97 protein-coding genes and 2 tRNA genes (1 of these 99 running past the window's edge) are annotated in these 115,343 nt (G+C 55.7%); 56 read left to right on the forward strand and 43 right to left on the reverse strand.

Features of this window, described 5'->3' with window-relative positions:
- Positions 1-16: 16 nt before the first annotated feature.
- Positions 17-973, forward strand: a complete 957-nt coding sequence (gshB, locus tag J9777_RS04700) for a glutathione synthase (protein ID WP_209347601.1) — start codon at positions 17-19, stop codon at positions 971-973.
- Here the strand turns inward: gshB and J9777_RS04705 are convergent.
- The 4 genes from J9777_RS04705 to rph are packed head-to-tail and all read right to left on the reverse strand — an operon-like array spanning position 970 to position 4,393.
- Entirely contained in the window at positions 970-1,866 is an 897-nt protein-coding gene (locus tag J9777_RS04705) for a tyrosine recombinase XerC (RefSeq protein ID WP_209347602.1), read from the reverse strand. The two genes, gshB and J9777_RS04705, sit on opposite strands and share 4 nt — an antisense overlap.
- Entirely contained in the window at positions 1,863-3,014 is a 1,152-nt protein-coding gene (gene hemW / locus J9777_RS04710) for a radical SAM family heme chaperone HemW (RefSeq protein WP_209347603.1), read from the reverse strand. The genes J9777_RS04705 and hemW overlap by 4 nt, the downstream gene beginning before the upstream one ends.
- 28 nt (positions 3,015-3,042) lie before the next feature.
- Positions 3,043-3,669: an RdgB/HAM1 family non-canonical purine NTP pyrophosphatase gene (gene rdgB, locus J9777_RS04715; RefSeq protein WP_209347604.1), complete on the reverse strand. Its 627-nt coding sequence runs from the start codon at positions 3,667-3,669 to the stop codon at positions 3,043-3,045.
- A gap of 10 nt (positions 3,670-3,679) precedes the next feature.
- The gene (gene rph, locus J9777_RS04720) at positions 3,680-4,393 is read right to left on the reverse strand and encodes a ribonuclease PH (protein WP_209347605.1); all 714 of its coding nucleotides are present in this window, start codon (positions 4,391-4,393) and stop codon (positions 3,680-3,682) included.
- A 70-nt stretch (positions 4,394-4,463) separates the two neighbouring features.
- Between rph and J9777_RS04725 the strand changes: the two genes are divergently transcribed.
- The 3 genes from J9777_RS04725 to grpE are packed head-to-tail and all read left to right on the forward strand — an operon-like array spanning position 4,464 to position 6,676.
- Complete coding sequence (locus tag J9777_RS04725) at positions 4,464-5,024, forward strand: DUF6882 domain-containing protein (protein WP_209347606.1); 561 nt, start codon at positions 4,464-4,466, stop codon at positions 5,022-5,024.
- Complete coding sequence (gene hrcA / locus J9777_RS04730) at positions 5,021-6,061, forward strand: heat-inducible transcriptional repressor HrcA (protein ID WP_209347607.1); 1,041 nt, start codon at positions 5,021-5,023, stop codon at positions 6,059-6,061. Before J9777_RS04725 ends, hrcA begins: the two co-directional genes overlap by 4 nt.
- Before the next feature lie 9 nt (positions 6,062-6,070).
- Positions 6,071-6,676 carry a nucleotide exchange factor GrpE gene (gene grpE / locus J9777_RS04735; RefSeq protein WP_209347608.1) on the forward strand — a complete coding sequence of 202 codons (606 nt, stop codon included), beginning with the start codon at positions 6,071-6,073 and terminating at the stop codon, positions 6,674-6,676.
- On the opposite strand, the gene J9777_RS04740 is transcribed toward grpE, so the two are convergent.
- Positions 6,673-7,122, reverse strand: a complete 450-nt coding sequence (locus J9777_RS04740) for a vgr related protein (RefSeq protein ID WP_209347609.1) — start codon at positions 7,120-7,122, stop codon at positions 6,673-6,675. The genes grpE and J9777_RS04740 overlap by 4 nt on opposite strands.
- A gap of 59 nt (positions 7,123-7,181) precedes the next feature.
- Positions 7,182-7,664 (reverse strand): copper chaperone PCu(A)C, encoded by a 483-nt coding sequence (locus tag J9777_RS04745; protein WP_209347610.1) that lies wholly within the window; start codon positions 7,662-7,664, stop codon positions 7,182-7,184.
- A gap of 178 nt (positions 7,665-7,842) precedes the next feature.
- On the opposite strand from J9777_RS04745, the gene dnaK reads away from it, so the two are divergent.
- Positions 7,843-9,804, forward strand: a complete 1,962-nt coding sequence (gene dnaK, locus J9777_RS04750; RefSeq protein WP_209347611.1) for a molecular chaperone DnaK — start codon at positions 7,843-7,845, stop codon at positions 9,802-9,804.
- A gap of 72 nt (positions 9,805-9,876) precedes the next feature.
- Positions 9,877-11,001 carry a molecular chaperone DnaJ gene (gene dnaJ / locus J9777_RS04755; protein WP_209347612.1) on the forward strand — a complete coding sequence of 375 codons (1,125 nt, stop codon included), beginning with the start codon at positions 9,877-9,879 and terminating at the stop codon, positions 10,999-11,001.
- Here dnaJ and J9777_RS04760 read toward each other — a convergent pair.
- Together J9777_RS04760 and J9777_RS04765 are read right to left on the reverse strand one after the other, a co-directional pair.
- Positions 10,998-13,313 (reverse strand): patatin-like protein, encoded by a 2,316-nt coding sequence (locus J9777_RS04760; protein WP_209347613.1) that lies wholly within the window; start codon positions 13,311-13,313, stop codon positions 10,998-11,000. The genes dnaJ and J9777_RS04760 overlap by 4 nt on opposite strands.
- A gap of 63 nt (positions 13,314-13,376) precedes the next feature.
- Positions 13,377-14,018, reverse strand: a complete 642-nt coding sequence (locus tag J9777_RS04765; RefSeq protein ID WP_209347614.1) for a DUF1287 domain-containing protein — start codon at positions 14,016-14,018, stop codon at positions 13,377-13,379.
- Between the two features lie 80 nt (positions 14,019-14,098).
- Between J9777_RS04765 and radA the strand changes: the two genes are divergently transcribed.
- The 9 genes from radA to rnr all read left to right on the forward strand — a co-directional run bounded on the left by radA (position 14,099) and on the right by rnr (position 24,334).
- Entirely contained in the window at positions 14,099-15,463 is a 1,365-nt protein-coding gene (gene radA / locus J9777_RS04770) for a DNA repair protein RadA (protein WP_209347615.1), read from the forward strand.
- A gap of 14 nt (positions 15,464-15,477) precedes the next feature.
- Positions 15,478-16,002 carry a CvpA family protein gene (locus tag J9777_RS04775; RefSeq protein WP_209347616.1) on the forward strand — a complete coding sequence of 175 codons (525 nt, stop codon included), beginning with the start codon at positions 15,478-15,480 and terminating at the stop codon, positions 16,000-16,002.
- Positions 15,999-16,442: an iron-sulfur cluster assembly scaffold protein gene (locus tag J9777_RS04780; protein ID WP_209347617.1), complete on the forward strand. Its 444-nt coding sequence runs from the start codon at positions 15,999-16,001 to the stop codon at positions 16,440-16,442. Before J9777_RS04775 ends, J9777_RS04780 begins: the two co-directional genes overlap by 4 nt.
- A 39-nt stretch (positions 16,443-16,481) precedes the next feature.
- The gene (locus tag J9777_RS04785; RefSeq protein ID WP_209347618.1) at positions 16,482-18,107 is read left to right on the forward strand and encodes an MFS transporter; all 1,626 of its coding nucleotides are present in this window, start codon (positions 16,482-16,484) and stop codon (positions 18,105-18,107) included.
- Positions 18,100-19,146, forward strand: coding sequence for an alanine racemase (alr, locus tag J9777_RS04790; protein ID WP_209347619.1), 1,047 nt, complete (start codon positions 18,100-18,102; stop codon positions 19,144-19,146). The genes J9777_RS04785 and alr overlap by 8 nt, the downstream gene beginning before the upstream one ends.
- A gap of 74 nt (positions 19,147-19,220) precedes the next feature.
- Complete coding sequence (gene phaR / locus J9777_RS04795) at positions 19,221-19,775, forward strand: polyhydroxyalkanoate synthesis repressor PhaR (protein ID WP_209347620.1); 555 nt, start codon at positions 19,221-19,223, stop codon at positions 19,773-19,775.
- A gap of 46 nt (positions 19,776-19,821) precedes the next feature.
- Entirely contained in the window at positions 19,822-21,369 is a 1,548-nt protein-coding gene (gene proS / locus J9777_RS04800; protein ID WP_209347621.1) for a proline--tRNA ligase, read from the forward strand.
- Positions 21,370-21,387: 18 nt separating this feature from the next.
- On the forward strand, positions 21,388-21,978 hold the full coding sequence (locus J9777_RS04805; RefSeq protein WP_209347622.1) for a DUF805 domain-containing protein: 591 nt from the start codon (positions 21,388-21,390) through the stop codon (positions 21,976-21,978).
- A gap of 64 nt (positions 21,979-22,042) precedes the next feature.
- Complete coding sequence (gene rnr / locus J9777_RS04810; RefSeq protein WP_209347623.1) at positions 22,043-24,334, forward strand: ribonuclease R; 2,292 nt, start codon at positions 22,043-22,045, stop codon at positions 24,332-24,334.
- Here rnr and J9777_RS04815 read toward each other — a convergent pair.
- On the reverse strand, positions 24,331-24,786 hold the full coding sequence (locus J9777_RS04815; protein ID WP_209348605.1) for a universal stress protein: 456 nt from the start codon (positions 24,784-24,786) through the stop codon (positions 24,331-24,333). The two genes, rnr and J9777_RS04815, sit on opposite strands and share 4 nt — an antisense overlap.
- 145 nt (positions 24,787-24,931) lie before the next feature.
- Here J9777_RS04815 and J9777_RS04820 point away from each other — a divergent pair, with 145 nt between their 5' ends.
- The 6 genes from J9777_RS04820 to J9777_RS04845 are packed head-to-tail and all read left to right on the forward strand — an operon-like array spanning position 24,932 to position 31,594.
- Positions 24,932-26,215, forward strand: a complete 1,284-nt coding sequence (locus tag J9777_RS04820; RefSeq protein WP_209347624.1) for a pyruvate dehydrogenase complex dihydrolipoamide acetyltransferase — start codon at positions 24,932-24,934, stop codon at positions 26,213-26,215.
- Between the two features lie 4 nt (positions 26,216-26,219).
- Positions 26,220-26,630, forward strand: a complete 411-nt coding sequence (locus J9777_RS04825) for a hypothetical protein (protein ID WP_209347625.1) — start codon at positions 26,220-26,222, stop codon at positions 26,628-26,630.
- A gap of 35 nt (positions 26,631-26,665) precedes the next feature.
- A complete protein-coding gene (gene lpdA, locus J9777_RS04830) occupies positions 26,666-28,075 on the forward strand; it encodes a dihydrolipoyl dehydrogenase (RefSeq protein ID WP_209347626.1) in 1,410 nt (469 codons plus the stop codon).
- Between the two features lie 23 nt (positions 28,076-28,098).
- A complete protein-coding gene (locus J9777_RS04835; RefSeq protein WP_209347627.1) occupies positions 28,099-29,952 on the forward strand; it encodes a cation:proton antiporter in 1,854 nt (617 codons plus the stop codon).
- Positions 29,953-29,957: 5 nt separating this feature from the next.
- Positions 29,958-30,875 carry an aminotransferase class IV gene (locus tag J9777_RS04840; protein WP_209347628.1) on the forward strand — a complete coding sequence of 306 codons (918 nt, stop codon included), beginning with the start codon at positions 29,958-29,960 and terminating at the stop codon, positions 30,873-30,875.
- Positions 30,872-31,594, forward strand: coding sequence for an HAD family hydrolase (locus J9777_RS04845; protein WP_209347629.1), 723 nt, complete (start codon positions 30,872-30,874; stop codon positions 31,592-31,594). The genes J9777_RS04840 and J9777_RS04845 overlap by 4 nt, the downstream gene beginning before the upstream one ends.
- A gap of 4 nt (positions 31,595-31,598) precedes the next feature.
- Here the strand turns inward: J9777_RS04845 and J9777_RS04850 are convergent.
- A tRNA-Ser gene (locus J9777_RS04850) sits at positions 31,599-31,688 on the reverse strand.
- A gap of 151 nt (positions 31,689-31,839) precedes the next feature.
- On the opposite strand from J9777_RS04850, the gene J9777_RS04855 reads away from it, so the two are divergent.
- The 10 genes from J9777_RS04855 (at position 31,840) to J9777_RS04900 (ending at position 46,750) form a co-directional block, all read left to right on the forward strand.
- Positions 31,840-32,859, forward strand: a complete 1,020-nt coding sequence (locus tag J9777_RS04855; protein WP_209347630.1) for a lytic murein transglycosylase — start codon at positions 31,840-31,842, stop codon at positions 32,857-32,859.
- On the forward strand, positions 32,843-34,042 hold the full coding sequence (locus J9777_RS04860; RefSeq protein WP_245228507.1) for an SPOR domain-containing protein: 1,200 nt from the start codon (positions 32,843-32,845) through the stop codon (positions 34,040-34,042). The genes J9777_RS04855 and J9777_RS04860 overlap by 17 nt, the downstream gene beginning before the upstream one ends.
- Positions 34,043-34,071: 29 nt before the next feature.
- Positions 34,072-35,226 (forward strand): D-alanyl-D-alanine carboxypeptidase family protein, encoded by a 1,155-nt coding sequence (locus J9777_RS04865; RefSeq protein WP_209347631.1) that lies wholly within the window; start codon positions 34,072-34,074, stop codon positions 35,224-35,226.
- Positions 35,223-35,861, forward strand: a complete 639-nt coding sequence (tmk, locus tag J9777_RS04870; RefSeq protein WP_209348607.1) for a dTMP kinase — start codon at positions 35,223-35,225, stop codon at positions 35,859-35,861. The genes J9777_RS04865 and tmk overlap by 4 nt, the downstream gene beginning before the upstream one ends.
- Complete coding sequence (locus tag J9777_RS04875; protein WP_209347632.1) at positions 35,858-36,820, forward strand: DNA polymerase III subunit delta'; 963 nt, start codon at positions 35,858-35,860, stop codon at positions 36,818-36,820. Before tmk ends, J9777_RS04875 begins: the two co-directional genes overlap by 4 nt.
- Positions 36,813-38,375: a methionine--tRNA ligase gene (gene metG, locus J9777_RS04880; protein WP_209347633.1), complete on the forward strand. Its 1,563-nt coding sequence runs from the start codon at positions 36,813-36,815 to the stop codon at positions 38,373-38,375. Before J9777_RS04875 ends, metG begins: the two co-directional genes overlap by 8 nt.
- On the forward strand, positions 38,375-39,151 hold the full coding sequence (locus J9777_RS04885; RefSeq protein ID WP_209347634.1) for a TatD family hydrolase: 777 nt from the start codon (positions 38,375-38,377) through the stop codon (positions 39,149-39,151). The genes metG and J9777_RS04885 overlap by 1 nt, the downstream gene beginning before the upstream one ends.
- Entirely contained in the window at positions 39,148-39,915 is a 768-nt protein-coding gene (locus J9777_RS04890; protein ID WP_209347635.1) for an MBL fold metallo-hydrolase, read from the forward strand. The genes J9777_RS04885 and J9777_RS04890 overlap by 4 nt, the downstream gene beginning before the upstream one ends.
- A gap of 325 nt (positions 39,916-40,240) precedes the next feature.
- Positions 40,241-41,740: a polysaccharide lyase family 7 protein gene (locus J9777_RS04895; protein ID WP_209347636.1), complete on the forward strand. Its 1,500-nt coding sequence runs from the start codon at positions 40,241-40,243 to the stop codon at positions 41,738-41,740.
- A gap of 156 nt (positions 41,741-41,896) precedes the next feature.
- Complete coding sequence (locus J9777_RS04900) at positions 41,897-46,750, forward strand: autotransporter domain-containing protein (RefSeq protein ID WP_209347637.1); 4,854 nt, start codon at positions 41,897-41,899, stop codon at positions 46,748-46,750.
- A gap of 128 nt (positions 46,751-46,878) precedes the next feature.
- Here the strand turns inward: J9777_RS04900 and J9777_RS04905 are convergent, their stop codons facing one another.
- From J9777_RS04905 to J9777_RS04920, 4 genes are all read right to left on the reverse strand, one after another.
- Complete coding sequence (locus J9777_RS04905) at positions 46,879-48,798, reverse strand: hypothetical protein (protein ID WP_209347638.1); 1,920 nt, start codon at positions 48,796-48,798, stop codon at positions 46,879-46,881.
- Positions 48,795-51,284 (reverse strand): caspase family protein, encoded by a 2,490-nt coding sequence (locus tag J9777_RS04910; RefSeq protein WP_209347639.1) that lies wholly within the window; start codon positions 51,282-51,284, stop codon positions 48,795-48,797. The genes J9777_RS04905 and J9777_RS04910 overlap by 4 nt, the downstream gene beginning before the upstream one ends.
- Positions 51,285-51,327: 43 nt before the next feature.
- Positions 51,328-56,001, reverse strand: coding sequence for a hypothetical protein (locus J9777_RS04915; RefSeq protein ID WP_209347640.1), 4,674 nt, complete (start codon positions 55,999-56,001; stop codon positions 51,328-51,330).
- A 140-nt stretch (positions 56,002-56,141) separates the two neighbouring features.
- Entirely contained in the window at positions 56,142-59,501 is a 3,360-nt protein-coding gene (locus J9777_RS04920; protein ID WP_209347641.1) for a peroxidase family protein, read from the reverse strand.
- 334 nt (positions 59,502-59,835) lie between these two features.
- On the opposite strand from J9777_RS04920, the gene J9777_RS04925 reads away from it, so the two are divergent.
- Positions 59,836-61,011 carry a hypothetical protein gene (locus J9777_RS04925; protein ID WP_209347642.1) on the forward strand — a complete coding sequence of 392 codons (1,176 nt, stop codon included), beginning with the start codon at positions 59,836-59,838 and terminating at the stop codon, positions 61,009-61,011.
- Positions 61,012-61,039: 28 nt separating this feature from the next.
- On the opposite strand, the gene J9777_RS04930 is transcribed toward J9777_RS04925, so the two are convergent.
- From J9777_RS04930 to J9777_RS04940, 3 genes are read right to left on the reverse strand one after another with little or no spacing between them, the layout of a single operon-like run.
- Positions 61,040-62,452 carry a hypothetical protein gene (locus J9777_RS04930; protein ID WP_209347643.1) on the reverse strand — a complete coding sequence of 471 codons (1,413 nt, stop codon included), beginning with the start codon at positions 62,450-62,452 and terminating at the stop codon, positions 61,040-61,042.
- Positions 62,449-63,702 carry a hypothetical protein gene (locus J9777_RS04935; RefSeq protein ID WP_209347644.1) on the reverse strand — a complete coding sequence of 418 codons (1,254 nt, stop codon included), beginning with the start codon at positions 63,700-63,702 and terminating at the stop codon, positions 62,449-62,451. Before J9777_RS04935 ends, J9777_RS04930 begins: the two co-directional genes overlap by 4 nt.
- A gap of 43 nt (positions 63,703-63,745) precedes the next feature.
- A complete protein-coding gene (locus J9777_RS04940; protein ID WP_209347645.1) occupies positions 63,746-64,183 on the reverse strand; it encodes a hypothetical protein in 438 nt (145 codons plus the stop codon).
- A 253-nt stretch (positions 64,184-64,436) separates the two neighbouring features.
- On the opposite strand from J9777_RS04940, the gene mazG reads away from it, so the two are divergent.
- A complete protein-coding gene (gene mazG, locus J9777_RS04945; protein WP_209347646.1) occupies positions 64,437-65,186 on the forward strand; it encodes a nucleoside triphosphate pyrophosphohydrolase in 750 nt (249 codons plus the stop codon).
- Positions 65,187-65,196: 10 nt separating this feature from the next.
- On the opposite strand, the gene hflX is transcribed toward mazG, so the two are convergent.
- The 7 genes from hflX to dusB form a co-directional block, all read right to left on the reverse strand.
- Positions 65,197-66,498 (reverse strand): GTPase HflX, encoded by a 1,302-nt coding sequence (gene hflX / locus J9777_RS04950; protein ID WP_209347647.1) that lies wholly within the window; start codon positions 66,496-66,498, stop codon positions 65,197-65,199.
- Positions 66,499-66,515: 17 nt separating this feature from the next.
- Entirely contained in the window at positions 66,516-67,070 is a 555-nt protein-coding gene (hfq, locus tag J9777_RS04955) for an RNA chaperone Hfq (protein ID WP_209347648.1), read from the reverse strand.
- 151 nt (positions 67,071-67,221) lie between these two features.
- Complete coding sequence (locus J9777_RS04960; protein WP_209347649.1) at positions 67,222-68,604, reverse strand: sigma-54 dependent transcriptional regulator; 1,383 nt, start codon at positions 68,602-68,604, stop codon at positions 67,222-67,224.
- Between the two features lie 40 nt (positions 68,605-68,644).
- Positions 68,645-70,873, reverse strand: a complete 2,229-nt coding sequence (locus tag J9777_RS04965) for an ATP-binding protein (protein ID WP_209347650.1) — start codon at positions 70,871-70,873, stop codon at positions 68,645-68,647.
- A 92-nt stretch (positions 70,874-70,965) separates the two neighbouring features.
- Positions 70,966-72,372, reverse strand: a complete 1,407-nt coding sequence (locus J9777_RS04970; protein ID WP_209347651.1) for a sigma-54 dependent transcriptional regulator — start codon at positions 72,370-72,372, stop codon at positions 70,966-70,968.
- A 20-nt stretch (positions 72,373-72,392) separates the two neighbouring features.
- Positions 72,393-73,460, reverse strand: a complete 1,068-nt coding sequence (locus tag J9777_RS04975) for an ATP-binding protein (RefSeq protein ID WP_209348608.1) — start codon at positions 73,458-73,460, stop codon at positions 72,393-72,395.
- A gap of 2 nt (positions 73,461-73,462) precedes the next feature.
- Positions 73,463-74,479, reverse strand: a complete 1,017-nt coding sequence (gene dusB / locus J9777_RS04980) for a tRNA dihydrouridine synthase DusB (RefSeq protein ID WP_209347652.1) — start codon at positions 74,477-74,479, stop codon at positions 73,463-73,465.
- A 77-nt stretch (positions 74,480-74,556) separates the two neighbouring features.
- Between dusB and J9777_RS04985 the strand changes: the two genes are divergently transcribed.
- Genes J9777_RS04985 through J9777_RS04995 form a run of 3 tightly spaced genes read left to right on the forward strand, consistent with a single transcriptional unit; the run spans position 74,557 to position 76,737 of the window.
- Positions 74,557-75,708: a bifunctional 2-C-methyl-D-erythritol 4-phosphate cytidylyltransferase/2-C-methyl-D-erythritol 2,4-cyclodiphosphate synthase gene (locus J9777_RS04985; protein WP_209347653.1), complete on the forward strand. Its 1,152-nt coding sequence runs from the start codon at positions 74,557-74,559 to the stop codon at positions 75,706-75,708.
- A gap of 1 nt (position 75,709) precedes the next feature.
- A complete protein-coding gene (locus J9777_RS04990; protein WP_209347654.1) occupies positions 75,710-76,240 on the forward strand; it encodes a hypothetical protein in 531 nt (176 codons plus the stop codon).
- Positions 76,237-76,737: a CinA family protein gene (locus tag J9777_RS04995; protein ID WP_209347655.1), complete on the forward strand. Its 501-nt coding sequence runs from the start codon at positions 76,237-76,239 to the stop codon at positions 76,735-76,737. The genes J9777_RS04990 and J9777_RS04995 overlap by 4 nt, the downstream gene beginning before the upstream one ends.
- Here J9777_RS04995 and J9777_RS05000 read toward each other — a convergent pair.
- Together J9777_RS05000 and lipA are read right to left on the reverse strand one after the other, a co-directional pair.
- Positions 76,698-77,159, reverse strand: coding sequence for a type II toxin-antitoxin system RatA family toxin (locus J9777_RS05000; protein WP_209347656.1), 462 nt, complete (start codon positions 77,157-77,159; stop codon positions 76,698-76,700). The two genes, J9777_RS04995 and J9777_RS05000, sit on opposite strands and share 40 nt — an antisense overlap.
- Positions 77,159-78,112, reverse strand: coding sequence for a lipoyl synthase (gene lipA / locus J9777_RS05005; RefSeq protein ID WP_209347657.1), 954 nt, complete (start codon positions 78,110-78,112; stop codon positions 77,159-77,161). The genes J9777_RS05000 and lipA overlap by 1 nt, the downstream gene beginning before the upstream one ends.
- 143 nt (positions 78,113-78,255) lie before the next feature.
- On the opposite strand from lipA, the gene J9777_RS05010 reads away from it, so the two are divergent.
- Genes J9777_RS05010 through J9777_RS05025 form a run of 4 tightly spaced genes read left to right on the forward strand, consistent with a single transcriptional unit; the run spans position 78,256 to position 80,956 of the window.
- Positions 78,256-79,239 carry a sodium-dependent bicarbonate transport family permease gene (locus J9777_RS05010; protein WP_209347658.1) on the forward strand — a complete coding sequence of 328 codons (984 nt, stop codon included), beginning with the start codon at positions 78,256-78,258 and terminating at the stop codon, positions 79,237-79,239.
- Positions 79,236-79,544, forward strand: coding sequence for a DUF190 domain-containing protein (locus tag J9777_RS05015; protein ID WP_209347659.1), 309 nt, complete (start codon positions 79,236-79,238; stop codon positions 79,542-79,544). Before J9777_RS05010 ends, J9777_RS05015 begins: the two co-directional genes overlap by 4 nt.
- A complete protein-coding gene (locus J9777_RS05020; RefSeq protein WP_209347660.1) occupies positions 79,544-80,185 on the forward strand; it encodes a carbonic anhydrase in 642 nt (213 codons plus the stop codon). Before J9777_RS05015 ends, J9777_RS05020 begins: the two co-directional genes overlap by 1 nt.
- A gap of 45 nt (positions 80,186-80,230) precedes the next feature.
- The gene (locus tag J9777_RS05025; RefSeq protein ID WP_209347661.1) at positions 80,231-80,956 is read left to right on the forward strand and encodes an NYN domain-containing protein; all 726 of its coding nucleotides are present in this window, start codon (positions 80,231-80,233) and stop codon (positions 80,954-80,956) included.
- Between the two features lie 57 nt (positions 80,957-81,013).
- On the opposite strand, the gene J9777_RS05030 is transcribed toward J9777_RS05025, so the two are convergent.
- Positions 81,014-82,312: a hypothetical protein gene (locus J9777_RS05030; RefSeq protein ID WP_209347662.1), complete on the reverse strand. Its 1,299-nt coding sequence runs from the start codon at positions 82,310-82,312 to the stop codon at positions 81,014-81,016.
- Positions 82,313-82,612: 300 nt separating this feature from the next.
- Here J9777_RS05030 and gyrA point away from each other — a divergent pair, with 300 nt between their 5' ends.
- Positions 82,613-85,447, forward strand: coding sequence for a DNA gyrase subunit A (gyrA, locus tag J9777_RS05035; RefSeq protein WP_209347663.1), 2,835 nt, complete (start codon positions 82,613-82,615; stop codon positions 85,445-85,447).
- Between the two features lie 2 nt (positions 85,448-85,449).
- The gene (locus tag J9777_RS05040) at positions 85,450-86,280 is read left to right on the forward strand and encodes a TauD/TfdA family dioxygenase (RefSeq protein ID WP_209347664.1); all 831 of its coding nucleotides are present in this window, start codon (positions 85,450-85,452) and stop codon (positions 86,278-86,280) included.
- Positions 86,281-86,288: 8 nt separating this feature from the next.
- Here J9777_RS05040 and J9777_RS05045 read toward each other — a convergent pair whose 3' ends face one another.
- On the reverse strand, positions 86,289-86,942 hold the full coding sequence (locus J9777_RS05045; protein WP_209347665.1) for a lysoplasmalogenase: 654 nt from the start codon (positions 86,940-86,942) through the stop codon (positions 86,289-86,291).
- A gap of 109 nt (positions 86,943-87,051) precedes the next feature.
- Here J9777_RS05045 and trmFO point away from each other — a divergent pair, with 109 nt between their 5' ends.
- Positions 87,052-88,419, forward strand: a complete 1,368-nt coding sequence (trmFO, locus tag J9777_RS05050) for a methylenetetrahydrofolate--tRNA-(uracil(54)-C(5))-methyltransferase (FADH(2)-oxidizing) TrmFO (RefSeq protein WP_209347666.1) — start codon at positions 87,052-87,054, stop codon at positions 88,417-88,419.
- Position 88,420: 1 nt separating this feature from the next.
- Here trmFO and J9777_RS05055 read toward each other — a convergent pair whose 3' ends face one another.
- The 5 genes from J9777_RS05055 to J9777_RS05075 all read right to left on the reverse strand — a co-directional run bounded on the left by J9777_RS05055 (position 88,421) and on the right by J9777_RS05075 (position 92,929).
- Positions 88,421-88,885, reverse strand: a complete 465-nt coding sequence (locus J9777_RS05055) for an EF-hand domain-containing protein (RefSeq protein ID WP_209347667.1) — start codon at positions 88,883-88,885, stop codon at positions 88,421-88,423.
- 29 nt (positions 88,886-88,914) lie between these two features.
- Positions 88,915-89,568: a hypothetical protein gene (locus J9777_RS05060; protein WP_209347668.1), complete on the reverse strand. Its 654-nt coding sequence runs from the start codon at positions 89,566-89,568 to the stop codon at positions 88,915-88,917.
- 93 nt (positions 89,569-89,661) lie between these two features.
- A complete protein-coding gene (locus J9777_RS05065) occupies positions 89,662-90,357 on the reverse strand; it encodes a TadE family protein (protein WP_245228509.1) in 696 nt (231 codons plus the stop codon).
- Positions 90,357-90,965, reverse strand: a complete 609-nt coding sequence (locus J9777_RS05070; RefSeq protein ID WP_209347669.1) for a TadE family protein — start codon at positions 90,963-90,965, stop codon at positions 90,357-90,359. Before J9777_RS05070 ends, J9777_RS05065 begins: the two co-directional genes overlap by 1 nt.
- On the reverse strand, positions 90,962-92,929 hold the full coding sequence (locus tag J9777_RS05075) for a TadE/TadG family type IV pilus assembly protein (RefSeq protein ID WP_209347670.1): 1,968 nt from the start codon (positions 92,927-92,929) through the stop codon (positions 90,962-90,964). Before J9777_RS05075 ends, J9777_RS05070 begins: the two co-directional genes overlap by 4 nt.
- 156 nt (positions 92,930-93,085) lie before the next feature.
- Between J9777_RS05075 and J9777_RS05080 the strand changes: the two genes are divergently transcribed.
- Genes J9777_RS05080 through J9777_RS05090 form a run of 3 tightly spaced genes read left to right on the forward strand, consistent with a single transcriptional unit; the run spans position 93,086 to position 96,623 of the window.
- On the forward strand, positions 93,086-94,999 hold the full coding sequence (locus J9777_RS05080) for a TadE/TadG family type IV pilus assembly protein (RefSeq protein WP_209347671.1): 1,914 nt from the start codon (positions 93,086-93,088) through the stop codon (positions 94,997-94,999).
- Positions 94,996-95,583 (forward strand): TadE family protein, encoded by a 588-nt coding sequence (locus tag J9777_RS05085; RefSeq protein ID WP_209347672.1) that lies wholly within the window; start codon positions 94,996-94,998, stop codon positions 95,581-95,583. Before J9777_RS05080 ends, J9777_RS05085 begins: the two co-directional genes overlap by 4 nt.
- The gene (locus J9777_RS05090; RefSeq protein WP_209347673.1) at positions 95,580-96,623 is read left to right on the forward strand and encodes a hypothetical protein; all 1,044 of its coding nucleotides are present in this window, start codon (positions 95,580-95,582) and stop codon (positions 96,621-96,623) included. The genes J9777_RS05085 and J9777_RS05090 overlap by 4 nt, the downstream gene beginning before the upstream one ends.
- A 9-nt stretch (positions 96,624-96,632) precedes the next feature.
- On the opposite strand, the gene J9777_RS05095 is transcribed toward J9777_RS05090, so the two are convergent.
- From J9777_RS05095 to J9777_RS05105, 3 genes are all read right to left on the reverse strand, one after another.
- Positions 96,633-97,985, reverse strand: coding sequence for a pyruvate dehydrogenase complex E1 component subunit beta (locus J9777_RS05095; protein WP_209347674.1), 1,353 nt, complete (start codon positions 97,983-97,985; stop codon positions 96,633-96,635).
- Positions 97,986-97,988: 3 nt separating this feature from the next.
- The gene (gene pdhA, locus J9777_RS05100; RefSeq protein WP_209347675.1) at positions 97,989-99,125 is read right to left on the reverse strand and encodes a pyruvate dehydrogenase (acetyl-transferring) E1 component subunit alpha; all 1,137 of its coding nucleotides are present in this window, start codon (positions 99,123-99,125) and stop codon (positions 97,989-97,991) included.
- Between the two features lie 150 nt (positions 99,126-99,275).
- The gene (locus tag J9777_RS05105; protein ID WP_245228510.1) at positions 99,276-99,599 is read right to left on the reverse strand and encodes a septum formation initiator family protein; all 324 of its coding nucleotides are present in this window, start codon (positions 99,597-99,599) and stop codon (positions 99,276-99,278) included.
- 173 nt (positions 99,600-99,772) lie between these two features.
- Between J9777_RS05105 and hppD the strand changes: the two genes are divergently transcribed.
- The 5 genes from hppD to J9777_RS05130 all read left to right on the forward strand — a co-directional run bounded on the left by hppD (position 99,773) and on the right by J9777_RS05130 (position 104,981).
- Positions 99,773-100,894 (forward strand): 4-hydroxyphenylpyruvate dioxygenase, encoded by a 1,122-nt coding sequence (gene hppD / locus J9777_RS05110; protein WP_209347676.1) that lies wholly within the window; start codon positions 99,773-99,775, stop codon positions 100,892-100,894.
- Positions 100,891-101,469, forward strand: coding sequence for a VOC family protein (locus J9777_RS05115; RefSeq protein ID WP_209347677.1), 579 nt, complete (start codon positions 100,891-100,893; stop codon positions 101,467-101,469). The genes hppD and J9777_RS05115 overlap by 4 nt, the downstream gene beginning before the upstream one ends.
- 147 nt (positions 101,470-101,616) lie before the next feature.
- The gene (locus tag J9777_RS05120; protein ID WP_209347678.1) at positions 101,617-102,735 is read left to right on the forward strand and encodes a hypothetical protein; all 1,119 of its coding nucleotides are present in this window, start codon (positions 101,617-101,619) and stop codon (positions 102,733-102,735) included.
- A gap of 83 nt (positions 102,736-102,818) precedes the next feature.
- Positions 102,819-103,730 (forward strand): mechanosensitive ion channel family protein, encoded by a 912-nt coding sequence (locus tag J9777_RS05125; protein WP_209347679.1) that lies wholly within the window; start codon positions 102,819-102,821, stop codon positions 103,728-103,730.
- A 36-nt stretch (positions 103,731-103,766) separates the two neighbouring features.
- A complete protein-coding gene (locus J9777_RS05130) occupies positions 103,767-104,981 on the forward strand; it encodes an MFS transporter (protein ID WP_209347680.1) in 1,215 nt (404 codons plus the stop codon).
- Between the two features lie 120 nt (positions 104,982-105,101).
- Here the strand turns inward: J9777_RS05130 and J9777_RS05135 are convergent.
- The 4 genes from J9777_RS05135 to grxC form a co-directional block, all read right to left on the reverse strand.
- Positions 105,102-105,178: transfer RNA gene (locus tag J9777_RS05135), tRNA-Arg, on the reverse strand.
- Positions 105,179-105,218: 40 nt separating this feature from the next.
- Positions 105,219-105,704, reverse strand: a complete 486-nt coding sequence (locus tag J9777_RS05140) for a DUF1178 family protein (RefSeq protein WP_209347681.1) — start codon at positions 105,702-105,704, stop codon at positions 105,219-105,221.
- On the reverse strand, positions 105,701-106,525 hold the full coding sequence (locus tag J9777_RS05145; RefSeq protein WP_209347682.1) for a carbon-nitrogen hydrolase family protein: 825 nt from the start codon (positions 106,523-106,525) through the stop codon (positions 105,701-105,703). Before J9777_RS05145 ends, J9777_RS05140 begins: the two co-directional genes overlap by 4 nt.
- 9 nt (positions 106,526-106,534) lie before the next feature.
- On the reverse strand, positions 106,535-106,798 hold the full coding sequence (grxC, locus tag J9777_RS05150; protein ID WP_209347683.1) for a glutaredoxin 3: 264 nt from the start codon (positions 106,796-106,798) through the stop codon (positions 106,535-106,537).
- 171 nt (positions 106,799-106,969) lie between these two features.
- Here grxC and J9777_RS05155 point away from each other — a divergent pair, with 171 nt between their 5' ends.
- Entirely contained in the window at positions 106,970-107,440 is a 471-nt protein-coding gene (locus J9777_RS05155; protein ID WP_209347684.1) for an Hsp20 family protein, read from the forward strand.
- 421 nt (positions 107,441-107,861) lie between these two features.
- Here the strand turns inward: J9777_RS05155 and J9777_RS05160 are convergent, their stop codons facing one another.
- The 3 genes from J9777_RS05160 to tpiA form a co-directional block, all read right to left on the reverse strand.
- Entirely contained in the window at positions 107,862-109,496 is a 1,635-nt protein-coding gene (locus tag J9777_RS05160) for a CTP synthase (RefSeq protein WP_209347685.1), read from the reverse strand.
- A gap of 101 nt (positions 109,497-109,597) precedes the next feature.
- Positions 109,598-109,975, reverse strand: coding sequence for a preprotein translocase subunit SecG (secG, locus tag J9777_RS05165; RefSeq protein ID WP_209347686.1), 378 nt, complete (start codon positions 109,973-109,975; stop codon positions 109,598-109,600).
- Between the two features lie 71 nt (positions 109,976-110,046).
- Positions 110,047-110,811 carry a triose-phosphate isomerase gene (gene tpiA, locus J9777_RS05170; protein WP_209347687.1) on the reverse strand — a complete coding sequence of 255 codons (765 nt, stop codon included), beginning with the start codon at positions 110,809-110,811 and terminating at the stop codon, positions 110,047-110,049.
- Positions 110,812-111,023: 212 nt separating this feature from the next.
- Here tpiA and J9777_RS05175 point away from each other — a divergent pair, with 212 nt between their 5' ends.
- The 4 genes in view from J9777_RS05175 to pip are tightly spaced (at most 19 nt apart) and all read left to right on the forward strand, a layout consistent with a single transcriptional unit that may run on beyond the window.
- Entirely contained in the window at positions 111,024-112,961 is a 1,938-nt protein-coding gene (locus J9777_RS05175) for a peptidylprolyl isomerase (RefSeq protein WP_209347688.1), read from the forward strand.
- Between the two features lie 19 nt (positions 112,962-112,980).
- On the forward strand, positions 112,981-114,504 hold the full coding sequence (trpE, locus tag J9777_RS05180) for an anthranilate synthase component I (protein ID WP_209347689.1): 1,524 nt from the start codon (positions 112,981-112,983) through the stop codon (positions 114,502-114,504).
- A complete protein-coding gene (locus J9777_RS05185) occupies positions 114,501-115,313 on the forward strand; it encodes a phosphodiester glycosidase family protein (RefSeq protein WP_209347690.1) in 813 nt (270 codons plus the stop codon). Before trpE ends, J9777_RS05185 begins: the two co-directional genes overlap by 4 nt.
- 1 nt (position 115,314) lies before the next feature.
- Positions 115,315-115,343, forward strand: partial view of a prolyl aminopeptidase gene (gene pip, locus J9777_RS05190; RefSeq protein ID WP_209347691.1) — the 5' portion only. It continues 934 nt past the right edge of the window; 29 of the gene's 963 nt are visible here — the first part of the coding sequence; the start codon lies at positions 115,315-115,317; its stop codon lies beyond the right edge, outside the window.

The raw sequence follows: 115,343 nt of genomic DNA on the forward strand, positions 1-115,343 counted from the left end.
ATTGGAGTAAGTGAAAATGGCCCTTCGCGTTGCGGTTCAGATGGACCCGATGGACTCGATCAATATCGCTGGCGATTCTAGCTTTGCCATCATGCTAGCGGCTCAAGCACGCGGTGCAGAGTTGTGGCACTATGATGTGCGGACATTGTCGTATGACACTGGCTCAAACGCGCTGACAGCCCATGCCGCACCAGTGACGGTGCAACGCGTGGAGGGTGATCACTATACGACGGGTGAGCGCCGCCGGATCAATCTGGCGGGTGACATTGATGTTATCTTTATGCGGCAGGATCCGCCGTTTGATCTCGGCTATATCAGTGCAGCTTTGATGCTTGACCGGCTGAAAGGGACTACGCTGGTCACCAATGATCCACGTGAAGTCATCAATGCACCAGAGAAGATGTTTGTGCTGGATTACGCACAATTCATGCCTCCAACTCTGATCGCGCGCGAGTTGGATGATGTGCGGGCCTTTCAGGAACAGCATGGCTCGGTCGTGGTGAAGCCACTGCACGGTAATGGTGGTAAAGCGATCTTCAAAGTGGATGAAGACGGAACCAATCTCTCGGCACTATTCGAAATGTTTAACCAAACTTGGCCGGAACCACATATGATTCAGCCTTTCCTGCGCGAAGTGTCGGAAGGTGATAAGCGGATCGTGCTCGTCGATGGCGAGTTTTCGGGTGCGATCAATCGCAAGCCAGGTGAGGGTGAGTTCCGTTCAAACCTGGCGCAAGGCGGTTATGCCGAAGCAGCGGGTTTGACTCAGCGCGAAGAGGAAATCTGCGCTGCGATGGGGCCGGAGCTAAAGAAGCGCGGGCTGGTCTTTGTCGGGATCGATGTGATTGGCGGCAAATGGCTTACCGAAATCAATGTGACATCGCCAACCGGCATTGTCGCTATTGATGCGTTCAACGGCACCGATACCGCTGGCAAAATTTTGGATGCAGTTGAGCGAAGGCTCGCAAACTAATCTTTCTCACGCGGATGCGCATCGCGGTATGTGTCTAGTAGCGTAGCCGCATCAACTTTCGTATAAATCTGCGTGCTGCCAAGACTGGCGTGGCCGAGCAATTCCTGCAGGCTGCGCAAATCCGCGCCCGCGCCCAGCAAATGTGTTGCAAAGCTATGCCGCAATGCATGCGGGGTGGCCGTAGAAGGCAGTCCGAGCGCCACGCGCGCCTTGGCCATGGCCTTCTGCACCATTCCCTGACTGAGTGGACCGCCTCTTGCGCCTCGGAATAGCGCTTCATCCTGTTTGATTGGCCACGGACAAAGTCCTGCATACTCAGTGACCGCTTCCTGAATGATCGGGAGTATCGGGACGATCCGCTGCTTGTTGCCCTTGCCGGTTACTGAGAGCGTTGTTTCCAGAGGAATATCGCCACCTTTTAGAGACAGCGCTTCAGCAATCCGGAGACCTGCGCCGTAAAGCAGCAGCAAGACTGCACGGTCCCGGGCACCAATCCAATCATCGCTCGCAGTCGCTTCAACCAGATCGGCGATATTCGTGGCATCATCAGGCGTTACGGGGCGCGGCAGGCCTTTCTTGATGCGCGGACCGCGAATCCGCGGCGCGTTGGCGTCGCTTGCTCCGGTCTGCGCGAGCGCGAATTTAATAAGTGCCTTGATAGCCGATAATTCACGCGCGGTGGAACTGTTGCCAAGCCCATCTTGGCGGCGGTCGGCGAGATGTAAGCGGATCGTACCACTGTCGAGTTCCGCCAACTTCTGCCAACTATCTAAATCGCGGCGCTCGATAAGCAAATTGGCGGCTGAAAGGTAGGCCCGCACTGTATGTGGCGACCGTCGACGGTCTTGCTCCAGATGCGCTTTCCATTCCTCAAGTAGATTGGCTTTGTTCATGCCGTCACGAGTTCCGAATTGACCAATTCACCCAGCAGCGCGTCGAGCACAGGCATCCCGCGCGACGTGACACCAATCCGCTCATTCGATTGCCAAACAAAGCCAAGATCGCGGAGCATCGTCAGCCGATCCTGATCGATCAGCCTGTCAAACGGGATCGCGAAGCGTTCTGACAGCATCGGAAACGCAATGCCCTCGGCCAAACGCAGTCCCATCAGCAATGCTTCTGAGGCTTGCTCAGGGCGAGACAGGGCACGTTCCTTGCGCAAGCCATGCCCATGTTCATCCACGCCCGAAAGCCAGTTCTCCGGCTTCTTATGGCGCAACGTCGCCTGATCGCCGCGCCGACCGTGCGCACCGGGGCCAATTCCGCAATAGTCCTGATAGCGCCAATAGGTCAGATTATGGCGGCTTTCCTGCCCATGCCGCGCGTGATTGCTGACTTCGTAGGCCGGTATTCCAGCACCCTCTGTCAGTTGGTGGGTCACCTCGAAAAGGTCTGCCGCAGGATCGTCGTCGAGCGGATTGAATACGCCCCGTCGAACATCGGTAGCGAAGCGCGTATTGGGTTCGATCGTCAGCTGGTAGAGCGAAAGATGGTCTGTCCCGAAACCGAGCGCACGGGTGAGTTCTGCCTGCCAATTCGATTCGGTTTGATTGGGACGGGCATAGATCAAATCGAAGCTGACTCGGCTGAAATGATTCTGCGCAACATCCAACGCGGCCAATCCCTCGTCGACGCTGTGCAGCCGCCCCAAGAATTTTAGGGCTTCATCATCCAGTGACTGCAGGCCCAACGAGACCCGATTGATCCCCGCGACGGCAAGATCGGCGAACTTGGCGGTCTCCACTGAGGAAGGATTCGCTTCCAACGTAATCTCTATGTCGGGCGCGAAGCCCCACAATTGCTGCGCGCGGTTGAGAAGCGCCCCGACCAGCGCTGGTGGCATCAATGATGGGGTGCCGCCGCCAAAGAAGATCGATTCCAGCGCTTCGTCGCCAGCGATAAGCGCCTCATGCTCCATATCCCGCAGCATCGCGGCTTCCCATGCGGCGTGATCAACTGTGTCGCGGACATGGCTATTGAAATCGCAATAAGGGCATTTCTTCAGGCAAAAGGGCCAGTGGATGTAGAGAGCGCGCGCCACAAGATGCTCCTACCAGTCAGAGCGTGGCTTAGCCAAACTGTTCGGCGACAAGCTTGGCAAAAGCGTCCGCGCGGTGGCTCATCGCGTGCTTTTCTGCCGGGTCAAGCTCGGCAAAAGTTTGATCGCGGCCAGTGGGAACGAAAACCGGATCATAGCCAAAACCGAGCGTTCCACGCGGTGGCCATGCAAGCGTTCCGTCGATCCGGCCTTCATAAACGGCGCTTTCGCCATCAGGCCAAGCAATCGCAAGCACGCAGGAGAACCATACATCGCGTGGAGCATCCGGCCCTTTTTCGGCCAACATACCCTCAACCTTGCCCATTGCCATATACCAGTCACGGCCCGCCTCTCCTTCAAACCATTGCCGTTCTGCCCAGTCGGCAGTGTACACACCCGGACGTCCATCGAGTGCTGCAACACCCATTCCGCTGTCATCGGCGAGCGAAACAATGCCCGATGCCTCCGCCGAAGCACGCGCCTTAATTAGCGCGTTCTCGACGAAGGTTGTCCCGGTTTCGGGCGGTTCAGGTAGACCTAGCGATCCCGCCGACAGGCATTTCAGGCCATGCGGCTCCAGCAAAGCCGAAATCTCTTTCAACTTACCCGCATTATGTGTCGCTATAACCAGCGATCCGGAGCCGAGACGTCTTGTCATCCAAAAATGCTCACTGTGTGGCTTTGATTTGTGCTTCAAAGATGCCGTCACAGCCGATCTTGGCGAGACGGAGAAGGCGCAAAAGGCCTTCCTCATCATAGGTCGCGCCTTCGGCAGTCGCTTGCACTTCAGCAATCTGCCCGCCTTCGATCAGCACAAAATTGGCATCAGCATCGGCGTCGCTGTCCTCGGGGTAATCGAGATCGAGCACAGGCGTGCCTTTGTAGATCCCGCAACTGATCGCAGCGACTTGCTTCTCGATCGGATCATGCGTGATCAAACCGTCTTTCATCAGTGAATTGACGGCGAGACGCAGCGCAACCCATGCGCCAGAAATTGAGGCGGTACGTGTACCGCCGTCTGCTTGAATAACGTCGCAATCGAGCGTGATCTGACGCTCGCCGAGCTTCTTCATGTCGACAACAGCGCGTAAGGAACGTCCGATAAGGCGCTGAATTTCCTGTGTTCGTCCGCTTTGTTTGCCGCGTGCTGCTTCGCGGCTGCCGCGTGTGTGGGTGGCGCGTGGCAACATGGAGTACTCGCCGGTAACCCAACCTTCGCCTTTGCCGCGCAGCCATGGTGGAATCCGTTCTTCAACGCTGGCAGTACACAGTACCCGCGTATCACCGCAGCTGATCAGGCAAGAGCCCTCTGCATGCTTGGTAAAACCGGTTTCGATAGTGATGGGGCGCATTTCGTCGGGCGCACGTCCGGATGGTCGCATGAAATTCTCCTTTGGTGTTGCGGCGGTGCATAGCTAAGTAGCGGTTCTAAACAAGCGGCAAGGCCAACAAATGAAACGTCTCTCCACTCTTGCAAGTGCTTTCATACTGGCACTTGGCTTGGTGTTTGTATCACCTGCTTTTGCAGGCCAAGAAGGCACTTATGAAGGTGAAGTGATGGAGGAACCCGAATGTAGCTTCGTCCGAGCAATGAACTCACTCAAACTTCAGACCGAGGCGCACGATGCTTTGTGGGGTCTAGGGGAAGCGGCCTGGGCAGTTGATCTTGAAACAGGCATCATTGAGTTCACGAATGATAAGGGCTGGACGATTACTGCGCCTGTGCAAGTGGTTGGCACCTACAACACGCTGGACAAGACATGGCTGTGGGGATGGGATCATCCGTCAGTATCAGAACCAGTCGCCCAACATGCCAAGCTTGTGAACGGTTTTGGCAAGAAGCATGCGCTCGAACTGCTAACAACGCGGAAAGTAGAGATCAGCGAAGATCAGGCGTGGGAATTCACGGCGTTGGCCTCGTACCTTGCAGAGGCACAAGGGGCTTATCGCGGTCCTTTAGGGACGACGCTGGTCTACATGACTTTCGGTGAAGTAAAGATCGTCAAAGAATGAACCCGCCAATTTCCGATCTGACCGACCGCGCGAGGGAGATTTTTCGCCTTGTCGTTGAGGGCTATCTAAATGACGGGCAGCCAGTCGGGTCAAAGGCGTTGGCAGGCGAGGGCAGCGTCAACCTATCTCCAGCATCGATCCGGTCAGTGCTAGCAGATTTGGAATCGGTGGGATTGCTTGCCGCGCCGCATACGAGCGCAGGCCGAATGCCTACTGAAACGGGTTTGCGGCTATTCGTAGACGGAATGATGCAGGTCGCAGAGCCAACCAAAGAAGAGCGCGCAACGATCAAGCAGCGTCTTAATGATCCGGGGCCCATTGAACATGCGCTGGAGGCAACCAGCACTTTATTGTCTGACATTACTGGCGCGGCGGGCATGGTCATGGTGCCTCAGCGCGATGTCCGCTTGCGCCAACTCAGCCTTGTTTCTCTGGCACCCAACCGTGCATTAGCAGTGCTTGTCGGCGAGGACGGGCATGTCGAGAACCGCGTGGTTGATATGACAAATGGTGCTGATCCCTCGGCGCTTGAGCAGGCCTCCAATTATTTGACCGCGCGAATAGCCGGCAAAACTTTGCCCGAAGCCATTTCCGAGATTGACCAGGAAATTGCTTCGGGCAAATCGGCGCTTGATCATGCGAGTAGCGATCTTGTCCAGCGCGGCCTTGCAGTATGGAGCGAGGATACGGAGCAACGTCCGGTGCTGATTGTACGCGGGCAGGCAAACCTGTTGGATGACAGCGCGTTGGAAGATTTGGAGCGGGTACGGTCACTGCTCGACGATCTTGAGAACAAACAATCGGTCGCGAGCCTATTGGAGGACGCCAAAACGGCGGATTCAACACGCATATTTATTGGCGCGGAGAATCGTCTGTTCGCTTTATCCGGCTCATCGGTTGTCGCATCGCCCTACCGCGACCGCGAAGGAAAAGTTGTCGGAGTTTTGGGAGTGATTGGCCCCACTCGGTTGAATTACGCGCGGGTCGTCCCCATGGTTGATTTCACAGCCCGCTCGCTCGGAAAATTGATCGGATAAAGAACTACCATGACTGATGAAAAGAAGCCGGATCCAAAGGGTGCCGAAGACCAAGATAACGCAGTTGAAGAGGAACTGAAGGGCGTGCCTGAGGAGTTTCTCGATGACGGTGAAGCAGACGACGCAGAGGATGTAGGCGGTGTAGAGGAAGCTCTCGAAGCGCTTCGCGGTGATCTGGATGCTGCCAAGCAAGAAGTACTCTATGCCCGCGCAGAAACGCAGAATGTCCGCCGCCGGATGGAAAAGGACGTTGCCGATGCGCGCGCCTATGCTGCAACCGGCTTCGCTCGTGATATTCTCTCAGTGTCCGACAACCTGTCCCGCGCCATTGATTCTGTGCCGCAAGAGCTCCGTGAGGACGAGAAGTTCAAAGGCCTCGTTGCCGGTATCGAAGCGACGCAGCGGGAACTCGACAAAGTCTTTGGCCAGCACGGCATCACTCGTATTCCGGCAATGGGTCTTCCGCTCGATCCCAACCAGCATCAGGCGATGATGGAAGTGCCGAGCGATAAGGACGAACCCGGCACAATCGTGCAAGAAATGCAGTCCGGCTTTATGATCAAGGACCGCTTGCTGCGCCCTGCAATGGTGGGTGTGGCGAAGAAACCTGACTAGGCCGCGCCGGGAAAGTTCACGAGCGAATCATACGCCGCTGCGTCGCCAATGCCGCGAACACGCAGGCCGTTGCGCAGCCAGAAGGCGTGTTTGACGATCTCGGCCTGTTGTTCGATCCCATAGTCTTCCAAGGCCCATCCAGGCCGTAGGCTATAGTCGTAGGCGGCCCATGGCATGCGGTGGAATACTAACCACCAGCTGCCCTTAACTTGGGACTGCCAGACATGGACCATCTCGTGAATGAACAGACCTTGTCGGGTTAGACTTTCAGTGGAAAAATCATCGCAATAGCCATTTCCCGATGGATGGAAGTGAATATGGCCCCTTGGTGCCATCACGACTTTGCGCGGTTGGAAGGGCATCCATTTCTTGCGGCGGATTTTGACCGTTGAGTAGTCAATTGCCGTGCCAAACACAGACCGCGCCAACTCCACTTCGCCCGGCATTAGCGGGCGTTCACCGCCGACCGGACAGAAGTGATCGTCGGCTGAAGTCGGTGGAAGGCTCAGCGGGCATCTCCCGGTGCGCGGATGTCGGCGTTCACTGTTTGCTTGTCACCCGTGGCGAAGATCAAAGTGACTTCGGTTTTGCCGCCCGCAGACAGTTCTGGAGATACATTCATCGCCATAACGTGCTTTCCCCCGGCAGCAAAAGAAACTGACGCACCTTTGGCAAGTTCGACTGGCTCAAGCGGTACCATCTTCATCGCATCGCCTTCCTTGATGTTGTCATGCATCATAGCGCTCTCGGCACCTGCCACATCGACAGCGCTCAGTGTTTGCGGTGTCTCGCCAGCATAGGACAGGTCGAAATAGACTACGCCCGGATTGGCCGGAACGGCGGGTAGGATCATGCGGGCATTTTCGATGGTCAGACCGGTAATGCCCTCGGGTGCCTCGGCCACCTCCTCAGCGCTCTGATTGTTGCAGGCAGCCAGACCGAATGTGCTAAGCACCAATGCAGCGCTCGCCAAAATTCTTGAATTCACTTGTGTTTCTCCATCGGGGGCTTGGGGGAGGGGATATGTCACAATTCTAGCGCCCACAATCCCTTGTGCCAATTAAAACCGCACCTATATCCGCTTCACAATTGAGCTGCCGAGTTGTTCCGCCAAGCAAGGGGAACACACAGAGCAGCGTCCAACATGAAGAGTAAATGGGGAAACCATGGCTAAAGTAATCGGTATCGACCTCGGCACCACCAATTCGTGTGTCGCTGTAATGGACGGCGGCAAACCGAAAGTTATCGAAAATTCGGAAGGCGCGCGCACGACGCCGTCTATCGTTGCGTTCACCAAAGATGATGAGCGTCTGATCGGTCAGCCGGCCAAGCGCCAGGCAGTGACCAATCCTGACAACACTCTGTTCGCGATTAAGCGCCTTATCGGCCGCCGCTTCGACGATCCGATGACAAAGAAAGATATGGACCTGGTTCCATACACTATCGTCAAAGGAAAGAACGGCGATGCTTGGGTGAAAGCTGGCGAAGAAGATTACAGCCCGTCGCAAGTGTCCGCCTTCATCCTGCAAAAGATGAAAGAAACCGCTGAGAGCTATCTCGGTGAAACTGTTACGCAGGCGGTAATTACCGTTCCTGCATACTTCAACGATGCGCAGCGTCAGGCAACTAAGGACGCCGGTCAGATCGCTGGCCTCGAAGTTCTCCGCATCATCAACGAGCCGACTGCGGCAGCGCTCGCTTACGGTATGGATAAGGACGATGGTAAGACCATCGCCGTCTATGACCTCGGCGGCGGTACGTTCGACGTTTCGGTCCTTGAGATCGGTGACGGCGTATTCGAAGTTAAGTCGACCAATGGTGACACGTTCCTCGGCGGTGAAGATTTCGACAATGCTATTGTCGAACACCTCGCCGAAGCCTTCAAGAAGAAGGAGAACATGGACCTTAAGACAGACAAGCTTGCTCTGCAGCGCTTGAAAGAAGCCGCTGAGAAAGCCAAAATTGAACTGTCGAGCTCGGCCACTACCGAAGTGAACTTGCCGTTCATCACCGCTCGCATGGAAGGTGGCGCGTCCACTCCATTGCACTTGGTCGAAACCATCAGCCGGTCCGATCTGGAAAAGCTGGTTGGTGATCTGATTAAACGTACGCTGGAGCCCTGTAAGAAAGCTCTGACCGATGCTGGTGTCGACAAGGGCGGCATCGATGAGGTGATCCTCGTCGGCGGTATGACCCGTATGCCGAAAGTGCGCGAAGTCGTTGAAGAGTTCTTCGGCAAGAAGCCGCACACTGGCGTGAACCCCGATGAAGTGGTTGCAATGGGTGCTGCTATTCAAGCCGGCGTTCTGCAGGGCGATGTCAAAGACGTTCTGCTACTCGACGTGACACCTCTCTCGCTCGGCATTGAAACGCTTGGCGGCGTGTTCACTCGCATGATCGACCGCAACACCACAATCCCGACCAAGAAATCGCAGACTTACTCGACCGCTGAAGACAATCAGCAGGCCGTGACAATCCGCGTTGGTCAGGGCGAGCGCGAGATGGCGTCTGATAACAAACTGCTGGGTCAGTTCGACCTTGTTGGCATTCCGGCCGCACCGCGAGGAGTTCCGCAGATCGAAGTGACCTTCGATATCGACGCCAACGGCATCGTGAATGTCTCTGCTAAAGACAAAGGCACAGGCAAAGAACAGCAGATCCGCATTCAGGCATCTGGTGGTCTTTCCGACTCCGACATCGACCAGATGGTTCAGGATGCCGAGAAGTTCGCTGACGAAGATAAGAAGCGCCGCGAACAAGCTGAATCGCGTAACCAGGCAGACAGCTTGGTCCACGCAACTGAAAAGCAGCTTGAAGAGCATGGCGACAAGATCAGCGCTGATCTGAAGTCTGACGTTGAAGCCGCATTGGCTGAAACCAAGACTGCGCTTGAAGGCGATGACCTCGACGCGATCAATGCCAAGTCACAAGAACTGACCGAAGTCGCAATGAAGATGGGTCAGGAAATCTACCAACAGGAACAGGCAAATGCCGGCCCTGAAGGTGATTCTGGCGCCGGTGGTGCTGACAGCTCGGCCGAAGATGAAGACGTGGTCGATGCGGAATTCTCCGAAGTTGGCGACGATGCCGATGACGCTGCCGAAGGCGAAGACGAAAAGAAGGGCTAACGCTCTGATGGAATGCATGACCGCCACCGATGCCAATAGCGTCGGTGGCGGCACATGTTTGGGATGGACCTGATGTCTTCGACCGATTTTTACGAACTTCTTGGCGTTAGCCGCGACGCGGATGATAAGACGATTAAATCGGCTTACCGTAAGCTGGCGATGCAATATCATCCTGATCGCAATCCGGGTGATGCAGAAGCCGAGGCCAAGTTTAAAGCCGTCGGCGGCGCTTACGAAGCGCTGAAAGACCCGCAAAAACGCGCGGCCTATGATCGCTTTGGTCACGAAGCCTTCGAGCAGGGCATGGGTGGAAGCGGCGGAGGTCGTGGACCGCAAGGTGACTTTGGCGATATCGGGGATATTTTCGAAACCATCTTCGGTGGTGGATTTGGTGGCGGCGGTGGCCGTCAGCAGGCACGACGAGGTGCCGATCTGCGCTACGACATGGAAGTCGGCCTAGAAGACGCCTTCCACGGCAAAGACACACAGATTGAAATCGAAGTTTCGCAAGGCTGCGAACCATGCGGCGGTTCAGGCGCCGAGCCCGGCACCGGCACCCGCGGGTGCAATCTATGCAACGGTCATGGTAAAGTCCGCGCGAAGCAAGGTTTCTTCGTGGTCGAGCGGTCGTGCCCAACATGCCATGGACGCGGTGAAGTCATCGAAGAGCCGTGCCGCGAATGCCGCGGCGAGGGCCGGGTAGACAAAGCTCAAGCGCTCGATGTGGAAATCCCACCTGGCGTTGATACCGGCACTCGCATCCGGCTATCCGGCAAAGGCGAGGCAGGACCACGTGGAGCCCCTCCGGGTGATCTCTATATCTTCATCCACATCAAAGAGCATCCGGTGTTCGAGCGTGAGGGCACAACGCTTCTCACACGCGTTCCGATCAGCTTTACGACCGCTGCTTTGGGTGGCTGCGTAAACATTCCTGACCTCGACGGTAGCACCAACAATGTCGACATCCCTGCCGGCATCCAATCGGGCAAGCAGCTTCGCGTTCGCGGCGGTGGTATGCCGGTACTGCAGGGTCGTGGGCGCGGGGATCTGATCGTCGAGATTGCAGTCGAAACGCCGACCAAGCTGACCAAAGACCAGAAAGAAATCCTGGAGCAGTTCCGCGAGACCGAAACGGGTGACGAATGCCCTGAAAGTCGCGGTTTCTTCGACAAGCTAAAAGACGCTTTCGGCGCTTAGCTCAGGCGATCAAGTACCTCTTTACGAATGGTAACCAGCAGGTCGGGATCAGCAGTTAAGCGGTCCTCTTCCTCATCCAGAATAGCTAGGAATGCCTGACGTTTGAAACGCGCACAGGCGGCATCGGGCAAGGGATGCTCTAGCGTAGAGCAGACAAGATCGATCATCCGCTCGGCGCCATGTAGGCGGCCCCACAGATAGTCATTCTCACGGTAAGTCCGGCTGAAGAACGCTCCGAAATTGTAGAATTCGGTCCCGCGCAAGGTGGCCTTTGTACCGCCTTCACGAATGGATTTGGCATCATCGGGAGAAATGCGGTCGACCTTGATTGGATCGAATTCCGTCAGACCTTCGGTTCGCATGAGTGGTAGCGTCGCGACATCGTAGAACGGGAAACCGAGATAGGTCAGCAGCATCCGCCGCCGCAGGTCCTTTGGCATATCCTGCATTGCTGCGGCCAATATGATCTCGGCTTGCTCGTCGACCTCGGGCAGCAAACGTTTAGCCGCTAAATATTCGAGAACTGCGCCGGGCTGCTGCAAGACATTTGCCGCCAATTCGCCGAACTCAGCATCGGCATCGCCGCGCTTCTCTTGATCAAAATAGAGCGCGAGGATTTCGTAGATCGATTTGCGAGCGGCTTCTAAAGCATCATCCGGAATATCAGGATCAGCTTCCCAATCGCGTGCAAGCCTCCTTGCCAACAGCCTCAACCGGCGAATCCTGAAGCCGAGATCATGCGCGCGGAAAAAGGCGATGGCCTCTTTACTCGCACCGCCATCGGGATCGGAGAGCGAACTCAGTCCCCGTTTCTCTAATTCAGCAAAGAAGCTCGCAGCAATGGGGGTAGCGTCGGGAAGGCCAGATGCTGGTGCCGCTTCGAATGTCAGCTGCGCGAGTTTATCGACAATGCCTGTAAATTTGGCTTGCGCGTAGGAGCTGAAGGCAAAGCCGGAATATTCTGCTGCCGCCTGCTGCGCTTTATTGCGCCATGCAACGAGCCGTTTCGGCGTTGGCTTGTTTAGAAAGAGCGTGCGGCCGAAGAGTTTCTCTACGGCGCGTTCGACTTCAGGCCGAAGGCCCGTCACCATACGCCTCAGCGCTTCAGCCTCGCGCGATTGCTGGTCCAATTGCTCCAGATTGTCTCGGATTGGCTGTTCACGCGGGATCGTGGAAAGCGAACCGAATATCGCGGCGAAGAACCCGACCGGCTTTTGCTCCTGCTCCGTTTCGGCCCCAAACCGGTCTGGGCGCGGATCGATATAAACAAAGCGCCGGTCAACTTCGCGCTGAGCAGGGCGACCTTTCAAAGCGTCCATCGCGCCGCCAAACGGGGCGTTGACCAGCACAGAACCATCGATCAACGCAACGTTGGCGACGTCATCCGTACGACTATGAACCGGCATAATGCGCTGCAGGAATTGCTCTCTGCCATGCCATTCAATCGAAGTACACTCACAAAGCTGGTCGACTTCGGCAACTTGCAGCGGCGGGAAAGCACCGGGGAAACTGGCCGTTGCGCGCGCTGCAAATGTGAGCTCGGCAAGATTTGCAAGATTCGCTCCGGCATTTGCAGGTGTCGCGGAAGAAAAACTGATTGGCATCCGATGCTCGCTTTCCTCGACAATCTTGGGACTGTTCAGTCTGAGCAACTCCAAATGTCCGTGAAAATCTGTTGCGGTCACAAACAGATCAACCGGATGGCTGGGTGGCAGAAGCGGTTGTTCCAGCGGTGCACTCTCCATCGTTGCCAACGCATCGTGCAACAGCTTGGAGAAGCCTGAACCCGAAAAAGGCGGTTCAAACCAGCGGCCGCGCACGAGGTGCGAGACTTTGCGACGGACCTCGTCGCGCGTTTCCGGCGCTACGCTTTCAGTCACAACATTGCCCGGACGCCGCAATATCCATGAGGCGATCGGCTGCGCCCAGAACTTCGCGAACCGCCACATCGGGCGGGCATCTGGATCAACCAGTTGATCGACATCAGCCATATCCAGCCACAAATCGGTCAACGGCTCTAACGATTGTCCGGAATGAATGGCCTGTGCCAGAAAGACTGCATTGATCCCGCCTGCGCTAGCACCGGTCAGGATGTCCGGAAGGACACGAAGACGGAGGCCGTTTTCGTCCTCAACATGCTGGAGCAGATCGCGGTAAACGCCTTGCACGCCTTCAGACCGAGCTTCGCCCGAATGAAACGCACGGCTCGCCTTGGCTAGCTTCCAGAGCTCCTTTGTGACGCCGTGCATGTAAACGGCAAGGCTCACCCCGCCATAACAAACCAGCGCAATCCGGAGTTCCTTCTGCCTCATGGGTTTAGCGTGGCAAATGCGCCCGATAGCAGCAAGCGCAAACACAAATGTTTGATGGATATCTCAAACTTGCCAGCGGAAATGGCCGTCCAACGGGTGCGCAAAGACCACTGCTTCTTCGCGTGCACCGCGCCCAATATTGTGCACTGCCAGCAATGTACCATCACTCTGGCGCGCTGATACGATGCCGATATGCGGCAATCTGCCGCCAACCTTGCTGGTGAAGATGTCGCCGACCTGCCAGTCATCCGGATCGGTGCTGATGGGTAGGGCAGCTTCGTTGCGCTTCAGAAAAGTCTGCAGATTGGGGACGCGCCGATGGTCGATATTACGGTCAGTAGAACGAAGCCCCCAATTGTTCGGGTATGCGGAGAAATTCGCTTTCATATCTTCGTGGACGAGCTTCTGAAGATCGAGGCCCAATGCGTCACGGTATGCGCGAATGACCACATCGGTGCAGACACCGCGAGAACGCGGCACATCGCCGCCGGGATACTGTAGACCCGTGTATGAGGGATCGTAAGCTGTGGTCACGCCGATTTGCTCGCGGGCAGAAGCGATCAATCTCGCGGCACGTTCGGTTGGAGTATCCTCAGTGCTCTGCGCGATCGCGGTGCTCGCTTTGGAGCAAGATGAGAGGAGCACGCTACTCAGCGCCAATCCGCCAATGAATTCGCGCCGTCGGATTGTCTGCTGTATAGTCATCGGGCAAATATTCTCCATCGCAATGAACGGGCAGTGAATTCCGCGCTTGAGTTCTTATTTTGTTCCAATTATGGAGAGCCATGGCAAAACCAAAGAAACGCTATGTTTGCGCGGCTTGCGGCTCGGTCTCACATCGTTGGCAGGGCCAATGCCCAGATTGCGGCGAATGGAACACATTAAGCGAAGATGTTCCGGCCACAGTTTTCTCCCAAAAACATGATCTATCAAGTGGGGGCAGGGCGGTTGAGTTCGTAGAACTGAACGCCCCGGGCGAAGAACTGGTTCGTCAACCGACAGGTCTCGACGAGTTTGATCGCGCGCTAGGCGGTGGATTGGTGCCCGGTTCGGCGATTTTGATGGGCGGTGACCCCGGCATCGGTAAGTCGACTCTGCTTCTGCAAGCGGCAGCCAAAATCGCAAAAGACGGACGCTCAACAGTCTATGTCAGCGGTGAGGAAGCGGCCGGGCAAGTCCGCATGCGTGCCTCGCGGCTCGGCTTGGCTGATGCGCCGATTAAACTCGCTGCAGCTACTTCCGTGCGAGACATTTTGACAACGCTTGGATCGATGGAACCGCCGAAGCTGCTTGTGATCGATTCGATCCAGACAATGCACTCGGACACTATTGAGGGCGCTCCTGGAACGGTCAGCCAAGTACGCGGCTGCGCGTTCGAGCTGATCCGATATGCCAAGGAAAACGGCACGGCGCTGGTATTGGTTGGACACGTGACCAAGGACGGCAATATCGCCGGCCCGCGTGTGCTCGAGCATATGGTTGACGTGGTGATGAGCTTTGAGGGCGAGCGCAGCCATCAATACCGTATCCTCCGTGCGCTCAAAAATCGCTTTGGTGCTGTCGACGAGATCGGCGTGTTTGCAATGGCTGGCAAAGGCTTGGAAGAGGTTTCCAACCCATCAATGTTGTTCCTCTCGGGCCGCGATACTCCATTAGCTGGCAGCGCGGTGTTCCCGGCTTTGGAAGGAACGCGGCCTGTGCTTATCGAGGTCCAAGCTTTGATCGTCAGGTTGCAGAGCGGCGCGACCCCGCGCCGTGCAGTGGTTGGTTGGGACAATGGCCGGTTAGCGATGCTCCTTGCTGTTCTCGAATCGCGCTGCGGGCTTAATTTCAGCTCGGCAGAGGTCTATTTGAACGTGGCCGGTGGTTACCGCTTATCAGACCCCGCTGCTGATCTAGCAGTTGCGGCCGCGCTGGTCTCGGCACTGGCTGACAAGCCGTTGCCGACACAGAGCGTTTGGTTTGGTGAAGTATCTCTCGCGGGAGAGATACGCCCCGTGGCACATGCCGGTTTACGGTTGCGCGAAGCAGCAAAACTGGGATTCACGTCGGGCGCGGGCCCGCAAGATGTGGAAAATTCACCTGGTCTTAACTATCGGGCGGTCAAACAGCTTGCTAACCTCGTTGACCAAGTGGTCGCATCTGAATAATCCTACGGGCCGATATGACCGGTTTTGATATCATTGTGCTGATTATCGTCGGGGTCGCGGCGGTTGGTGGCTTTCTGCGCGGGTTAGTGCAGGAAATGCTGTCGCTAGCCGCATGGCTGTTGGCGATTTTTGCCATCCATTATCTGCATACGCCGCTCTACCAAGCATTGGGCGAATATCTCGAATATAACACGGCGGTGGCTATTCTGGCCTTCGCCCTGCTGCTGCTTATACCTTATGCCGGTATGAAGCTGATCGCGGGGCGGGCTGGTGAAGCGTCCCGGGCGTCGCTTCTCGGACCGATTGACCGGGTGCTAGGTTTTGGCTTTGGTGCGATCAAAGGTGCACTCATTGTGGTTATCGCATTCTCGGTGCTGGTGCTCGGCTATGACTCGGCATGGGGCGTGGCTGGTCGACCGGGTTGGATAACCACCGCGCGAACATACCCTGTGGTCAACGCTGGTGCGGATGGTCTGGTTCAAATGATCGAGCAACGGCGCGCCAGCTTGAGCATTCAAGAAGCAGAAGAAACCAATTGACCGCCAGCCAGGGCGCGGCGCGGCTCTATACCCCTGAAATTCTCGGGTTGGCGGTAGAGCTTGCGGATTATCCGATAACCGAAGAACAGGTTTTGCGGGCGAATGTCCGGTCGCGGTCGTGTGGTAGCACGTTGGCAATCGCAATCGAACCTCGTGAAGACTCGTCGATCCAGTCCATCGGCTTACAAGTATCTGCGTGCGCAACTGGGCAAGCTTCAGCAGCTATCTTCGCCAAGGCCGCAAAAGGAACGACCAAAGCCGATCTGCAGCGAGCAATGCGTTCGCTAGAGGTCTGGTTGGCGAATGGATCGGATTTGTGTGACTGGCCTAGCTTAGCGCTACTTACAGAAGCGAGAGCCTATCCCGCGCGACATGAAGCGATCATGCTCCCGTGGAGAGCAGCGGTTGCGGCGCTTTCCAAGGGCGAAACAGACGGCTAGAAGCCGCTCTTCAGGATTCTTGGGGAGGGTCACAGCGCCATGAGCGAAACCGCAGCACCGACAGTTCACGAGCCGAGTGAGAAAGAAATCAGACTTGTGATCGCCGCATCATCGGCGGGTACGATTTTCGAATGGTATGATTTCTTCATTTATGGTGCGCTTGCCGGACTAATTGGCGCGGCATTCTTCCCATCGGACAATGCGACCCTGCAGATGCTGCTGGTATGGGCGGGCTTTGCCGTCGGTTTTGGTTTCCGACCACTGGGTGCGGTGCTCTTCGGTTACCTCGGCGACAAGCTTGGTAGAAAGTACACTTTCCTCGTAACGGTGACATTGATGGGTATCGCGACGGCGGGCGTTGGCTTTATTCCGAACGCTGCCTCTATCGGGATTGCCGCGCCCATTATCGTGATCGGTCTGCGTATTCTGCAGGGCCTTGCTTTAGGCGGCGAATATGGCGGCGCGGCGATTTACGTCGCAGAACATGCTCCACCGGAGAAGCGCGGCTTCTATACCAGTTTCATTCAAGCCAGCGTTGTTGGTGGGTTTGTCCTGAGTATTGCCGTCGTTCTAACCTGCCGCGCGCTGATCCCGGCTGAGGAGTTCGCGGCGTGGGGCTGGCGCATTCCATTCCTGCTCTCGATTATCCTGCTGCTGATCTCTCTATGGATGCGGCTGAAATTGTCCGAGAGTCCGGTCTTCAAAGCAATGAAGGAATCGGGCGAAATGGCCGCCAATCCGTTCGTCGAGAGCTTCACCTATCCCGGCAATAAGAAGCGGATTTTTGTAGCTCTGTTTGGCGTAGCGGTCGGTCTCACTGTGATCTGGTACACCGCGTTTTTCTCGACTCTTTCCTTCCTGAAGGGTCCGATGCGGGTCGATGGGCTGACATCCGAGATCATCATTTTCATTGCCGGTCTGCTGGCGATGAGCTTCTTTGTAATTGTCGGCAAATGGTCGGACCGGGTCGGGCGTAAGAAACCGATCATCATCGGAAACATCCTCACGCTTGTCCTGCTGTTCCCATGTTTCTGGGCAATCGGTGCATTGGCCAATCCGTCGCTCAACGCCTCCGCCGCCGCTGCACCAATCGTGGTGAGCGGGCCGGATTGTAGCTACGACCCGTTTGCCGAGAGTCAGGAAACGCAATGCGGCAAACTGCTGGAAGATCTGACCGATGCTGGTGTTCCCTATACGTTGAACGAGGGCGGCACACTCTCTTTGGCTGCCGGTGCATCACCAATCGCTCTGGATGGCTATGATTGGGACGATGCCACTGCACGTCGTGCTGCTCTAGAGGACGGTCTCGCTAGTTCAGGTTATGACTTTTCGGTGCAGAGCCCGCCATTCATAAATCTAGCTGGCATTATCGCCGTGCTGCTTGTCCTGGGAGGCTTATCCGCGCTGACCTATGGTTCGGTGGCCGCGTTGCTTTCAGAGATGTTCCCGGCCCGAATTCGGTATAGTTCGATGTCGATTCCATACCATTTGGGTGCCGGTTACTTTGGCGGGTTCCTGCCACTCATCGCGGGTTACATCATCGCCAAATCGGGTGATGCCTATGCGGGCCTGTGGTACACGTGGATATTCACCGCAATCGCGCTGATGGTTGCATGGTGGGGTCTGCCCGACGGACCACCGCGCGACTTTGAAGAGAATGCCTGACGCGCCTCCGCCAACGCTGCGGCTTCGTATTGATACCGAAGCGCTCGCTAGAAATTGGCGTGCCCTGGATGATATGGCGCGCTCTGCGCGTGCCGGAGCCGCCGTGAAGGCAAACTGTTATGGGCTTGGCGTAGATATCTGCGTGCCTGTATTGCGCGATGCAGGCTCCAAGCTGTTCTTCGTCGCGCATTGGAGCGAAGTCGCCGCCGTTGCGCGGCATGTTCCTCCCGAGCAGATAGTAGTTCTGCACGGACCGATCACGAGCGAAGATGCCGCATACGCAAAAGCACTTGGCGTACTGCCGGTTATCAATTCGATTGCACAGGCTAGGGCGTGGAACGATGCAGGGGGCGAGGCGTGTCATCTAATGATCGACACCGGGATCAACCGGCTTGGTGTCAGCCCGAGCGATCTTGCTGATCCCGCAATCCAAGCGCTGAGCGTGCAGATACTAATGTCTCACCTCGCCTGTGCCGATGAAGATAGCCCGATGAATGAAGCGCAGCGACGCATGGTTGAGGGATGTCGATCTGAGGTTGCGCATTCTCAACTAAGCTTGGCAAACAGTGCAGGCGTTGCATTGGGGTTGGACTACCATTTCGACGTCGTGCGACCGGGTCTGTCCCTTTATGGAGGCGTGCCTAGGTCAGAACTGTCTGACGTGATCCGGCAGGTCGCATATCCAGAGGCCGCAATAATGCAGGTCCGTGCACTCTCCACCGGTGATCAAGTCGGCTACAATGCGACCTTTACTGCTGATCGCGATATGCGCGTTGGAGTCGTGTCACTCGGATACGCTGACGGCTTCCTACGCAGTTGGGCCGGAAACGGATTTTTGCGCAACGACGGTCGCCAATTACCACTCCTAGGTAAAGTATCGATGGACATGATTGTCGTCGATCTCACAAATGCACCGGAGCTCGTTGAAGGCGATTGGCTCAATGTGCCTTACAGCCTACCGGAAGCATCGAAAGTCAGCGGTCTATCGCAATATGAGCTACTGACCATTTTGGGACAACGCTTCCACAATCAGGGGTAAGTGTGCCACATATGTTGCGCTGCACATGCTGCGGGTGCTAACGCAGCATCAACTGCAACATAAAGGGCTCATCCATGGCCAAGCGCGACGCGCAGACCGGCGACAAGGTCACGATCAAGAAATACGCCAACCGGCGGCTCTATAACACCTCATCATCTAGCTACATCACGCTTGAAGACCTCGCGAAAATGACTCGTGACGGAACCGAATTTGAGGTTGTTGATGCTAAGTCCGGCGATGACATTACACATTCGATTCTAACGCAAATCATCATGGATGAAGAGGCCAACGGTAAGCAGATGCTCCCGGTCGGCTTTCTGCGCGATCTGATCTCTATGTATGGCAATTCGATGCAATCGATGATGCCGCAATATCTTGAAGCGTCGATGGCAAATTTCCGCGCCAACCAGACCAAAATTCAAGAGGCCTTCAAGCAGGGCCTCGGCAATAATCCATTCGCCAAGATCCACGAGAATAACATGGCGATGATGCGCGCGGTTGGTGAAGCTATCTTGCCAGGTAACAAGGACAGCGCAGAAGCTACGCCGCCAAGTCAGGATGATGAAATCGACGCTCTGCGCAAACAAATGGCAGAGATGCAAAAAAAGCTCGACGAAATCGGTAAGTAGCCTCCGCTACTTTCGTAACGTCACATCAGACAAAGCAGGAATTATTGTGTCTAACATCCGCCACGCCTTAACGGTGAAACGCGCTGACGATTTTGCAGCGTGGTATCAAGAAGTCATCTCCGCCGCCGACATGGCCGAGGAATCGGGCGTACGCGGCTGCATGGTGATCAAGCCGTGGGGCTACGGCATTTGGGAGCGGGTGCAGTATCTGCTTGATCAACGGATCAAAGATACCGGCCATGACAATTGCTATTTCCCGATATTCATTCCGCTGTCGAATTTCGAGCGTGAAGCTGAGCATGTTGAAGGCTTTGCCAAGGAAATGGCGGTGGTTACACACCACCGGCTGATAACGAATGGCAAAGGCAGGTTGGTGCCCGATCCTGAAGCGAAGTTGGAAGAACCCTTGGTGGTTCGTCCGACATCGGAAACGATTATCGGTGACGCGATGGCGCGTTGGATTCAGAGCTGGCGCGATCTGCCGCTCAAGATGAACCAATGGGCCAACGTCGTCCGTTGGGAAATGCGCACACGGATGTTCCTGCGCACGAGTGAGTTTCTCTGGCAGGAAGGTCACACCGCGCATGACGGAGAGGCCGAAGCCAAAGAGCACACCTTGCGGATGCTTGAGGTCTATCGCTCTTGCGCTGAAGAAGATCTGGCGATGCCTGTGATCGCCGGTGAGAAGCCCGAAAACGAGCGGTTTCCGGGTGCGGTTGAGACATGGTCAATTGAAGCGATGATGCAGGATGGCAAGGCTCTGCAAGCTGGAACGTCGCATTATCTCGGCACGAATTTCTCCGAGGCTGCTGGCATCAAGTTCCAGAACAAAGACGGCGATCAAGAGCTTTGTCATACAACAAGCTGGGGCGTTTCAACTCGTATGATCGGCGGCGTCATCATGACGCATGGCGATGATGACGGCCTGCGCGTGCCGCCAACGATTGCACCATGGCAGGTTGTGATCCTGCCCATGCTGCGCGGGAAAGATGAAGATGCTGATGCGGCTATCGTCGACTATTGTGACAGCTTGAAGGACTTGCTGGAAGGCGCAATCACCTGCGGTGAAAAAGTTCGCGCCATGGTTGATAAGAGCCACGGGAAAGCTGCTGCCAAACGCTGGAACTGGGTCCGCAAGGGCGCGCCGATTGTTGTCGAAGTCGGCAGCCGCGACATGGACAATGGTGTGGTCAGCCTACTGCGCCGCGATGCCTTGTGGGCGGAGAGTGGCAAGCCTGACTTCCACGCACCTTCGAAAGCAGACGCTGCCGAACAAATTCCAGCGATTCTTGAAGAAATTCAGACTAAACTGTTCACTGAAGCCCGTGATCGGCGCGATGCAAATATCACGCGTGACATTGCGACAATGGATCAGCTGACGGAGTTCTATAACGACAACGCACAATACCCGGGTTGGGTGGAAGTGCAGTGGTCGAAGCCGACCGGCCCGGCGCTGGAACAAGTGGTCGAGCAGCTAAAAGCGCTCAAACTGACCATTCGCAATGTGCCTATGAACGCTGAGCCGAATGACAGTCCGTGCATCTTTACCGGCGAGGTTGCCGTTGAGCGCATCTATGTTGCTCGTGCGTATTAAGGATCAGGAGACCCAGTCATGATTGCCGCCATCGGATATAATCTGAAACGCCTGTTTGATTTCAAGGGCCGCGATGGGCGTGGCGTCTTCTGGCGGTATTTTCTGTTTGTTGTCTTCCTCAATATTGCCGTCATTATCGGCGCCACGATCCCTGGATTGATGGGAGTGTTTGCCGAAGCTAGCGCGGTGGCCGACCCCAGCAATACGGTAGCAGTCGAAGCCGCAGCTCTTGATGCTATGATGGAGCAAGGTCTGCCGGCTACACTGGTACGCACTGGTATCTGGCTCGGCATTCTCAACATTGTCCTGATGGCCGCCGCATTGGTCCGCCGTGCGCATGATAGCGGCCTGCCAGGGTTGGTTCTTGCGATTCCGCTGGGTCTGCAATTGGTATGGATGTACTTCTCCTACCGTCAACTCGACGGTTTGAGCGAAACGCTGCGCGATGCTGTCGCAACCACACAGGCCGGCGGCGAGCCGGAAGTACAAGCCGGAATGATTGCGCAAGATTTGATCGGTTGGATGGTTGTTCTGATTATCGTCGCTATAGGACTGATCAAATCGCAACAAACACCGAACCAATATGCCGACGGACCGACCAACGTTTGACGGCAATCTAGGCTAAGCCGCCTATTCGAGTGACACGGGCTTCTACCGCGTCCATAGGCCGCTCATGTCCAAACGACCTACCAAACGTCCACCTCCAGGCTTGCCTACGCGTGAGCAGGTTCTCGAATTCATCCAATCTGCCGACAGTATTGTCGGGAAACGGGAGATCGGGAAGGCTTTCGGCCTGAAAGGTCAGGAAAAGATCGCCCTCAAGAAGCTGTTGAAGGACATGGCCGAGGAAGGCCTGATCGACGGCAAGCGGACGGCCTATCACCGGATGGGCGGCGTTCCGAAAGTCACCGTTCTCAAGGTCATGGATATCGAAGATGGTGAGGCGTTTGCGATCCCCGATGCTTGGGAACCGGATGATGGCGCACCGCCGCCGCGCATTCGAATCATCGAAAAGAAAGGCGGGAAGGTTCGCCATGCCGCGCTGAAGATCGGCGACCGTATTCTCGCACGCAACGAAGAAGTTGGCGGCGGGTGGCAGGCGCATATCATGAAGAAGCTGCCGGCCCCGACCGAAGGCTTGATGGGCGTTGTCGAGCTGGACGGTGCCGGAAAGGGCTGGCTTGCTCCCGTCGATAAGCGCGTGCGCGATTCATCACCAATTGCTGACCTTGGCGGTGCTGAAGAGGGCCAACTCGTGATGGCTGAACCTGCTGGACGTAGTCCGCGGGCGGGGGTCAAAGTTGTCGAAGTGCTGGGTGATCCGCTCGCTCCGAAAAGCTTCAGCCTGATCGCAATTTCCAAGCACGGTATCCCCAATATTTTCCCGGAGTCGACGCTGGCGGAAGCCGAACTTGCGGCCAAACTGCCTTTGAGCGACGAGAAGCGCGAGGACTTACGTCACTTGCCGATTGTCGCCATCGATCCATCCGATGCGCGTGACCATGATGATGCCATCTGGGCCGAACCTGATGGCGAGGGGGGCTTCAAAGCAGTCATCGCGATTGCCGATGTAAGCTTCTACGTTCGTCCCGGCGGAGCGTTAGACCGCGAAGCACGCAAACGCGGCAACTCGGTGTATTTCCCCGACCGCGTTGTCCCGATGCTGCCCGAAATTCTCAGCGCAGATGTATGCTCGCTGCGGCAAGGCGAGGGCCGCGCCGCAATGGCATGCCACGTCACCATTTCGTCAACGGGCAAGATCACTTCCACTCGCTTCACTCGCGCTATCGTGAAGATCGACGAGGTTATCGCCTATGAAGAAGCGCAGCGTCGGATTGACGACAAACACGCGTCCGAAAATCTGCAAAACCTGTGGGCCTGCTGGAAGGTGCTCGATGCTGCTCAGACTGCTCGCGACCCGCTGGAGCTTGATCTGCCAGAGCGCCGCGTAATGCTCGATGATCAGGGCAAAATTGCCGAGATCGCGGTCCGTGAACGGCTTGATGCGCACCGCGTCGTCGAAGAATTCATGATCACCGCCAATGTCGCGGCCGCCAAAGCGTTGGAGAAGAAGACAGCACCCGTCGTCTACCGTGTTCACGAAACTCCTGGGCGGGAGAAGCTGGTCGCGCTGAAGGACTACCTCGAGACCTTCGGCAAGAAGCTCGCTCTCGGGCAAGTGATCACGCCAAGCCTGTTCAACCGGATGCTGAAAGATGTCACCGAAGAGTCCGAAAAAGCGCAAGTGATGGAGGCCGTCCTCCGCACGCAGACGCAGGCCTATTACGGTCCAGCCAATATGGGGCATTTTGGCCTGTCGTTGGCGTCCTATGCGCACTTCACCTCACCAATCCGCCGCTATGCCGATTTGCTGGTGCACCGCGCTCTGGTGGATTCGTATCAGCTTGAGCAACCCAAGCCCAAAGCCGACTTGCCGCCACAGTCCGGACTGTCCGACAAGGACCGAGAAGATCTTGGCCAAATCTCGGATGCGATCAGCAAAACCGAACGCCGCGCAATGGAAGCCGAACGCGATACGATTGATCGCTATGTCGCGGCATGGCTCTCGGGCCGTGTTGGTGAGACTTTTAAAACGCGCATCACCGGCGTGCAGTCCTTCGGCTTCTTCGCAACAATCGAAGGACTCGGTGGAGACGGATTGGTGCCTGTCTCAACACTAGGCTCCGACTATTTCCGCTACGATGAAACGGCACAGTCGCTTGTCGGTGAGCGTAGCGGTGTCAGCTATTCGTCTGGCGACCGGCTGGAGTTGCGGCTTGGTGAAGCAAACGCTCTAACCGGTGCGCTCAAATTTGTGCCGTTAGACTCTGACGGAAACCCGATTGAACCGCGCGGCAACCGCTCTGCATTCCACCACAAAGGTAAACCGAAGCACAAAAAATATACGAAGGGTAAGCGCGGCAGGCCGGGCAATATCCGTCACCAAGGCAAGAAAAAGCGCTAAGCCGTCAGACGGTCGATCTCTTCATTCGAGAAGCTGCCGGGAACGATATAGAGTGGGCAGGGCAGCGCTCCGGAATGTGCGGAGAAGTGTGCGATCAGCGGGCCGGGTTGCCCCTCTGCGGCTGCACCCAGCACCAGGGCCGCCACTTCGGGGTGTTCGCCGAGATATTCCTTGATTACAGCCTGACCTTCGCCGGTTTTAACCGAGATCGTCGGCATTTTCCCGCTTTCAGAAAACAGATTACCGGCGGCGCTGCTCGCCAGCACCTCCGCTCTGTCGCGGGCTTCTTCCTCGATGGTCGCTTGCACAGCGCCGAATGCGTTGAAATTCTGTTTTGCGACCAATGCGAGAATATGCACGCCGCCGCCTGTGGCCAATGCCCGCCGTGACGCGAAACGCAGTGCTTTGCGCGCTTCGTCGGTCTCGTCCATGATTACCAGATAGGTCCGCACCCGAATTCCCTTACGACAACCAATATGGTCGGCCATTTGCGCGTAGCTATATCTAGTGAAAACGTATTCGGCGCAAGAACCTTGCCCGGAACGCGCAAATTGGCCAGAGAGACTGCGTAGGCCAAAACAGGATTTCCGGACCGATATGCCAACCCCGATTAAGATGCCCGCTCTCTCGCCAACTATGGAAGAGGGTACTCTCGCCAAATGGCTCGTCAAAGTGGGCGACACCGTCAATTCCGGCGATATCATGGCCGAAATTGAGACCGATAAAGCCACGATGGAATTCGAAGCCGTCGACGAGGGCGTAATTGTCGCAATCGAAGTCGAAGAAGGAACTGAGGGCGTTCAGGTCGGCACTGTAATTGCCACACTAGCTGGCGAAGACGAGGATCCGGAGGAGGCTGCAGTAGCGCCCAAGGAAGCAGCACCAGCGCCTGAACCAGCTGAAGAAGAGGCTGCCGCACCGGCTCCAGCTCCCACGCCAACGCCCGCTCCGGCAGCAGCGAAACCTGCTGCACCGGCCGGCGACCGCGTGATTGCTTCACCGCTAGCGAAACGGATTGCCGAGCAAAAAGGCGTCGATCTCGCCTCAATCACCGGTAGCGGTCCCAATGGCCGGATCGTCAAAGCCGATGTTGAAGACGCTAAGCCAGGCACAGCAGCGCCCGCGGCTTCGTCTGCGTCCACAAGTGCTGCGACAGCACCCGCTGCTCCATCTGATCTGCCAGACTTCGGCATCCCGCATGAGGACGAGAAGCTCAACAATGTCCGCAAGGTCATTGCGCGCCGCCTGACCGAAGCGAAACAGACCATTCCTCATATTTACCTGACGGTTGATGTGCAGCTCGATAAGTTGCTCAAACTGCGCGCGGAACTCAATGCGTCGCTGGAGCCGCAAGGTATCAAGCTATCAGTCAACGATTTGCTGATCAAAGCGCTAGCTAAAGCATTGATCCAAGTGCCAAAATGTAATGTCAGCTTTGGCGGTGACGTGTTGCGCACATTCTCCAGAGCCGACATTTCCGTAGCCGTTGCTGCACCAAGTGGATTGATAACGCCGATCATTGTCGATGCAGGCGACAAGACCGTTTCAGCGATTTCCACCGAGATGAAAGAGCTTGCCGGCAAAGCCCGCGACGGCAAATTGCAGCCGCACGAATATCAGGGCGGAACGGCCAGCCTTTCGAACCTCGGCATGTTCGGGATCAAGCAATTCGACGCAGTGATTAACCCGCCACAGGCGATGATACTGGCGGTTGGTGCCGGCGAGAAACGCCCGCATGTGGTCGATGGCGCACTTTCTGTTGCCACGGTAATGAGCGCAACAGGCAGCTTCGATCACCGCGCAATCGACGGCGCAGACGGCGCGCAGTTTATGCAGGCCTTCCAAACACTGGTGGAGAATCCGCTAGGATTGCTGGCGTAAGAGCATGAACACGCTTGCATTTGTTCTCTCGACTACGCTGATTGCCGCCACGACAACGAGTGATGGTATCGAGGATGAAGGCCGAGTGCCGTACGTAGGCATGGAAGGTCCTGAAACGGACGCCTGCCCAGGGATCGGCCGGATTGCCCGCTTTGCCCCAAAGAAGGGCGATTTCATGCGGGTCTATCTCGATGCGCATGAAGGAGGGAAGCACAAATATGAGCTTCCGTTAGGATCGCTGGTCTGGCTGTGCGAGGCTGACGAGGGCTGGCAAGGGGTGGTCTATCCGTCGGGTGACAAGCAAGAATTGGGCGACTGCCGCGTCAGCAGCAGCGTTTCCAAACCCGAACCCTATAGTGGCCCCTGTCAATATGGCTGGGTCGAAGCAAAATATATCGAGTTAGTAGCGGGTTAAGACCCACAACTCACAGAAACTTTGGTGGAATAATTATGGCTTCCTCTTACGATGTTATCGTCCTTGGTTCCGGCCCTGGTGGCTATGTCGCGGCAATCCGCTGCGCGCAATTGGGGTTGAAGACCGCGATTGTAGAGCGCGAGAATCTTGGCGGAATTTGCCTCAATTGGGGCTGTATTCCAACCAAAGCGCTGCTGCGGTCCGCCGAAATCTTCCACTATATGCAGAATGCGGGCGATTACGGCCTGAAAGCGCAGAGCATCGAGGCTGACCTCGACGCTGTTGTGAAGCGTAGCCGCGGCGTCGCGAAACAGCTTAGCAGCGGTATCGCGCATTTGATGAAGAAGAACAAAATCACCGTCCATATGGGCGAGGGGGCCCTAACCGGTCCAACCTCACTGACGGTGAAGGGCGAGAAAGGTGAGGAGAAACTCACCGCCAAGCATGTCATCGTCGCTACCGGCGCGCGGGCGCGCGATCTCCCATTCGCGCCGGCAGATGGAAAGCGCGTTTGGACATACCGGACCGCGATGACACCACCCGAAATGCCGAAGAAACTTCTGGTCATTGGTTCCGGCGCGATTGGTATCGAATTTGCAAGCTTTTACAATGATATGGGCAGTGATGTTACAGTGGTTGAGATGCTCGATCGGCTGGTTCCTGTAGAGGATGCAGAAGTGTCTGCCTTCCTTGAGAAGTCGCTCAAGAAACAAGGCATGAATATCCTGACCGGCACCGGCCTCGAAGATCTGAAAGTGACGGCAAAAGGTGTGACTGCGAAGATCAAAGGAAAAGACGGCAAGGTCACCACCGATGAGTTCACCCACGCGATCATCGCCATCGGTATCCAGCCCAATACAGAAAATATCGGGCTGGATAAACTGACCGAGATGGATCGCGGATTTATCCAGATCGATCCATTCGGCCGGACCAAGTCAAAGGGCCTTTGGGCGATTGGCGATTGCACGCCTGGCCCGTGGCTCGCGCACAAGGCCAGCCATGAAGGCGTGACCGCCGCCGAAGCAATTGCTCAGGAAATGGGCAACAAAGACGCGCATCCGCATGCGCTGGATCGCAACAACATCCCCGGTTGCACCTATTGCCACCCACAGATAGCCAGCGTCGGCATGACCGAAGCGAAAGCGAAAGAAGCAGGCTACGAGGTCAAAGTCGGCAACTTCCCCTTCATCGGCAACGGCAAGGCGATTGCGCTGGGTGAAGCGGAAGGCTTTATCAAAACCGTATTCGACGCGAAAACCGGCGAATTGCTTGGCGCACATATGATCGGCGCGGAAGTGACCGAACTGATTCAGGGCTATACCGTCGGCAAGCAGCTCGAAACCACCGAGGCTGAGCTGATGCAAACCGTGTTCCCGCATCCAACCCTGAGCGAAATGATGCACGAAAGTGTGCTTGGCGCGTACGGCAAAGCTTTGCACATCTGACTATATAGGGCAGGGATGATGATATGACATCGTTCCTGATCTTGGCCCTTCTGCTCCTCGTCGCGGGGATTATCGCCGTGCCACTCGCAAGCCGGTTCGGCCTTGGTTCGGTTCTCGGATATTTGCTCGCGGGAATGGCAATCAGCCCTTTGCTCGCGCTTCTCGACGTTGATGTGGAAGCGATGCAGATTTTCGCCGAGTTTGGCGTCGTGATGATGCTATTTATCGTGGGCCTTGAGCTTGAGCCCAAACGTCTTTGGGAAATGCGCGGTAAATTGTTGGGCCTTGGAGGTGGGCAAGTCTTGCTCACTACCTTGGCGATTACTGGGATCGGGCTGCTTAATTCCAACCCATGGCAAACCGCGCTGGCAATCGGAATGGTGCTGGCACTATCATCGACCGCGATTATTATCCAATCGCTGACCGAGAAAAAGCTTCTCAAATCAGAAGGTGGGGAGGCGAGCTTCTCCGTCTTGCTAGTGCAGGATGTCGCGGTCATTCCAATCCTTGCGCTGCTTCCGTTGCTAGCAATGCCTGAGCTTTATGACATCAGTGGTTCCCATGGAGGCGAGGGAGGACATGGCGGCTTAGACCTGACCGCAGGCTTGCCTATATGGCTCGCCGCATTGGCCCGGATTGGTGCCGTCGCGGCGGTCGTGGCAATCGGCATTTACGCCATCAGACCGCTGTTCCGGTACATTGCTGCAGCAAATTTGCGCGAACTGTTCACCGCGGCAGCGCTTGCTGTTGTGATCGGCATAGCCGTGTTGATGTCGCTTGTCGGATTGTCGCCAGCGCTTGGCGCTTTCGTGGCAGGTGTTGTTCTCGCTACTAGCGAATACCGCCACGAGCTTGAGAGCGACATAAACCCGTTCAAAGGGCTGCTGCTGGGTCTATTCTTTATTACCGTCGGCGCCGGTATCGACTTCGTCCTTGCATCCGAGATGTGGCGCGATGTCGTGTTCTGGGCGGTCGTAACAATCGTGGCGAAATTCCTCGTTCTGCTAGGCGTCGGCTGGTTCTACGGTTTGAGAAAGCAGGCGCTTTGGCTCTTCTGTCTCAGTCTGCCTCAAGCGGGCGAGTTTGCCTTTGTCTTGATTGCGTTCGCGGTTGCCAATGCTGTGTTCGATACGGCATTGGCTGATTTGCTTCTGTTGATCGTCGCACTGACGATGCTTATCACGCCGCTACTTTTCATCCTGTATGAGAAAGTGATCGCACCGCACTACAGCGGAAATGATCAGCAAGACGCCGACCATATCGATGAGGAAAACCCCGTCATTATCGCCGGTAGCGGCCGCGTTGGCGGTGTCGTCAACCGTATGCTGCAGGCCGCTGGCTTCAGCACGACCGTCATTGACTACAGCTCGCGTCAGTTAGAAATCGGACGCAAGTTCGGCTTTCGCAGCTATTTCGGCGATGCGACGCGGCCAGACCTTCTCCATGCAGCCGGCATCGAAAAAGCGAAGCTGTTGGTCGTTGCTCTCGACGAACGCGAGCAGATCGACACACTGGTAAAATACGCCGTCAAACACTTCCCGGACCTGCACGTCACCGCGCGCGCTGTTGACCGCAATCACGTCTATGAACTGTGGGCCTATGGCTGCCGCGATATCATTCGCGAGACCTATGACAGCACGCTACGCATGGGGCGTTCAGCTTACGAGGCGCTGGGAATGGATCGTCAGCAAGCCGAAGCAGCCAAGGACGCATTCGAAGAAATGGACCGTAGAGCGATGTTTGAAGTCGCGGAGTTGTATGACATGGACGTGCCGTTCGACGAGAACGAACCGCTGATTGCAAAGGTCAAAGAGCTCCGCGCTGAGTGGGATCCGATCCTGCGCGAACAAATGGACGATATTCTGAAAAGAGGCTGACGAAGATGGGTAAGGGGACGCACAGCTACGTTGCCGATGCGCGCAATGACAACGTGATTATCGACGTGAACGGGGAGCATTTCGCGCGGCCTGATGCGAAGGTGTCCGTCTTCGATAGCGGGTTCATGCTGGGTGACGGCGTTTGGGAAGGACTGCGCGTTCACGAAGGGCGTATTGCGTTTCTGAGCCGGCATCTGGAACGACTTTATCGTGGTGCGAAAGCTATCGCGATGGATATCGGTATTTCTCAAGAGCAGATGATTGATCGGCTTTACGGAGTACTTGAAGCCAACGGTATGAATAGTGACGGCGTTCATATCCGTCTGATGGTGACGCGCGGTATTCGCTCGACACCTTACCAGGACCCGCGTGTTGTGATTTCGCCTGCGACCATTGTGATCATCCCTGAATGGAAGGATCCCGTTCCAGAAACCGCCACTAACATGCTGAACTTGTTTACGGTTCATGTTCGGCGTGGCTATCCTGATGTGCAGGATCCGAAGCTCAACAGCCATAGCAAACTCAATTGCATTACCGCCTGCATTCAAGCCACCCAAGCAGGCGCTGACGAAGCATTGATGCTCGATCCGCATGGCTTTGTGGCAACGTGCAATTCGACGCATTTCTTCATCGTCAAGAATGGCGAGGTTTGGACATCCAGCGGTGACTATTGCCTCGACGGCATTACACGCGGGATGGTGATCGAAATCGCCCGCGACGCAGACATTCCGGTGTACGAGCGGAACTTCTCTCTGATTGACGTCTATGGTGCGGACGAGGCGTTCACCACGGGAACCTTCGCGGGGCTTGCGCCGGTTGGCACCGTTGATGGCCGTGAAATCGGCATTGAACGTGGCCCGATGGTGGAGCGTTTGCAGAAGCTCTATCTTGAACGCCTTCACTCCGATGTGAGCGGCGCATGACAACCCGGATCGCGATGTGGTCCGGACCACGTAATATCTCAACTGCTATGATGCGCAGTTTCGGTGCGCGCAGCGATTGCGCGGTCAGCGATGAGCCGTTTTATGGGGCTTTCCTGAAGGACAGCGGTGAACCGCATCCTATGGCGCGTGAAACCATCGATTCGATGGACTGCAACTGGCAATCAGTGCTTGCGACTTTGTCCGGTGCTCCATCTGGCGGCGAACCGATTTGGTATCAAAAGCATATGCCCCACCATATGGTGGGGCCCGTCGGGATCGAAGATATGCTTGACCACCGCCACGTCTTCCTGATCCGCGCGCCGGAACGTGTCGTCGCCAGCTATCAGGCAAAAAACGAGCTGCGCCGCCCAGAAGTGCTCGGTTTCTCCGATATTCGCCGATATGTTGCTTTTGAGACCGAACGAAGCGGGAGCACACCCGCAATTTTCGATGCCGACAGGTTCATGGCTGCCCCTGTGGCGATGTTACAGAAGCTGTGCGCCGCACTCGATATTGAATGGACGGAGCAAATGCTAAGCTGGGAAAAGGGGCCGCATCCGGATGACGGTATCTGGGGCGAGCATTGGTATGAGAAGGTCAACGCCTCGACCGGCTTCGGTCCGTCACCCGGGTCGCTGCCTGAATTGACTGGTGACTATGCCGCAACGGCGGACGCGTGCCGTGATGACTATGAGGCTTTGCTCAAAAACGCATTGTAGAAAGTGGCGGGCAGTAAGGGATTCGAACCCTTGGAGGGCTTGCACCCTCGCTAGTTTTCAAGACTAGTGCATTCGACCACTCTGCCAACTGCCCGACAGCGCATTAGGTGCGGTTTTTTCGCAGGTAAAGAGGCAAATTCCGCGAGACGCATGATCCAGCGATAAAAAGCGCGTTACGAGGACTTTTTCACATCCGCTTATCGATATGCACTTGCGATTAAGGTTAAATGTGACACGACTAGGTCATGAAAATTCGCGTTACACTGCTTGCCGCCGCCGCTCTTGCGATGATGTCGCCTACTGTACCGGCCGCCTCACAAGATCTCTCATTCGATGCATATCTGCAGCTCATGATGGCCAAAGCCCGTGCCGAGGGTGTGACCGAGCGCACGATAACTCGGATGACATCAGGGCTGACACCGAACCAACGGGTTATCCGGCTGGATCGGGGGCAGCCCGGAACACCAACGCGCACAGGCTATCCCGCGCTTGCCCCTTATATTAGCACCCACGTAAACCCAACCCGCATACGCCGAGGAAAAGAGATGCACTCCGCAACGCGCGGTTTACATTCCGGCATCGAGCAACGCTTCGGCGTTCCGTCCGAGATATTGATGGCGATTTGGGGTCACGAAACGAACTACGGCAGCTTTAAAGGCAATTTTGACCTCTCGCGCTCTCTTGCAACGCTAGCTTGGGAAGGGCGCCGCCGTGATCTCTTTGAGAGTGAATGGATCGCGCTTCTGAAAGTCGCCGACAGAGGCTACTCACGATCACAGCTGGTGGGTAGTTGGGCGGGCGCCTTCGGCAATCCGCAATTCCTGCCCAGCGTCTATCTGCGCCTGGCGACCGACGGTGATGGCGATGGCCGCGCGGACATCTTCAATAATCGTGCAGACACGCTCGCCTCGATCGCGCGCTATTTCAACGATTCGGGCTGGAGAACGGGCCAGCCTTGGGGCGTTCGCGCGTCTGTTCCAGCGAATCTCAACCGAACTGCAATCGAAAACAAGATTATCTCGCCAGTCTGTTCGCGCGTTCATGAGCGTCATAGCCAATGGAAAACAGTCGCAGAATGGCGGAAATTGGGTGTTCAGCCGCAGAAATACCTGGCAGATGACGTCATGGCGTCATTCTTCCAACCCGACGGACCAGGAAAACCTGCATGGCTCTTAACCGCAAATTATAGGGTTATCCTCGAATATAACTGCTCGAATTACTACGCAATGAGTGTGGGATTGCTTGCAGATGAGATTGCCAACTGACGTCCGAACCCGTGCCCTGAAGCGCTTTTGCGTCTTGGGCCTGACCGTAATGCTGGCGGCCTGTGGCCGATTTAGTGGAGGTGATCTGCCTCCGTTGGCGACGAATGCAGATCGTCCGGTCGTTGCAGCTGCAACCGGCCCGCAAGACGACTATCCATTGGTTGTTGGTGAGCCATATCAAGTGGACGGTCAGCTCTACACGCCTCTGGACACGATGAATTTCGACGAAGTGGGCTATGCCGTGCTCGATCGCGATGGCGGCAATTCCGTGTCGATCGCGCACAAAACGCTGCCATTGCCGAGCTATGTCGAGGTGACATCGCTGGAAACTGGCAAGACAATTTTGGCAAGAGCCGAGCGTCGCGGACCGATGAGCAACAGCCATGTCGCAGCACTCTCTCCGGGAGCATTGACGCAACTGGGCATCCAAAGCGGCGCTTCAATCCGAGTGCGACGGACCAATCCACCCGAATCAGATCGTGCAAAGCTGCGCATGGGGCAGACTGTCGATTCCCGAATGAATACGCCGAAATCGCTCTTGGCGGTTCTGAAACGGAAATTGCCAGAGACTGGCTCGGCGAATCTGGCCGTTTCCCAACCGAACGCTGCGCCGTCAGTGGTAGCGGCGACTTCGAAAGAATTGCCGGCAGTAGCTAGCGCGCCTACCCGAACAACGCCCGTCTCCCGTGTAGCATCAACCTCGGTTCCGAAAGCAACGGCTGCGTCTTTTGCTCAGGCCTTCACGGAAGAGCGTAAGGCAGTGACAGCATATCCGCTTGCGCCACTATCGCGGACACCGCGCTTCGCTACGTCGGCCGGAACACCAGTAACGGTTCCGCGAGCTGTCGCGCGAACTCCGGTACGCAGCGCACAGGCTATGACACCAAATCGCCCTGTCGTTGCGCCGCTGGAGACGCGCGTAGCACCGAAACGACCAACACCTGTCGTGGCCGCTCGATCTGCACCTGCAACTGACGGGGCATTCGTGGTCCAAGCCGCCGCATTTTCCAGCGAGGCAAACGCCAAACGCGCCGCGAACTCGATCAACGGCTTTATCCAGAAGTCGGGCAGGTTCTATCGCGTCCGCACCGGCCCGTTCACCAACCGTGGACAGGCAGAGGCAGCGCTCGCAAAGGTCCGCGCAGCGGGCTATAGCGATGCGCGAGTGTTTACTGCGGGATAGACTGCCGGCTCCCGCCCGGTGCGGGAGTGATGGTGAAACGGTTTCTAGCCAATGTTGCAGCCTGTGCGGTGCTCGTTTCGACGGCGTCAAGCGCGTGCGAGACCGAAGCTGAAACCATCACATATGATGCGCCCGTCTCACTGCTAGTCGATCTGCAATCGGGACAGACTTTACACGCCGATAACGCCGATCGCCGCTTTATTCCCGCCTCTATCACAAAAGTGATGAGTATCTTTGTCGCGTTTGAAATGCTGGAAGCCGACGATATTCGCAGCGACCAGACGTTTGTGATGAGCGAGAGTGTGGCTGACGATTGGTACCGTACCGGTTCTACTATGTTCCTTGAACCCGGCGAAAAAGTGTCAGTCGACCTGCTCCTACGCGGAATGGCATCAGTGTCGGCGAATGATGCGAGCGCGGTGCTAGCTGAAGGTGCGGCTGGGTCCATCGACAATTGGGTCGAACGGATGAATTCAGCCGCGCGTGATCTTGGCATGGCGCAAAGCCATTTCGGTACTCCCAATGGCTGGCCGGACGAGGGGAAGACATTCACCACAGCCAATGATCTGGCCAAGCTTGCGCGGGCGCTGGTGAGTCGCCACCCTCAGCTCTACGCCCAATATTTCGGCAAAGAGGGCATGCGCCATAATGGTTTCGCCCAAGCCAATCATGATCCGATTTCCGGCGTTGTGCCCGGAGCAGACGGGATCAAAACGGGCTATACAGGTCAAGCGGGCCACGGCTTTCTCGGAAGTGCCGAGCGCGATGGAACGCGACTGATAATGGTTTTGGGTGCGGTCACGACTGAGCAGCAACGTGCGCAAATGGCGCGTGATCTGATCAATTGGGGCTTTGACGGCTTTGATCGGCGAACGTTGTTTGAATCCGGTGCGCAGATAGGCTCGCTGCGCGTGCAAAATGGTGAGCGAAGCAGCATCAAGGTGGAAGTGGCGAACCGGATCAATCTGGCAGTACCAACTGGCACAAACGAGCTTGCGTCAATCACCATTCATTACGAAGGACCGTTGCAGGCCCCGATAGTGGCAGGAGAAACCGTGGCGCATTTGCAGATCGATATTGCCGGATCACCGAGCGCTCGCGTTCCGCTGAGCGCGTCCGAGGATGTTGCCGAAGCAGGCACATTCCAAAGGATCGCCAATGCATTTGAGAGTTGGTTCGGATAATGGTTGGTAAGTTTATCGCATTTGAAGGCGGGGAGGGGACGGGCAAGTCCACACAAGCCCGCCTGCTGGTAGAGTATCTGCAAAGCCAGCATATCGCCGCCGCACTCACCCGCGAGCCGGGTGGAACCGAGGGTGCCGAGGCTATTCGCGGTCTTTTGCTTGATCCACCGGGCGATGGCTGGGGAGCACGCGCAGAGGCCTTGCTGTTTGCCGCCGCACGGTCAGACCATGTCGAGAAGCTGATCAAACCGCGTATCGCACGGGATGAATGGGTGATCTGTGATCGTTACCTAGACTCGAGCAGAGCATACCAAGGCGGGGCAGGGGGCGTAGGTGACGATGCTGTTCTCTCGCTGCACGAAGTAGGCAGCAGCGGTTTACGGCCTGACCTGACGATATTAATCAACGTCCCGCCAGAAACGGTCGCAGAACGCCTTGCGGAGCGCGACGGCGACACCAGCGACGCAATTGGCGGGCGTAGCGCCGAATATCACGCTGCTGTCGGTACGACATTCCTTGATTTGGCCAAGGGCGAACCGGAACGATTCCGCGTGATTGACGGTGATGGCACCACCGCCGACGTACACGAGCGAGTGTTGTCCGTTCTTGAGCCGCTTTTGGGCAAGCAAGCATGACAATGCTTGGCCACGAAATACCTTGGCGGCAATGGCGCGACGCTTTGGTCGGCGACCGGATGCACCATGCGTGGATGCTCGCAGGAAAGCGTGGGCTGGGAAAAATGCACTTCGCTATGGCCGCGGCGCGCGAGTTAGTTGCGGAGGAAGGCGTTCCGCAACCTGATGGACAACATCCTGATATCATTGTCCTCGAGCGTCTTCCCAAAGATGACAAAGAAGACAAAAAGCGCGCCGACGGCAAGCCATACGAAACAAAGCGCAATATCGCGGTCAGCCAGATTCGCGCAATGCAGCAGCGTCTGAATACCCGGCCAACGTTGGGCTCGCGTCGTGCGATCATCATCGATCCATCCGATGATTTGGAGAAGGGGGCATCCAATGCTCTTCTCAAAAGCCTCGAAGAACCGCCAATTGGCACATTCTTCCTGTTGGTTACTCATCAACCCGCGCGCTTGCTGCCTACTATCCGTTCACGCTGTCGGATTGTGCGTTTTCCAACGATTGCAGATGAAGATATGGCTAGGTTGCTTTCCGCACAGGCACCGGACACGGAACCAGCCACCCAACAGGCTGCAATTGTCGCAGCCAATGGCTCGCCCGGTGCAGCATTGGATTTTGTCGAGCGTGATCTCGGCCCGTTGTTCAAACTGATGCAGGATATTATCACGAACGGCGATCCCGATTTCATGCTGCGAGGGCGACTTGCGGATACTATCGGTGCACGGCCCAATCGCGAGCGTATTCAGGCGACGCTGGACCTCGCACGCTCGGTTGTTTCGGGTGCCGTCGATCAGGCTTCGTCGGCAGACTATCCCGCAATCGTCGAGGCTCATGCCGAACTGGTCACACTGACCAGCCAAGCGCCAACCTACAATTTTGACGCGGGCTTACTCGTCGCCGAAATTGGCACCTTGCTTGCCTCTGCCGCGCCGAATAGGGAGCGAGCCAATGTCTGAACCCTATTATATCACCACCGCCATTTCCTATCCGAATGGACGCCCGCACATCGGCCACGCCTATGAGGCGATTGCCGCTGACGTCATCGCGCGGTTCCAGCGCGCGCAAGGCCGCGATGTGCGTTTCCAGACCGGAACCGACGAGCATGGGTTGAAAATGGCGCGCAAAGCGGAGGAGCAGGGTAAGACCGCACGCGAGTTGGCCGACGAAATGTCCGGCTATTTCCAAGAGATGTGCGAGACGTTGAATGTCAGTCATGACCGTTTCATTCGCACTGTCGAGGATGATCACCACACCGCTAGCCAGGCAATCTGGAAAGCGATGGAGGCCAAAGGCGATCTGTACTTGGACCGCTATGAAGGCTGGTACTCGGTCCGCGATGAGGCCTATTACGACGAGAAAGAGTTGATTGAAGGCGAGGGCAATGAGAGGCTTTCGCCGCAAGGCACGCCTGTTGAATGGACGGTCGAAGAAAGCTGGTTCTTCCGTCTTTCCAAATATCAGGACGCGTTGCTGAAACTGTTCGAAGAAACGCCCGAGTTTCTGCAGCCCGACAGCCGCCGCAACGAAATGATCGCATTTGTCGAAGGTGGACTGCGTGATCTATCCATTTCGCGCACCAGCTTCGATTGGGGCGTAAAAGTACCCGGTGCTGATGGGCATGTCATGTATGTTTGGGTCGATGCGCTGACCAACTATCTGACTGGCCTTGGCTATCCTGATACGCACGGCGATATGGGCAAGTTCTGGCCGGCCGATCTGCATTTGATCGGCAAGGATATTGTCCGGTTCCACACGATCTATTGGCCTGCATTCCTGATGAGCGCGGATTTGCCGCTGCCTAAGCATGTATTCGGGCACGGTTTTCTTCTCAATCGCGGCGTGAAAGAGTCCAAAACGCTTGGCAATGTGACCGATCCGATTGCGCTGGCCGAGCAATTTGGGGTCGATAATCTACGCTATTTCCTGATGCGTGAAGTCGCCTTCGGTCAGGACGGCAGCTACTCGCCTGAAGCCATCGTCACACGCTGCAATGCAGAACTCGCAAACAGCTTTGGTAATCTGGCACAGCGAACTTTGTCCATGATTTTCAAGAATATGGATGGCTCTCTTTCAATTGATTTTGCCTCGTCCACCGCCGATGCCGAGCTCGAAAATCTTGTGAACGCTGCGTGCGCGGATTTACAGATCAAGTTTGCGGACCTCGCGTTCAGCGATGGCCTGGATGCATGGATGAAAGGCGTTTTTGCCTGCAATCAGTACGTCGACGATCAAGCGCCGTGGACATTGCGGAAAACTGATCCCGAGCGGATGAAGGCTGTGTTGCTGACACTGTTCAAGCAAGTTCGCACGCTGGCCATTGCGGTGCGTCCGGTCGTACCTGTCGCCAGCGATAAACTGCTCGATCAATTGGGCATTCCCGCCAACGAGCGCGACTATGCCAATCTGACCGATACGGACTGGTTCGATCGCCGTGTGGCGACTGGCGTGCCATTGAAAAAGCCTGAAGGGGTGTTCCCTCGCCTTGATATGCCAGCAGCGGAGGCCGCCTAGTGTTGATCGATAGTCATTGCCACCTCGAATATGACGGTTTGATCGAGGAACAGGGCGAAGTGCTCAAGCGCGCTCGCAGCGCTGGTGTGCAGGGATTTCTCAATATCTCGACTAAGCAAAGCGAATGGGACCAAGTTGTTGGCACCGCAGCGCGTGAAAAAGACGTTTGGGCCAGCGTTGGTATCCACCCGCATCATGCAGATGATCACGCCGAGCTGGATATTGATGCGTTGCGAACAGCTGTGACGCATCCGCGCGTCATTGCGATCGGTGAAACTGGTCTCGACTATTATTACGATAAGTCGGACCGGAAAATTCAGCAGGATCTTTTCCGCCTGCATATCACGGTCGCGCGCGAGACGGGTCTGCCCGTGATTATCCATACACGCGACGCCGAGGATGATACCGCCGCGATCCTGGAAGACGAGTTGGGGAGGGGGGCCTTCCCGGCCCTGATCCACTGCTTCACGGCGTCATCCGAGTTTGGCCGCAAGGTGCTCGATCTTGGTCTGACAATCTCGCTATCGGGTATTGTGACTTTCAAGAATGCCAAGGAACTGCAGGAAATCGCAGCAGAATTGCCTGAAGGCCGGATATTGGTCGAAACGGACAGTCCATTCCTTGCGCCGGTTCCGCATCGCGGAAAGACCTGCGAGCCGGCATTCGTCCGTAACACAGCAGAATTCGTGTCAGAGCTTCGCGGCGTCACTGTTGAAGAGCTCGCGGCAACCACGACGTCAAACTTCTTCAAGCTATTTTCCAAGGCTGCAGCATGAAAGTCATTATGCTGGGTTCCGGAACATCAACCGGTGTTCCGCGGATCGGCGATGATTGGGGCGATTGTGACCCGAACGAGCCAAAGAACCGGCGTACCCGCGTCTCCATCCTCGTAGAGAATGATTCTGGAAGTCGTTTAGTTATCGATACTTCCACCGATATGCGGCAGCAGTTTCTAGCCAATAGAATCGACCGCATCGATGGCGTTTTTTGGACTCACGACCATGCAGATCACTGCCACGGGATCGATGATCTACGCGTGCTCCGATACGGCCGAAAAGACGCAATACCCGGTTATGGTTCGCCCGAGACCGTCCGGCGATTACGCCAGCGGTTTGACTATGTTTTCGCTGGCCAGCACGGCTATCCAACCATTGTGAAGCTAGACACGCTAGACCGGATGCGGATGTGCGCCGGCTTTGGCGTCGAATGGTGCCAGATGCCGCATGGTCCCACGGAATCCACAGCGTTCCGTTTCGACGCTGACGGCAAAAGCATATGCTATGCCACTGATTTTAGCGCTATTACTGACGAGATGGTCGATTTGCTGGATGGAACCGACATTCTGGTAACGGATTGCCTCAGGCGCGATCCGCATCCTACTCACGCAAATCTTGCGATGGCAATTGAGCTTGGAAGACGTACCAACGCCGGAACGACCGTACTGAGCCATCTGGACAAGTCGATGGATTATGCGAGCTTGGTTGCTGAAGTGCCGGAGAATGTGATTGTGGGCTACGATGGGCTCGAGATTGTCGCTTGAGGGCACTCACGATTAGCCAGAGTGCATGATCTATATTTAACATAATATATATTATCATTCTGACTTGATCGACGAACGATACTCACCGATCGAGCCGCCTACCCAAAAATCGAAGTTGCGCGCGTCACTCGGCTCGCTCGGAACCATGCATCAGTTCGCTATCCTGCAGGCCGAGAGAAGCACCAGCAGCGATCATCGATCCCTAGGTCAAGAGATCGGCCTCAATCTCACGCACAACCATGCTGCCAATTCAGGTTGATTCCTGCCTAATCTAATGTACCAAAGTGTCTGACCAATCATCATCTTGTTGCGAAAGGCATCTGATTTGGGTGACATCAAAGTCTCATGGCCAAAGCCAAAATTCGCCGGGAGTTCTGCTCTTGTTGCAGCCCTTTTGCTGACCGGTTGCGGTGGTGGAGGAGGCGGCGGCTCTACTTCGACGCCCATTTCGACTCCATCACCCTCACCTACTCCTACGCCCACCCCTACCCCAACACAGTCATGTAGCGGACTGAACCTGCTCGAAATCGCGCAGGCGAGTTCGGATCAAGCTAGCGGTGGTCTGGTCGCGGCGAACACTATCGATGATAATCTCGATGACGCGTCGAGATGGAGTGCACCGGGTATTCCTGCCGCGCTAACGCTTGATTTGGGACAGCAACACCTCCTCCGCGAAGTCGGGATCGCTTGGCATCTGGGCGATCAACGCACGTCATCCTTTACGCTGGAAGTGTCTAACGACGGGACAAACTTCATTTCTCTTCAGGGTGTTACTCAATCAGCCGGCAATACACTGAGTTACGAACGTTATGATGTAGCGGATACATCCGCACGATTTGTGCGCATTTCGGGCACTGGCACATCTGACGGGAACCCATTTGGCATTGTCGAGGCGGCTCTATTTGGTTGCTCGGAAAACGCAGTCGCTGTGACCGTTACGCCCGTTGATACTAGTGCTTTCGGACTCAACCCCAACGTCGCGCCGGGACAGAACTTTGAGCTGATCGACTGGGCGCTCGATACACCGGCCGTAGATCCGTCGGATGGCTTTGCCCAGCGCACCCAAGACGTTGATTTAGCAAATTTTTCAGACCAGTACTTCTTTACCGCATCGGATGGCGGGATGGTATTCCGTTCCACCATTGACGGGGCGACAACGTCCGCGAATTCGACCTTTACCCGATCGGAACTGCGCGAGATGCTGCGGCGCGGAAATCGTAGCATCAGCACTCAAGGCGTAAATCAAAACAATTGGTTGCTGGGCTATCAGCCTGACCCGGGAGTAACAGTTGGCGGGCGCGGCGGTGTCCTCAAGGGAACGCTGGCGATCAACCACGTCTCCACCACCGGCAGCAATTCGCATATTGGCCGGATGGTGTTCGGGCAAATTCACGCATCAAGCGATGAGCCGATCCGGCTGTATTATAAGAAATTCCCGGGGAACGTTCGCGGTTATGTCTATTTCGCGCATGAAATCCGCGGCGCCGATGACATTTATTTCATGGTGGTCGGGCCCGAGATCACAGACCGTGATCGCTCGCCTGTTGAACAAGCCGATCCGTTGAACGGGATCGCCTTGAACGAGGTGTTTTCCTATGAAATCATCAATGCTGGCGCGCGGATTGATGTGATCATCCGGCGTGGAGATCAGGACGGAGAGATAATCGGGCACAATTTTGTCGATATGACCGTTGAAAATAGCGGCTACGATACAACCGATGAATGGAACTATTTCAAGGCGGGTGTCTACACGCAGAACAACACTGGCGATGCCGCCGATTTTGATCAGGCGACGTTCTATCGGCTGAGCAACACCCACAACTAGGCCAGGATTGCCAAATAGCCGATTGGTATGACAAAATAACCACATTGGCATTCCTAATGGCCGACATAGTGGCTTGCTATTTCTAGTGGGCGCAATAAGGTGTCTCATCTTCAGATTTGCCGCGAAGGCGAACTGTATCAAGTGGGGAGATACCAAATGCCTTTGAACACGACTGCGCCGACGGCGAATTCCGAACCGGCTATGACCAAACAATCAGCTGGCTTCTCTCGCCTGCTCCGCGGTGCATCGGTCTCAAGCATTGCCTTTGCAAGTCTGTTTGCGGCACCTGTGCAAGCCCAAATCGTTATCGTCGATGACACACCGGTGGATAACCCTGGTGGGCAGACCGTTACATCTGCGGCGGGCGTTACCCAGACGGTCAACAGCGGCGATAACATCGAGTTGGAGAACAATACCAACGACGATACTATGATCACCTTGGCAGGTACGCACGTTAACAATGATGGCGACGATGAAGATGTCGTGATTTTCGTCGATAACTCCGAAGATGATGTGATCATCAATATCGCCGCCACCGGCGTGCTGCAGGGCCTAGACGGCGTTATCTTTTACGAAGGCGACGGAGCGGTTATTACCAATGCCGGACTCATCGAAGGTACTGGCGAAGCGACTGAAGCGGTTGTCTATTTTGACCGGGACGCAGACGGTGTGGTCAATTCGCTGTCCAATAGTGGAACGATCACGTCCGTTGGCGGTGCGACGGTTGGCATCGACACTTTGCTTGGTACTGACCCCTCATCGGGCACCGTGGGCGATGAAGAAGGCATTGCCCGTTTCACACTGTCTAACACCGGAGTCATTTCAAACACTGGCACCGATAGCGACGCCGATGCGATCCACTTTAACGGTGATCCCGGAACAACTGGCGGCGAAGCACGCGGCTGCTTGGAGGATAACGGTAACCGTATCCTGTGTCAGGTCGAAGTCGACATCACCAATAGCGGCACCATTTCCGCCGCGCGTGACAACAGTTCAAATGCAGCAATTCGGGTCGAAGAAGACGCGGTAATCAGCGGTACCATTCTAAACCAGGCCGGCGGTATGATCACCGGTGGTAGCAACGCCATCAACATTAACGGCGCTCATGCCGATCATAACCTTACGATTACCAATGCCGGTACAATCACCGGCACGTCCAGCAGCGGAATCCTGATTTCGGGCGCTGGTGTCACAGTCGAAAACCAAGCAGGTGGCACAATCACCGGGGGTGATGAAGGAATTCTGATTCAGGGTACTACTATCACCATCGATATCGGCCCTTCGAACCTTGATGACGTGGCCGTGGCTGCAACGGGCACTGTCGTCACCAACGCCGGTACGATCAGCGGTGGTGAGGACGCCATTTCCATTGGCGCCAATGCGAAGGACACGACGGTAACGAATACTGGAGCCATCACCGGTGACCGAGGTTTCGATTCTGCGTCGGGCGGCACCGTGACCAACAATGGCACCATTACCGGAACGGGCAGCGAAGCGATCCGCTTCACCGGCGATGAGAACGCGACAGTAACACTCGGCGCTAGCAGCACGACCGAGGGCGCAGGCGATGCAGTGTTGTTTGAAGGCACCGGCCTAAACACACTGAACATCGAAGCTGGTGCGGCAATCACCGGCATTCTCGATGGCAGCTCTGGCACGGCAGATCGTCTTAACCTGTCTGGCATGGGAGACGGGGGCACTCTGCAAGTTCAAGATTTTGAATCGCTGACCGCAGACGGTGGCGCATTTACGCTGAGCGCGAGCACGACTGGATTTGAGCAGGGGATCACCGTCAACGCCGGTATTTTGACCTTGCTCGGTGTCACATCAGGTGATGCCGAGGTCAATGATGGTGGAACCTTCGCCGGCACGGGCACGGTGGGGGGTACACTCACAGTAGCGGACGGCGGCACGTTAGAAGTCGGTGATGACGGAGTTGGCACTCTCACAACCGGCGGCTTAGCGCTGTCTTCCGACTCTACGCTCAATGTAGATCTCGGTGCCCCGGACACTCCGGGTGCTAGCGATAGGCTTCAAGTAAACGGTGATCTAACGTTGGACGGCACGCTCAACGCGTCGGATGCAGGCGGCTTTGGTGTCGGCGTTTACCGGATTATCGACTATACTGGCGGCCTCACCGACAATGGCCTTGAAGTCGGTACATTGCCAATGGGCTTCGGCAACGACCAAGCCGAAGTACAGACCTCGATCGGCAGCCAAGTAAACTTGGTAATCTCGGAAGCGGTCGGCCCTATCCCCGATGTTCAATTCTGGGATGGCAGCGATACGGCAGCAGATTCGGCGATCGATGGCGGCGATGGCAGCTGGGATCTGACAACGACCAATTGGACCAATGCGGCGGGTGATGAGAACGCAACTTGGAACAATAACTTCGCCGTATTTGGCGGGACCGCAGGCACTGTCACAGTTGATGGAGCGATTACCTTCACCGGTCTGCAGTTCATGACCGACGGCTACACGCTCGCTGACGGAACCGGAGCACTTACAATCACCGATGCAGCGACCAATGTGCGTGTCGATCCAGGCGTAACCGCGACAATCGCGGCGGCTATTACCGGCACGGGTGCCATCAATCAACTCGATAGCGGCACGTTGGTTCTGTCGGGTGTGAACACCTACACTGGCAACACGGCAGTCGGTGGAACGCTGGTACTCGATGGCAGTATCGTGGGCGACGCCAGCGTGGCGGCCGGCGGTACTCTGTCGGGTTCCGGTACTGCGGCGGGTGAAGTCACTGTCGCGGATGGCGGAACGATTGCACCGGGTGGTGATGGCACCGTAGGCACTCTCACGACCGGCAATCTGGTACTGTCTTCACTGTCGACGCTTGAATATGACATGGGCGCACCTGATACGCCCGGCTCAAGCGACCGCTTGCAAGTCAACGGTGATCTAACGCTCGATGGCTCGCTGACGGCGAACGACGTTGGCGGATTCGGTATCGGCGTATACCGCCTTATCGATTATACTGGCGGTCTGACTGACAACGGCTTGGTTGTAGGCGCCCTGCCCATGGGCTTCGACACCGCAGCCGGTACGGTGCAGACTTCGGTTGGCGGTCAGGTGAACCTGATCGTAGCGGCGAACATTCCAGACATTCAGTTCTGGGACGGCGCCGACACCATGGCTGACGAAAACATCGACGGCGGCAGCGGCAGTTGGAACCTTACGGACACCAACTGGACCAATGCTGAAGGTGACGCAAACGCAGCTTGGAATAGCAAGTTCGCGGTCTTTGCAGGCTCTGCTGGTACTGTGACCATTGACGACGCAATTACCTTCACGGGCCTGCAATTCATGACCGATGGCTACACCATCGCATCGGGTAGCGGCGCACTGACCATTACAGACGCGCAAACGACGGTTCGGGTAGATCCGAACGTTACTGCAACCATCTCAGCACCGATTGGCGGCACTGGTGGTATCAACAAGCTCGATAGCGGCACGCTGATCCTAAACGGCGACCACACCTATACTGGTGATACAATCGTCGATGGCGGCCTGTTTGTCGTCAATGGCAGCATCGCCTCTACCGTGTCCGTCAATGATGGCGGACAGCTTGGCGGTTCCGGTCAAGTCGGCGGCCTTACGGTTACCGGCACAATCACACCGGGCAATAGCATCGGCACTCTGAACATCGCCGGTGACATCGGCTTTGCTGTAGGTTCGCAATATGATGTTGAAGTTCTGCCTGATGGTACATCTGATCTGATCGCAGCTACCGGCGTGGCGACAATCAATGGCGGTATCGTCAACGTCCTGGCGGGTGGCACACTCTACAACATCTCTACCGACTACACGATCCTGACCGCCGGTGGCGGAGTGAACGGTACGTTTGATAGCGTGAATAGCAACCTTGCCTTCCTGACACCAACGCTTAGCTACGATGCCAATTCAGTTATGCTGAACCTGACGCGTAACGATGTGGCATTCGCGGCAGTCGGTCAAACGGCTAACCAAGTAGCAGTCGGCGGCGCGATCCAAAGCCAAGGCAACAGCGTTCTAGGCAATCAGATCGTCAATCTGGATGCTGCAACTGCACGCGGAGCATTTGATCAGCTTTCGGGTGAAATTCATCCGACGGTCCGTACCGTGATGACAGAAGACAATCGTCTGGTTCGCAACGCTGTGCTTGACCATCTGACAGAGAACACCGGCGGTAGCATCTGGGGTGATGCCTGGGGTGTCCGCGGTGATAGTGACGGCGATGCCAACGCTGCAGGCCTGTCACGTGACGGCTTCGGTTTGTTGTTCGGTGCAGATGTATCGGTGGGCGAAGGCAGCAGCCTTGGTCTGGCAGCGGGTTATACCGAAACGGACATTGATCTGGATGAGCGCGCCGGCTCCGGCACGAACAACCTTGGTGCCGGAACAGTCGAAACGTTCAACGTGTTGGCTTATCTCGGCGTAGATCTTGGCGGCGTAAACCTTCGCGCAGGGGGTGGTTATGGATTTAGCGAAGCAACAACCAACCGGTCGGTCGCCTTCAATACCTTCACTGACACGCTCACTGCGAACTATGACGGTTCGGTTCTGTTCGGTTTCGCAGAGCTTGGTCACCGGGTTGATCTCGGTTCCGGCTATGCAGAACCATATGTCGGTGCAGCATTCATCGAAGCTGAAACCGATGTCGTTGCTGAAAATGGCGGCACGGCAGCACTCCGCTTGGATGGCGCGCTCGAGAACTCGCTGGTTTCAACGGTCGGCGTTCGCTTCGGCACCTCGGAAGAGTCCTCGTTCCGCCTTCGCGGCAAGGCAGGCTGGCAGCATGGATTTGGCGAGCTGACATCCAGCTCGACAGCGCGCTTTGGAACCGGATCGGCCTTCACAGTGGCCGGTGCGCCGCAATCGGGCGATGCCGGCTTCGTTCAGGTTGAGGGTGTGTTCAAACTCTCCGAGAATAGTTCAATCGGCGTATCCTATGACGGGATCTTCGGCGATGCGTCGCAAGATCACGCAGCAATGGCACGAATCACCATCGGTTTTTGATGGTTTCGCAATGGCGCAATGTCGCAGTGATATGTAGAGGCTGAGCCTACAAAATTTGAGCCCCGTCATCGCGAAACTGCGGCGGCGGGGCTCTTACATTTCATCGTGTGAACACGTGCGTTTACAGCTTACAGCATACACATACGTCGTTGGTAATTGCTGCGGACCGTGAACTCATCATCTTTGATCGTCCAGAACGCCTTTCCGGCTGAGCTTTCTGCATATTGGCGTGACCAAGCCAGATGCGCATCGTCGTAACGGCGGCGACATCGGGCGGTTAGGTGCCCTTCACTGTCGAAGACGAGAGTAACGCCGTCAATCGCCAGCGGCCCAAACCGGGATGACAGCCCGTCCAACGGTTCGCGAAGCAACTCTATCGATGTTCCGAACTGAGTCATTCCTGATGGGCCTGGTCTCGCGAAACTGCGAAGCGAGATCAGCGTGATCTTCGAATTCTTCGCATCCTTGCCAAAAATCGCATCCAGCCAGTGCGCCGCGCGGAGCTCTTCCACCACTTCCCGGATCTGTTCGGTCGCCGGACCCAGTGCTAGCGGCTTACCCGGACTTGAACGGAAACGCGTTTCACCGAAACTCAGCGCGCTCAGAGTAAGCTTTTCGCTCGGCTCAATCTCTACTTCGGCAACAAGCGATTCCTCAGAGTAATATTCGCTGCTCGGCGCGAAGATGCCACTTTCGCGGAACGCGTCGATCCAAGCTCTACGGACACCGCTATCGTCGTTTGGCACCAGTTCACGATCAGCCGCGAGAACACTTTGCAGGACGTCAAAGAATTCGATGCCAACCGGCGGGGAATAGTCCAACGCGCGAATGAGCATCATCTGGAACATCTGCGCGGTCTTCCGCACCTGGCGGCTCATTGCCTTCAGCAACGACTCCGGCAAGTTCCCTTCAGGCAACATTCCTGTGCCATTGCTCGCAAGGCTAATGACGTTCGCTATCCGGCCTTTCGCCACGTTTAGAAACGCACGATAAATAGCCTGTACAAGCACTTCGCTCCGTCCATGCGGATCAGCAGGCGCGGTGTCATATGTGTCAGTGCCCACAATATCGCGAACGGTCGGTCCATGGCCCGCAGTTTCGGCAAAACTACGCGCGAGCGTGTTGAGCATGTTTGACCCGGATATCTCTCCCTTTTCATTACGCAACTCACCAATCACCAGATCCGGATAGGAAAAGCGCTGCAACACCGCAACAATATCACAAAACGCCTCGTGAAAAGCGGCAACGTCCATATTGACCGGTAGCATCAAGTTTGGCCGAACACTGTCGAGCAGCGCGTGGCAGAGTTCGTGTACCACGACATCGTGTGACAGCCCGGTAAAGACAATTGACCCCTGCGAATAGCCATGTGCATCGCTGCGGCTCTCATAGAGGCCGAAATTGAGTGTATTTACCCGGCGATCATACCATGCCTGCGCTTCCATGCTGGACCACGGATTGAGCGTCAGTACTCCCGGGCGGCCGCCATCTGTCCGGTCGAGGCCCGTGATGATCTCCCGTCCGAGCGCTCGTTCGAAATTGCTCTTCACGGTAGTCACCACGCCAAAGACCATCTGAGCTACGAATTTAGGTTCCGCAAACGATGGTGGGTACCCGCCATCGACCAGAACATGCCGGTTCTCGAAGTCGATTGAGGCAAAACCGCGTTGCAGATTACGGAAGGTCTCAACATGTGCGCCCTGCTCTTCATTCTCAGGAGTTTTGAGCCAATCGCTATAAGTACTCAGTTCGTCACCGCTGTCTGGTGGATCAACCTGATCTGACATCCAAGCGCTATAGGGTGAATGGAGTTGCAATCTGCTCGCGCGGAGCATCACACAATCGCCTGGCTCCCCTTCACCGCTTCCTAACCGTGCATAATCCAACGTTTCGAAAGCGAGTTCCAACGGGACTATTCCGCCATCTCGCATTGCATCACCAGGCGCACTAGCGAAGATCGAGAATCGCCGCAGACCGGTATCATTTACTTCCGGAGGCAGACTATCGGCGGTCTCGCCGATAGCGCGCGGTGAGATAACAATGCTCATACTAACGGCTCGAAAATGCCGCCGCTCCGAAGATGAGCTGGTCCTTCCAGATCAGGAATCTGCTTGCCACCCGCCATTTCCGTTCTGACGGCTTCTATCAGTTGTTGCGCTGACATAGTTTGCCCTGCACCCTTGAGGATCCGCGTTGCCGCCTTGGTAAAGTCTCCCATACCACCGCTTTCATATGCAAACTTATCAGGCTCGCAGGCGACGAATGTCAGGTCGGTCAATTGTTCATTATACGTCGCACCAGTCGAGGCCCGCTTTATGCCTTTGGCGGCTAGCTGCGCCAACGCTGCACCTTCTTGTGCATGCGTGAGCGGTGCAAAGCGCACGCGCTGGCCCGGTGGTGAGGCCATGCGACTGGACCGTCCCGAAGAACAAAAGTCATGGAATCGGATGACACGCACGCCCGCAGGCACCGCAAGCAATTGTGCCCATTCATCATCGATAATCAGACCGCCGCGATCAGCATCGATCCCTATCAACGCCTCATCATGCATGTCTGCGCGCTCGTCGTCACGGAGTTCATCGCCATCCTGATCGCGTATTTGGGTTCCATGCGAAGAAATCTGCAAGGCGATGACATCGCCGGGACGCGCCGCTCCGGTCAATCGGCGGATTTCGTCGCGCATCCGATCGGCGGTACAGTCGGCTGCAACGCTGGCTTGGAAACCTACTGCTTCGAATACCCGCTTCCATTCTTCTGCATCATTGATGCAACCGTGCAGCAACGGCTGTCCGCGGAACGCATTATTGCCGATGCACAGCGCTATCTTCTTCCGTCCAGCGGGTGTTGCTGGTTGCAGAACTGCGCCGCCGCCAGACGCGTCGGGTGGCGGAGGTGGAAGCGCAGGACCGGCAAGAGGTGCAGAAGGAGAAGATAACGCACCGCCCGGTACGAAATCGGCGTGTAGATGATACGGAATGCCATAGAAGCTCGGTGGCCGGACTGGCTCGGGCGGTGCGGCGCGAGAGCGTTCGGTCGGGAAGCCTGCGGGCAGCGGTAGATCGTCAGATAGATCCAGCACACGCCTCATCACCGATTCCATTGTCGCTGGATCATTGTCGAACCCGCCATGGGTTGGGGAGCACGAACGGCTTCTAGGAGAACCGGCTCCATCGACAGTCGGTGACCACACTACTTCCTTCATGTACTTGCGGAAAATCGCAGTATCCTCCCGACTTTCTTGGAGTCCGGAAATTTGAGGGTCTTTCCCTTCCTCAAATGCGTTTCGGACAAGGTAGAGGAGTGATTTGCGATAAACCCCGCCGACATTGTCGGCCAGTTCTGCCTTGCGTGTCATCGTGTACAGCGTGACTTGCGGTTTGCGAGTATCAAGTACGTCCACCAGCGTCTTTTCAAAATCAGTCTGATTCAGCGCGGGCGCCAAGAGGTGAAGCTGGTCAAACTTCACGCCATTTGCCGACTTTAGACGCGGCAGGAAATGCGCATGGAAGATCGCACCGGCACTGTGGCCGACCGCCACCGCACGCAATGTCTTATTGCCAGACTCATCGCTATCGACTTGGCGGAGCAACTTGCGGGTAAACAGTTCAGCACCCCCGCCCCTGCTGGCACACCGCTGCGCATTGCGCTTCATTTCGCTCCACAGGACACGGCCGATCTTTCGTGTGGTTTTCTCGACTATTCTATCGGTCCAGTCAGTGATCCCGCGTGCTTGGGCCTGAACGCGGCGCTCGCCAGCAATCACATGCCACAAGGCATCAAGCGCGCCGGTCTCCCATACGAAGTAGAGCGGATAAACACCGTTATCGAGCCACCATCTGTGATAGTCCCAAGCGCTGGACAGACCGACCTCTTCACTGTTGAGCCCGCCATGGGCGTGCATCATCAGTGTCCGGTTCCCTTCAACGCAGTTTTTAACGATGCCATCAACTACGCGATCGAGATCGCTCTCCGTCATCCGCATCATGCCGCTATCAGATAGCTGGCCGTGGTTCATGTTGATCACATGGGGTTGGAGTTTTTCGAGCTGCTCAGGGCTTCCCGTGAATGCAGGCGGAAGCGTGTTTACCCTCGATGAGCGCTTGACCGGGCGAGTTACAATAACCGGTAAGGGCGCAACGGCATTGCGGGTGGCAGACTGGCCAGTACTCGCCAGATCACACCATTCCTTCAGCGTATCGCGCAGGTCTTCTTTCGGCTCAGCCAAGCTGTGCATTTCTCCGCTCGTTCCGAGACGAAAAGCAACCTCGGCCTCGATGAACTTGGCCAGCCTGGATTTCTTTGGATCGAGACCCTCTACGCAAACCGCAATCTGAAAGAGCCGTTCCCCTTTCCCCTTTCCTTCTTTCAGCCTGATGCAGCCTGGCTCAACACCGTCGGGGCCGATGACAAGGTTAGCCGTAGGATCGCCGCTCGTGGTGCGCGCGCTCGCCTCTGCCAAAGTGCGAGCAAACTCCTGCGTCTGATTGCCGAATTGGCGATAGACGAACTCCAATTGAGTAATGTCCTGAGTCATTCTGCTTCTCCTGCGTTCGGAAACTTATGATGCCATTGCGCACTCATGAGGGGGCCACACTGCGCGATTTGCTCGCCTGTGAGGCAAATACCGGGATAGCTGCGGCGATGGCCGGGATCAGGGATATAACCGACCCGACCGTACCCTGATCGAGGAAAGCGAGCGCACCTGCCGCCACGACCACGAACACCAGCATCGGCAGGCGCAATTGCGACCATGGCGATGCTTGCTCCACCATCTGACGGTACGCGTGGAATGTCTCCGGATTCTCATTTGTCCGCACCCAGAAAGCAAAGCTTTCATTCATAAGCATCGGGTTCGGATCACGCTTGATCAACTCACGGTTAATCAGGCTGTTTATAGTCCTAAAATCGGTCGTTTTGACGAAACGGTTGTTCGCCAGATGATACATTAGGATCTGCTCTTCACGGGTCGAGCCAATCCACTTCATTTGGTAATAGTCGCTGAGCACATTCGCGAGATATTCGATCACCTGCTCGTGTAATGGTTGATCATCTGCGGCGTAGGTGCGGTAGGCCAAAGCAGGATTATGCCCATGCTTGGGTGCGCCGGGTTCATCACCTGATTTAACCTCCAGTTCTTCAAGAAAAGACTCGCGCTGCTTGCGTACGAGATCGTTGGGGATCGCCTCGAATTCCGTCCTGATCAGTTCCCTGAGCCACCGCGGGTCCGGCGTATCCTTATCGCTGGCTCCCGGCACACTCGACTGCCTCAATTCCCAATAGGAATCCCAACGGACAGTAACAAACTGCGCGAGCAGCAACGCCCAGTGACGCGCCTCATCGATGCTATCGATGTCCTGCTGCAAGGTGTCACCGACATGCGTAAGTCGTTCCAACTCACGGACCTGTTGCAAGCGCTCGATCGGTAACATTTCGGAAAAGAAATGAACCTGAACGCCTTCGACACCGAGCAGCCGCTCCAGGAAATCAAGCGCATCGCGCCGAAGGCTTGGCACTCCGATAATCCGCATCAAGCCGACTACAATCCAAGGGCGGTTGCGTGTCCGGATTGATGCCAGCTGAGATTCTGCATCGTCAACGCGCGCTAGGTCCACGTAATTATATCCGCCGATCCCCTCCAACGTGCCCTTGAGTTGTTCGAACTTATCGAACGGGTAGTTCACATAGAGCCGTAGAGGCGGTGGCCCACCAGGACGAACATCGGACATCTTGTCGATATCTGATCGATCGAATTCGGGCCGAGGATGGAGCGAGCGGAATTCGAACAGGCCCATCCCGAAAAGAGCGCGACACAAATAGGCATATCCTAGGAGCCCCATTAGGCCGAAGACGATAAACGGCGCGACTTGCAGAGACACACGCAGGGCAGAATCGAAAACCTTCTGCGTCGCAGCAGCTCGTTTATCGATGTCCGTTCCCGTGCCGACTCCGTCAATTTTGTCGATGTCTGCAATTCGGCCCTCGAGCACCTCCGCCGTGATATCTCGTTTCTCGCTAGGTCCGCCGTGCGCGGAGTATCCGGTGTCGGACTCGCTGAGTAAGGCGTTCACCCGGGGCTGATCCAGCGCCAGGATTGCGCGTCCGACAGCGCGTTGAAGCAATTGGCGGGAGTTGGTCGCTTCCGGAACGAGGGCCCGTGCAGTCGCATCACCTTCACCCTGAGCAGGCGTTACGCCGAAATGGGAATGTCTACTGATCCGCTTGAGCGCTCTGTCGATGCCGCCGGAACCAAGGCCGGAGGCAAACCGCACGCACTCTGCGCTGGCAGCGCTTGCGCCTGGCATTTCGCCTGCGATCCTGCTGCATTGATCCTCAAAGACATCTTTGCGACGTTCGGTTACTTGCGAAACGGCAACAACGTCCTGCGCAAGAAACTCTTCGAAAATAACGGTGGAAGCCGTGCGATATGCGAGAATTGACGGGATCACTGTGACCAGTGTGACAATAAGCCCCTGAGTTACGGTCTGTCGGAAGATTGACGGTTTCAGGCCCACATTTTTGGAGAACCACCATTTCATTGGCTTGCTCACGCGTGCGAGACCAGCACGTTCGAACCATGCGGAATTAAGCAACGCGATCAACAATCCGGCGCCGACAAGGGTAAGCACCAGATAGAGAATCTTACTGTGCGTTTGAGCGAATCCAAGTGAAGAGAAAGCAAGGGCAGAGAATATCAAATACCCTGCGATCGAAACCATCGTGAGGCGGCGTAAAATCCGCTCCTTCCGCGCAGCGCGCCGCTCAGCTTCAGGATCGCTTCCAACTTCCGCCGCAACGCAATCTTCGCTACCCTGCCCATCTGCCAGGTCATCTTTCTGCGACTCCGGATTTTGCGGAGTGTTGGCAAGTGCCAACTGAATACCCAACGTCGCGCAGATCATCGCAAAGATTTGCCAGAAGGACGAATCGCCGCGGAGCAACGTGACCTGGAGCAGCGAGACGAAAACGAGCAAGATGCAGACCGCCAGCACATCCAGCTGGCCGATACGGCCAACTCGACCGTTCATCTTTGCAAATTGTATCCGGCGCACGTCAGGCCAGAATATCGCAACCAATCGTTGCCGATCGATCATCCCAAGGGCGATGGCAAATACGGCGGTTACAAAGCCAATCAACAGGATCAGACCGACAGACAACGCGGCAGGTGTGATAGCCAATCGCTCCGCCATTTCAGCCGGGTACCATACGACAATGGCCCAGTTACCGCGGCATGATGGCGCCGCGCTCAGCCGAACTTCACGCCCGGTGTACCGCATGGTGAAAGCCTTGCTTGCAGCGGGCGACATCACCTCTCTGGTTTCGTTGCTCACCTGTTGCGGTTTTGAGCAAGTACGCATGGTCTCATCGAGCACGCGGCGCAGGAGTGGGACATCATCCACCCGTTCTCCCCAGCGTTCCGAGCCAGCTCGGCTTGGATCACTATGCTGCAGAACTTCAAGCGTCTCCGTATCGAGCACGGCGAAGGAGTACCCTTCGGGCAATGGTACATCACGCGAGAAAAATGGCTGGCGGTTGGCCAAAACATACTGGACGTCAGGGTTCGAGGTGCCGGGCGATGGCCGCCATAGGCCTGGGTCAAACGATCCCCTTCTTCGCCAGTCGTTCTCCGCACCATCCCCGTCGCCGCCGGTGGCCACGGTCGAGCCGACTTGTAGCATGGAAATGAGAGTGGAGTTTCCCTCCACCAGAGACGGAACTACCGAGGCTACGTAATTTTCCACCCCACGATCGCCACCTGGTATTTCGAGGAATGTTCGCTCGGCAGCTCGGCGGAAATAGCGGCGACTTGCCACCCCTTTGCTGGGCGGGTTCGTGATCAGATAGTTGAACAAGGGTGTCCAGCACGCCTCAGGCTCACAGTTCTCTGGGGCGGGTCTCAGGACATTCGTCGCATCTCCATAAAGATACAGCAATGCACCTTGATCGGAGACCGCAAAAACGTTCTCCATGCCCTTTGAAACTTGCACATCGCGCAGCGTTTTGGGTTCACCACCGCTGTCGATAGTGCCCGAACTGCCGTTCTTTACCAGGTCAATCAGCGTCGAGTTCGTCTCGCTGATCTCACGATCAGAATCCGCCGCCAACTGCGTTGCTAGCCCTTGGGCATCACTGTCAAAATTCTGGCGTAACTCCAACCACTGCGCCCATACGATCGAGATGACGAAAGTAGTCGCAATAGCGAGCGGTACTGAAGCAATTATCGCCGCGACATCGGGCCAGTTCATGCTCGACCTTTTGTCGATCAGCCAGAGTTTGCCAATGGGGACAAGTAAGAGCAATAATACGATCGCGGCTACAAAGCTCGCCCTCGTCAAAGGTGAAAGGCTTGAGATGTCGGACATCAAACCCCGATCACGAACAATCCCCACCAGATAACATTCACGGGGTGGGCAAACCTGACCTTCTGACTTGAAACCCGTTCGTCCTACCAACAACGCTCGGCGGATGTTGAGGGGAATTGCATGGACCACGACCTCTGCGCCGCCCATGTTGACCTTGACTGGCCCGCCTAGCGACAAAGTCTCAGGTTGAATCTCACGTTGCTTTCCTTTGGCGTCTTCGTCGATCAGGATAGTCTGAGGTTGCGGATCCCAACCGATCGGTTCGCCGGATTCCAAAATCGACTGCAAATTTGCCGGCCATGCCGCGTCCCCGCGTAGCGAGATCGCAAAGTCCCAGTCGCGCGTGATGATCGCAATATCGGTAACTGCCAATGTGTCAGCGTTGCCGCTGAGCCGTTCATTGATCTTTTCAAACTGATCTTTGCCGTCTGCATCGGCATCGTTGGGATTGCGTGAGGGCCCGTCCGCCTCAGTTGACAAGACAGTCCGACGATCCCGCGCCTGTTGTCCTTCGAAGGTCAGTTTTACGTTCTTGAGAGAGCACTTTTGTGCGTCAGCAGACGTCGATTTCTTAGCTTTGGTGGCTCCTGCTTCGGCATCCTCCCCGATTTGGGACACAGCCGCTACTACCGTTCCCTCGACCCGTTCGTCACTAAGTTCAGTCGTCTCCGTTGTCGCACTTTGCTGCGTAACTTCTGAGCATGCTTTGGCGCGGGATACATCGCTGATATCGCGCAGCGCGTGCTCGATGCGCTTCAATTCCCCGTATGCAACATCTCTGCGGACCGATGTCTCACGATCTCGCGCCTCGACTACAATTAGGAAGAATGCGAGGCCGAGAAATGTCATGACGGTCAGAAATGCACCGAGCACACGTAAAGCGCGTGGCATGGGCCCGCCCTTTGCACTGCTCTGCTTCTTTTCCGTCATGCTTAGCCCCCGGATGGTTCTCCCATTGCGACCCGAAGCCGGCTCATGTCAGCCAGCACACTGTTTGAGCGTGATTTTGCTCACAGTACCTTTTTCATGGATTAGCCGTCGGCTCCCTCTAGCTTCTCAAACATCTCTGGCAGCAGAGTATTCCGATACAATGCTTCGAAATCCTCCGATGTGATTGCGTTGCCTTGCCCCCTGCGGCTGAGCAATCGGAAGAACGAACCCCATTGCTTCTCCGTCAGGCTATCGAGCGCATCCTTCTCTTTCAAAAGGGCCATGAATTGCGCCTCTGGGATCAGTCCGCCATCATGTTGCACGGCGAGTTCTTCCAGCGCATGCACATACTCTGCCAGTTGCTTCTCATCGACCATTCCATTTTGATCATAGATCATCGTCCGCTTCTTCGGGCGACGCTTGGCCATTTCCGACATCGGGATGCCTTTGCCTAGAAGAAGGTTCTTGAGCCCGCCAAACTTAAAGGTCGAACCTATCGCAAGGTACAGCGCACGCAGGCCGCTAGCTTCGAATATCTTCCAAGCCTTGTGGTTCTCTGAGAACCCAACGCGCGAAATGTCTTTGCCGAGATTGAACGGTAGAACATGTGCTTCCATATCCGTCAGGCGCAGCTTCACACCCTTTCTGTCCTCATCACCTCTGTATTTCTTCAATCGATTGACTTCATCCTGGTTCAGCATCCAGCCACTGGCGAAGTCCGGGTATGCTGGCGAACGATAACCTGGCCACGGATATTTCTTCTCCGACCAAATCGCATTTGCCGCCTCGATAAATTCTTTGCGCGATACGCCATCAGGATCGTCCGCTAGAACATCGCGGCCAAATATGCGGTTGTTATTCTCCGTATCAGCCAGAACAACTTCGTCAGTCAGATCGACGATATATACCGTTCCGGCGTGCTCTAATCGGATCATCCGGTTTGCGACGTCATCGGCAAAATGCTCAGGTTTCCAAGCATCGCCAAGGCCCATGTCGCGAATATTCTGATCGCCCCACTCGATAATACCGTTGGCCTCAAGCGGATGCTCCTCGGGATTGTCGCGCGCATTGGTCCCCGCATATTCATAGGTGTTGACCGTCTGACGGTTCTCTAACCATTCCCTGAGTTCGGGGCAGTGAAGGTAGAGCAGCTTCTCTTTGTCGACTGCTTCCACCACATTAATTGCCGTCCAACTGACCTCATCGGGGCGCCATTTCTCGGTAAGATACGGGTTCTTCCGAATGCGACTTGTCGCCTCCTGAACAAAGGTCTGGAAACCTTCGTTGGTGATCGCCAGTCCTTCCGGTCGGTGCTCGTTCAGAGTCAAACCGATGACCGCGTCCAGCGTGTCGATACCGCCGGGATAAAGCGCCTCGAGCTTTCCAATTGTTTCCTGCGACGCACTACTCGACGGGTCTAGAAACAAGTGCTCCCACTTCTCGCTCGGCGGAATGTTGTGTGCCTTCTGGTAATCGGTCCAAGAAGGTGTGCCGCGCTGCCTATCCTTCCGGATTTCCTGCTCGAGCATGTCCATCACGCCCTCTTCAGTCGCCATGTTTTTGAAAAAGTCGGCTGTATTTCCTGCAACCGGAGCACCAAGCCGTGTGTGCATCATGTAATAATACACCGCACCCAGACCTTTTTTGCGGATGAACTCATGCCCATCCAACTCGCGAAGATTCATCATGTTTTCTTTGTGGGTGTTGTCGCCAACCGGCTCACCGATTGGCGGGCACTTTAACTCATCAACCCAAATCTGATGCCCGAAGCGATAGGCTTTGGAGAAAAAGTTGCCCTTGATCTCTGGCTTGTCCTTATCGACTTTCCCTGCAGCGATGCCGTGGGCAATCGGGTCTCTTCCCTGCTCGGGACGATAAATCTTCTTCTCGAAATGCGGTAGTTTACGCTCCGCGCGGCCAAACAAATTTGCGTTCAGACCATTCACCACGGCCTCATTCGCGAACAGCGTATGCGTCCAAGTACCAGTGTGAATTTTGACGTAGGTCATTGTCACGACACGGCGGGCAATCTGGAAAATTTGATTGTCAGACCAGTGACCGTAACGCTCCTTCAGAATGCCTGCCGCCCAATTGTGGTGACGGGCGTAAAGTGTGTGCTCCGCTTCGAGTGGAGCGGTCATGTTACGGCCAAAGCCCGTCACAATCTGACCAATTTTTTGCCCGTCCTTTCCGCTTTCGACGTCCCTGACCGGCAGATACAGGCCGCCATTGCCCTCTTTGTCCATGCCCTCGAGGAATATCTTGCCGCCCGGCACTTGCGTACCATCGTCGAACGACCGAATTGCGGCGAGCGTTTCAATGTCGCTGCCATAGATGTGGCTCATGTCCCACCAGACGGTGGTGCCATGCATTCCCTCGCCATCATCACGCAAAGCGTTCGGAGCATCTGAGCGGCTCCATTTATGCGTTACACCTAACTCAGCCAGCTCGCTGTCTGGATCGATCTCAATCGCATGTTTCAACGCATTGTCAGGTGCTGTCTGTGCGACATCATGGACCAACTGCTGCAAATGCGCCGCAGCGTGAAAGCTTGCGGTTAATGCCTCCTTGGTTTCACCATTACGATAACCGAATACTTTGGCGACCTCCGCTTCACTCGGCAGGTTCGGATTGTTCGACTGGTCCTGCGGGCGGTAATTGACTGGCATTCCGTGATCGACGAACTCTTGTCCGACGCGGCCTTCTCCCGGGCCAAATCGCGTGTCTAGATGCGCACCATCGGGCGTGAAGCCCGAATCCGCCCATTTTGGTGTTTGCCCCTTTTTGAGTTGCCCAACGATATCATGGCGCTCACCATCTGGATCACGCTCTCTTTTCGCCATCCAGTTTCGTCCGTCTGACAATGCTGCAAGCTGTAATATGCCGATGCGATGCTGGGTCCAACGCCCGGGATTGCCCGGTGTAGCCCCTCTGTTGGCCAAACTACCGATTGGCCCCAACGCAAGCGAGACCAACGAGTCTTTGAAGTTGCGAAGATGGTCACGCAAAGACTTGCTAGGAACAATATCTCCCGGCCGCTGAAAATCGTTGCAGAGCACCCAGCTTGCCGGGTTCGTCTTATATGCCTCTGCCGGATCAAGTGTCAGATATTCTTTGGTTAGACCGTTGAGGCGAAGCGTGGCCGCACCATTTTTCGCGCTGATCCGGTCTGCCTTGATTTGATCCTGCCAAGATTTCGCGAATTTATGGTCAGGTTCTTTGTCGATAGCGCGTTGAAGCCAATCGGCAGAATCGCCAAACTCTCCGGTGTTGCGCGAAGCATGTGCTGCAAGAGCATAATCCGCTGCGGTTGCAGTCCCGTGCTCGTGCCGCTCGTTATAGCGATCGAGGGCGGCGGAGAAATTCCCGGCGTTGATCTGATCCAACGGATCAGCAGAATTAAGGTCAGGTTGTTGATTGTGAGCTTGAGAGAACGGGCAGCCCCTCGTTTCAATATTCACGTCCGACATCTGATGACCACCTCCGCTGTGTTTCGCTGCGACCAGAGTAGAGCTTCTTGCGCAACTCTTTCACGACGCGATTGTAACACAAAACTACAGCAATCCAATCTGTGCTTCATTTTCTACTGAGTAAAGCGGATTCTTATCAATTCCCCCAAATACATCGATGAACCCATGCGGTGTTAACAGTTCGTGATCGCCGATTAATGTTACTTATTAATCTCAGGCGCTAATCACAGCGAAGATTCCAATCATATTCAACATCGCTTGATTTATATATCTAGGTTATCTGTGTTACTTCGAATATTCATTTCTGTGTTGGGAGGCTTCATAAATGCTGCGTGCAGTACATCGATTGCTCGAGTTTGGGTTGCAGCTAGAACGCCGTTTCGAGCCCTTCTTCCGGCCGGTCCTAGACCGTTTGCTGCGGATGCCGCTGACTCGGTTCTTCAACTGGACAATTAACATTACGCGCAGCCGGGATGTTCCAGGTATCGCTGAAGAGCGTGTAGCGGATGATGAAGAGCAAAGCCTCGATACGATCATCGCGGAAATGTCTCGGCATCTGGATATCGATTTCACGCCCGGCAATTATGAGAGAGCCGGAAACACCAAAACGCACGGTGTTGTGCGTGCCGTTTTCGAAGTTAACCCAAACCTGCCGGAAAATTTACGGCGCGGGATCTTTGCGGAAGAGCGTAACTTTCCAGCTTGGCTCCGTTTTTCCAATCCTGGCCCGCATGTGACACCGGATATCGAAGATGTTGGCTTCGGGAGTATCGGGGTGAAGCTGATGGATGTCCCCGGCGAAAAGCTGATGGATGACGAGAAATTTACACAGGACTTCACCGCGATCTCGACGATCACTTTCGTCACACCGGACACGCGCGAAAATGCGAGACTGCAATATTGGAGCCGTCGCCATCTGCCGATCTGGTATTTCATCAATCTTCGGCACTCGCACATCCGCGATTTCATCATGCAGGCCCTGTGGAACAGGACCCTCTCAAGCCCGTTTGCTACCGAATATTTCAGCTGTGTTCCCTATCTCCTGGGGCCGGATCAAGCGATGCAGTACAGCTTCCATCCGTTGAGCGACGTGCCGACCAATATTCCAGGCCTACCCGCCAATCCTCCGGAGAATTACCTGCGCGACAATATGGCCAAGGCGCTGAGCGAGGGGGATGTGAAGTTCGAGATGCGTGTGATTTTGCAAAAGGATCCGTTCCTAATGCCGGTCGAACAGAATGCGGTGCTGTGGGACGAGCGTTTGTCACCCCGCATCCCGGTCGCAACTATCACTATTCCGAAGCAAGAATTCCAGTCAGAGGCACAGTTTAAATTTGCGCGTCAACTAACGATCAATCCGTGGCATTGCCTGCCCGAGCACAGACCGCTTGGCAACCAAAGCCGCGCGCGCAAACGCATGTATCATACAATGTCGCGCTATCGGCAAATGAAGAACAGTGAAACGCATATTGAGCCAACCGGAAGTGAGATCTTCGAATAGAGCGGTTGCTAGCATCCAGTACGGATAATTACTTCAGAATCTCGCGCAATCCATTGAGCCCAGGCAGGAAAAAATACGCACCGCCCCGCACATTTACAAATTGAGGAATTTGATCGATCCTCCGCGGGACGCGGTCCTCATCAAAATAGCTGAACTGATCGCAGTCATGCCCCCTCGCCTCCCTGTCCCGGTCGCCAAGAATCGGATCTTGTTCACCCGCGAGCCCGGCAAAAGCAGGACTCGCAATCCAAGCGCCCTGCACAAATTCAAATTGGCGAGCGAGACTCGCATTGAGGCAGAGGAAATGCAGCCCCGCCTCCATTTGCTCGGCACCGGGTTGCATTGCCTGTTCGTACGGCATTGTTTTGCCGTAGGGACGCCCCCGGCGTAAAATCCGGTGAAACCTACTCGACGCGACAGCATCATGCTTCGCGGTTCCTCCAAGTCCGAGAGATCCGATAAGGTTGCCGAGAAAGTCGATATTACCACCGGGATGATCGCCAAGCCTCGGATTTACGCGCCGTATGTGGCTCCCGATTGGGCAGACCACCCCGTCAACATCGCCACTGAAGTCAAAGGCGTTGCGGCCTCGTGAGCCTTCCATTTTGGCCAATCCAGATAGTGGTTGCCCATCGATGGTTCGCCCCACCATTGTCTCAGCGAGCGTTTTCGCTTCTTCCGGTCCCGTCTCGTCGCGAAGCCATTGCCAAAAGCCCGTTACATCCTGCGCAAGCTGGCGGTAGACGAGGTAGCTACCATTGCGGCCAATATCCCCATCGCGCGGATAGTCGGCAACGAACCCATATTCATTGCTATGGCCGAGTAACACTTCGCCAGCGGCCATACGATTGCGATAGTCGCGATCTTTCGCTCCTCCCGGCTGCAGGGCGCCATCCCAGTCCATTTTAGGTTGTGAAATGCCATCCTGAAAGCCGAATGGTTCCCGCCCGTCCATATCGCTGCTGGGCTGGCACCGCAGAAGAATGCAACCATTTGCCTGTATTTCGGCTCGTAGCGTCTCTTCGATCGCCTGAATTTTCTCAGGCCGCGCAAATGCGAGCAGCAGAACATGCGGCTCCTGATCCCCAGCGCCCCAATCCCAATGTTCCGGAGCATTGGTACCTACGTCACCCAAGCGCCTTGAACGGCTCTCGTTATGCACCATTCCATCGACGAATTCGGGCGAAAAATGTTCAAGTGCATCCGCGTTCAGACCTAGCTGAGCAAGCCCGGCCGCCGTGAACGCAATTTGCAGAGCTTGGTTCTGTTTGCTTTCGCGGCAATCCTGAACGCTCGTAAAATGAAGCGAGCTCAACCATTGCTTGGCCGCATTGCTGTCTTCGATGCGCAGCAAAATATATCGCGCAGCTTTGAGCGAACCGTAGCCGGTACGGACGAGCCCTTGAATATCGGCTGCTTCGTCTTTCGCGCGCTCTGTCATATTTCAGCGATCCAGCGCCGCAAGGCGGTGCCCTTGAGCGGCTTTTCCAGTCCAGCGCGGATGCGCGCATTCCGCGCCAGATCGTAAGTCGATAGATTGGGAAAGGCTTTGTACCAGACTTGAGTCGGTACCTGATGATGCGCGAGATAACGCTTGAAATCTTCCTCGTGCCGCGCGCCTTCGAACAAGGCCCAGCGGGTTCTCGGATATCCCAAAGCGCTTGTGAAAGACAGATTCAGGCCAAAGGCGACTTTGTTGATGAAGTCGTCATTGTAAGCTTCGCGACTGCCATCATAAACGCTCGCAAAGAAGAGCCTTCTATTGCTGTCCAGAAAGACCCAATTGGCGAAATGGATGGTGTTCACCCGCGCCAAACGGCCCTTGCTGTAAATATGGCGCGCGCCCCAATTAATGACCCACAACGCCACTTTGCTAAACATGAAATAAAATGGCCCGGGCTTGCGCGACCCGACGGCGCTGTAAGGGTTGGTAATGTCATGGTCCTCCAGCGCCATCAGCGCATTATTGCGCTCCCGATCAATTTTGTGTGCAAGGACGGGGTCACTCGTCTCCCGCAGTCGAAGGATAATCAGGAAGGGAAGTAATAGGACAAGCAAGATGGGCGCAAGCAGCAAAGCCGCGACTGGGAGTGATAGGAAGCTCAGGCAATTTGCCACTCTCTCGGTTATGCTTGGCCTAGGGATAGGCGTGAGAGGAACGCTTCGACCGACCTCTCGCAATCGCTGGTTAAGTTCACCCAAGCTCGCTTCTCTGTTTGCGAGTTGCGTCTTGAGCAGTGCGTGGTGCAAGGCTGCTTCCTCGCGAATTTGTACCATGCTGCGACCGGGCCAATTGCGATAGCTCGCATCCGGTTTGAGGCGATGCTCGCTCATCCACTGGCCGATCGGGATTTCAGGATCAAAGCCGATACAATTGCAAAAAAGGGATGCGAGGCCCTTTGACGCTGACCGCTCCATATCAGTGATAAGACGATCGGCAGAGCCATCACATACCGCAAGGAAGATCAACCAGTCCGGCTCATGAACCGGATAGGATCGCGCATGTTCAATCCTGTCCCCAAGCGAAGGATCCTCAATCATCACAAAGCGCGCAGTATGCAGCGCATCGAACTTCCCAAAGGGCAGTACGCTATTGTCGGGATCAGCTAGGCCGATATCCGCATTCATCGTTGCCAAACGCTCTCGCAATTGCTCGCGATGCTGCGGCGCGATTGGCGCGCCTACGATCAAGAACTGCTGCCTAGGCACCGATTAAGTGTCGCGCATCGTTGATCTATTGATCAAATTTGAGCGCAAAATCGATCAAGCGCGTGTCATTCCAATAGACTTTGCCCAGATAGAAGTTCGGAGCGATCAAACGGATCTCATCGCGCACTCTGGAGGCCAGAATTGACGTATCCGAGTAGTCAAGAACGATGCATTCTTTCTGATCAAGCCAGCTCGGCTCTTTGTATACTTTCGCGACAATAGCGCGGATCCCAAATGGCAAAATCTCGTTGCGGAGCAGGCCCTTCTCGGCATCGAATATTTTTCCCTGCCATGCAAAGATGCTAATAATTTTAGCAATCTCGTCGCTGAAGCTTGTGCCAGGGGCGATGATCGCAGTACCGTCAGCCTCGCCATCCGGTATCGGCCCTGCCTCGCTCTCCTTGAACAAAGTATCGAGTTCGTCCTGAGACATTTTCAGAAGGTCGTGAGTGTCATACGCCATGTTATAATCTTCCTCCTAGGTAGATCATATCATAGACAAATAAATTGTTGAAGAGTGTTGCACAGGCATCGAATAATAAATGAATAGACTCATTAGTTCGGACATGCCTTTCTAATAGAGTTAATATTGCAACCCCAGCGCACGCTCAGCACTTGCGATGCGCAACTTTGAGGCTGGCCTTTCCCCTGATCCCTCTTGTGAGTCCGAGCTGAAAACTGCAGGGAGAGCTCTAAACCAGCACTGACACCGGAACATGACCGAGCAACTCTCCCGCCTCCTCCAGATAATGGCCACATTGCGCGATCCGGATGGCGGATGCGAATGGGATTTGGCGCAAGACTTCAAGAGCATCGCGCCTTACACGATCGAAGAAGCCTATGAGGTGGCCGATGCAATTGAGCGCGGCGAAATGGATGATCTGCGTGACGAACTTGGCGATTTGCTGCTGCAGGTCGTATTTCATGCGCGGATGGCTGAGGAAGCAGATATGTTCAGGTTCGAAGATGTCGCCCGATCAATCTCTGACAAGATGGAAGCTCGCCACCCACATATCTTTGGCGGCGAAGGTGGCCAAATGGGCGAGCGCCGATGGGAGGCGCTCAAAGAAGTCGAGCGAACGAAGAAAGGCGCGACCAGCGCTATGGACGGTGTGGCGAAAGCACTGCCCGCCCTGCTCCGCGCGGAAAAGCTCCAGAAACGTGCTGCACGAACCGGTTTTGACTGGCCCGATACCGAAGGGCCTGCCGCCAAAGTCGCTGAAGAAACCGAGGAGCTCACAGAAGCACCGACCAACAAAAAGTTGGAGGAGGCCGGCGATCTTCTCTTCGCGGCTGTGAATCTTGTTCGGGCCTATGGAATTGCACCCGAGGACGCGTTGAGGGAGGCGAATTTAAAGTTCGAGCGGCGCTTTCGCTCGATGGAAGAGAGGGCTGCTGGCTCATTCAATGAATTATCGCTGGATGAGCAAGAGGCACTTTGGCAGGATGTTAAAAAAGCCGAGTAAGGCGCTGTGATCAAAGGCTTTCGAAGCGCCCGAACTCTTTCGATGTAAGCTTCACGTCAATCGCACGAAGCGGGCCATCTTCACCCTCGCCCGCATCCTCTTCGTGCAGCACATTACCGTGTGCGTGCAGCCATGCGATCTTCTGTCCTTCTGCAGCCGGGAGCACCAGATGGTACTCACGTGCTCCGGCGGTCAGCAGGTCGTCGATTTCTGTCACGAATGCTTCGAGACCCGCGCCCGATATTGCCGAAAGTGGAATGACCAGCTCGTCTTTGGCCGCCACGTCCGACAACTCGGCGCGCTTCTCGTCATCGAGCAGATCCCATTTGTTCCATGCCTCGACAATTGGGATTTGGGATACACCATCCTCGCCGTCAATCACGCCGAGGTCGGTCAGCACACCAAGCACTTGGTTCTTTTGCGCAGCAGCAGACGGGTTCGCCATATTGCGGACGTGCACAATTACGTCAGCAGCGGTGACTTCTTCTAATGTCGCACGAAATGCCGCGACGAGCTGTGTTGGGAGATCGGAGATAAAGCCCACCGTATCCGACAGAATTGCCTTCTCTACACCGGGCAGCCGCACAGCGCGCATCGTTGGATCAAGCGTAGCGAACAGCAGATCTTCGGCCATCACTTCCGCGCCAGTGAGCCGATTGAACAGCGTTGATTTTCCTGCGTTAGTATAGCCAACAAGTGCAATAATCGGCCAGGGCGCCCTTCCCCGCCGTTCACGGTGTAGAGCGCGCGTTTTGCGCACTTGTTCCAGTTCCTTGCGCAACCGGCCCATACGCTGGCGGATCATCCGCCTATCGGCCTCAATCTGCGTTTCACCGGGCCCGCCGAGGAAACCAAAGCCACCACGCTGTCTTTCCAAGTGAGTCCAACTGCGCACAAGGCGGCTTTGTTGGTAATCCAAATGGGCCAGCTCAACCTGCAAACGCCCTTCAGCCGTCGCCGCACGCTCGCCAAATATCTCTAGGATTAGACCCGTACGGTCGATCACTTTGCGTTTGAGGCGATCTTCAAGGTTCCGCTGCTGGATCGGCGACAATGCACCATCGACAACAACCAGCTCTGCTTCCTCAAATTCGCAAGCGGCCTGAATATTGTCCACTTGCCCGGAGCCGAACAAAGTATTTGGTTTTACATCACGCACCGGGATGATCTGTGACGTCACGACTTCAATGCCGATAGCCAGCGCCAGGCCGCACGCTTCCTCAAGCCGCGCCTCGGCGTCGAGATCGTAGCTTTGCGACCGGATGTCCGGGCACACAACGATAGCCCGCGCACCGCGCGAGACTTCGCCCATCAGATCATCGTCAAAACTCAGTCGTCTTCGCCTTCCCAATCGCCTGAAAGGTCGACTGGTTTATCGGGCTGGATCGTCGACACAGCGTGCTTGTAAGCAAGTTGAACAAAGCCATCGCGCTCCAGCAGCATGCAGAACAGATCGTATGCCGCTATCGAACCTTGCAGCATTACGCCGTTCACCAAGAACATCGTCACTTGCGCGTCTTCATCGCGAACACTGCTCAGGAATACATCCTGCAACAACCGCTGCTTGCGGTTGCTTTCGGTGCTCGAGAACTGGCTCGCATCCATTGGCTGACCGGGCATGATGGTCGAGATCGCATGTTTGTAGACAAGCTGGGTCTGGCCATCACGGCGCAGCAGGATCGAGAAATTGTCAAACCATGTCACGATACCCTGCAGCTTCACGCCTTTCACAAGGAACATTGTGACAGGAATCTTGTTCTTCCGAAGCAGGTTCAGGAATGCATCCTGCAAATTCGCCTGATTTGCAGCCTTCGATGATTTCGCAGTCTCTGGTTCCGCTTTTTTCGCTGAAACACGCGCAGAAAGGGTGCGTCCTTCGGACATTCTTATCTCCATTATTGGCGCATGGACTATACCCTGCGCAATCTAGCGCATGGAAAACTGGGGGCCACACGCGCCGACCTTCAATTGCAAGCTATGATCTCGGACGCAGATTTACAATTGGAAAAACACGCCGGTTCTATGACAAAAGATGTCAGCTAGCGTCATTATTCTTTCGATCACCCATACCGAGCAGTTTCAGCTTCCGGTGCAAAGCCGAACGCTCCATCCCGATGAAGCTGGCCGTTTTAGAAATATTCCCCGAGAAACGCCGTATCTGAATGCTCAGATATTCACGCTCAAACGTCTCCCGCGCCTCCCGCAACGGCACGCCCATCAAAGCAGCGATGCCGCCGCCTCCACCCAGTTTCCCCCCGGTGACTTCGCTGGGTAGCATAGAAGGTTCAACGGTTTGCAATTCATCGCGCGGTGTCAGAATAATCGTCCGCTCAACGACATTGCGCAATTGACGGACATTGCCCGGCCAATCATAGGATTGCAGCGCAGCGAGCGCCTCCTCCGAAATGCCCGGCGCAGGTATACCCTGCTCTGCTGCATGGCGGGTGAAGAAATGCTCCGCCAACGCCGGGATGTCGTCACGCCGTTCTGAGAGCGACGGGATCGTGACCGGAACCACGTTGAGGCGATAGAAAAGGTCCTCGCGGAAGCGCTTTTCCTCCATTTCAAGCTCGAGATCCTTGGCGGTCGAAGACACCACACGAACATCAACACCAACCTGACGCGAACCGCCCACACGAACAAAACTCTGTTCGGTGAGCACGCGCAGAATACGGGCCTGCGTCGATAGCGGCATATCCGCCACCTCATCGAGATACAGCGTGCCTCCGTCCGCCAGTTCTAGCAGCCCTGGACGGATCATCTTGCCATTGGATTCTTCACCGAACAGTTCCTGCTCGAACCGCTCCGGCGTAATCCTTGCTGAGTTGACGATTACAAATGCGTTTTCGGCGCGCGCGCTCCAGCTATGAAGCAACCGAGCGGCCACCTCCTTACCTGCGCCTGCAGGGCCAGTAATGAGTACGCGGCTGCCCGTGCTGGCAACGCGTTTTAGGGTAGCACGAACCTGATTGATTGCCGTCGAGTTACCGGTGAATTCCTCACCCCGCGCAAAGCCTTTGCGCAGACGGTCATTTTCTCGGCGCAAACGCTCTGTTTCGGTTGCGCGACCAACGAGCAGGAGCAAACGCTCCGCCTCGAATGGCTTTTCGATAAAGTCCATCGCGCCCCGGCTCACCGCAGAAACAGCCGTGTCGATGTTCCCATGGCCGGAAAAGATAATGACCGGAAGTTCAGGCTCCCGCTGCTTGATCGCATCGAGCACTTCCAAGCCGTCCATTTGGCTGCCGTGGAGCCACACATCGAGCAGCACCAGACTTGGCCGGCGTTCATCAATCGCAGCCAGCGCAGTGGTGCTATCGGCCGCCGTTCGGCAGTCGTAGCCCTCATCGCTGAGCACTCCGGATACAAGATCGCGAATATCACGTTCGTCATCGACTACGAGGATATCTAGCGCCATTGCGCTGCTTCCTTTCCAGCTTGATGCTGTTTGGTTTGAGTCATTCGGAATCCCCCGGCAGGTCGTCCTGCCCCCCATCAACGAGCGGATCGCGCGCAAAACGAAGAATAACCTTCGTCCCGCCGCTTTCAGCCGCAGCAAAAGTGATTTCGCCGCCGTGTTCTTCGACGATTTTATTCACGATCGCGAGGCCCAGCCCTGTGCCCTTGTCGCGCGTGGTCACATAGGGTTCGACAATCCGTTCGCGGTCTTGTGGTAAGCCAACCCCGTTGTCCTGAACCTCGACAGTGACGTTGTCCTCATCCGCCGATAGCTCGACGGCGATTTTTCCGCGAAAGTCCGGCTCCGAAGACGCTGCCTTCGCCTCAACCGCTTCGACAGCGTTTTTGAGAATATTGGTCATCGCTTGCCCGATTTGGTGTCGATCGCACGCCATCGACACCGGGCCTTCCGCAGTGCTCTTGATGTCAAAGTCTACACTGGGATGCGCGACCTCTTGGAGGAACAGAGATTGACGTACGAGATCGAGCGCATCTTCAACCCGGAATACCGGCTTTGGCAGGCGCGCGAACGACGAAAACTCATCGACCATGGTCCGAAGCTGTGCGACCTGACGCACAATCGTGCTCGTCAAATCATCGAACAGCTCGCCATCGCTCTCGATCTGCCTACGATAGCGACGCTTAAGCCGCTCGGTCGCCAGCTGGATTGGCGTTAGCGGATTTTTGATTTCATGAGCGATACGCCGCGCAACATCAGACCATGCAGCTCGCCGCTGATCGAGCAATTGGCGGGTAATATCTTCAAATGTTATGACCATCGCGCCTGCTGTTTCAGTCAACTTCACTGCCAAAGTCAGCAGGTCGCCATCGCGGTTATAGCTAACGATCCCGCTAGACAGCTTCGCGTCGACCAAGGCGGATATTTCAGGCGCCATATCGCGCAGCTGCGATCCGGCGCGATCACTTTGACCATCGGTCAACAGGACATCCTGAGCTGTGCTGTTCATCAACAAAATCCGGCCATCCTTGTCGGTCGAGATGATTCCGGCGGAAGTGGATTCTAGCAGCGTCTCCATAAAGCCGCGGCGTTGGTCTAGCTGCTCGTTTGCACCGACCAGATCATCGGTTTGCTTCTCGATTTGCGCAGTCATCCGGTTAAAGGCGCGATTGAGCATACCGATCTCATCGGCCCCGGTACGTCCTTCGACGCGCAAAGCGAAGTTGCCCGCACCGACTTTGCGCGCTGCAGCAACCAGATCTGTCAAAGGTTCGACTTGACGGTCCGCAAAGCGGAGTGCGAACCAGACAGCCAATCCTACCAATGCCAAAGATACGAAAAACAGCGCAAGATTGAAGCGTAGTTGAAGAGCGCGCGCGCGAGATGTCAGTACATCGTAGGCAGCCGAAATCGACTTGGCCCGCTCCCATTGCTGGAACCGTCCGTCCTCGGAATTGCGTGCATTGTACAAGTAGATGCCACTGTCTTCGTCAATTGCGGTCAACGCCTCGATACGCGCGGCATCGGCAGCGACCACTACTGCTTCGCCCGCGTCTAAGCGAGAGACCTCGGTTTTTGCGTAGTCAGCAGGTAGGTTATCCTCGTCTAGATTGATCACAATTGCAGTACGAAATGATCCGTCCGGCACTCGCTGCAAGATCGCCGTCTCGTTAAGTTCACGGCCTTGCATTTGGAAGTTGTACCAGTCGACGAAATCATCGTCCGAGATGGTGGCCGCCTGCAAATAGAGACGAAGATCGTCTGCCATTGTGATCGTGTGATCGCGCACCTGAACCTGATTTTGCTCGTAATACCCTTGCGCCAGCTCATTCGCGTTCTCCATCAAACCGCGCGAATTGTCGGAGAACCAGAAGTCGACACCGGACTGGAACAGAACGGCGGCAAATGCAGCAACGAGCAGTGTCGGAACTGCCGCCACCATAGAGAAGAAGAACACCAAACGGGTATGGAGGCGTGCAGTGCTGCCTTCTGCGCGTCTGATTGCCATACGCCGACCGAACAGGACCAACAGCCCCATAGCTGGCAACAGCGTACCGATCAGCAATGTCGCGACTTGCCCGGACGGCAGCAAGCGACCGTCAGGTGGCGCGTTGGCGAAGGCAAAATAGGTCGCGATTGTCATCGTGACAAACGCCAGAACCGCTACAAGCTCGAGTACGAGAAAGAAATTCGCACGCCGTGAGGTGACGACGAAACGACGCCACCATCGCGGGCTCTTGCGGGGTATGGTCAGGGTCGAACCGTCCATCGTTGTATTGTTACAACGGTAGTGTTGCAAAAATGCAAGAAATAAATGAAGCGAGCGGGATGGGCTTGTGGCTTTCAGGCCGTCAGTCTGTGCTATCCACGGGCATAGATCGCCGGATCGATTTCCAGATCGACAATCCGTTTTCGCAGCGTATTGCGGTTAATCCCAAGCATTTTCGACGCCTGCAATTGGTTACCGTCGGTCCGCTGCAAAGCCCATTCAAATAGCGGTTTCTCAAATGCCGCCTGCGCTGCGTGATAAACAGTACCGTCAGCTGGATTGGCCACTTCAAGCCAAGCCCGCAAAACTGGTGCGAAACCGCCAGCGTTATTCTCTGACAGCGGAGCGATTGCTTGGTCGAGAATTTCACTCACACTTGCGCGATCAATGTTCTCGTCCCGCGCCAGAACGATTAGTCGGTACATAGCATTGCGCAGCTCACGGACATTGCCCGGCCAATCGTGCTGTTTGAGCAATTTCAGCGCAGGTTTGTCAATTTGGCGCGCAGGCAAGCCCTCTGTCGTCGCCAGTTTAAGAAAATGGGTCACAAGCGCTTCTACATCATCACGCCGTTCACGAAGCGGCGGCAGTTCGATCGGGACCACATTGAGCCGGTAGTATAAGTCCTCGCGGAACGAACCCGCTGCAATCATCGGCTTGAGGTCGCGATTGGTAGCGGCAACGATCCTCACATCGATGGCGATCTCCTGCCGTCCGCCGACCCGCCGGATCCGGCCTGATTGAAGCGCGCGCAAAAGCCGAGTTTGCGCGTCCAGCGGCATATCACCGATTTCGTCGAGGAACAGCGTACCGCCATTGGCTTGTTCAAACTTACCAATCGCCTGAGCAACTGCACCGGTGAATGCGCCCTTCTCATGGCCAAACAACTCACTTTCGATCAGATCAGCCGGTATCGCTGCTGCGTTGACCGCGACAAATGGACCCGTCTTGCGGTGGCCGAGCTGGTGAATGGCCTCAGCGACGAGCTCTTTGCCAGTGCCCGATTCCCCCAATATCAAAACCGTCAGATCGTTCCGCAATACGCGAGTGATCATCCGGTACACGCCTTGCATCGCTTGGCTGCGACCGACCAGAGGAAGCCCGTCACCGGGCTCGTCCATATCGACAGATGCTTCGGCATTCGAGGCAACCGCTTGGACCACTGCGCGCACCAGTTCTTCCAAGTCGAACGGCTTGGGAAAGTACTCAAAAGCGCCAGTTTCGGTCGCCCTTACCGCGGTATCGAGCGTATTCTGCGCCGACAGAATGATTATGGGCATATCGCTATGCGCTTGCTGCACCGACGGCAAGCTTTCGATACCATCGCCATCGGTCAACATAATGTCCGTGAGCATTGCGGCAAATTTCTGCGCCGCCAGCGCCGCATCACGTTCCGCAATGCTGGTGCAGTGCGTTATCTCGAAGTCTTCTTCCTCAAGAGCAGCCCTGACCACCGTGGCGATTGCGTTGTCATCTTCGACCAACAGGATGTGACTCATTGCATATTCCTATTCTGCGCTCAGTCGGCCACGGCCAGATGCAAACGAAAGACGGTCTCGCCAGAGGCATCGTCGCGTTTACAACTCACTCGCCCGCCCATGTCGGTGACCAACTTCTTGACCAATGCCAGGCCAAGTCCTTGTCCATTCGTTTTCGATGTGACGAAGGGTTCGAAAATATGGTCGCCCAAGCTTTTGTCGAAACCGGGACCATTGTCCGCCACCGAGACCTCTATTGGAAGTCGGACCGACCTGCTTAGGCGAAAAACGTTAGATGCTAAGCCACTCACAAAGCGCGTCCGGACGGTGACTTTGGGTTCGTCCTGACTGGCACACGCATCAACTGCATTGGTCAATAGATTGATCAGGACTTGCTCTAACGAACCGCCGCTTGCCGAGACTTCCGGCAGCGATGGATCGAACTCTTCGACCAACTCGGCTCTATCCTTGGCCGCTGCCCGGACGCTGGCCATCGCATTGCGGATCGAGTGGTGAAGATTGATAGCTTCGACCGGTTCCGAACTTTTGCTACCAAGCTCTTGCATCCGGTCGATCAGACCAGCAATCCGGTCCACCTCGTCAGAGATGATCGTGGTTAGACCATGATCCTTGTCGTCTAATTTGCGCGCGATTAGCTGGCTGGCACCCCGTATTGCGGCCAACGGGTTCTTGATTTCATGTGCCAATATCGCAGGCGCTTTGAGAGAAGCGTCGGGCTCGTCCGACGATTTCATATCGTCTTGCCCTGCGTCAGACAGTGTCAGCACTCGCCATCCTACGTGCGTTGGCAGCGGCGACACGGTGACGTTCAGAAAGCGCGTCTGATCACCGATCAATGCGGGCACACCGCGCGCCACCAATTGCGCATCATGATCATCCAGTTTCCCCGCAACTCCGCTTTCGGACAGGTCGATGAGATCATCCAGTTTCGAACCAACCAGACGCTTGGCACTCCTGCCAAGCATATCTTCAGCAGCATGATTGGCTTCGCTAACAACCAAATCATTATCGAGCAGCAGCATCGCGAAGAGAAAGCCGGAAATTTGCGCCTGCGCGTCAGGCCGCGCGCTAGACCGCTCGTTGACCATGATCAAGCGGCGCGGCGGTTCATAAAGGGCGTATAGAACCGTTCTAACTCGCCCAGCACCTGCTCCGGATCATCGATGAAATTAACGTGGTTACGAAACTCGGCTGAACCGTGCATTCCTTTGGTATACCAGCCCAAATGCTTGCGCGCGACTTTGGAGCCGACTTCGCTGCCATAATGTGCCAGCATGCCTTTATAATGCTCAACCAGCACTTCGTACTGCTCATCGAAGCTCGGGCTGTCCAAGCGTTCGCCGGTCTGAAGCCAGTGCATGACTTGACCAAGCAACCACGGCTTTCCGTATGCGCCGCGGCCGATCATCACACCATCGGCGCCTGACTGCTCCAAAGCCGTGGCTGTATCTTCGATCCCGCAAATATCTCCGTTCACAATCACCGGGATGTTCACCGTTTCCTTCACCTTGCTGATAAAGCTCCAGTCAGCCGAGCCCTTATACATCTGGTTACGCGTTCGGCCGTGGACCGTGATCATTTTTACGCCCAGATCTTCCGCAATATGCGCGAGTTCCGGCGCGTTGAGGCTGGCATGATCCCAACCCATCCGCATTTTGACCGTCACAGGAACAGAAACAGCCTTCACTGTCTCCTCCATCAGCTTGGTCGCCAAAGGAATTTCGCGCATCAAGGCGGAGCCGGCCATACCATTGGTCACTTTGCGGACCGGGCAACCGAAATTGATATCGATGATGGCCGCGCCGCGATCTTCATTAAGGCGCGCCGCCTCACCCATCGAAACAGGGTCGCAGCCGACAAGCTGCATCGACACCGGCTCTTCGATCTGATCCCAAGCCGCCTTTTGCACCGACTGACGTGTCTCGCGGATAGCTGCCTGGCTCGCTATCATCTCGGTGACGTTAAGGCCCGAACCGTAGCGGCGCACCAATGTACGGAACGGAAGATCGGTCACACCGGTCATCGGCGCGAGCACAACGGGACAGTCGATCCGGACAGGTCCGATTTCAATCGGTTTCAGTGTTGGAGGAGTCGGAAGCGTAGTCATTTGCTCATATGCCTAAAATTTAGGCAGCGCATAGTGCATTGCAGCATGGGGCGCAAGCAGCTAGCTGCGATCACTCTATGGCGGACAAACCACCACTCCCCGCTTTCGCAGCGATCATCGTTGCCGCTGGTAAAGGCGTGCGCGCCGGTCAGCCTCTTCCCAAACAGTTTGCCAAATGGCGCGGAAAGCCGGTCTTGCGTCACTCTGCGGAAATGCTGGCCGAAGCGGGTGCGAACCCGATTGTCGTTGCCATTCCCGAGAATGGCGATGAACTGGCTCGCAGCGCCTTAGCCGGCATAGACAACGTGCGTTTGGTTACTGGCGGCGCAACACGGCAAGCGTCGGTCAGTCTGGCGCTTGAAGTGCTTAAGGGTGATGCCGTTGCAAACGTGCTCATCCATGATGCCGCTCGCCCTGGCCTGAATGAGCTAGTTATTGAGCGCTTACTAGCGGCGCTGGTCACGCATAGCGGCGCTGTGCCGGTGCTACCTGTGGTGGATAGCCTAGCTGTCGATGCAGACGGCATGATGGTTGGGTCAGCCGAGCGAGAAACGCTGAGGCGGGTGCAAACCCCACAAGCATTCCACTACCGCGCGATTATGAGCGCACACCACGAATGGTCGAGCCAACCCAACGCCGGGGATGATGCGCAAATACTCCTCTCGGCAGGCGGCAAGGTTGCTCACGTAGAGGGCGACGAAGCACTCAAAAAACTCACTTTCGCAGAGGATTTTATGATCGATCTACCCTCCGTGCGAACTGGCATGGGATATGACGTGCATCGGCTAGTTGCAGGTGAGGAATTGTGGCTCGGCGGTATCAAGATTGATCATGACAAGGGCCTGTCTGGTCACAGCGATGCGGACGTGGCGCTTCACGCTCTAGTTGACGCTCTCCTCGGGGCGGTCGGTGCGGGCGACATTGGCGAGCATTTCCCGCCCAGCGAGGCGCGATGGAAAGGTGCATCGTCAGACAAGTTTGTAGAACATGCAGCCACGCTTGTTGCGGAATCGGGATATTGCGTCGGCAATGTCGATCTTACGATCATTTGCGAGGCTCCAAAGATCGGGGTTCATCGCGACGCAATGCGACGGACGATTGCCGAGCTACTGGGCGTTGACACCGCGCAAGTGAGCGTCAAAGCAACAACAACGGAGCGATTGGGCTTTACTGGCCGAGGTGAAGGTATCGCTGCGCAGGCGATAGCCACTGTCTTGAAGGAAGATTGATATGCTGAAGAAAAAGCTCGCCGCAGCGGCTGGATTGCTCGCTCTCATGCAGCCTCAAGTTGCAATGGCGCAAGATTGCATCGCGCCAGATGATCTGAGTGACGCGATGATCTACCTGATGCCGATCGCCTTTGACAGTTATAGAGAAACATGTGCGGATACGCTCAAACCGGAGGGCTTCGTTGCACGAGAAGGCGACACCTTCGTCGCTAAGTATAGCGCGCTACAGGACGAAAAGTGGGATGGTGCGTTTCGGTTCTTTGGTACCTTCGCGAAGAAGGGAAAGAAGGGTGACGAAATGGCGCAATTGTTCGACTCGATGCCGCCCGACACAGTGAGACCGCTGTTCGATGCAATCATCAAGTTGGAGCTGGCCAAGGAAATCAAAGTCAAAGACTGCCACAAGATAGAAGGTATATTGGAACCTCTCGCTCCGCTTCCTCCGCAGAACTTCGGCTTACTGGTCGCAAGAATTTTCGAACTGGTGCCGGGCAAGAGAGAGCCAAAAGTCTGCTCTTCGGAAGAACAATGACAGACACCCTCCTCCCCGCAGATATTGACGCACTCGCCAAGCGGGTAGTGGAAGAAAATGCCAACGCCGGTCGGAAGATCGTTGTGGCAGAGAGTTGCACGGGCGGATTGGTTGCCGCTGCACTTACCGAGATACCCGGTTCCTCAGCAGTGTTGGAACGCGGCTTTGTCACCTATTCCAACGAAGCAAAGATGGAAGATCTTGATGTTGCTAGTGACATCATCGAGACCTTCGGCGCTGTATCAATCGCCTGCGTTTGGGCAATGGCCGATGGTGCCCTGCGGAACAGCAAAGCCGATGTAGCAGTGGCGATTAGCGGGGTTGCCGGACCTGGCGGCGGAACCGATCTCAAGCCAGTGGGTACCGTTGTTTTTGCACGTGCTATCCGCGGGGCAGATGGCGAGCCAGAAGGTGAATTGAAAAGTTTTGGCGACCTAGGACGCGCGGAAGTACGCCGTCAGGCTACGCTCTGCGCGTTGGAGTTACTGCTTCCGTAGAGCTCATCCGCGCGCGTCTCGAACGCCGCAACCATTTTACGGAACGCACGGTCAAAATACTGTCCGGCCAGAGCCTCGAAAACGCGATTCTTGAATGTAAAATCTACACAGAAGTCGACTTCGCATCCACCGTCAGGCAGCGGTGCAAACGTCCAACGATTGTCGAGATCGCGCAACGGACCGTCAACATAGTGAACTTGGATTGATGTGGCGCGTTCCTTCAAAACACGGGAGGTAAACTTCTCTCTCAACGATTTGAAGCCAACCACCATATCGGCGACCATTTCAGTATCACTGTTTGATGTTACGCGGGTTGCAACCACCCATGGCAGGAACTCTTTGTAGCGCCCGACATCGGCGACCAGATCGAACATCTGTTCGCAACTATAGGGAAGCACCCGTTTCTCGCGGATGCCCGGCACTAGGCGTTTTGCCGAGCCGCTTGCTTGGCCAGCTTGGCTTCGCGCGCCGCGCGCATTTCAGCGAAGTCATCGCCTGCGTGATAACTTGACCGTGTCAGCGGTGTGGAGGCCACTTGGAGGAAGCCTTTAGCACGAGCAATCGCTCCAAACGCATCGAAGGCTTTGGGCGTAACAAAGTCTTCGACCTTGGCATGCTTCGGCGTCGGCTGAAGATACTGTCCCATGGTCATGAAATCGATATCCGCGGTACGCATATCGTCCATCACTTGGTGGACTTCGAGCCGCTGCTCACCCAAGCCGAGCATAATCCCGGATTTGGTGAAGATCATCGGATCGTGGCTCTTCACTTCTTCGAGCAAGCGCAATGAAGCGTAGTAGCGGGCACCTGGTCGGATCGTAGGGTAAAGCCGGGGTACGGTTTCCAGATTGTGGTTGTAAACATCCGGCCCCGCCTCGCAGATCGCCTCAACCGCAGGTCGCATCTTCCCGCGAAAATCAGGAGTGAGAATTTCAATAGTGGTGTTCGGTGTCTCGCGGCGAAGCGCCTTGATCACTTTGACGAACTGCCCTGCACCGCCATCAGGCAAGTCATCACGGTCAACCGAGGTGATTACAATGTGTTCGAGACCCATCTTCGCTGCTGCAACCGCAGTGTTCTCCGGTTCCATCGGATCGACAATTCGAGGCATACCGGTTTTGACGTTACAAAATGCACAAGCGCGTGTGCAGACGTCGCCGAGAATCATCACTGTCGCGTGCTTCTTCGTCCAGCATTCGCCGATATTAGGGCAGGCTGCCTCTTCACAAACGGTGTTCAGATTGAGCTCGCGCATCAGCTTGCGCGTTTCGTGGTAGCCTTTGCTGACAGGAGCTTTCACCCGAATCCAATCGGGCTTGCGTTGGCGCGCGGGGCGTTCGCCTTCTGGCGATGGTGTTGACGAAAGATCGTTCATGAGCGCCATTTAGGGGCGTTGCGCACTGTCCGCAATGCTAGCGTCACCTATGGAAACCTATTCGCGGATCGGCGCCTATGCATTGCCGTGGATGAAACGTACCGCGCATTGCTCCGCAAGCACTGACGGACTAGAAAACATCCATGGACGTTTCTGCATTACAGACCTTTACCTCGCCGGTGGTGCTCTTCTTTATTCTCGGGCTGTTTGCGGCCTTTGTCCGCTCCGACCTCGCCATCCCTGAAGCCATCGCAAAGGGCATGTCGCTCTATCTGATGGCTGCGATTGGTCTGAAAGGCGGCGTGGCGGTGGCCGAGTCGGGCCTTAGCCCTCTCGTCGCCGTCGCCTTGCTTGCAGGGATCGTCGCAAGCTTTTTGCTGCCCTTGATCGCTTATGTTGTACTGAAAGGCTTCGGAAAGCTTGATCGCCTGAACGCCGGAGCGGTGGCTGCGCATTATGGTTCGGTCAGCGTCGTGACCTATGTCACCGCGGTTGAAATTCTTGAACTGTCCGCCCTACCCGCTGCCGGTTTTATGGTGGCAGTGCTCGCCGCCATGGAAACGCCAGCGATCTTGAGCGGACTGATGCTCGCCAAAGGCGGGAACGACGGGGAGAAAGGCAATCGCGGTGAAATGCTGCGCGAAGTATTCCTCAATGCATCGGTTGTGCTGTTGCTCGGTGCATTCGGTATCGGAATGATCGCAGGGCCTAGCGGATTTGCTGAAGTATCACCGTTCTTCCAAGCGGGTTTCAAAGGCGTCCTGTGCCTATTCCTGCTCGACATGGGTTTGATCGCCGCCCGGCGCATCATGGCATCACGTTCGATAACGTGGCGGCTGACTGTCATCGCCATATTGCTGCCAGTCTTTAATGGCGCTTTGGGCGTACTTGTGGGTACTGCCATCGGCCTTGATGTCGGCTCAACCGCCGCATTCGGAGTATTGTGTGCAAGTGCCAGCTACATCGCTGTCCCGGCCGCGATGCGATTGGCGCTGCCAGAAGCCGATCCGGGGGTCTACCTGACGATGTCGCTAAGCATTACGTTCCCGTTCAATATCCTGATCAATATCGGATTGCTCACTGCGTTTGCGCAAGCGATTGCCGGTCCTGCTGGAGCTTTACCATGATCGAAACTGTGATTCGCAAACGAATCGAAATATTGGCCGATACGCCGTTGGTGAAAGTGGTCACCAAGGCAATCGACGAGGCTGGAATTACCGGTTGGACCGTTTTGCCTGTGCAATCGGGTAGTGGGCGTGATGGCGCTTGGCGGGAAGAACGCGTGACCGGCTCGGACAAATCGTTGATCCTGACAGTAGCATCGCAGGAACGCGCTGAGAAACTGTCCGAAGCGCTTGCCCCGATCCTATCGAGCCACGGCCTGTTGCTCACAATGTGGGATGTCGAAGTCATCCGCGGTGAGCGCTTCTGATGCCTGAGTTTGCGCAATTGCTTGAGGGCTATCGGCGTTTCCGTAAAAATGGATACGCGACCCAGCGCGACCGGTTCGAACGGTTAGCGGAACACGGCCAGTCACCCAAGCTGATGGTCATTGCGTGCTCCGACAGCCGTGTCGACCCAGCGCAGATTTTCGATGTCGATCCTGGCGAGATATTTGTCGTGCGGAATGTCGCCGCGCTGGTTCCGCCGTTCGAAACGACGCCAGGGATGCATGGCGTTTCCGCAGCGCTAGAATTCGCAGTGAACGTTCTGAAGGTTCGTCAAATCGTAGTAATGGGACACGGCAAATGCGGAGGCTGCAAAGCCGCGCTGACCAAAGAATTGCACGGAGCGCCTCTCGGTAAAGGCGGCTTTGTCGCCAATTGGATCAGCCAGTTGGACGAGGTGAGAGGCCCGGTCGTTGATGAGCACGGCACACAGGGACGCGAAGCCGAGAGGGCCATGGAATTGGCAGCGGTTCGGGTCAGTCTGGAGAATCTACACTCTTTCCCATGCGTCCAGGAACGCGAAGCGTCAGGTGACCTAGTGCTACGCGGTACGTTCTTCGCGATTTTTGATGGCGTGTTGCACGTACTTGATCGTGAAAGCGGCGAGTTCATACCGGAAGAATAGGCGTCCAAGGTTGCGCGGCTCGCAAGGAGTCCTATCAATAGGACTATGTCTCAAGAAACACTCAGAAATATCGCTCTGCTTATCGATGCAGACAACACAACACCTCAAGGTATCGATCCCGTCCTCACGGTGATGGCCGAGCTTGGCCAAGTGAATATCCGCCGTGCCTATGGCAACTTTGCCAAAGGCAATCTTGCGAAGTGGGATAAAATCACCAACCGCTTCGGGATCAGACCCCAACAACAATTCGATGTATCGAAGGGCAAAAATGCCACCGACATGGCGATGACCATCGATGCAATTGATTTGCTCAATCAAGGCAAAGTCGACGGTTTCGGCCTGATGACATCTGACAGCGACTTTACCCCGCTGGTCACCCGCCTGCGGCAGGATGGCATTGTCGTATACGGTTTCGGAAGCTCAAAAACGCCGGAGTCCTTCCGCTCGGTGTGCACGCGCTTCATCGACATCGACAAGCTGATTGCTGCCAACAAGCAGCAAAACCAGGCCAGCGGCGATGCGAAGCAAACAGATGCGCCCTCTATCGACGAGCAATTGGAGGAGCTTATTGTTGCAGCCTACAACGAAGCAAAACGTGATCAAAAGGGCTACGCCAAGCTTCAGCAGGTTGGTCAGATTGCAGGCAATCGCTCTAGCTTCGATGTCCGCAATTACGGTTTCAAGAGCCTGTCTGATCTATTCGATTCTCTGCCGAACTTTCAGATCGACCGGCGTGATGACGGTCAAATCTACGTGAAGCGTCTGCACTAATGAAAAAGGCGCGAGCCGAAACTCGCGCCTTTCCAAATAGTCAGGTTTGTGTAGCGGTTACATCGCCGCTGCTGCTGCACTAGCGTTTGTGTCGGCATAGATGGCCCATAAATCGGCCACATGCTTATAGTCGCCGGTTACGTTCGCAAAGCTTGCTTTGGCTGCCTCCGCCTTGCCCAAATCGGCTTGGGCGATGCCCATCCGCATGTAGGCTAGGCTCTGATCAACTTCCGGCTTGTTTACAGCGATAGCAAACATTTCCTCTGCTTTGGCGGGTTCGCCAAGGCTCAAATAGATATCGCCGGCAGCCATCGCATCGACGCCGTCTGCTCCTGCGGCACGCGCATCGGCTTCTAGCTCAGGCATGTCTTCGCGCACGCCAGCAACACGCGCGACAATGCCGCTTCGCGCCTCTTGGACGATGACGCGATCTGCACTCAACACACCGGAGGAAAGGCCTTCAGCGACAATCCGCTGCGTCTCGGCCGGGAACCGCACATTTGCCGCTTCGATGTAGTTCACATAGTCGCGGTCGGTGGCGAGGCCCGATGTACGATCGAGCAATCGCAGAAGGTCCAGCATGATTTTGCTGTCGAGGTCAAAATACTCGCGGCGAAGCGCAATTACGTTGGTCCAGTTGGCATCGGTCGGATAGTATTTGACCTGCATCGCTGTCCATTCAAGCGCTTGGTCCTGAATTTCGTTATTATAGGCTGCGGAAAAGGCCCGCGTGATGATCTTCTCCGGAGGCATTTGGCCGTTTGCGATCGCGGCATCTGCCACAGTCTTCAGATAGGCGATGCCCTCAGGATAACGATCCTCAGCAAAATACAGACCGGAAATAGTGTTCTCCAGATCTGGCACCGTAAAACCGGCAGCGCTTGCCGCAAGAATGCGCGTGCGTGCGGTATCGAAATCGTTGTCAGAGTAAGCGAGTTGCCCTGAATTATACAGGAACCTGCCCGCATCCGTCGGTGATGCAAGACCGCTTTCGATCATCAATTCATAGCCCTGCCGTTGGAGCGGCACGTCCTTAGCTGCAACGCCGATATTCACGATCAAGCGACCACCAGCCATCTTGTCATCGGGTGTCGACATGGCGGCGACCATTGCCGGGATACCGGCTTTCGCGCCCTCCGTGTCGGCCACCAAGCCTTTGGTCTTTTCATCGACAGGTGTGTAGGCCGCTACGAACGCTTCCGAATACTCGGTCTTGCGTTCTTTATCTTTTTTCTGCGCATGTGCGGGCGCTTCAAGCGCTCCTGCAGTTAGTGCGGTGCCGCACATCAAAGCGACAGCGAAAGCGATGTTCGAACCAATGCGCTTGTCTGCTTTGGTACGGTTGCGAGTAAACATTCTGGGTCTCTCCCATAATTGAAATAAATAAGCCTGTTCGGCTGAAGCTACGTCTCAATAACGCGCTAGTGCCGTTATGTGTCCCGTATTGCAAATCGTTCTACCAAAAACGCCCTGAATGGGCATTGAACGCCCGCAATTCTGCGGTTTCAGCCGCAATCGCTCACAACGCAGAGCAAGGTGTGGAAAACCTGCTGTTTTGGTGCCCTGGGACACCCGTCAGAGTGGCGGAATTGGGGGCGATAGCGTACATCGGAAACTCAACAGACCTTGTGTCGAAAGCATTAGAAAAGAGCCCTCTTGAGCGACGATAACGAAACTCACGAACCGCCTGCCCCATCAGAGAATTTTGGGCGCATCGACATTGTCGATGAAATGAAGACGAGTTATCTCGATTACGCGATGAGCGTGATCGTGAGCCGCGCTCTTCCCGACGTGCGTGACGGACTGAAACCGGTCCACCGCCGGATTTTGTTCGCCAGTCAGGAAGGCGGCTTCGTTGCAGGTCGCCCTTACCGGAAATCAGCCAAAATCGTCGGTGACGTGATGGGTAACTATCACCCGCATGGTGATAGCGCGATTTACGATGCGCTAGCCCGGATGACGCAGGATTGGTCGCTGCGTGTACCGCTGATTGACGGTCAAGGTAACTTTGGTTCGATGGACCCCGATCCACCGGCCTCGATGCGGTATACCGAGGCACGCTTGGCCAAGGTAGCCAATGCGTTGCTGGACGATCTCGACAAGGACACGGTCGATTTCACTGAAAACTACGATGGCTCGCGTCAGGAGCCGCAAGTGCTCCCTGCTCGCTTCCCTAACCTGCTGGTCAATGGTGCCGGCGGTATCGCGGTCGGCATGGCGACGAATATCCCGCCGCACAATTTGGGTGAAGTCATCGACGGCTGTCTTGCGTTTATCGACAACCCCGCGATTACATCAGAAGAACTGGTCGAGATTATTCCCGGCCCGGATTTCCCGACTGCTCCGCTCATTCTCGGTCAATCGGGCGCACGTTCTGCTTACACAACAGGGCGCGGATCAATCCTGCAGCGTTGCCGCCATGAGATTGAAACCAAACGCGGTGACCGTGAATCAATCGTTCTGACATCGATTCCGTATCAAGTCGGCAAAAGCGGTCTCGTCGAAAAGCTCGCAGAAGCGGCAAAAGACAAACGCATCGAAGGCATTTCGGATATCCGTGACGAATCAAGCCGTTTAGGCGTACGTGTCGTTATCGACCTGAAGCGCGATGCAACGGCTGATGTCGTACTCAATCAAATCTGGCGTCATACGCCCGCACAGTCGGGTTTCCCCGCCAATATGCTCGCCATTCGCGGCGGCCGTCCAGAAGTGCTGATGCTGCGCGAGTTCATTCAGGCGTTCATCCAGTTCCGCGAAGAAGTCATTACACGCCGGACCAAGTTTGAACTGAACAAAGCACGTGACCGCGCGCATATCTTGCTCGGTCTCGTTGTCGCGGTTTCCAACCTTGATGAAGTCGTTGCGATGATCCGCGGCGCGCCGAACCCTGCGGAAGCGCGTGCGAAATTGCTCGCCAAAGAATGGCCGATTGGCGACATCGCGCAGTATATCAAGCTGGTTGAAGCGATTGAGCCCGATGCAAGCCAGGAAGGCGGCACGTACCGTCTCTCGGAACGTCAGGTTAAGGCAATTCTTGAACTGCGCCTGCACCGTCTGACCGCGCTAGGCCGTGACGAGATCGGCGATGAACTGAAAGAGCTGTCAATCGCTATCGAGGAATATCTTTCGATCCTGTCCGACCGCGTGAAGCTTTACGGCATCATGCGCGAAGAACTGACCGAAATCCGCGAGAATTACGCAACGCCGCGCGTCTCCGAGATTGCACCCGCCTGGGATGGTCTCGACGACGAAGACCTGATCGAGCGCGAAGAAATGGTCGTGACGGTAACGCATGGCGGTTACATCAAACGGACTCCACTCGCGACTTTCCGTGCACAAAATCGGGGCGGTAAAGGCCGTGCCGGTATGGCGACGAAAGACGAAGATGCGATCGTCGAATTGTTCGTGACCAGCACGCACACGCCTGTGTTGTTCTTCACCAACACCGGTCGCGTCTATCGCCTCAAAGTCTGGAAACTACCCGAAGGTGGCCCGCAGACCAAAGGTCGTCCGATGGTCAATCTGCTTCCTTTGGGTGATGACGAGCTTGTGACCAATGTTCTGCCTCTGCCCGAGGACGAGGACGAGTGGGATGCGCTCAACATCATCTTTGCGACAGAGCTTGGCATGGTGCGCCGGAACTCGATGGATGCGTTCACCAACGTTCCATCTAACGGCAAATACGCGATGGGCTTTGTTGAAGGATCGGATGACCGCTTGATTGGCGTTCGCTTGCTGACCGAAGATCAGGAAGTGTTCCTCGCCAGCGATACCGCCAAAGCAATCCGCTTTGCCGCGACGGATGCACGTGAGACAAAGAGCCGGACCGGCATCGGTGTTCAAGGCATGGGGCCAAAAGGCGACATTAAAGTCGTCTCGCTGGCTGTACTCAACACCACCGGCACGACTGCGGAGGAGCGTGAATCTTACCTTCGCGCGGCACCGTGGAAAACGAGTGACAATACCTCAGAACTCTCTGAAGAGCGCATGACTGAAATGGCAGAACGAGAGGAATTCGTTCTGACAATCTGCGCCAATGGTTACGGCAAAATCTCCTCAGCTTACGAATACCGCACCATCGGTCGCGGCGGTAAGGGCGTGGTCAATATCGGTTCGCCTGAAAGCGATCCGGATCGCAATGGCCCGGTTGTCGCCAGCTTCCCGGTTACGCATGGTGACCAGATCATGCTGGTAACCGATCAGGCTAAACTGATCCGTCTGTCGATTGAATTCCGCCATCTGTTGGAGAATGGATACGAAGATAATCTCGGCCTGCCGATTATTGGACGTAGTTCCTCAGGCGTTCGTTTGTTCAGCGTAGCGGATAAAGAACAAGTGGTTGGTGTCGCGTTGATTGACGAAGATGAAGCGCCCGAGAACGAGGCTGAAGAAGCTGTCGCGGAAGAGATCGCTGATGGTGGATCTTCTGCAGGTGATGACAATGCACCGTCGCCAGCGAGTGATGATACCGACGAAGGCACCGAAGAATAGCGATGGAGATCGAGCGTCTCGGTCGGACATGCGGTGCACGCATCACCGGTATTGATCTGACCGACGACCTCGACACAGCCACAATTGCGCAAATCCGTGCTTCATGGCTCAAACATCGCGTTCTCGCTTTCGCTGATCAGCGGATGGATGACGATGCACTGGAACGGCTTACACTTGCCATGGGTGGCTTTGGCGAAGACCCGTTCTTCGATCCCATCGAAGGCCGCAAAAATGTCGCAGCAATCCTGCGCGAAGCTGACGAGCAATCGCCGCTCTTCGCTGAAAGTTGGCACAGCGATTGGAGCTTTCTAAGAAAACCGCCTTCGGGAACATGCCTGCTAGCCGTAGAAATACCGCCAATTGGTGGCGACACTCTGTTCGCTGATCAAGCGGCCGCATTTGCCGCCCTTCCCAATGATCGCAAAGACTATCTGCGCAGCCTCACTGCGATCCATTCAGCACAGCGCGGTTACGCGCCTGATGGATTGTATGGAGACAATGATAAAGGTCGGTCCATGGCCATTCGTCCGGGCAAGGATGCACTCGCAACCCAAACACATCCACTCATCCGGCCTCATCCCGAAACTGGTGAGGAGGTCATTTTCTCCAGCCTTAGCTATGTCGTCGGAATCGAAGGCATGGAGGAAATAGAAGCGCTCACTTTGCTATCCGAGTTGCTTGAATGGCAAACGCGCGAAGAGTTTATCTACCGGCATCAATGGGAACCCAACATGCTGGTGATCTGGGACAATAGCAGCGTGCTTCACAGAGCTACAGGCGGCTATGACGGGCACCGGCGCGAGCTACATCGCACGACTATCGCTGCCGCCTAGGCTACTGTCTACGTCGCTTGAGGCAACTCATGGCGGAGGGTTTGGATAACGCCGGTCGCAATCAGGAACTGTCCTGCATAATAGATCGGCCAGACGGCCATTGAGGCTGTCGCGCCATATGGACGGTCGCCAATACCGTAGAAGATCAACCAATCGGAGATTACGAACAAGACCGCACCCAGTCCAACCCGGTAGCGCGTAAACCTGCTCATCCAAGCGGTGGACGCCATTCCGCCAAGCGCCAATCCATACGACGCGATACTGATGTCTCTGGTCAGCAGCCAACATATCAGCGGTGTCAGGAATAAGAGCGCAACGGCCAGTCCTTTCTGACTTGGTGTCGAACTGTCACGCGGATTGGCGAGATAAAGCGATATTGCTGCGACGTGAGACAAGAAGAACGTCGCCCCGCCCCATTGCAGACTCAGCTCGATCAGCATGTCACCAAACGCAGACAGTACAAGCACGAGGGCAAGCAGTCTCGCCGTGGAACTATGATGTCGCAGCAGCGCGTAGACTGCCAAAAATGCAACACCGGCACCTTTCAGCAGTATCAACCATATCTCGCCGTATGGTCCGTCCATCACAAAGAAGTACGCAATTGCCGCCGCCAAACTAGCGAGCAGCCATGGTCGTCTTTCGGTTAGCGCGCGTTGCGGCAAAGCGGTATCCCCTGAATTCGCCTTTGCTCTAGGCCATTTTTGTCCAATCTTCCAACTATTGTGATGGATAGAGTTTGCGAGCGCCCACGTTAGGCACTACCTGCGCCGCATGACTCATGATGTGCAGATAATTGGTGGCGGGCTGGCGGGAAGCGAAGCGGCTTGGCAGTTGGCCCAACGTGGTTTCAAAGTTCGTCTGTCCGAGATGCGCGGCGGTGGAGAAATGACAGCCGCCCACCAGACGGACGGTTTGGCGGAGCTCGTATGCTCTAACAGTTTCCGATCCGATGACGATGAACGCAATGCTGTTGGCTTGCTTCACCACGAAATGCGGCGTCTGGATTCTATCGTGATGCGCGCGGGTGAAGTTGCCCGCGTACCGGCAGGATCAGCGATGGCGGTAGACCGTGATCTGTTCTCCGCCGAAGTTGAGAAAGCACTCCAAAACCATCCCAACGTGACCATAGTGCGCGAACGAGTCGATACCCTGCCGGAAGCAGGCCTGACTATCGTAGCAACCGGTCCGCTTACCGCGGCAAATCTGGCAGAAAGCATTGTCAGTGCAACCGGCCAGGACCGCTTGGCGTTCTTCGATGCTATTGCCCCCATCGTCCACCGCGATAGCATCGACATGGACATTTCCTGGATCCAGTCTCGCTGGGACAAGAAGACCGAAGCATCCAACGAAGACGGCGACTACATCAATTGCCCGATGACCAAAGAGCAGTATCTGGCGTTCCACCAGGGACTGTTGGATGGCGAGAAAACCGAATTCAAAGATTGGGAAAAGGACACGCCGTATTTTGATGGGTGTATGCCCATCGAAGTAATGGCATCACGCGGGATCGACACTTTGCGATACGGTCCGATGAAGCCGGTCGGGCTGGATAATCCGCGTGATACAACACCCGAATTTCCACAAGGCCGCTGGCCCTATGCGGTCGTCCAATTGCGGCAAGACAACAAACTCGGCACGCTTTGGAACATGGTTGGCTTCCAAACAAAGATGAAATACGGCGCTCAGACCGAGCTGTTCAAGACTATTCCGGGTTTGGAGAATGCTGAATTTGCACGGCTCGGCGGGTTGCACCGGAACACTTTCATCAATTCACCGCTCGTGTTGGATCGCCAGCTGCGCTTGAAAGAAGCCGGTCACATCCGATTTGCCGGACAGATTACCGGCTGCGAAGGCTATGTCGAAAGCTCTGCCGTCGGATTGCTAACCGGCATGATGGCCGCCGCAGAGCTGGCCGGACAGGATTGGCAATCGCCACCACCGACAACAGCAATGGGTGCGTTGCTGGCACATATCACAATTGGTGCAGAGGCTGACACTTATCAGCCAATGAACGTCAATTTCGGGCTCTTCCCGCCGCTCCACACGGTCAAGAAGAAGGAGCGGAAAGAGGCGTATACCTCGCGCGGCAAAGCGGCCTTCGGGAATTGGCTAAATGCGATGGAAAGCGTTCCCGCCTGACTTAGCAATTGCAGGCGGGCTTTTTCTTGCGCTTCGGCCGTGTTGTAGCAAACTCCTCGGGACTGAGTTCTTTGTCACTGTTGCTATCCGCTTTCTCGAAACGGTTCGATGTCGCGACGGCCCACTCTTCAAAAGTCAGTAGATTATTGCCGTCTTTATCGAGCTTGCGGAATGCATCGGTCCGGGTGGACAGCATTTCGTTGCGCGTAATCGATTGGTCGCGATTGCGGTCATAGCGGTAAAAACGCCGCTGCTCGCGCGTCAATTCGGTTGCCTCTGGCGGTGTTGGCCCGCGCATATCACCGGCATCGGAAGCCGGAATCTCAGGTTCAGCTGAATCCGAAACCATCGGCAATGGTTCAGGGGGAGGCGCGCCCTCTTCAACTTGGGCCCTGCCCTGCCACCAGAACAGTCCGAGCCCCACCATCAATAAAGACAACAATCCGCCAAGTAATATCCGGTTCATTTCACGCCTCTTTCAGAGCGCATACTATATCACCGGCCAAATAAGCCAACCCGGGTAACCAGCAACAGGTCTTTGCGGTCGCGAATTAAGGGTCGTCCGTCATCTTGCAGAGCCCTGCCCCCCAATTTGCCCAAGATTGTGAGCGCACGGAGTTTGTACGGTACTGGCGTAATGACATTGGGCCGTTTACGCGCAGCCTCCACAACAAACTCCCGTTCCTCAGCAGAACTCATACGGGCGGCCAGATCAGCAAGAGCCCATGCCTCGCCAAGCGCCTGAGAGGCGTCGGCCGCCTCACCACAGGCCGTCAGCCGTGCCATCGCAGCAAAGCATTTCCCGCGCCCTTCGGCGAATTCCAATGCCGCACTGATAGGTAATGGCGGCTCGGCAAGTAACCCTTCCCACCCATTCACCATTGCGATGAGTGCGGTTTCTTCGCCAAGCCAATGCTTGCTCAAACTATCGAGAACCGGATCTCCGTTTGGACGCTCCGGTGCAGGTTTGCCCAACTGATCTCGCCACCATGCAATGCGCATCTGCGTTAGCATCGGTTCCTTCGCTTGACTGACAAACTGAGCCAAACGGGTATCCAACTGCAGAAATGCGAGCAGGATTGGTTTAAGATCACCAACAGCGTGATAGGTTGCCAGCTTAGGTGCAGGAGATAGTTCGAAGTCTTTCACGCAGAACAGGCTGGTTGATTCGCGCGCGATGCACAACCGAATTGTTGTCAAACTACCGGTTGATTGTGGAACGCTGTATTGAGACAGCAAGCCTCAAGCACAGTCGGAATCACCACTATTGGTGCCTGTAAGCCCCGGTCCCAGATTGCGATCGTCGCGGATCAAGAAAGCCGCCTCTTTACGCAGCGTCTTATCACCCGAACCGAACGGATTTTCGAACAACGCCGAATAGGTATATTCGATCTCAACATACATGACCGCTTGGCCATTTTGGGCCGTAATCTGCGTCGCGCCCGGTCCCATTCCGGCAATAACCGGACCATTTATACCGTTCTTGTCGGTATCGTTCCCATAGTCCGAATCGACGACCAGATCACCGCGGCATCGCTGCCAAGCAATGAATTGTTTGTCTTGAAAGGCGTTATATTCCAGGCTGGAAAGGATAACACGACCGTTCTCTTCAAGATCGATCTTTTCGCCATCGCGCAAAGCACCGGCCAGCACCGAATCAACATTGTCATAGGTAATTGTCGGGGTCACACCGCTGTTATCGGTTTGACCGAGACGTGAGGCGTTATCCGCCAATGACAGTGCGATTTGACTAATCGTCATGTTGACCGTTGCCATCCGAGCAATCTCTGTTCCGAACAGCCCCATTGTCAGCAATACTGGCAGAACAAGCGCGAACTCGACAATCGATATGCCGTCGCGATTGGCGAATAGCTCACGCATCGCGCGCAGTTTTGACCGCAGTTTCACTAAGCCGGTATTTGAAAGCGCGCTTGGCATCAGTCACACACCCCGGCAGCCGCGCCATAGGTTGCTTGATCGGCAAAGGGCTGGTTCTTCTTCACCGCAGAGGCACTGAGCGTGCGGGCGTCACTTCCGCCCGGCAGAAACGGATTGGGAAACAGCGGTGGATAGGATACGTTTACCGTATAAATAACAACGTCACCGGCGCCACCATTGCCTGACTGGCCGATATCAGCGTCCCATTCTCCATTACCGTTTTCGTCGGTGTAGATCTCGCCATTATCGCAGGAGCCGCTGTCATTGGCATCGTTCCATGACTCCGGACGTTCCACATCCTCGAAGTCGAAGTAACTCACGCGGCTTGATGTGACCGTTGCGCCAACGGCAACCGCGCTGACTGCATCAGCCACTTCTGCATCGGCAAGCGTAGTATTGCCCGTTTCCAATGACGAGGAGCGCGCAGCATCTTGTGCGGCGCCTTTCAAAATCGCGTTTGCGTATGTCATTTGGCCGAGATCAAACAGGCCGAGCAGCAAAGTCATGAAAACGGTGATCATCAACCCGAATTCCATAACCGTTGTACCGGTTTCATCATCCGCGATAGCCCGCAAGATCGCTGTCTCAGGCTGATTGGTAGAGGTCATTGGACCACCCGCAATTCGCCAACATTCTTAGCGATTTCCTGGAAAGCGTTGTTAAGCGAATCCGAACTGTCGGCATCAAAGGCGCTGTCATCCGACGCGCAAGCGGTTAAATCGTCTGTGAGCGCAGAAGCAAACGCGATAACCCATACGCGAATACCTTTGGCCTTCACCGCTTCACAGACTGCAAGGAAGCGGCTGGTGTGCCTATCGGTGATGTCGGTGATTCCATCATCCGTAATCCGCTCGTCGTAATATTCGGTGCCATACGCCGAGTGAGTGCTGTAGCTCGGTTGCATAAAGCCGTCGGTCATGAAGATCAGGTGACGTGCAACGGCGCCGCCATTGGTTGGAGCCGCGGTTACATTCGTTGAGAACATTCCGCTCGGTGAGCTGAGGCGCCCTCCCCAAATCATCCCCAAATCATGGTACGTGTTGCCCTCAGGGTTCAACGCATCTGCATAGGCGTCAAACTCAGTTTCCGTCATCGTTGTGAATTGTTGTGCGGCGGAAGGGCAGAAATATGGCGTTTTGTACCCGTCATATCCCGCATCTTCATTATATATGTAGTAGTTTGTGCCGCGACGGTAGGACAATTGACCCCAAAGAGGCGCCCATTGTGTGTCTTCGTTCGTCGTCGGCGCTGTATCCAGATCAAGATCATTCACATCCGGTGTCATTCCCAGCAGCGAGGAGTAGCTAAAGCTAGAAGCCGCTGTGGTGCTGCGTTCCTCGATACATCCTTCCCAAGTATAGCTTACATTGGCACCGTCGGTGCCATTTGCCACCGTTACCGGGTTGAAGAGTTTGAAATTTGACGTGTCGATGTCGTCGATCCGCTCGTAATACCAGTCATCAAACTCGCTGGTAGTTGTGGTGTTGTAAATCGGATCTTCAGTCGAAACGGTTTCGGTGTAGGTTGAGCGATATTGATCGCGTTCCTGCCGACGGTAGTTACCTCTATTGCGGGAATACCGACACCGATACCTTGTCCGTGTTTGCCCCTGTTCTACGCGATCTTCAGTAATCCGTTGATCTGCACCATTGATATATGTGTTGCTCGTGGAGCTGGATGACCCATAGTCCGTCCAGTCGGTGTTGCTCGGCAACGCGTTTAGGCACGCACTTTCGCTGCTATACCGGGTGCCCGTATAGTTGGACCAATTGGTACTGTAGGTAGAGGTAGTTCCGGAATCATTGGTAATGACCGGTGGCTCATAACCCACAACAGTGCTTGTTGTTGTAGTCGTGAACAGCGCTCGCCGCGACTGGATATCTACGGTGTCTCTAAGCCATGCCGGATTGAGCAAACGACCAACATTGACCGATGAGCTATAGGGTACAAAGCCATACCGCACCCGCGTGTTGCCGGCTGAGGTCGCCGTGTTCACAGTATCGTAAAAGTCCTTCATCGCGTCTTGAAGGAATGTGATACGTCTTAGCGAGTCATCCGTTGTGCTGTATCCCGAGATAGTCCAATCCATCGATCCGGTCGTATCGAGAACCATCATGATGTCACTGTTACCCACCGACATGGAGGCAGAGCAGGCAACGGACAAAGTCATCTCGTCGAAGCCGAACAGTTGCATCACTGCGGTGGACAGTTTCGTCGATGCGGTGCCATCAATTTGATTGCCACCATCTACTGACACCGGAGTGAACGAGGTGCTTGATGTGCCCTCGCCCGCCTCATCGAAATTGGTATTAAAATAGGCATTCGCTTGCGCCTGCGCATTCGTGTCAAAGCCATCATCGCTAACTGCGCGCCGTCCGGCCAGAACCGCGGAATCGCAAGCGTTCTGGAGGCGGTTTTGCACCATATATCCGCGCGATATATCGACGCCGCCGCCAACCAAACCGGCCATTGTAACCATGCCGATCGCCGCCATTGGCATGATGTTTCCGCGAGCATCATGAAGAAAGCGCAGAACCCCAGTGGCGGAATGCGGTACATTCTTTTTCGACATAGAGATTTGGCCCCGTTGCATAGAGCAAGCGGCCTAAAGCCAACCGATTAATAAAATCTAAAACGCGGATAAGATTGAAATCACGCGGAATAATTGACGACGAATTAACCATCCGCGTTTACCGCACCTCTACGCCTAGGCGCTAGTCGCACGGCAATGTTCGATCAAAACGCCATTAAAAGCGATGCCGCATACTTTCTACACCGGCTCGCCAAAGACCGGTCAGGCAATACGCTTGCGTTGATTGCGGCGGCAATTGTGCCATTGCTCGGCATGGTCGGCAGCGGCATCGACATGGGTCGTGCATATCTCGCATCGAGCCGACTGCAGGCTGCGTGCGATGCAGGCGTTCTCGCCGCCCGAAAAAAACTAGGCACCGAGGCAGCAGTAACCGGTGCAATATCGCCGCAAGTGGCGGAAATCGGGCAACGGTTTTTTAACCTTAATTTTCGCTCAGGCGCCTACGGATCCGAGAATCGTGAGTTCACCATGACTCTCGAAGATGATTACGCCATTTCAGGCGATGCGGAAGTCAGTGTCCCAACCAGTATCATGATGATTTTCGGTTTTTCCGAAATACCGATTGCAGTCGATTGCCAAGCGTTGCTCAGCGTTCGCAATCTGGATGTTATGATGGTGCTCGACGTCACCGGATCGATGCGGCACTCGAACACTGACGATTCAGCATCGCGGATAGACAGCCTCAAATCGGTCATCCGCAGCTTCCATGCCCAGCTCGAAAACGCAAAAGCGCCCGATAACGAAATCCGCTATGGATTTGTGCCCTACGCGACAAATGTGAATGTCGGCCATTTGTTAGAGGACAGCTGGGTAACCAGCGATTGGACGTATCAATCGCGCGTCGTCGATAGCACGGAAACGACAACACAGCCGCGCACGGTTACGCGAAATTGGCAGACCGTAAGTGGTGAAAGTTCATCAACCACCGAAGAGTCCCGATATGCAGCGACATTCACGCCCGGTACGGGTGACAGTAGCAACGGTAGTTGGACGTGCTCGCAAGCCCTTCCAACCGGCAATTACGACTCCAACACGGAACTTGTCTCTACCGAAACTACAACCGATGCAAATGGCAATGAGGTCATCACACGCGAGTACAAGCTGGTTCAGAACGGAAAACAATATTGGCAAGCGGTCCAAGGCGAAGAATGTGTCGTCTGGTCGAGAGAATATACCGATTTCACCAGAACCTATGACCGGATCACAAGTCAGGATGAGACGACAAACTCGATTTATGAATATCGCCCTGTTGCGCTCGATGTCAGCAATTGGCGTACTGATTTTGATGGTTGCATTGAGGAACGCGCCACAACCGAGATCACGGATTTCGCAAATGTCGACATCACACAGAACCTAGATCTGGATCTCGATACGCTCCCCACGCCGGGTGATCCCACCACGCAATGGCGCCCATCGAACCCCTCTGCGATCTATGCGCGATCATTTTATTCTAACGGTTCGGGCTCTTTCACGACGGAGGCCGTGAAGACGTCAAACACCTTTGCGACAACAGGTACTTGGTGGTTTTCCGATTGTCCGGCGAAAGCCCAGAAACTCCAAGAGATGGATAGCGACGCGATCGACGACTATCTCGCCACGCTCGCTCCATATGGCGCGACTTACCACGATATCGGGATGATTTGGGGCGGTCGTTTGATATCGCCGACTGGCCTATTCGCCAGCGAAAATGCAGATACAGACGGCCAAGAGCGCGGCCGTCACCTGATCTTCCTAACCGACGGTCAAACCGAGCCCTACGATCTCGCCTATGGTGCCTATGGAGTTGAAGGGCTTGATCAAAGGCGCTGGAACCGTTCCTCTACATTGAGCCTGGCTGAAACGGTCGAGGGTCGTTTCTCGGTCGCTTGTGCCGAGGTGAAAAAGCGCAACGTCACGGTGTGGGTCATCGCCTTTGGCACCTTCCTCAATCAGGCGATGCTCGATTGCGCTGGCAACGGCCAATATTTCGAAGCGAGTAACGCCGAAGAGCTCAACAATGCATTTTCCGCAATTGCCAAGTCGATTGGTGACTTGAGGATCTCGGAATGATTGCCGTGGTTTTCTATAAACTGCGCCACAATCAAGAAGGCGTGTCGGTTGTCGAATTTGCGATGATCGCCCCCCTGTTGTGCATGATGTTGCTGGGCATGTTCGACATGACCTACAACATGTATGCGAACCAAATGCTGCATGGGGCTGTGCAAGAGGCTGCACGCGACTCCACATTGGAAGGCGCAACTGAGACGGCCCTTGATGCCGCAGTTACTGCTTCAGTTCACGATGTGGTTGGCGGCGCAGAAATGACTTTCAACCGCAAAGCTTATGCCAGCTTCTCTGCCATTGCGCAGGAAGAGCATTACACCGACATCAACAATGACGGCAGGTGCAACGATGGCGAGCCATTCGAAGACGCCAATCGAAACGGTATTTGGGATCCAGACCAAGGTGAAGCCGGCAATGGCGGTGCGCGAGACGCGGTACTTTATGAAGTCACTATCCGATATCCGCGCACTCTTCCGATTGCTCCCTTTATCGGCATTTCTCCGTTCTACGAAACCACGGCCACCACTGTGCTTCGTAACCAGCCATTTGATGGCCAGGTCGATCGTGCAACGACCGGGAATTGCGTATGACGGCGCTCAACAAGTTCGCTTCTCGGTTGCGCAACGATCGACGTGCGGTTGCCATGACCGAGTTCGCTTTGGCTACACCGCTTGTCCTGACCGCCGGTCTATGGGGGCTTGAAACAGCAAACTTCGCGCTGATGAACATGCGCGTCAATCAGGTTGCGATGCAGATCGCTGACAATGCCTCGCGCATTGGCGACACGTCCACGCTATCCAACCAGAAAATCTACGAGAACGACATCAACGATCTGCTTCGCGGCTCGGATGTTCAAGCAGGCGATGCAATCGACCTATATGAGCACGGTCGTGTATTCATCAGCAGCCTACAAGTCGTTCCCGGCAGCGCCGATGACCAACAATATATCGCTTGGCAGCGCTGCAAGGGAAAAAAGAGCACAATCTCCAGCTACGGCCAGCAAGATACCGGCAAGAACGACCCGACATTCGTCGGCATGGGCCCGCCAGGTGAAGAGGTGGCCGCGCAAGAAGGCGATGCCGTCATGTTCGTCGAGATACAGTACGATTACGGCCCGATTGTAACTGATGCATTTCTTGCGCAGCGGACAATACACAGCCGTGCTTCCTTCCAAGTACGAGGCAGCCGTGACTTGTCCGAAATCTATCAACGCGACCCGTCGGATCCGGATGAAATCGCTCGCTGCGACATCTATGATTCCTACAAGGAGATCGCTCCGCCACCGAGACAAGACACCGGAGGGTGGGATTGGACCTTCAGCGATAGTCCCGACGCTGCCAATGGTGGCTCATCAAGTTCAGGCGGTTCTGGCGGCGGCACCGAAGATGGTGAAATAGCTGAGCGTGACAGCTGGTTCTGCCGGACGTTCCCATTATTCTGTGGCGGCAGCAACAGTTCAAACGGTGGGAACAATAGCTCCAGCGGCGGGAACAACAGCTCCAGCGGCGGGAACAACAGCTCCAGCGGCGGGAACAACAGCTCCAGCGGCGGGGGCAGCGGCTACAGCGACAATGGAACCGCGGGCATATGCCATACCACCGCAACAGATGGCTATCACTGCCACAACTAAGTTTGCGCCTCAGGCGCGGTAACACACCTTCTTAACCGCTTCGACAATGCGCGGTGTATCGATCAGCGCTAGCTTCTCGAGGTTCGCTGCATAGGGCAGCGGCACATCTTCGTTGCAGACCCGGGTTACCGGAGCATCAAGATGGTCGAAGCCCTCTTCCATACAAATCGCGGTGATCTCTGATGCGATGCCGCATGTCGGCCAGCCCTCTTCCGCGATAACAACGCGGTTGGTTTTCGCCAGACTATCGAGCACTGCCTGCTTGTCGAGCGGACGCAATGTACGCAGATCGATGACTTCGGCATCAATGCCCTCGCCCGCCAATTCCCCCGCTGCTTCCAGCGCAAGGCCAACGCCTATCGAGTAGCTGACGATCGTCACATCAGAGCCTTCGCGCATGATCCGAGCCTTACCGATCGGCAGAACGTGATCATCGAGTTCCGGCAATTCAAAGCTGCGTCCGTAGACCAGCTCGTTCTCAAGAAATACGACCGGATCTTCACAGCGGATCGCTGCCTTCATCAGACCTTTGGCGTCTGACGAGTCATATGGAGCGATAACCACAAGGCCGGGAACGCTGGCGTACCACGGGCCATAGTTCTGGCTGTGCTGCGCTCCCACGCGGCTTGCAGCGCCGTTGGGACCGCGAAACACAATCGGACAGCGCATCTGGCCGCCCGACATATAGTTGGTCTTCGCGGCAGAGTTGATGATGTGGTCAATCGCCTGCATCGCGAAGTTGAAAGTCATGAACTCGACAATCGGACGCAAGCCGCCCATTGCGGCCCCTGTCCCGATGCCAGCGAAACCGTATTCCGTGATCGGTGTATCGATAACGCGCTTCGGTCCAAATTCGTCAAGCAGCCCCTGCGTAACCTTGTAAGCGCCTTGATATTCGGCGACTTCCTCGCCCATCACAAACACGCGCTCATCGCGGCGCATTTCCTCAGCCATACCATCGCGAAGCGCTTCGCGGACAGTCACGGTTGCCATGTTGGTACCGTGCGGGATTTCCGGATCTTGCTTAGGCTCGGACTTTACAGGTGCAGGCGCAGGGGCAGGCTCCGCTGGAACTGCCTCAGTAGCGGGCGTTGGCGCCGGCGCGGCGCTTGCTTCTTCGCCTTCGCCATCAAGCATCGCAATCACGGTACCGACAGCAACATTCTCAGTGCCTTCAGCCACCAGGATTTGACCAACAGTTCCTTCATCGATGGATTCAAACTCCATCGTTGCCTTATCGGTTTCAATTTCAGCGAGAATATCGCCAGAGGAGACTTCGTCGCCCTCTTTTACGAGCCATTTGGCTAGTGTGCCCTCTTCCATTGTGGGCGAAAGCGCGGGCATTTTGAGTTCAATAGCCATGGCTCAATACTCCTCCACCAAGACATCGGTGTAGAGTTCGGACGGCTCCGGCTCGGGTGAATTCTCGGCAAAGTCGGCCGATTCCGCTACCCGCGCACGGATTGCCTTATCAATTGCCTTCAAATCTTCCTCGGTCTTCCCGCGTTCTAGCAATGTCTTTTTGATACCTTCAATCGGATCATGATGGTCGCGCTTTTCCTGGACCTCTTCACGAGTCCGGTACTTCGCTGGATCGGACATGGAGTGGCCGCGGTAGCGATAGGTGTTGAGTTCCATCAGAACCGGCCCGTTGCCGCCACGAACATGTTCGAATGCAAGTTCAGCAGCATTGCGGACTTCAAGAACGTCCATGCCGTTCACATCCATACCGGGGATGCGGAACGCAGTACCACGGCGATAGAACTCGGTCTCAGCAGAACTGCGCTTGACCGCAGTACCCATTGCGTAGCCGTTATTCTCGATCACAAACACGATCGGCAACTTCCACAAAGCCGCCATGTTGAACGTTTCGTAGACCTGACCTTGGTTGGCCGCGCCATCACCAAAGTAAGCGAGGCAAATGCCGCCATCTTCATTGTACTGGTGGGCCAGCGCCAATCCGCCACCTAGCGCGACCTGCGCACCAACGATGCCGTGACCGCCGTAAAACTTATGCTCGGTCGAGAACATGTGCATCGACCCGCCCTTGCCCTTTGAAATACCGGCCTGGCGACCAGTCAGTTCGGCCATGATCACATTGGGATCAATGCCGTAAGCCAACATGTGGCCGTGATCGCGATAACCGGTGATCACGCTGTCCGTGTCATTGTTGAGTGCGCTTTGCAGGCCAATCGCGACCGCTTCCTGACCAATGTAAAGGTGGCAAAAACCGCCGATCAAACCAAGGCCGTAAAGCTGGCCGGCCTTCTCTTCAAAACGCCGGATGAGCAGCATCTGCTCATAGAACTTCATCAGTTCATCATCGCTTGCATCATAGCGCGGCGATTTCTCATGCGCGTCTTGTAGGCTGTGCAGCACGAAATCTTCGTCACCAGCTGCAGGCTTCGCAGCCGGCTTCTTTGCAGAGGCTTTCTTGGTTGCAGCTTTCTTCGCAAGAGCTTTTTTTGCAGTCGTTTTGCGGGTCCGGGCGGGTTTTGCCAAAGCGGATAATCCTCGATTGTTTTGTAACCTAAGGGACAGGCTGCGCGATGTGCGCGTTGGGCCAGCCTATAGGCGCAACTGAGCATCGCGTGCAACGCCTGCTGCACACCTGCATACGAAATCCTTTACGGAAAAGCGGGCTTTGTGAACCTAGCCGTCAGACTTCGGCAAAGTCATTACGACTTCGTCCGGGTGCACCACATTCAGATTGCGGCGCAGTTCTTCACCAACCAGATCCGGATCGGCATGGTCCGGGTGAAGCAAATCAACGCGGTTCTTCAATGCGTCGCGCTCTTCGGAAAGCGCGGCGATCTGTGCATTGCGTTGATCAAGCAGTTGGGAGTTTTCGCCCCATGCCAACAAGCCGCTCGGCCCGGCGATCGCAAGGCCCATAAGCAAAAGCAGCAAGGCAAGCGCCAGCCCCTGCGTCATCTGCTCTTTCGGCAGTGCAATCTTATGTCCCTCAACCGTCATAATTCCCTTAGAATCATAGTTGATTCACCGATTCAAGCTTTATCTTCATTTATTTGCGTGGGGCGTGCCAAACGCGGGATCGGAAGCACGCCGGACGGGCAGCCGCAACCGGCGCATCTTGACCCCTCGCACAAAAGTGGTTACAGATGAAACTATATTAGATGGAGCCGTAAATGACAGACCTATTCGAAAATCCCGCTGGCCTTGATGGCTTTGAATTTGTGGAATTCTGCGCGCCAGAACGCGGCAAGCTGGAACCTGTCTTTACCGCTATGGGCTTTACCCACGTTGCCAAGCATCGCAGCAAAGATGTCGATCTTTGGCGCCAAGGCGGCATCAATCTGATCGCCAATTACGAGCCCCGCTCTGCCGCATGGTTCTTTGCCCGCGAACACGGCCCGAGCGCCTGCGGCATGGCCTTCCGCGTTAAAGATGCGGTCAAAGCATACGAACATCTGATCGCGCAGGGCGCAGAACCGGTAGCCAATGAACCAGGCCCAATGGAACTGCGCATCCCTGCCATCCGCGGAATTGGCGGCGCGATACTCTATCTCGTCGATCGCTATGAAGGCAAAACCGGCGCCAAAGACGGGAACGCTGATCTATCGATTTATGACATCGACTTTGAATATCTGCCCGGTGTCGAAACGCACCCGGTTGGCGCAGGATTCGACATCATCGATCACTTGACTCACAATGTTTACAACGGCCGGATGGCATATTGGGCGGACTATTACGAAAGCCTGTTCAACTTCCGGGAAATCCGCTTCTTCGACATCAAAGGCGAATATACCGGCCTGACTTCGAAAGCGCTGACCGCACCAGACGGCAAGATCAAAATCCCACTCAATGAAGAAGGCGAAGGCGGCAAAGGCCAAATCGAAGAATTCCTGAAAGAGTTCAATGGCGAAGGCATCCAGCACATCGCGCTGATCTGTGATGATCTGGTAGGTTGTTGGGATCGTCTAAAAAAGTTCGGCGTGCCCTTCATGACTGCTCCGCCCTCGACCTATTATGAGATGCTCAGCGAGCGTCTTCCCGGCCACGGTGAAGATGTCGATGCGTTGCAAATGCGCGGCATTCTGATGGACGGCACAACCGAAGGCGGTCAGCCACGTCTGTTGCTACAGATCTTCGCAGAAGCACAAGTCGGACCAGTGTTCTTCGAATTCATCCAGCGCAAAGGCGATGATGGCTTTGGTGAAGGCAACTTCAAAGCGCTGTTCGAAAGCATGGAACGCGACCAGATCAATCGCGGGGCACTGAAAGTAGACGAAGTAGAGCCTGCAGAATGACTGCTCACCCAATCAAACCCCATCCGATCAAATTGGGCGGCGTCCACCACGCGGCGTATCGCTGTAAGGACGCCAAAGAGACCGTCGAATGGTATGAGCGGGTAATGGGGATGGAATATACATCCGCATTTTCCGAGGACCATGTGCCATCAACCGGCGCCTATGATCCGTACATGCACGTGTTCTTGGATGCGGGTAACAACAATATACTCGCATTTTTCGAACTGCCCAACCAACCTGAAATGGGACGGGATGAGAATACCCCAGCATGGGTCCAACACTTGGCCTTCCGTGTGGGATCAGAAGAAGAATTGCTGACCGCGAAGGATCATGTGGAAGGTCTAGGTATCGATGTACTCGGCCCTACCCATCACGGCATCTTCAAATCGATCTACTTCTTCGACCCCAACGGTCACCGCGTTGAGTTAGCTGCCGATATCGGGACGGATGAGCAATATACCGAGCTCAAGAAAGTCGCGATGCCAATGCTGGATGAGTGGAGCGAAACCAAGAAGGCTCCGCGCCATGCGGATTGGCTGCACGAGATTGCCCGAGCAGAACACGCGAATACGTAATCAATGTCACGGATGTGCGTCGCAGGCTTGCGCACAATCCGCCCAATTGTTAACGTTATCATAGAAGTTGCGACGGCTGGGGAGCGCCTTGCTCTGCCACGGTTCCGGACGCGACCATCACGGGACTTTGGGTAGAGGGAATTTTCGATGTTTGGTTCTAGGTCGTTGGCCGCGCTCTGCACGGCTTCGCTGATTTTCGTGTCTTCGCCGGTAGCGACTGCACAGGTTATGTCTGCTGAATTGAAGGCTCTCGACGAGCAGCTTCCCGGAGATCTGATCAACGATCCTACGCGCATTGATTGGGAAGTGTACGGCAATGAGGTGAGCTCTGAACCGGTGATCGATCAATCGATTCCGGGTGGCGGCGCAGCCCTGCAAATCGATGTCCGTAACGCTACCGAATATATATATACCGCAGGCCTAAACATGCCGCTGGTCAAAGGCGTTGACGCTGGCGATGACGTAACGATCGGTTTCTATGCCCGCACAATCGAGGCCAGTTCGGATGATGGCAACGGCGTAATCAGGATCCGCTTCCAGCAGAATGCAGCACCCTATCCCGGCTTTGGCGAAAAGACACTGAGCATCGGCAAGGATTGGCAATGGTACGAAGTGACCGCCAAGGCCGAGCGTGCACTACGCAAAAAAGACGGCATAGTTGCGGTGCAATTCGGACGGACCAAGCAAGTCCTCCAAATCGGGCAAACAATTATTGTTAAGGGCGCTTCGGCGATTGCAGGAAAGCCTGCCGCACCCGCGCCGAAGCCCGTTCCACAACCTTCCATGCCGAAATCGTTGCAAGGCGCCGGCACATTGCTGAACGATTCATCGAAAGCAGACTGGTACTTTGAAGGCAGCGCAGGCGAGTACGCGACGCTGGAGGATGTGTTTATCTTCGGCACAGTTGCAACACGTTTCACAACCACAAAGGCTGATAGCAGACCAAACGATCTGTTCGCCACTGTTCCTCTGAATACCGCCATTGCCGAGGGTGATGAGCTGTTGATTGCGGTCGCGGCACGAAGCGTCGCTGCAGAGGGTCAAGCGATTGAAGCACAAGTCGGTCTGCGCCTGGAAGAAGCGAAGCCGCCATATGATGGCTTTGGTGATAATCAGATATCGGTCAGCCAGAAATGGCGATTGATCCGAGTGAAGACCAAAGCGACACGCGCACTCGCCGCTGGCGAAGGGCAACTCGCGATACACTTCGGCGGAGCACTAAAATCCGTCGATGTCGGCCCAGTTTATATCCTGAAAACGAATTGAGTTTCGGGCTTGTGGAGCGAACGAGATTGCGTGTTCGGAACGATGCGGCAATCCGCTCGTTGGAAGGCTAAACAGGGGATACCATGCAAGCCGAACTAGCTTCACCGACACGTACCGAACTCGATAAAACACTCAATACATTCGCAACTTTACAGGACCAGCTCCTTGAGATGGGCGAAGGTCTAATCCGTGCTCTGCCTGATATGGCGATCGCGTTTGTTATTCTGATTGTCACGTGGATCGTTGCGAAATTCGCCGTTCGGATCGCCGACAAAATCATCGGTAAGACCGAGATGCGACCGAGCCTCAAGAACCTGGTCGATACCTTCGTAAAACTGGCAATTTGGCTCGTCGGCCTGATGATTGCGCTGACGGTAATTATGCCCGGGCTGACTCCGGCTAGCCTGATCGCGGGCTTGGGTATTGGTGCCGTCGCAATAGGCTTCGCCTTTCAGGATATCTTCGAGAATTTTCTGGCTGGTGTGTTGATCATGCTGCGCGAGAAGATGCGCATCGGTGATGTCATCGAATGCGACGGTATTACTGGCAAAGTCGAACACATCACCCTGCGTGAAACCTATGTCCGCAAACTCTCGGGCGAAGTTACACTCGTGCCCAACTCGATGCTGTTCAAAAACCCTGTAGAGATTTTGACGGACAAAGTTGAGCGTCGCCATGAGGTGCTTGCTGGTGTTTCCTACGACACTGACCTCGATCAAGCCGCCGATGTTATCCGGACAGCGGTTGAGAGCGTCGACGAAGTCCTGACAAAAAAAGGCATCGATGTCTTTGCGTGCGAATTCAACTCGAGCTCGGTTGATTTCAAAGTGCGCTGGTGGGCCGGATCGAAACCGCGCGATGGCCATGAAAGCCGCGACAAAGTTATCCGCGCCATCAAACGCGGCCTGGACGATGCGGGAATCGAAATTCCATTCCCCTATGTCACGCACACCTTTAAGGAAGCGGTTCCACTAGGCGGCAAGAGCGACAGCTAAACCGCCGCCACCTGCAAGCGCTCCTGAAAGGCTGCAATGCCAAAAGCCAATGACAGCGGCCCTTACTTGACGCGGGCCAAAGAGTTTGCGTTGGCAGCGGCCGGCGGGGTGATGGTTGCCAATGCCTATTATATCCACCCTATCATTGCTGAGGTCGCCGGCGATTTTGGTGTGAATGCAGCGACGATTGGTCTGGTCCCTGCCCTCAATCAAATCGCATTGGCCTTGGGGATATTCCTGCTGCTTCCGCTGGGCGATCGGTTTAGCAACCGCCAATTGTCGATCATTTTTGCGATCGGGCAGACCGTATCGCTTACATTGATGGTTTTCTCGCCGTCATTCGTAGGGTTCCTGATCGGCTCGACAATCCTCGGCTTCTTTACAATCGCGCCGTATTTGCTGCCAGCCTACGCATCAAAGCGCGTTAGGTCCGAGCGTTTGGGATCGGTGACCGCCACCCTTACCATCGGAACAATAGTCGGCATTCTAATAGCCCGGGTGGGCGCTGGGTGGATTGCGCAATATTATGATTGGCACTTGGTGTACGCGATCGCGGCGGGACTGATGTTGCTGACGACTCTTGCACTACCGCTTGTGATGGAAGGACGGCGACAAACCGGAGTTACTGAAGCGAAGCAGACATATGGCACGCTGGTCACATCGCTATTCCCGCTAATGCGCGCGCATCCGCAAGTGATCGTCTCAGGCATAATTCAGGCGCTGAACTTCGGCATCTTCCTGTCGGTTTGGCTGGGTCTCGCATTGCATCTCACCAGCGCCGAGATGGGGTACGGCGTCGATGTTGTCGGTTACCTCGCAGGCTTTGCGATTGTTGCCATAGTTGTAACGCCCAAGCTCGGCGCATTGGCCGACCGGATCGGGCCGGAAAAAGCGCGGTTCCGCCTTTCGCTTGTGCAAATGATCGGGGTCGCGCTGTTGCTGCCATTCGGGAACAGTCTTTGGCTACTGATTGTCCCAATCGTTATCATGAACACCGTCGGGCCCGGGATCGATATTGCCGGCAGGATGACCTCGTTATCGCTTGCACCAGACATCCGCACGCGGCTGATGACAGGCTACATCATGCTGATGTTCCTAGGTGCCGGATTTGCGAGTTGGGTTGGGACTGCGTCTTACGATGTTGCGGGTTGGACGGGCAATGCCGGGCTGGCTTTAGCGATGTCGATTGCGATTGTAGGGTTGAGTTATTCGCAGATGGTGAGAGCGAGAGCCGCAAACGCCAATCTCTGAAAGGATTGGGCAAACGATCTTCTTGCGAAGACCGTTCACCCGTTTTCGCTTCGGCTCCGAAGTTCGAACATTTCGTGACCCATCACCAAAAGAGCCACCTCACCGGGATGGCTCTTCTGGTGGTGCGCCCGACAGGATTCGAACCTGTGGCCCCCAGATTAGGAATCTGATGCTCTATCCACCTGAGCTACGGGCGCGACCAACCCTGCCTCTAATCCGCAGCGCGGCGTGATGCAATCAGTTCAAATCTTCGGGTGGGCTGACGGGAAACGGTAGAGGAGACACCGCGATACCTTCGTCGAGCAAATCCTTGGCTTCTTCCAAAGTCGCCTCGCCGTGGATCGTCTCTTTGTCGTCTTCACCATAGTGGATCGCGCGGGACTTCTCGGCGAAGTCTTTTCCGACCCATTTGCTATCCTTAAGCGCCTTGGCCTGCACTTCGGCGAGCTTTTTCATCGCTTGCGACACTTCCGGCGGAAGCGGTCCATTGGTGATCGGCGCTTTGCGAACGGGTTTATCCATTTCCGACTGCACAAACTCGGCCGCCTGCCTGTTCGCCTTGGCTGGTACAGCGGGAGCCATTGGCGCTTTGATTATCTCTTCCGAACCGCAATGCGGGCATAAGACAAGGCCGCGCTCCTGCTGCGAAGCGAAATCGTCAGACGAGCTGAACCAGCCCTCGAAACGGTGGTCGTTGTGGCAGGACAGATCGAAAACAATCATTGTTTCGGTGATTTAGGGATATCGCGGCGATTGGCAAGGCTGGGTAGCTGCGTCCGCACTTCTACGATACGCGCGGGATCAATATCGGCAAAACCGAGGCCCGCATCTTCGCCCATATCTAGAATCACTTTCCCCCACGGATCGACGACAAGGCTGTGGCCATAGGTAGCCCGACCGTCTTCGTGCTGACCAACTTGCGCCGCAGCGACGACATAGGCGCTCGCCTCAATCGCACGAGCTCGCTGCATGACGTGCCAGTGGTCTTTACCGGTCGACACAGTGAACGCAGCCGGGATCGCAATCACATCACAACTGTGCCTACCAAGCTCTTGATACAAAGCCGGAAAGCGGATGTCGTAGCAAATGGTAAGACCTAACGTTCCTATCGGCGTTTCGACCGCGACGACCTCATCGCCTGCCTGATAGGCATTCGATTCCCGCCAGCTTTCGCCCGTGTCTAAATCCACATCGAACATGTGCATTTTGTCGTAGAGCGCCCGGATGACACCTTGATCGTCGATGACCATCGATCGGTTTGCCGATTTGCCCGCGCCACCCGCGACTGCAACCGAACCAAGTGCCGCCCAAATACCATTCTGCTGACAGGCCGCCTGGATCGCTTGCAGAGGCTCGTTCGCACCTTCGTCAACGATATGCTGCGCAGACCGCGCTCGATCACGGTCCAACAGGCTGCACATTTCCGGCGTGAACAGCATAGCCGCCCCGCCCTGCGCTGCCTCGTTCAGCGCGTCGACAATAGCCGCGCAATTCGCCTCCGGATCAATGCCCGAAGTCATCTGCAAGACAGCGATGCGGGTCAAATGCAGCCCCTAGCCTGCAAGCATTGCGTCTAGTTTCCCGTCACGCTCCAGCGCAGCAAGATCATCCGAACCGCCGACATGCGTATCGCCGATGAAGATTTGCGGTACGGTCCGTGCATCTGGTGCGCGTTCGAGCATTTTTGCTTTGTCAGCCCCGCCCATCGAAATATCGAATTCGTTGAACTTCACGCCTTTGTTGGACAAAAGCTGCTTCGCGCGGTGGCAATAGCCGCAAGTGAATTTGGTATAAATATCAACGGTTAGCTTCGACATTGGTGTTCCTCAAACTGGCGTGCTGTTCCGCACAATGCGAACCCTTGAAAGCACTTATCTGCACACTAGATAGATATTGTTCCGAGCGCCACAATGGGCCGGGATTTCAACCGGTGAGACGCTGCGAATGCAGGTTTCGCCATTTCAAATTGCTCAAAGAGGATTTGTATTATGTCACGTTTAGATTTCACCCCTTATCGCCGCAGCACTGTTGGTTTCGACCACCTTTTCGACCTGCTCGAAAATCAAGCGCGCAATAGCGGGAGCGAAAATTACCCCCCTTTCAATATCGAGCGCCGCGGTGAGGATAATTACCGCATCACGCTGGCCGTGGCTGGTTTTAAACCTGCCGATCTCGATATTACTGCTCAGCAGAACCTGCTGACTGTCCAAGGCAAGAAGCGCGAAGATTCCGGCGACGGAGATATGCTGCATATCGGCATCGCCAATCGCGGATTTGAACGCCGCTTCGAACTCGCCGACTATGTCCGCGTCGAGAAGGCCGATCTGGAAGACGGTCTGCTAATTGTCGATCTGGTGCGCGAAGTGCCCGATGCGATGAAGCCAAAGAAGATCGCCGTAAACGGTCAGACCACATTGGAAGTCGTCAAGAATGACGATGATGATGCCAACGCCGCCTAATTAGTTGGCGACAACAAGAAAATTCCGGCCCGGATCGCATGTGCGGTTCGGGCCGTTTTGTATCCGCGTGAGATAAAAGGCCATAAATCAAAAGGGGGCAGACCCGAAGATCTACCCCCGCGGCGTAAAACGCCGCCTTATCCGGATTTGAGCATCCGGGTCGCAGAAGACGATCAAATCCGGGACAAGCTCATAAAGAGTTGACCCACAAACTTTTGTAATCCTCATCGCAAGGCGTCACGACCCACCATCCGTCGCCAAGCGAGACCCCTTTGCTTGAAAACACTGAAAAAATAAAGGGCAGCACCCCTGTGTGTTTCAAAAAAAGACTGATGTGGCTTAGCAAAAATTGCGCAGATTGGAGCCATCACGATAATTTCGAACCCCAACCCCTTGTTTTCGTGGAGTTACGCGGCTTCGTTCAGACCAGTCGTGACTGGGTCAATGCCGCAGAAATAAATCCGTCAAACAGCGGATGCGGCTCGAACGGCCGCGATTTTAGCTCAGGATGGAACTGCACACCGACAAACCAAGGGTGATCGGGCCGCTCGACGATTTCCGGCAACAAACCATCAGGTGACATGCCGGAGAATACCAGACCAGTGCCCTCAAGCGCGTCCTTATAGGCACCGTTCACTTCGTAGCGATGCCGGTGACGCTCGGAGATCTCCGTTGCCCCGCCATAGATTGTGCTGACATGGCTGTTGGCCGACAGCTTCGCATCATATGCGCCGAGACGCATTGTTCCGCCCAAGTCTCCGCCTGCTTCACGCTCCTGCAGACCTTCCTCGGTCATCCATTCGGTGATGATACCCACAACAGGCTCATCGGTTTCGCCGAACTCGGTGGAGGACGCCGCTGTGTGACCAGCCAGACGCGCGCCTTCGACGCAGGCCATCTGCATACCCAAACATATGCCAAAGAACGGCACACCGCGCTCACGGGCAAAGCGAACGCTCGCGATTTTGCCTTCGGAGCCACGCTCACCAAAACCGCCGGGCACCAAAATGCCATGCAGCGGTTCGAGCTGCGCGGTGATGTCGGCGTCTTCCTGCTCGAACACCTCGGCATCAATCCACTGAATGTTGACTTTCACTCGATTGGCCATGCCGCCATGCACAAGCGCCTCGTTGAGTGATTTGTAGGCATCCTGCAGGCCGACATATTTGCCGACCACGCCAATCGTCACTTCGCCTTCAGGGTTGAAGTAACGGTCTGTCACATCATCCCACCGCGCCAAATCGGGTTCGGGCGCATCGGTGATGCCAAAGCCCCGCAGAACTTCGCTATCGAGGCCCTCCTGGTGGTATTGAAGCGGCACCGAGTAGATTGATGGCGCGTCTAGCGCCGGAATGACCGATTCCTGACGGACGTTACAGAACTGAGCGATTTTCTTTCGCTCGCCCTCTGGAATCTCGTGCTCACTACGGCATAGCAATACGTCGGGCTTGATTCCCAATGCTGCCAGTTCGCGCACCGAGTGCTGCGTGGGTTTGGTCTTAAGCTCGCCCGCCGCGGCAATATACGGCACCAACGTCACATGGACGCTGAGCGTTTGGAATGGCTCGAGTTCGTTCCGAAGCTGACGGATCGCTTCCATAAAGGGCAACGATTCGATGTCGCCGACGGTCCCGCCGATTTCGCACAACACGAAGTCGAGATCATCCGTGTCGGCAAGCGCGAAGGCTTTGATTTCGTCTGTCACATGCGGGATCACCTGCACGGTTGCGCCGAGATAGTCGCCTCGCCGCTCGCGCGCGATAATGTCTTGATAGACACGGCCACTGGTGACGTTGTCACTTTGCCGCGCAGAGACGCCGGTAAAACGCTCATAGTGGCCAAGATCGAGATCAGTCTCTGCACCGTCATCGGTCACATAGACTTCGCCATGCTGATAGGGGCTCATCGTTCCCGGATCGACATTCAGATAGGGATCGAACTTACGAATCCGAACCTTGTAGCCACGCGCCTGCAGCAATGCTGCCAGACTAGCTGCCATGAGACCTTTGCCGAGCGAGGAGACCACGCCGCCGGTGATAAAAATGTACCGCGCCATGGGAGTTGGGCCTTAAGGCCGAAACCGGAGTCGGGGCAAGCAGAATGGTGCGGCGATTGACCGCAATCCACAGCTCTGCCGATTTTAATGCGTAAAGTGGCTCAACCGATCAAGTCAGCGAGCGGATCATCTGCAGGTGTCTCAGCAGGTGCACCATCGGTTGCCGGAGGAACCTCATCACCTGCCGGTGCTGCGGGTGCTACGGGTTCAGCCGCAACATCACGATCAACGGTCGAGGTAATCTCGTTTGAGCCAGTCTCTTGAACCGCCAGCGCCGCCAGAGTGATCGACAGAGCGACAAATGCCACAGCCAACCATTTGGTCGAACGCGTGAGAAAGTCTGCTGCACCGCGCGCGCTCATCATGCCATTGGGGCTACCGCCAATACCAAGGCCGCCCCCTTCGGAGCGTTGCATTAGGATGGTAACAACCAGAGCGGCTGCAACCAGCAATTGGACGATGGTGAAAAACAGAAACATATAAATTCTCTAAATTGTGTCCGGCGCATGTAGGCGCGCCCATGCCCGAGGGCAAGGTTTGGAGCAGTACCTTATTGTTCTTGAACCTCGGCGGCAGCCAGAACGATACCGAGGAAGCTTTCCGCCGTCAGGCTGGCACCGCCAACAAGCGCTCCGCCGACTTCATCAGCTGCAAGCAATTCCTTGGCGTTGTCCGGATTGACCGACCCGCCATAAAGAATGCGAACTTGTGCAGCCATTTCTTCACCGTAGAGCTCTACCAGTAACGCCCGGATCGAGCGGTGCATCGCGCTGATGTCTTCGACTGTCGGTGTTCGACCGGTGCCAATAGCCCAAATCGGCTCATAGGCAATGGTCAGGACTTCGTCTGCATTATCAAGCGATTCGGGCAGCGAGCCTTTCAACTGACGCGCGACAAAGCTCTCAGCCTTACCCTCGTCACGGGTTTCTTCGCTTTCACCGCAACACAGAATGACACGGATGCCCGCTTCCAATGCCGATTCGACCTTGGACCGGACCAGCGCATTGGTTTCGGCATGATCCTGGCGACGCTCGCTGTGGCCAAGAATCACGAACTTCGCGCCAGCATCGGCGACCATGGAGGCTGAAATATCGCCGGTGTTTGCGCCTTCCGTGCCAGAATGACAGTCCTGTGCGCCAACGCCAATTTGCTCAACCTCACGGTGAACGGCGTGAATCAGCGTAAATGGCGGCGCCAGAGCAACCTCCACTTTCATCAATCGCTGTGACGAACGGTCAATCGCGCGCGCTTCAGAGAGCATGGCGCGCGTGCCGTTCATTTTCCAATTGCCTACAATATAGGGCCGCTCGGCCATTTCATTGTTCCTGAAAACCAAAAAAGGGAATTTGTGAATCTGTTGCCCCTTTATGGGGGCGAAGGGTCCGGTCCGCTAGACGCAGTTTGGGATAAGGTCAAAAGACTTTCCAACCTGTTGCGGGGAGGTCGCAGGACCGATAAAGGGTCTCACGCAAATATTACCTCCCTCGGGAATCCAATCCCCACCAACGTTCGGATGCACAGCACACCATGATCACGTTTTTCCGCAGGTTCTTCCAATCAAAGATCGGTATCGCCGTAACACTGGCGTTCTTGGGGCTGATCGCCTTTGCTTTCGCTAGCGCAGATGTCTCGAGCACTGGTACATTCGGCGGCGTATCCGGAGGCGACCGTGTTGCTGTTGTCGGCGACAAAAAGATCAGCACATCCGATCTGAGCCGCGCCGCCAGCAACGCTGTGGACAGCATGCGGCAGCAGAATCCGACCATTTCAACAGAAGAATTCATCGGTCAGGGCGGTCTACAACAGGTACTCGATCAGCTTCTTGAACAAACCGCCATTAGCGGCTTCGCCGAGAAGTACGGATTGCGTGCCGGTACCAATTTGGTGAACAGTGAAATCATGTCGATCCCCGTGTTCCGCGGAGCAGATGGCAATTTCGACGAAGATGCCTACCGCCAGGCACTGGCACAACGCGGACTAACCGACGCCTCGGTTCGTGACGAATTGCGCAATGGACTGCTTGCGAAGCAAATTCTTCTACCGGCATCATACGGTGCAACTGCGCCCGACAAGTTCGCTGTCCAATATGCATCGCTGCTGCGGGAAACACGCAGTGGTGCGATCGCACTGCTCCCAGCCCCAGCCTTTGCTCCCGAGAATGATCCAACTGATCCGCAGCTTCAGGAATATTACGACGAGAATCAGGCTGACTTCATTCGACCAGAGCGCCGGACCATTCGCTACCTGAGCTTTGACGACAGTGTTGTCGGTGATCTTGCGACACCAACGGCGGAAGAAGTCGCCGCACGCTATGAAGAGAATAGCGAAGCCTTTGCGGCGAGCGAACAGCGTACCGTCACTCAGATGATTGTCTCTACACAGGAAGCAGCCAACGCGATCCGGGACCGGGTGAATTCGGGCGGCTCTCTAGCCGTTGCGGCCCGCGAGGCCGGCCTGCAAACTGCGCAGATCGGGCCAATCTCGCAAGCGGACTATGCGGCGCAAATCTCTTCCTCTACTGTGGCCGACGCCGTTTTCGCCGCCGCTGAGGGCACGGTCGCTGAACCAGCGCGCAGCGGCCTTGGTTTCCACGTTGTGCTGATTGACGATGTTACCAGCACCGCTGGCAAGTCACTTGATCAAGCGCGCGCCGAAATTACCGCTGCTTTGACCGAGGAAAAACGTCAGACAGCAATCGCCGACCTATCAGCGGATATCGAAGAGAAAGTTGATAGTGGCATCGCGCTATCTGACATCGCGCAGGAACTGGGAGTTGACATCGCGACGACACGACCGGTCACCGGCGATGGCGCAGTGTATGAGGGTCAGGGCGAAACCATTCCGCAAGTTCTCGGCCCTGCTCTGCAAACCGCGTTCCAGATGGAAGAGGGCAAGCCACAGCTTGCAGCGATTGTGCCGGGGCAGCTGTTCTTGGTTTTTGAAGTAGGCCAGATTACACGTTCTGCAGTGGCGCCACTTGCAGATATTCGTGATCGGGCAATCGTTGGCTGGAAGTTGTCCGAAGGGTCATCTCAAGCGCGAGCAGCGGTGGACCGGATCATGGAACGCATCAAAGGCGGTGCGGCCATCAACGCCGCAGTCGCGGCAGAGGATGTGACCCTGCCGCCGATTGATTCAATCAACATGAACCGCGAGCAGCTTGCGCAAGCTGGCCAACAGGTTCCCGCCCCGCTCGCCTTGCTGTTCAGCATGGCTGAGGGAACGACTAAGAAACTTGAAGGGCCACGCAACGCCGGTTGGTTTGTTGTGCGCTTGGACGATATCGAAGCAGGAACTGTAGCCGAGGGCGATCCGATCTTCGCGCAGACCAAGCAGCAAATCTCCAGCGCTCTTCAGGAAGAGTTCGGCGAGCAACTTCGCACTGCAATCAAGGCTGAAATCGGTTCGGAAACCAATGAAGCGGCTATCGAGGCGGTGCGTAAGCAGCTTACCGGCGAGCAATGAGGGGCGATTTGATCGCCCGATGACCCAAAGTTCAGGCACCACTCTTTCCAACGCCGATGCCGCGCGGACGCAGTTGAACGCTGGGCAGCCCGCGCTCGTCTGGCGTAAAATCATTGCCGACACCGAAACACCCGTTGGCGCTGCTGCCAAACTGATTGAGCCCGGACGCGGCGACTTTCTGCTCGAGTCTGTTGAAGGCGGTGAAGTCAGAGGGCGATTCAGCCTGCTTGGCCTTGACCCAGATCTGGTTTTCCGTGCGTCTGGCACCGACGCCGCAATCAACTCAGCGTGGAAGCATAACCGCGAAGCGTTTGAGGATTGCGCTGAAGACAGTCTGCCCGCGCTGCGTCAACTGGTGCAGGATTGCCGGATTGATGTTCCGGATGAGTTGCCGCCTGCGCTAGCGTGCCTGGTCGGCTATTTTGGTTACGAGACTATCGGTCTCGTCGAGAAATTACCGCGCGCGCCAGAGAATCCGCTCGATCTGCCCGACATGCTTTTCGTCCGTCCAACCATCATTCTGGTGTTTGACGGGCTGACCGAAGAACTGTTTGCCATTGCGCCTTTGTGGGCCGGTCAAGGCGATACAGATCGCGTGATCGCACAAGCGGGTGACCGCATTGACGACGTGCTGCGTAGCCTCTCCCAGCCCAGCCCGAGCACTGCAACCGCAGTTGATCTGCCAAATATGGCCCTCAATCCGACTATGGCTGGTGACGACTATGCTGCGATGGTGGCAAAAGCGAAGTCCTACATCGAGGCAGGTGACATCTTCCAAGTTGTACTGGCCCAGCGCTTTACCTGCCCCTTCCCGCTGCCACCGCTGGCGCTGTATCGGGCGCTGCGCCGCGTAAACCCGTCACCGTTTCTGTATTTCCTCAACCTGCCCGGCTTCGCAGTGGTCGGGTCCAGCCCCGAGATTCTTGTCCGCGTTCGCGATGGAGAAGTGACCATTCGCCCGATTGCCGGGACCCGCCCGCGCGGCGAAACGCCTGCTGCCGACCGCGAGGCCGAGGCTAGTCTGCTCGCCGACGCGAAGGAACGCGCAGAACATCTGATGCTGCTTGATCTTGGCCGCAATGATGTCGGCCGCGTGGCGTCTCAGGGTAGCGTCGAAGTCACCGATAGCTTCTCGGTCGAGCGTTATAGCCATGTGATGCACATCGTCAGCAATGTCGTCGGTCAGCTGTCGCCGGAACACGACGCGCTTGATGCCATGTTCGCTGGCTTCCCTGCTGGCACGGTCAGCGGCGCGCCGAAAATTCGCGCGTGTGAAATTATTGCGGAGCTGGAACCGGAAACACGCGGTGCTTATGCCGGTGGCGTGGGCTATTTTGCGCCCGATGGCTCGGTCGATAGCTGCATTGTGCTGCGTACCGGCGTGGTGAAAGACGGAACGCTACACGTACAAGCAGGCGCAGGTATCGTTGCCGATAGCAATGCCGCTTATGAGCAGCGCGAATGCGAAGCCAAAGCCAGCGCCTTGATCGCGGCGGCAAATGAGGCCGCACGCGTCGCGAGCGAACCAGGGTTCGGCCAATGAGAGCGCTGACACTGACCGCGATTGTCCTGGCGCTATCAGCCTGCAATCCCGAACCGGAAGGCGAGCCGGTCCTTCGCACAGAGATCGGTAGCGGCGTGGCCGAGGATATTTCCAAAGCTCTAAGGCGCGACTCTGCCTGCCGCTCGGTCACATTCGAGACAATCCCGCTAACGCATTGCATCGCTGATCCGGCCAAGCACCGGATCACAACCGCGCTCGGTCCGGACGGCAAAGCGCCCTATCGCAGCCTCGCCAATCTGGCCGCTGGCCGTGCACCCGACGCGCCGCTTGTCGTGTTCGCGGTGAATGGCGGAATGTTTGACGAGGACGGCAAACCCATCGGCTATTATGTTGAGGGGAAGGACCGGACAAAGGAACTGAACCGCGCCGATGGTCCCGGCAATTTCCACCTCAAGCCCAACGGCGTATTTTACGGCACGGGCAGCACATGGAGCATCCGCACCAGCGATGGTTTCTATTCGAATGTTGGTGATCGGCCCGAGTTTGGGACACAATCGGGACCAATGCTGGTCATAGACGGCAAACTCCACCCTGAAATCGCGCAGGATGGCCCGTCCAAAGCAATCCGCAATGGCGTGGGCGTCGACAGCGAAGGCCGCGCGCATTTCGTCATTTCGGACAAGCCGCTGTCATTCGGCGTACTCGCGCGTTTTTACCGCGATGAACTCAAAACGCCCAATGCGCTATTTCTGGACGGCAACGTCTCTGCATTGTGGGACCCTGCAAATGACCGGCTTGATCTGGGCGCGGCACTTGGCCCGCTGATCGTCGTCGAAGCGAAGGAATGACATGATTACTTACGACCGCACGCTTTATCC

The organism is Pontixanthobacter sp. CEM42 (assembly GCF_017812015.1).
GTDB lineage: Bacteria > Pseudomonadota > Alphaproteobacteria > Sphingomonadales > Sphingomonadaceae > Pontixanthobacter.

Excerpts from the sequence above, each read along its gene's own strand:
- gshB (WP_209347601.1), top strand. The coding sequence starts at position 17 with ATGGCCCTTCGCGTTGCGGTTCAGATGGACCCGATGGACTCGATCAAT.
- J9777_RS04705 (WP_209347602.1), bottom strand. The coding sequence starts at position 1,866 with ATGAACAAAGCCAATCTACTTGAGGAATGGAAAGCGCATCTGGAGCAA.
- rdgB (WP_209347604.1), bottom strand. The coding sequence starts at position 3,669 with ATGACAAGACGTCTCGGCTCCGGATCGCTGGTTATAGCGACACATAAT.
- rph (WP_209347605.1), bottom strand. The coding sequence starts at position 4,393 with ATGCGACCATCCGGACGTGCGCCCGACGAAATGCGCCCCATCACTATC.
- J9777_RS04725 (WP_209347606.1), top strand. The coding sequence starts at position 4,464 with ATGAAACGTCTCTCCACTCTTGCAAGTGCTTTCATACTGGCACTTGGC.
- hrcA (WP_209347607.1), top strand. The coding sequence starts at position 5,021 with ATGAACCCGCCAATTTCCGATCTGACCGACCGCGCGAGGGAGATTTTT.
- grpE (WP_209347608.1), top strand. The coding sequence starts at position 6,071 with ATGACTGATGAAAAGAAGCCGGATCCAAAGGGTGCCGAAGACCAAGAT.
- J9777_RS04740 (WP_209347609.1), bottom strand. The coding sequence starts at position 7,122 with ATGCCGGGCGAAGTGGAGTTGGCGCGGTCTGTGTTTGGCACGGCAATT.
- dnaK (WP_209347611.1), top strand. The coding sequence starts at position 7,843 with ATGGCTAAAGTAATCGGTATCGACCTCGGCACCACCAATTCGTGTGTC.
- dnaJ (WP_209347612.1), top strand. The coding sequence starts at position 9,877 with ATGTCTTCGACCGATTTTTACGAACTTCTTGGCGTTAGCCGCGACGCG.
- J9777_RS04760 (WP_209347613.1), bottom strand. The coding sequence starts at position 13,313 with ATGAGGCAGAAGGAACTCCGGATTGCGCTGGTTTGTTATGGCGGGGTG.
- J9777_RS04765 (WP_209347614.1), bottom strand. The coding sequence starts at position 14,018 with ATGACTATACAGCAGACAATCCGACGGCGCGAATTCATTGGCGGATTG.
- radA (WP_209347615.1), top strand. The coding sequence starts at position 14,099 with ATGGCAAAACCAAAGAAACGCTATGTTTGCGCGGCTTGCGGCTCGGTC.
- J9777_RS04775 (WP_209347616.1), top strand. The coding sequence starts at position 15,478 with ATGACCGGTTTTGATATCATTGTGCTGATTATCGTCGGGGTCGCGGCG.
- J9777_RS04785 (WP_209347618.1), top strand. The coding sequence starts at position 16,482 with ATGAGCGAAACCGCAGCACCGACAGTTCACGAGCCGAGTGAGAAAGAA.
- alr (WP_209347619.1), top strand. The coding sequence starts at position 18,100 with ATGCCTGACGCGCCTCCGCCAACGCTGCGGCTTCGTATTGATACCGAA.
- phaR (WP_209347620.1), top strand. The coding sequence starts at position 19,221 with ATGGCCAAGCGCGACGCGCAGACCGGCGACAAGGTCACGATCAAGAAA.
- J9777_RS04805 (WP_209347622.1), top strand. The coding sequence starts at position 21,388 with ATGATTGCCGCCATCGGATATAATCTGAAACGCCTGTTTGATTTCAAG.
- rnr (WP_209347623.1), top strand. The coding sequence starts at position 22,043 with ATGTCCAAACGACCTACCAAACGTCCACCTCCAGGCTTGCCTACGCGT.
- J9777_RS04820 (WP_209347624.1), top strand. The coding sequence starts at position 24,932 with ATGCCAACCCCGATTAAGATGCCCGCTCTCTCGCCAACTATGGAAGAG.
- J9777_RS04825 (WP_209347625.1), top strand. The coding sequence starts at position 26,220 with ATGAACACGCTTGCATTTGTTCTCTCGACTACGCTGATTGCCGCCACG.
- lpdA (WP_209347626.1), top strand. The coding sequence starts at position 26,666 with ATGGCTTCCTCTTACGATGTTATCGTCCTTGGTTCCGGCCCTGGTGGC.
- J9777_RS04835 (WP_209347627.1), top strand. The coding sequence starts at position 28,099 with ATGACATCGTTCCTGATCTTGGCCCTTCTGCTCCTCGTCGCGGGGATT.
- J9777_RS04840 (WP_209347628.1), top strand. The coding sequence starts at position 29,958 with ATGGGTAAGGGGACGCACAGCTACGTTGCCGATGCGCGCAATGACAAC.
- J9777_RS04845 (WP_209347629.1), top strand. The coding sequence starts at position 30,872 with ATGACAACCCGGATCGCGATGTGGTCCGGACCACGTAATATCTCAACT.
- J9777_RS04855 (WP_209347630.1), top strand. The coding sequence starts at position 31,840 with ATGAAAATTCGCGTTACACTGCTTGCCGCCGCCGCTCTTGCGATGATG.
- J9777_RS04860 (WP_245228507.1), top strand. The coding sequence starts at position 32,843 with ATGAGATTGCCAACTGACGTCCGAACCCGTGCCCTGAAGCGCTTTTGC.
- J9777_RS04865 (WP_209347631.1), top strand. The coding sequence starts at position 34,072 with ATGGTGAAACGGTTTCTAGCCAATGTTGCAGCCTGTGCGGTGCTCGTT.
- J9777_RS04875 (WP_209347632.1), top strand. The coding sequence starts at position 35,858 with ATGACAATGCTTGGCCACGAAATACCTTGGCGGCAATGGCGCGACGCT.
- metG (WP_209347633.1), top strand. The coding sequence starts at position 36,813 with ATGTCTGAACCCTATTATATCACCACCGCCATTTCCTATCCGAATGGA.
- J9777_RS04890 (WP_209347635.1), top strand. The coding sequence starts at position 39,148 with ATGAAAGTCATTATGCTGGGTTCCGGAACATCAACCGGTGTTCCGCGG.
- J9777_RS04900 (WP_209347637.1), top strand. The coding sequence starts at position 41,897 with ATGCCTTTGAACACGACTGCGCCGACGGCGAATTCCGAACCGGCTATG.
- J9777_RS04905 (WP_209347638.1), bottom strand. The coding sequence starts at position 48,798 with ATGAGCATTGTTATCTCACCGCGCGCTATCGGCGAGACCGCCGATAGT.
- J9777_RS04910 (WP_209347639.1), bottom strand. The coding sequence starts at position 51,284 with ATGACTCAGGACATTACTCAATTGGAGTTCGTCTATCGCCAATTCGGC.
- J9777_RS04915 (WP_209347640.1), bottom strand. The coding sequence starts at position 56,001 with ATGCCACGCGCTTTACGTGTGCTCGGTGCATTTCTGACCGTCATGACA.
- J9777_RS04925 (WP_209347642.1), top strand. The coding sequence starts at position 59,836 with ATGCTGCGTGCAGTACATCGATTGCTCGAGTTTGGGTTGCAGCTAGAA.
- J9777_RS04930 (WP_209347643.1), bottom strand. The coding sequence starts at position 62,452 with ATGACAGAGCGCGCGAAAGACGAAGCAGCCGATATTCAAGGGCTCGTC.
- J9777_RS04940 (WP_209347645.1), bottom strand. The coding sequence starts at position 64,183 with ATGGCGTATGACACTCACGACCTTCTGAAAATGTCTCAGGACGAACTC.
- mazG (WP_209347646.1), top strand. The coding sequence starts at position 64,437 with ATGACCGAGCAACTCTCCCGCCTCCTCCAGATAATGGCCACATTGCGC.
- hflX (WP_209347647.1), bottom strand. The coding sequence starts at position 66,498 with ATGGGCGAAGTCTCGCGCGGTGCGCGGGCTATCGTTGTGTGCCCGGAC.
- hfq (WP_209347648.1), bottom strand. The coding sequence starts at position 67,070 with ATGTCCGAAGGACGCACCCTTTCTGCGCGTGTTTCAGCGAAAAAAGCG.
- J9777_RS04960 (WP_209347649.1), bottom strand. The coding sequence starts at position 68,604 with ATGGCGCTAGATATCCTCGTAGTCGATGACGAACGTGATATTCGCGAT.
- J9777_RS04965 (WP_209347650.1), bottom strand. The coding sequence starts at position 70,873 with ATGGACGGTTCGACCCTGACCATACCCCGCAAGAGCCCGCGATGGTGG.
- J9777_RS04970 (WP_209347651.1), bottom strand. The coding sequence starts at position 72,372 with ATGAGTCACATCCTGTTGGTCGAAGATGACAACGCAATCGCCACGGTG.
- J9777_RS04975 (WP_209348608.1), bottom strand. The coding sequence starts at position 73,460 with ATGGTCAACGAGCGGTCTAGCGCGCGGCCTGACGCGCAGGCGCAAATT.
- dusB (WP_209347652.1), bottom strand. The coding sequence starts at position 74,479 with ATGACTACGCTTCCGACTCCTCCAACACTGAAACCGATTGAAATCGGA.
- J9777_RS04985 (WP_209347653.1), top strand. The coding sequence starts at position 74,557 with ATGGCGGACAAACCACCACTCCCCGCTTTCGCAGCGATCATCGTTGCC.
- J9777_RS04990 (WP_209347654.1), top strand. The coding sequence starts at position 75,710 with ATGCTGAAGAAAAAGCTCGCCGCAGCGGCTGGATTGCTCGCTCTCATG.
- J9777_RS04995 (WP_209347655.1), top strand. The coding sequence starts at position 76,237 with ATGACAGACACCCTCCTCCCCGCAGATATTGACGCACTCGCCAAGCGG.
- lipA (WP_209347657.1), bottom strand. The coding sequence starts at position 78,112 with ATGAACGATCTTTCGTCAACACCATCGCCAGAAGGCGAACGCCCCGCG.
- J9777_RS05010 (WP_209347658.1), top strand. The coding sequence starts at position 78,256 with ATGGACGTTTCTGCATTACAGACCTTTACCTCGCCGGTGGTGCTCTTC.
- J9777_RS05015 (WP_209347659.1), top strand. The coding sequence starts at position 79,236 with ATGATCGAAACTGTGATTCGCAAACGAATCGAAATATTGGCCGATACG.
- J9777_RS05020 (WP_209347660.1), top strand. The coding sequence starts at position 79,544 with ATGCCTGAGTTTGCGCAATTGCTTGAGGGCTATCGGCGTTTCCGTAAA.
- J9777_RS05025 (WP_209347661.1), top strand. The coding sequence starts at position 80,231 with ATGTCTCAAGAAACACTCAGAAATATCGCTCTGCTTATCGATGCAGAC.
- J9777_RS05030 (WP_209347662.1), bottom strand. The coding sequence starts at position 82,312 with ATGTTTACTCGCAACCGTACCAAAGCAGACAAGCGCATTGGTTCGAAC.
- J9777_RS05040 (WP_209347664.1), top strand. The coding sequence starts at position 85,450 with ATGGAGATCGAGCGTCTCGGTCGGACATGCGGTGCACGCATCACCGGT.
- trmFO (WP_209347666.1), top strand. The coding sequence starts at position 87,052 with ATGACTCATGATGTGCAGATAATTGGTGGCGGGCTGGCGGGAAGCGAA.
- J9777_RS05055 (WP_209347667.1), bottom strand. The coding sequence starts at position 88,885 with ATGAACCGGATATTACTTGGCGGATTGTTGTCTTTATTGATGGTGGGG.
- J9777_RS05065 (WP_245228509.1), bottom strand. The coding sequence starts at position 90,357 with ATGCCAAGCGCGCTTTCAAATACCGGCTTAGTGAAACTGCGGTCAAAA.
- J9777_RS05070 (WP_209347669.1), bottom strand. The coding sequence starts at position 90,965 with ATGACCTCTACCAATCAGCCTGAGACAGCGATCTTGCGGGCTATCGCG.
- J9777_RS05075 (WP_209347670.1), bottom strand. The coding sequence starts at position 92,929 with ATGTCGAAAAAGAATGTACCGCATTCCGCCACTGGGGTTCTGCGCTTT.
- J9777_RS05080 (WP_209347671.1), top strand. The coding sequence starts at position 93,086 with ATGTTCGATCAAAACGCCATTAAAAGCGATGCCGCATACTTTCTACAC.
- J9777_RS05085 (WP_209347672.1), top strand. The coding sequence starts at position 94,996 with ATGATTGCCGTGGTTTTCTATAAACTGCGCCACAATCAAGAAGGCGTG.
- J9777_RS05090 (WP_209347673.1), top strand. The coding sequence starts at position 95,580 with ATGACGGCGCTCAACAAGTTCGCTTCTCGGTTGCGCAACGATCGACGT.
- J9777_RS05095 (WP_209347674.1), bottom strand. The coding sequence starts at position 97,985 with ATGGCTATTGAACTCAAAATGCCCGCGCTTTCGCCCACAATGGAAGAG.
- J9777_RS05105 (WP_245228510.1), bottom strand. The coding sequence starts at position 99,599 with ATGACGGTTGAGGGACATAAGATTGCACTGCCGAAAGAGCAGATGACG.
- hppD (WP_209347676.1), top strand. The coding sequence starts at position 99,773 with ATGACAGACCTATTCGAAAATCCCGCTGGCCTTGATGGCTTTGAATTT.
- J9777_RS05115 (WP_209347677.1), top strand. The coding sequence starts at position 100,891 with ATGACTGCTCACCCAATCAAACCCCATCCGATCAAATTGGGCGGCGTC.
- J9777_RS05120 (WP_209347678.1), top strand. The coding sequence starts at position 101,617 with ATGTTTGGTTCTAGGTCGTTGGCCGCGCTCTGCACGGCTTCGCTGATT.
- J9777_RS05125 (WP_209347679.1), top strand. The coding sequence starts at position 102,819 with ATGCAAGCCGAACTAGCTTCACCGACACGTACCGAACTCGATAAAACA.
- J9777_RS05130 (WP_209347680.1), top strand. The coding sequence starts at position 103,767 with ATGCCAAAAGCCAATGACAGCGGCCCTTACTTGACGCGGGCCAAAGAG.
- J9777_RS05140 (WP_209347681.1), bottom strand. The coding sequence starts at position 105,704 with ATGATTGTTTTCGATCTGTCCTGCCACAACGACCACCGTTTCGAGGGC.
- grxC (WP_209347683.1), bottom strand. The coding sequence starts at position 106,798 with ATGTCGAAGCTAACCGTTGATATTTATACCAAATTCACTTGCGGCTAT.
- J9777_RS05155 (WP_209347684.1), top strand. The coding sequence starts at position 106,970 with ATGTCACGTTTAGATTTCACCCCTTATCGCCGCAGCACTGTTGGTTTC.
- J9777_RS05160 (WP_209347685.1), bottom strand. The coding sequence starts at position 109,496 with ATGGCGCGGTACATTTTTATCACCGGCGGCGTGGTCTCCTCGCTCGGC.
- secG (WP_209347686.1), bottom strand. The coding sequence starts at position 109,975 with ATGTTTCTGTTTTTCACCATCGTCCAATTGCTGGTTGCAGCCGCTCTG.
- tpiA (WP_209347687.1), bottom strand. The coding sequence starts at position 110,811 with ATGGCCGAGCGGCCCTATATTGTAGGCAATTGGAAAATGAACGGCACG.
- J9777_RS05175 (WP_209347688.1), top strand. The coding sequence starts at position 111,024 with ATGATCACGTTTTTCCGCAGGTTCTTCCAATCAAAGATCGGTATCGCC.
- trpE (WP_209347689.1), top strand. The coding sequence starts at position 112,981 with ATGACCCAAAGTTCAGGCACCACTCTTTCCAACGCCGATGCCGCGCGG.
- J9777_RS05185 (WP_209347690.1), top strand. The coding sequence starts at position 114,501 with ATGAGAGCGCTGACACTGACCGCGATTGTCCTGGCGCTATCAGCCTGC.